This is a genomic window from Halobacteriovorax sp. JY17 (assembly GCF_002753895.1).
Classification (GTDB): domain Bacteria; phylum Bdellovibrionota; class Bacteriovoracia; order Bacteriovoracales; family Bacteriovoracaceae; genus Halobacteriovorax.
This window is the reverse complement of the sequence record NZ_NJER01000001.1, coordinates 403,700-519,042: the sequence shown is the minus strand read 5'-3', so window position 1 is coordinate 519,042 and position 115,343 is coordinate 403,700. Positions and strand designations below refer to the sequence as shown.

The 115,343-nt window shown below is 36.6% G+C and carries 102 protein-coding genes and 1 tRNA gene (2 of these 103 running past the window's edge); 37 read left to right on the top strand and 66 right to left on the bottom strand.

The window, feature by feature from the left end; genetic code table 11:
- From secF to queA, 6 genes are all read right to left on the bottom strand, one after another.
- Positions 1-471 carry the 5' portion of a protein translocase subunit SecF gene (gene secF / locus CES88_RS02380; RefSeq protein ID WP_290730410.1) on the bottom strand. It extends 453 nt beyond the left edge of the window, so the window shows 471 of its 924 coding nt (coding positions 1-471); the start codon lies at positions 469-471; its stop codon lies off the left edge, out of view.
- A gap of 14 nt (positions 472-485) precedes the next feature.
- Entirely contained in the window at positions 486-2,198 is a 1,713-nt protein-coding gene (gene secD / locus CES88_RS02375) for a protein translocase subunit SecD (protein WP_290730407.1), read from the bottom strand.
- A gap of 138 nt (positions 2,199-2,336) precedes the next feature.
- Positions 2,337-2,603, bottom strand: coding sequence for a twin-arginine translocase TatA/TatE family subunit (locus tag CES88_RS02370; protein ID WP_290730404.1), 267 nt, complete (start codon positions 2,601-2,603; stop codon positions 2,337-2,339).
- 9 nt (positions 2,604-2,612) lie between these two features.
- Positions 2,613-2,960 carry a preprotein translocase subunit YajC gene (gene yajC, locus CES88_RS02365; RefSeq protein ID WP_290730402.1) on the bottom strand — a complete coding sequence of 116 codons (348 nt, stop codon included), beginning with the start codon at positions 2,958-2,960 and terminating at the stop codon, positions 2,613-2,615.
- A 24-nt stretch (positions 2,961-2,984) separates the two neighbouring features.
- Entirely contained in the window at positions 2,985-4,103 is a 1,119-nt protein-coding gene (gene tgt / locus CES88_RS02360) for a tRNA guanosine(34) transglycosylase Tgt (protein ID WP_290730399.1), read from the bottom strand.
- Positions 4,100-5,146, bottom strand: a complete 1,047-nt coding sequence (gene queA, locus CES88_RS02355) for a tRNA preQ1(34) S-adenosylmethionine ribosyltransferase-isomerase QueA (protein WP_290730396.1) — start codon at positions 5,144-5,146, stop codon at positions 4,100-4,102. Before queA ends, tgt begins: the two co-directional genes overlap by 4 nt.
- 138 nt (positions 5,147-5,284) lie before the next feature.
- Here queA and CES88_RS02350 point away from each other — a divergent pair, with 138 nt between their 5' ends.
- Complete coding sequence (locus tag CES88_RS02350) at positions 5,285-5,500, top strand: hypothetical protein (protein ID WP_290730394.1); 216 nt, start codon at positions 5,285-5,287, stop codon at positions 5,498-5,500.
- On the opposite strand, the gene CES88_RS02345 is transcribed toward CES88_RS02350, so the two are convergent.
- The 3 genes from CES88_RS02345 to CES88_RS02335 all read right to left on the bottom strand — a co-directional run bounded on the left by CES88_RS02345 (position 5,485) and on the right by CES88_RS02335 (position 9,677).
- Positions 5,485-7,401, bottom strand: a complete 1,917-nt coding sequence (locus CES88_RS02345) for a hypothetical protein (protein ID WP_290730391.1) — start codon at positions 7,399-7,401, stop codon at positions 5,485-5,487. The genes CES88_RS02350 and CES88_RS02345 overlap by 16 nt on opposite strands.
- 69 nt (positions 7,402-7,470) lie before the next feature.
- Positions 7,471-8,772 carry a glycosyltransferase gene (locus CES88_RS02340; RefSeq protein ID WP_290730389.1) on the bottom strand — a complete coding sequence of 434 codons (1,302 nt, stop codon included), beginning with the start codon at positions 8,770-8,772 and terminating at the stop codon, positions 7,471-7,473.
- Entirely contained in the window at positions 8,772-9,677 is a 906-nt protein-coding gene (locus tag CES88_RS02335) for a response regulator (RefSeq protein ID WP_290730386.1), read from the bottom strand. The genes CES88_RS02340 and CES88_RS02335 overlap by 1 nt, the downstream gene beginning before the upstream one ends.
- A 54-nt stretch (positions 9,678-9,731) precedes the next feature.
- Here CES88_RS02335 and CES88_RS02330 point away from each other — a divergent pair, with 54 nt between their 5' ends.
- Together CES88_RS02330 and CES88_RS02325 are read left to right on the top strand one after the other, a co-directional pair.
- The gene (locus tag CES88_RS02330) at positions 9,732-10,778 is read left to right on the top strand and encodes a hypothetical protein (RefSeq protein ID WP_290730383.1); all 1,047 of its coding nucleotides are present in this window, start codon (positions 9,732-9,734) and stop codon (positions 10,776-10,778) included.
- Positions 10,747-11,901 carry a polysaccharide deacetylase family protein gene (locus CES88_RS02325; protein WP_290730381.1) on the top strand — a complete coding sequence of 385 codons (1,155 nt, stop codon included), beginning with the start codon at positions 10,747-10,749 and terminating at the stop codon, positions 11,899-11,901. Before CES88_RS02330 ends, CES88_RS02325 begins: the two co-directional genes overlap by 32 nt.
- Here the strand turns inward: CES88_RS02325 and CES88_RS02320 are convergent.
- Positions 11,893-12,840 (bottom strand): hypothetical protein, encoded by a 948-nt coding sequence (locus tag CES88_RS02320; protein WP_290730379.1) that lies wholly within the window; start codon positions 12,838-12,840, stop codon positions 11,893-11,895. The genes CES88_RS02325 and CES88_RS02320 overlap by 9 nt on opposite strands.
- 156 nt (positions 12,841-12,996) lie before the next feature.
- Here CES88_RS02320 and CES88_RS02315 point away from each other — a divergent pair, with 156 nt between their 5' ends.
- The 4 genes from CES88_RS02315 to CES88_RS02300 all read left to right on the top strand — a co-directional run bounded on the left by CES88_RS02315 (position 12,997) and on the right by CES88_RS02300 (position 18,433).
- Positions 12,997-14,679: a DUF4105 domain-containing protein gene (locus CES88_RS02315; protein WP_290730377.1), complete on the top strand. Its 1,683-nt coding sequence runs from the start codon at positions 12,997-12,999 to the stop codon at positions 14,677-14,679.
- 71 nt (positions 14,680-14,750) lie between these two features.
- Positions 14,751-16,154 carry a hypothetical protein gene (locus CES88_RS02310; RefSeq protein WP_290730375.1) on the top strand — a complete coding sequence of 468 codons (1,404 nt, stop codon included), beginning with the start codon at positions 14,751-14,753 and terminating at the stop codon, positions 16,152-16,154.
- The gene (locus CES88_RS02305; protein ID WP_290730372.1) at positions 16,147-17,880 is read left to right on the top strand and encodes a hypothetical protein; all 1,734 of its coding nucleotides are present in this window, start codon (positions 16,147-16,149) and stop codon (positions 17,878-17,880) included. The genes CES88_RS02310 and CES88_RS02305 overlap by 8 nt, the downstream gene beginning before the upstream one ends.
- A complete protein-coding gene (locus CES88_RS02300; protein ID WP_290730369.1) occupies positions 17,861-18,433 on the top strand; it encodes a hypothetical protein in 573 nt (190 codons plus the stop codon). Before CES88_RS02305 ends, CES88_RS02300 begins: the two co-directional genes overlap by 20 nt.
- On the opposite strand, the gene CES88_RS02295 is transcribed toward CES88_RS02300, so the two are convergent.
- From CES88_RS02295 to CES88_RS02285, 3 genes are all read right to left on the bottom strand, one after another.
- Positions 18,428-18,688 carry a hypothetical protein gene (locus tag CES88_RS02295; RefSeq protein ID WP_290730366.1) on the bottom strand — a complete coding sequence of 87 codons (261 nt, stop codon included), beginning with the start codon at positions 18,686-18,688 and terminating at the stop codon, positions 18,428-18,430. The genes CES88_RS02300 and CES88_RS02295 overlap by 6 nt on opposite strands.
- Positions 18,681-19,553, bottom strand: a complete 873-nt coding sequence (locus tag CES88_RS02290) for a ParA family protein (RefSeq protein WP_290730364.1) — start codon at positions 19,551-19,553, stop codon at positions 18,681-18,683. Before CES88_RS02290 ends, CES88_RS02295 begins: the two co-directional genes overlap by 8 nt.
- Before the next feature lie 102 nt (positions 19,554-19,655).
- The gene (locus tag CES88_RS02285; protein ID WP_290730361.1) at positions 19,656-25,061 is read right to left on the bottom strand and encodes an Ig-like domain-containing protein; all 5,406 of its coding nucleotides are present in this window, start codon (positions 25,059-25,061) and stop codon (positions 19,656-19,658) included.
- Positions 25,062-25,325: 264 nt separating this feature from the next.
- Here CES88_RS02285 and CES88_RS02280 point away from each other — a divergent pair, with 264 nt between their 5' ends.
- Entirely contained in the window at positions 25,326-26,228 is a 903-nt protein-coding gene (locus tag CES88_RS02280; RefSeq protein WP_290730358.1) for a hypothetical protein, read from the top strand.
- Here the strand turns inward: CES88_RS02280 and CES88_RS02275 are convergent.
- The 9 genes from CES88_RS02275 to glpX all read right to left on the bottom strand — a co-directional run bounded on the left by CES88_RS02275 (position 26,181) and on the right by glpX (position 33,518).
- Entirely contained in the window at positions 26,181-26,987 is an 807-nt protein-coding gene (locus CES88_RS02275; RefSeq protein ID WP_290730355.1) for a fatty acid desaturase, read from the bottom strand. The two genes, CES88_RS02280 and CES88_RS02275, sit on opposite strands and share 48 nt — an antisense overlap.
- A gap of 2 nt (positions 26,988-26,989) precedes the next feature.
- Positions 26,990-27,877 carry a fatty acid desaturase gene (locus CES88_RS02270; protein ID WP_290730353.1) on the bottom strand — a complete coding sequence of 296 codons (888 nt, stop codon included), beginning with the start codon at positions 27,875-27,877 and terminating at the stop codon, positions 26,990-26,992.
- A complete protein-coding gene (locus tag CES88_RS02265) occupies positions 27,870-28,712 on the bottom strand; it encodes an alpha/beta hydrolase (protein WP_290730351.1) in 843 nt (280 codons plus the stop codon). The genes CES88_RS02270 and CES88_RS02265 overlap by 8 nt, the downstream gene beginning before the upstream one ends.
- Positions 28,700-29,704, bottom strand: coding sequence for a diiron oxygenase (locus CES88_RS02260; protein ID WP_290730348.1), 1,005 nt, complete (start codon positions 29,702-29,704; stop codon positions 28,700-28,702). The genes CES88_RS02265 and CES88_RS02260 overlap by 13 nt, the downstream gene beginning before the upstream one ends.
- A 120-nt stretch (positions 29,705-29,824) precedes the next feature.
- Positions 29,825-30,772, bottom strand: a complete 948-nt coding sequence (locus CES88_RS02255; protein ID WP_290730345.1) for a 2-oxoglutarate and iron-dependent oxygenase domain-containing protein — start codon at positions 30,770-30,772, stop codon at positions 29,825-29,827.
- A 300-nt stretch (positions 30,773-31,072) separates the two neighbouring features.
- Entirely contained in the window at positions 31,073-31,795 is a 723-nt protein-coding gene (locus tag CES88_RS02250) for a YggS family pyridoxal phosphate-dependent enzyme (RefSeq protein WP_290730342.1), read from the bottom strand.
- Positions 31,788-32,114: a hypothetical protein gene (locus tag CES88_RS02245; protein ID WP_290730338.1), complete on the bottom strand. Its 327-nt coding sequence runs from the start codon at positions 32,112-32,114 to the stop codon at positions 31,788-31,790. The genes CES88_RS02250 and CES88_RS02245 overlap by 8 nt, the downstream gene beginning before the upstream one ends.
- A gap of 11 nt (positions 32,115-32,125) precedes the next feature.
- Positions 32,126-32,551 carry an SRPBCC family protein gene (locus CES88_RS02240; protein WP_290730335.1) on the bottom strand — a complete coding sequence of 142 codons (426 nt, stop codon included), beginning with the start codon at positions 32,549-32,551 and terminating at the stop codon, positions 32,126-32,128.
- A 13-nt stretch (positions 32,552-32,564) separates the two neighbouring features.
- Positions 32,565-33,518, bottom strand: coding sequence for a class II fructose-bisphosphatase (gene glpX, locus CES88_RS02235; protein WP_290730332.1), 954 nt, complete (start codon positions 33,516-33,518; stop codon positions 32,565-32,567).
- A gap of 224 nt (positions 33,519-33,742) precedes the next feature.
- On the opposite strand from glpX, the gene CES88_RS02230 reads away from it, so the two are divergent.
- Complete coding sequence (locus CES88_RS02230; RefSeq protein WP_290730328.1) at positions 33,743-35,542, top strand: hypothetical protein; 1,800 nt, start codon at positions 33,743-33,745, stop codon at positions 35,540-35,542.
- 25 nt (positions 35,543-35,567) lie between these two features.
- Here CES88_RS02230 and CES88_RS02225 read toward each other — a convergent pair whose 3' ends face one another.
- Entirely contained in the window at positions 35,568-36,290 is a 723-nt protein-coding gene (locus CES88_RS02225) for a PilZ domain-containing protein (protein ID WP_290730326.1), read from the bottom strand.
- 179 nt (positions 36,291-36,469) lie between these two features.
- Between CES88_RS02225 and pgsA the strand changes: the two genes are divergently transcribed.
- The 3 genes from pgsA to panD all read left to right on the top strand — a co-directional run bounded on the left by pgsA (position 36,470) and on the right by panD (position 38,830).
- Complete coding sequence (pgsA, locus tag CES88_RS02220) at positions 36,470-37,153, top strand: CDP-diacylglycerol--glycerol-3-phosphate 3-phosphatidyltransferase (RefSeq protein WP_290730323.1); 684 nt, start codon at positions 36,470-36,472, stop codon at positions 37,151-37,153.
- Positions 37,153-38,349, top strand: a complete 1,197-nt coding sequence (gene serB / locus CES88_RS02215; RefSeq protein WP_290730320.1) for a phosphoserine phosphatase SerB — start codon at positions 37,153-37,155, stop codon at positions 38,347-38,349. The genes pgsA and serB overlap by 1 nt, the downstream gene beginning before the upstream one ends.
- A 139-nt stretch (positions 38,350-38,488) precedes the next feature.
- Entirely contained in the window at positions 38,489-38,830 is a 342-nt protein-coding gene (panD, locus tag CES88_RS02210) for an aspartate 1-decarboxylase (RefSeq protein WP_290730317.1), read from the top strand.
- An 11-nt stretch (positions 38,831-38,841) separates the two neighbouring features.
- On the opposite strand, the gene CES88_RS02205 is transcribed toward panD, so the two are convergent.
- Entirely contained in the window at positions 38,842-39,240 is a 399-nt protein-coding gene (locus tag CES88_RS02205; RefSeq protein ID WP_290730314.1) for a hypothetical protein, read from the bottom strand.
- 281 nt (positions 39,241-39,521) lie between these two features.
- Here CES88_RS02205 and CES88_RS02200 point away from each other — a divergent pair, with 281 nt between their 5' ends.
- Positions 39,522-42,872, top strand: coding sequence for a hypothetical protein (locus CES88_RS02200; RefSeq protein ID WP_290730311.1), 3,351 nt, complete (start codon positions 39,522-39,524; stop codon positions 42,870-42,872).
- A complete protein-coding gene (locus CES88_RS02195; RefSeq protein WP_290730308.1) occupies positions 42,872-43,447 on the top strand; it encodes a hypothetical protein in 576 nt (191 codons plus the stop codon). Before CES88_RS02200 ends, CES88_RS02195 begins: the two co-directional genes overlap by 1 nt.
- Before the next feature lie 2 nt (positions 43,448-43,449).
- Here CES88_RS02195 and CES88_RS02190 read toward each other — a convergent pair whose 3' ends face one another.
- Both CES88_RS02190 and CES88_RS02185 read right to left on the bottom strand, forming a co-directional pair.
- Positions 43,450-43,800 carry a cyclic nucleotide-binding domain-containing protein gene (locus CES88_RS02190; protein ID WP_290730305.1) on the bottom strand — a complete coding sequence of 117 codons (351 nt, stop codon included), beginning with the start codon at positions 43,798-43,800 and terminating at the stop codon, positions 43,450-43,452.
- A 55-nt stretch (positions 43,801-43,855) separates the two neighbouring features.
- On the bottom strand, positions 43,856-46,231 hold the full coding sequence (locus tag CES88_RS02185; RefSeq protein WP_290730302.1) for an AAA family ATPase: 2,376 nt from the start codon (positions 46,229-46,231) through the stop codon (positions 43,856-43,858).
- Between the two features lie 142 nt (positions 46,232-46,373).
- On the opposite strand from CES88_RS02185, the gene CES88_RS02180 reads away from it, so the two are divergent.
- Complete coding sequence (locus CES88_RS02180) at positions 46,374-48,086, top strand: mechanosensitive ion channel family protein (protein ID WP_290730300.1); 1,713 nt, start codon at positions 46,374-46,376, stop codon at positions 48,084-48,086.
- Here CES88_RS02180 and CES88_RS02175 read toward each other — a convergent pair.
- Positions 48,078-48,485 carry a response regulator gene (locus tag CES88_RS02175; protein ID WP_290730297.1) on the bottom strand — a complete coding sequence of 136 codons (408 nt, stop codon included), beginning with the start codon at positions 48,483-48,485 and terminating at the stop codon, positions 48,078-48,080. The two genes, CES88_RS02180 and CES88_RS02175, sit on opposite strands and share 9 nt — an antisense overlap.
- A gap of 75 nt (positions 48,486-48,560) precedes the next feature.
- Entirely contained in the window at positions 48,561-49,985 is a 1,425-nt protein-coding gene (locus CES88_RS02170; protein ID WP_290730295.1) for a hypothetical protein, read from the bottom strand.
- A 259-nt stretch (positions 49,986-50,244) separates the two neighbouring features.
- Here CES88_RS02170 and CES88_RS02165 point away from each other — a divergent pair, with 259 nt between their 5' ends.
- A complete protein-coding gene (locus CES88_RS02165; protein ID WP_290730292.1) occupies positions 50,245-50,370 on the top strand; it encodes a hypothetical protein in 126 nt (41 codons plus the stop codon).
- Here CES88_RS02165 and CES88_RS02160 read toward each other — a convergent pair.
- Complete coding sequence (locus CES88_RS02160) at positions 50,367-50,894, bottom strand: hypothetical protein (RefSeq protein WP_290730289.1); 528 nt, start codon at positions 50,892-50,894, stop codon at positions 50,367-50,369. The genes CES88_RS02165 and CES88_RS02160 overlap by 4 nt on opposite strands.
- Complete coding sequence (locus CES88_RS02155) at positions 50,891-51,610, bottom strand: MBL fold metallo-hydrolase (protein WP_290730286.1); 720 nt, start codon at positions 51,608-51,610, stop codon at positions 50,891-50,893. Before CES88_RS02155 ends, CES88_RS02160 begins: the two co-directional genes overlap by 4 nt.
- Positions 51,611-51,742: 132 nt before the next feature.
- On the opposite strand from CES88_RS02155, the gene CES88_RS02150 reads away from it, so the two are divergent.
- Positions 51,743-52,687: a serine protease gene (locus CES88_RS02150; RefSeq protein ID WP_290730283.1), complete on the top strand. Its 945-nt coding sequence runs from the start codon at positions 51,743-51,745 to the stop codon at positions 52,685-52,687.
- A gap of 10 nt (positions 52,688-52,697) precedes the next feature.
- Here the strand turns inward: CES88_RS02150 and hemB are convergent, their stop codons facing one another.
- A complete protein-coding gene (gene hemB, locus CES88_RS02145; protein WP_290730280.1) occupies positions 52,698-53,675 on the bottom strand; it encodes a porphobilinogen synthase in 978 nt (325 codons plus the stop codon).
- 2 nt (positions 53,676-53,677) lie between these two features.
- A complete protein-coding gene (locus CES88_RS02140; protein WP_290730277.1) occupies positions 53,678-54,112 on the bottom strand; it encodes a SufE family protein in 435 nt (144 codons plus the stop codon).
- A 133-nt stretch (positions 54,113-54,245) separates the two neighbouring features.
- On the opposite strand from CES88_RS02140, the gene CES88_RS02135 reads away from it, so the two are divergent.
- Positions 54,246-55,091, top strand: coding sequence for a helix-turn-helix transcriptional regulator (locus CES88_RS02135; protein ID WP_290730274.1), 846 nt, complete (start codon positions 54,246-54,248; stop codon positions 55,089-55,091).
- Here the strand turns inward: CES88_RS02135 and CES88_RS02130 are convergent.
- Positions 55,084-56,328, bottom strand: coding sequence for a flagellar hook protein FlgE (locus tag CES88_RS02130; protein ID WP_290730271.1), 1,245 nt, complete (start codon positions 56,326-56,328; stop codon positions 55,084-55,086). The genes CES88_RS02135 and CES88_RS02130 overlap by 8 nt on opposite strands.
- Before the next feature lie 118 nt (positions 56,329-56,446).
- The gene (locus CES88_RS02125; protein WP_290730269.1) at positions 56,447-56,662 is read right to left on the bottom strand and encodes a hypothetical protein; all 216 of its coding nucleotides are present in this window, start codon (positions 56,660-56,662) and stop codon (positions 56,447-56,449) included.
- Between the two features lie 333 nt (positions 56,663-56,995).
- Between CES88_RS02125 and CES88_RS02120 the strand changes: the two genes are divergently transcribed.
- Both CES88_RS02120 and CES88_RS02115 read left to right on the top strand, forming a co-directional pair.
- Entirely contained in the window at positions 56,996-57,328 is a 333-nt protein-coding gene (locus CES88_RS02120) for a hypothetical protein (protein WP_290730266.1), read from the top strand.
- Entirely contained in the window at positions 57,328-58,374 is a 1,047-nt protein-coding gene (locus tag CES88_RS02115) for a hypothetical protein (protein WP_290730263.1), read from the top strand. Before CES88_RS02120 ends, CES88_RS02115 begins: the two co-directional genes overlap by 1 nt.
- Here CES88_RS02115 and ahpF read toward each other — a convergent pair.
- The 7 genes from ahpF to CES88_RS02080 form a co-directional block, all read right to left on the bottom strand.
- A complete protein-coding gene (gene ahpF / locus CES88_RS02110; protein ID WP_290730260.1) occupies positions 58,371-59,915 on the bottom strand; it encodes an alkyl hydroperoxide reductase subunit F in 1,545 nt (514 codons plus the stop codon). The two genes, CES88_RS02115 and ahpF, sit on opposite strands and share 4 nt — an antisense overlap.
- Positions 59,916-59,982: 67 nt before the next feature.
- Positions 59,983-60,549 (bottom strand): alkyl hydroperoxide reductase subunit C, encoded by a 567-nt coding sequence (gene ahpC, locus CES88_RS02105; RefSeq protein ID WP_290730257.1) that lies wholly within the window; start codon positions 60,547-60,549, stop codon positions 59,983-59,985.
- Positions 60,550-60,644: 95 nt separating this feature from the next.
- Positions 60,645-63,917: a PAS domain-containing protein gene (locus CES88_RS02100; RefSeq protein WP_290730254.1), complete on the bottom strand. Its 3,273-nt coding sequence runs from the start codon at positions 63,915-63,917 to the stop codon at positions 60,645-60,647.
- A gap of 109 nt (positions 63,918-64,026) precedes the next feature.
- The gene (locus tag CES88_RS02095; protein WP_290730251.1) at positions 64,027-64,827 is read right to left on the bottom strand and encodes a serine protease; all 801 of its coding nucleotides are present in this window, start codon (positions 64,825-64,827) and stop codon (positions 64,027-64,029) included.
- 317 nt (positions 64,828-65,144) lie between these two features.
- The gene (locus CES88_RS02090) at positions 65,145-65,666 is read right to left on the bottom strand and encodes a hypothetical protein (RefSeq protein ID WP_290730248.1); all 522 of its coding nucleotides are present in this window, start codon (positions 65,664-65,666) and stop codon (positions 65,145-65,147) included.
- 277 nt (positions 65,667-65,943) lie between these two features.
- Positions 65,944-66,150 carry a hypothetical protein gene (locus tag CES88_RS02085; protein ID WP_290730245.1) on the bottom strand — a complete coding sequence of 69 codons (207 nt, stop codon included), beginning with the start codon at positions 66,148-66,150 and terminating at the stop codon, positions 65,944-65,946.
- Between the two features lie 367 nt (positions 66,151-66,517).
- On the bottom strand, positions 66,518-66,910 hold the full coding sequence (locus tag CES88_RS02080; protein WP_290730242.1) for a hypothetical protein: 393 nt from the start codon (positions 66,908-66,910) through the stop codon (positions 66,518-66,520).
- Between the two features lie 66 nt (positions 66,911-66,976).
- Here CES88_RS02080 and CES88_RS02075 point away from each other — a divergent pair, with 66 nt between their 5' ends.
- On the top strand, positions 66,977-67,201 hold the full coding sequence (locus CES88_RS02075; protein ID WP_290730239.1) for a helix-turn-helix transcriptional regulator: 225 nt from the start codon (positions 66,977-66,979) through the stop codon (positions 67,199-67,201).
- Here CES88_RS02075 and CES88_RS02070 read toward each other — a convergent pair.
- Positions 67,188-67,847 carry a hypothetical protein gene (locus CES88_RS02070; RefSeq protein ID WP_290730236.1) on the bottom strand — a complete coding sequence of 220 codons (660 nt, stop codon included), beginning with the start codon at positions 67,845-67,847 and terminating at the stop codon, positions 67,188-67,190. The genes CES88_RS02075 and CES88_RS02070 overlap by 14 nt on opposite strands.
- Before the next feature lie 164 nt (positions 67,848-68,011).
- Here CES88_RS02070 and CES88_RS02065 point away from each other — a divergent pair, with 164 nt between their 5' ends.
- The 3 genes from CES88_RS02065 (at position 68,012) to CES88_RS02055 (ending at position 70,061) form a co-directional block, all read left to right on the top strand.
- On the top strand, positions 68,012-68,608 hold the full coding sequence (locus CES88_RS02065; RefSeq protein WP_290730233.1) for a hypothetical protein: 597 nt from the start codon (positions 68,012-68,014) through the stop codon (positions 68,606-68,608).
- Between the two features lies 1 nt (position 68,609).
- Positions 68,610-68,780, top strand: a complete 171-nt coding sequence (locus CES88_RS02060; RefSeq protein ID WP_290730230.1) for a helix-turn-helix domain-containing protein — start codon at positions 68,610-68,612, stop codon at positions 68,778-68,780.
- Between the two features lie 138 nt (positions 68,781-68,918).
- A complete protein-coding gene (locus tag CES88_RS02055) occupies positions 68,919-70,061 on the top strand; it encodes a site-specific integrase (RefSeq protein ID WP_290730227.1) in 1,143 nt (380 codons plus the stop codon).
- Between the two features lie 73 nt (positions 70,062-70,134).
- Here the strand turns inward: CES88_RS02055 and CES88_RS02050 are convergent.
- The 8 genes from CES88_RS02050 to CES88_RS02015 form a co-directional block, all read right to left on the bottom strand.
- Positions 70,135-70,218 (bottom strand) — tRNA-Leu (locus tag CES88_RS02050).
- 63 nt (positions 70,219-70,281) lie between these two features.
- Positions 70,282-71,121, bottom strand: coding sequence for a 2Fe-2S iron-sulfur cluster-binding protein (locus tag CES88_RS02045; protein WP_290730225.1), 840 nt, complete (start codon positions 71,119-71,121; stop codon positions 70,282-70,284).
- 8 nt (positions 71,122-71,129) lie between these two features.
- Positions 71,130-71,414: a polyhydroxyalkanoic acid system family protein gene (locus CES88_RS02040; protein WP_290730222.1), complete on the bottom strand. Its 285-nt coding sequence runs from the start codon at positions 71,412-71,414 to the stop codon at positions 71,130-71,132.
- 15 nt (positions 71,415-71,429) lie between these two features.
- Positions 71,430-71,894 (bottom strand): dUTP diphosphatase, encoded by a 465-nt coding sequence (gene dut / locus CES88_RS02035; RefSeq protein WP_290730219.1) that lies wholly within the window; start codon positions 71,892-71,894, stop codon positions 71,430-71,432.
- Between the two features lie 63 nt (positions 71,895-71,957).
- Entirely contained in the window at positions 71,958-74,087 is a 2,130-nt protein-coding gene (gene pnp / locus CES88_RS02030; RefSeq protein WP_290730216.1) for a polyribonucleotide nucleotidyltransferase, read from the bottom strand.
- A 212-nt stretch (positions 74,088-74,299) separates the two neighbouring features.
- Positions 74,300-74,578, bottom strand: coding sequence for a 30S ribosomal protein S15 (gene rpsO, locus CES88_RS02025; protein ID WP_290730213.1), 279 nt, complete (start codon positions 74,576-74,578; stop codon positions 74,300-74,302).
- A gap of 82 nt (positions 74,579-74,660) precedes the next feature.
- A complete protein-coding gene (locus CES88_RS02020; RefSeq protein WP_290730210.1) occupies positions 74,661-75,692 on the bottom strand; it encodes an RNA polymerase factor sigma-32 in 1,032 nt (343 codons plus the stop codon).
- A 37-nt stretch (positions 75,693-75,729) separates the two neighbouring features.
- A complete protein-coding gene (locus tag CES88_RS02015; RefSeq protein ID WP_290730207.1) occupies positions 75,730-77,421 on the bottom strand; it encodes a hypothetical protein in 1,692 nt (563 codons plus the stop codon).
- Between the two features lie 61 nt (positions 77,422-77,482).
- Here CES88_RS02015 and CES88_RS02010 point away from each other — a divergent pair, with 61 nt between their 5' ends.
- Positions 77,483-78,904 carry a hypothetical protein gene (locus CES88_RS02010; protein WP_290730204.1) on the top strand — a complete coding sequence of 474 codons (1,422 nt, stop codon included), beginning with the start codon at positions 77,483-77,485 and terminating at the stop codon, positions 78,902-78,904.
- On the opposite strand, the gene CES88_RS02005 is transcribed toward CES88_RS02010, so the two are convergent.
- From CES88_RS02005 to CES88_RS01990, 4 genes are all read right to left on the bottom strand, one after another.
- Positions 78,901-80,742: a FecR domain-containing protein gene (locus CES88_RS02005; protein ID WP_290730201.1), complete on the bottom strand. Its 1,842-nt coding sequence runs from the start codon at positions 80,740-80,742 to the stop codon at positions 78,901-78,903. The genes CES88_RS02010 and CES88_RS02005 overlap by 4 nt on opposite strands.
- A gap of 70 nt (positions 80,743-80,812) precedes the next feature.
- Entirely contained in the window at positions 80,813-82,330 is a 1,518-nt protein-coding gene (locus CES88_RS02000) for a SpoVR family protein (protein ID WP_290730198.1), read from the bottom strand.
- Positions 82,330-83,445: a DUF444 family protein gene (locus CES88_RS01995; protein ID WP_290730195.1), complete on the bottom strand. Its 1,116-nt coding sequence runs from the start codon at positions 83,443-83,445 to the stop codon at positions 82,330-82,332. The genes CES88_RS02000 and CES88_RS01995 overlap by 1 nt, the downstream gene beginning before the upstream one ends.
- Before the next feature lie 54 nt (positions 83,446-83,499).
- Positions 83,500-85,563, bottom strand: coding sequence for a serine protein kinase (locus tag CES88_RS01990; protein ID WP_290730192.1), 2,064 nt, complete (start codon positions 85,561-85,563; stop codon positions 83,500-83,502).
- A gap of 232 nt (positions 85,564-85,795) precedes the next feature.
- Between CES88_RS01990 and CES88_RS01985 the strand changes: the two genes are divergently transcribed.
- From CES88_RS01985 to CES88_RS01975, 3 genes are all read left to right on the top strand, one after another.
- Positions 85,796-86,539, top strand: coding sequence for a Stp1/IreP family PP2C-type Ser/Thr phosphatase (locus CES88_RS01985; protein WP_290730188.1), 744 nt, complete (start codon positions 85,796-85,798; stop codon positions 86,537-86,539).
- A gap of 69 nt (positions 86,540-86,608) precedes the next feature.
- Entirely contained in the window at positions 86,609-88,918 is a 2,310-nt protein-coding gene (locus CES88_RS01980; protein ID WP_290730185.1) for a fatty acid cis/trans isomerase, read from the top strand.
- Between the two features lie 70 nt (positions 88,919-88,988).
- The gene (locus CES88_RS01975) at positions 88,989-90,287 is read left to right on the top strand and encodes a dicarboxylate/amino acid:cation symporter (protein ID WP_290730182.1); all 1,299 of its coding nucleotides are present in this window, start codon (positions 88,989-88,991) and stop codon (positions 90,285-90,287) included.
- Between the two features lie 42 nt (positions 90,288-90,329).
- On the opposite strand, the gene CES88_RS01970 is transcribed toward CES88_RS01975, so the two are convergent.
- Positions 90,330-90,725, bottom strand: coding sequence for a hypothetical protein (locus CES88_RS01970; RefSeq protein WP_290730179.1), 396 nt, complete (start codon positions 90,723-90,725; stop codon positions 90,330-90,332).
- Between the two features lie 214 nt (positions 90,726-90,939).
- On the opposite strand from CES88_RS01970, the gene CES88_RS01965 reads away from it, so the two are divergent.
- The 4 genes from CES88_RS01965 to CES88_RS01950 all read left to right on the top strand — a co-directional run bounded on the left by CES88_RS01965 (position 90,940) and on the right by CES88_RS01950 (position 97,586).
- The gene (locus tag CES88_RS01965; protein WP_290730176.1) at positions 90,940-92,034 is read left to right on the top strand and encodes a M23 family metallopeptidase; all 1,095 of its coding nucleotides are present in this window, start codon (positions 90,940-90,942) and stop codon (positions 92,032-92,034) included.
- Between the two features lie 21 nt (positions 92,035-92,055).
- Positions 92,056-94,611 (top strand): preprotein translocase subunit SecA, encoded by a 2,556-nt coding sequence (gene secA, locus CES88_RS01960; protein WP_290730173.1) that lies wholly within the window; start codon positions 92,056-92,058, stop codon positions 94,609-94,611.
- A 108-nt stretch (positions 94,612-94,719) separates the two neighbouring features.
- On the top strand, positions 94,720-96,204 hold the full coding sequence (locus tag CES88_RS01955) for a hypothetical protein (RefSeq protein ID WP_290730170.1): 1,485 nt from the start codon (positions 94,720-94,722) through the stop codon (positions 96,202-96,204).
- Positions 96,183-97,586: a glycerol-3-phosphate dehydrogenase/oxidase gene (locus CES88_RS01950; RefSeq protein ID WP_290730167.1), complete on the top strand. Its 1,404-nt coding sequence runs from the start codon at positions 96,183-96,185 to the stop codon at positions 97,584-97,586. Before CES88_RS01955 ends, CES88_RS01950 begins: the two co-directional genes overlap by 22 nt.
- On the opposite strand, the gene CES88_RS01945 is transcribed toward CES88_RS01950, so the two are convergent.
- Together CES88_RS01945 and CES88_RS01940 are read right to left on the bottom strand one after the other, a co-directional pair.
- Positions 97,583-98,641, bottom strand: a complete 1,059-nt coding sequence (locus CES88_RS01945) for a hypothetical protein (RefSeq protein ID WP_290730164.1) — start codon at positions 98,639-98,641, stop codon at positions 97,583-97,585. The two genes, CES88_RS01950 and CES88_RS01945, sit on opposite strands and share 4 nt — an antisense overlap.
- A gap of 7 nt (positions 98,642-98,648) precedes the next feature.
- Positions 98,649-100,223 (bottom strand): hypothetical protein, encoded by a 1,575-nt coding sequence (locus tag CES88_RS01940; protein ID WP_290730161.1) that lies wholly within the window; start codon positions 100,221-100,223, stop codon positions 98,649-98,651.
- A gap of 172 nt (positions 100,224-100,395) precedes the next feature.
- On the opposite strand from CES88_RS01940, the gene CES88_RS01935 reads away from it, so the two are divergent.
- Positions 100,396-100,584: a hypothetical protein gene (locus CES88_RS01935; RefSeq protein WP_290730157.1), complete on the top strand. Its 189-nt coding sequence runs from the start codon at positions 100,396-100,398 to the stop codon at positions 100,582-100,584.
- Positions 100,581-101,504 (top strand): thioredoxin-disulfide reductase, encoded by a 924-nt coding sequence (trxB, locus tag CES88_RS01930; protein WP_290730155.1) that lies wholly within the window; start codon positions 100,581-100,583, stop codon positions 101,502-101,504. The genes CES88_RS01935 and trxB overlap by 4 nt, the downstream gene beginning before the upstream one ends.
- A gap of 33 nt (positions 101,505-101,537) precedes the next feature.
- On the opposite strand, the gene CES88_RS01925 is transcribed toward trxB, so the two are convergent.
- Positions 101,538-103,340: a hypothetical protein gene (locus tag CES88_RS01925; protein ID WP_290730152.1), complete on the bottom strand. Its 1,803-nt coding sequence runs from the start codon at positions 103,338-103,340 to the stop codon at positions 101,538-101,540.
- Positions 103,341-103,502: 162 nt separating this feature from the next.
- Positions 103,503-105,368: a sigma 54-interacting transcriptional regulator gene (locus tag CES88_RS01920; protein ID WP_290730149.1), complete on the bottom strand. Its 1,866-nt coding sequence runs from the start codon at positions 105,366-105,368 to the stop codon at positions 103,503-103,505.
- A gap of 90 nt (positions 105,369-105,458) precedes the next feature.
- Here CES88_RS01920 and CES88_RS01915 point away from each other — a divergent pair, with 90 nt between their 5' ends.
- From CES88_RS01915 to CES88_RS01905, 3 genes are all read left to right on the top strand, one after another.
- On the top strand, positions 105,459-107,165 hold the full coding sequence (locus CES88_RS01915; protein ID WP_290730146.1) for a hypothetical protein: 1,707 nt from the start codon (positions 105,459-105,461) through the stop codon (positions 107,163-107,165).
- A 50-nt stretch (positions 107,166-107,215) separates the two neighbouring features.
- The gene (locus CES88_RS01910; protein WP_290730143.1) at positions 107,216-107,734 is read left to right on the top strand and encodes a hypothetical protein; all 519 of its coding nucleotides are present in this window, start codon (positions 107,216-107,218) and stop codon (positions 107,732-107,734) included.
- Between the two features lie 146 nt (positions 107,735-107,880).
- Positions 107,881-108,714 (top strand): enoyl-CoA hydratase/isomerase family protein, encoded by an 834-nt coding sequence (locus tag CES88_RS01905; RefSeq protein ID WP_290730140.1) that lies wholly within the window; start codon positions 107,881-107,883, stop codon positions 108,712-108,714.
- A 1-nt stretch (position 108,715) separates the two neighbouring features.
- Here CES88_RS01905 and CES88_RS01900 read toward each other — a convergent pair whose 3' ends face one another.
- The 7 genes in view from CES88_RS01900 to CES88_RS01870 are tightly spaced (at most 60 nt apart) and all read right to left on the bottom strand, a layout consistent with a single transcriptional unit that may run on beyond the window.
- Complete coding sequence (locus CES88_RS01900; RefSeq protein ID WP_290730137.1) at positions 108,716-109,558, bottom strand: mevalonate kinase; 843 nt, start codon at positions 109,556-109,558, stop codon at positions 108,716-108,718.
- Between the two features lie 60 nt (positions 109,559-109,618).
- Positions 109,619-110,707, bottom strand: a complete 1,089-nt coding sequence (mvaD, locus tag CES88_RS01895; protein WP_290730134.1) for a diphosphomevalonate decarboxylase — start codon at positions 110,705-110,707, stop codon at positions 109,619-109,621.
- A complete protein-coding gene (locus CES88_RS01890; RefSeq protein WP_290730131.1) occupies positions 110,691-111,725 on the bottom strand; it encodes a GYDIA family GHMP kinase in 1,035 nt (344 codons plus the stop codon). Before CES88_RS01890 ends, mvaD begins: the two co-directional genes overlap by 17 nt.
- The gene (locus CES88_RS01885; RefSeq protein WP_290730128.1) at positions 111,722-113,044 is read right to left on the bottom strand and encodes a hydroxymethylglutaryl-CoA reductase, degradative; all 1,323 of its coding nucleotides are present in this window, start codon (positions 113,042-113,044) and stop codon (positions 111,722-111,724) included. Before CES88_RS01885 ends, CES88_RS01890 begins: the two co-directional genes overlap by 4 nt.
- Positions 113,045-113,056: 12 nt before the next feature.
- Positions 113,057-114,055: a hypothetical protein gene (locus CES88_RS01880; RefSeq protein ID WP_290730125.1), complete on the bottom strand. Its 999-nt coding sequence runs from the start codon at positions 114,053-114,055 to the stop codon at positions 113,057-113,059.
- A gap of 59 nt (positions 114,056-114,114) precedes the next feature.
- Positions 114,115-114,807 (bottom strand): SAM-dependent methyltransferase, encoded by a 693-nt coding sequence (locus tag CES88_RS01875; protein WP_290730122.1) that lies wholly within the window; start codon positions 114,805-114,807, stop codon positions 114,115-114,117.
- Positions 114,804-115,343 carry the 3' portion of a phosphatase PAP2 family protein gene (locus CES88_RS01870; protein ID WP_290730119.1) on the bottom strand. 393 nt of this gene lie beyond the right edge of the window, so the window shows 540 of its 933 coding nt (coding positions 394-933); its start codon lies beyond the right edge, outside the window — the gene reads right to left on this strand; it ends in the stop codon at positions 114,804-114,806. The genes CES88_RS01875 and CES88_RS01870 overlap by 4 nt, the downstream gene beginning before the upstream one ends.

The window sequence follows — 115,343 nt, the reverse complement described above, 5'->3', positions numbered from 1 at the left end:
TAGACCGATATAAATCATGATCGCAATTAGCGCCCAAAGCATCGCCTGGAATCCAGAGATTCTAAGTTGAGCTCCGGCCTTTGGACCAACGATATCAACTTTACGAACTTCAACACCTTTACTTGCGTAAGAACTTAAAAGAGTTTCTGAAACTTTCTCAGTAATTTGGTTAAGGTTCGTCTCATCACCTTGTACTTTTACAAGGAATTCATTCTGAGATCTCTCTCCAATTGTTTGAGCAGCAATTCCCTTGAAGCCTGCATCTTTTAAATCTTTACGAAGATTATCTAAGTTAATTGTCTCAGTAAACTTAAGTTGGATTTCAGCTCCACCTCTAAAGTCTACACCGTAATTCATTCTACTGGCGATTCCAAATATTGAAACCGCAACAAGTAGTAAAGACACTACGGCCGTTACAGAGAATTTACTTACGAAATTTATTCTTGTATTACTTCTAATTATTTCAAACATAATTTCCCCCAAACCTAAATACTTAGGTCTTCTCCTTGAACTTTGTCCATGTAGAATTCAAATAGTAATTTACCAGCAAAGTACGCAGTATAAACCGTTGCAAAAATACCGATAAGTAGAGTTACAGCAAATCCTCTAATTGGACCTGTACCAAAGTTAAGAAGACAGAAACCAGCAAGAGCTGTTGTGATGTTTGCATCAATAATTGTCCAGAAAGCTGATTCAAAACCACTTTCAACAGCCTTATAGTTACTCACACCTTTTCTTATCTCTTCTCGAATCCTTTCATAGATAATAATATTCGCATCTACCGCCATACCAATAGTAAGAGCAATACCTGCAATCCCCGGTAACGTTAGAGTTGCCTCAAGCCCAACAAGACAAGCTATAACAAGAATAACGTTTAACCCAAGAGTGACGATGGCAATAGCCCCACTCACTCTGTAGTAAATTAGAATAAATCCAAAGACAATAAGACATGCAACTAATGAAGCAAAACGAGCTTTATCAATTGAATCGTGTCCAAGAGATGGACCAACCGTTCTTTGCTCTAGAAAATCTAGCTGGACAGGAAGTGCACCAGCTCTAAGAACTAGGGCAAGGTCACGGGCCTCTTTCATCACTCTATTGAATCCACCGGACCCAAGAGTAATTTGCGCTCTACCGCCACCAATTCTTGTTTGAATATTTGGAGCACTATAAACGTTACCATCTAGAATGATAGCAAGTTGTCTTCCAATATTTTCACCAGTAATAGTTTCAAATAGTTTTGCTCCCGCAGATTTGAATTCAAGAGAAACATACGGCTCATTCTTTTGTTGATCGATCTGAACTCTAGCGTCTTGAAGGGCTTCACCAGTAAGTGTTGTATTTTCTTCAACAAGGTAAGGAATCTTAGACTCAAGTTCATTTGTAAGCTTGTTAACAGTTTTTTCAAAAGCAAGAATCCAACCAGAAGGTAGAAGCTTTTCTTGTTTTAAATGCTCGTTAAGTTTTGCGAGATAAGATGAAAATCTATCACCTTTCTTAAAGACAATCCCAGAAGCTTCCGCTTTTGTAATCCAGTCTTGAATCGTTGTAGGAGCAACTTCGTTGTTAACAAGATTGAATGTTAGCTTCGCTGTCTTACCAATAAGATCTTTCGCTCTTTCAATATCTTTAACACCAGGAAGTTGAATGATGATTCTATCATTACCTTGTGAGATAATTTCTGGCTCAGTAACACCAAATTCATCAATTCTATTTCTAATTACTTCAATTGACTTTGAAACAGATTGTTCTTCAATCTGAGTCTTTAAAACTTTTGTGAGTGCAAGTTGTAGCTGAGCCCCTGTGTCACCAGTAATTCTAATATATCCTTGGTAGAACTCATGAATCTTGGCCTTTGAAGCTTCCATATCACTAGCGTTTGCTAGGTTTAGAGTCATCATTGGGTCGAACTCATCTATAACGGAAAGGGACCCAATTGTAGAAGCTATTCCATTATCAGCTAAGAGAGACTCTACTTTTCTTGTATAACCTTTAACTTCATCTTTATATACTTTCTTGAAATCAATTCCAAGAATCATATAGAGACCACCCTGGAGATCAAGGCCTAGGTTAATCTTCGATTTTACAGGGTAATTACTCTCCTCTTGAAAGTCTAAAGCCGTAGGTAGAATAATTACTACAGATGTTACAGCGACAATAATTAGGAAAATAAAGCGATACCACCAGCTTCTTTTCATTCAATACTCCTCATAGGATTTTATAGGCGAGAACGCCAAAATTAAGCATAAGATTTTAATCACTTAAAAGTATAGAGGATAACTTTGTAAAAAAGCAATGATTGAAGTGGCAAACCACCAAAATAATTAGATTGGTGGCTAGGCGTTAGAATCGTCTGAAGGTTTTTTATTGTCGCTTGATTCAGCAATGACTTCACTTGTCGCGTCATCATTGCTCGAATTTTGAGATTTTTTCTGCTCATCGGCAGAAGCATTTACTTGATCAAAGAGATCATCTTTGGCTTTTTGAAATTCACGAATCCCTTTACCAAGGCCCCTTGCAAGCTCTGGGAGCTTCTTTGGACCAATAAAGAGAAGTGCAAAAAGAAAGATTACTAGTAACTCAGCTCCGCCGATTCCAAACATACTTACCTCTTATTTCTTATCTTCTTTCTTATCGAAGATTGAAGAGGCCTTTCCACCAATATGGCTTCTTAGAACTTTTACTTTAGTTCCTTCAGCAACTTCAAGAGTGATGATCTTATCAGTAATTCCAGTGATAGTTCCAAAAAGCCCTGATTTAGTAAAAATTTCCTCACCTTTACCAAGTTGGCTAAGCATTGCTTGCTCTTCTTTTGCTTTCTTAGCTTGTGGTCTAATCATAAGAAAATAGAAAATACCAAAAACAGCAATCATTGGAAGAAATGAGCTTAGTGCATTTGGTTGTCCAGCTGCTGCAGCTGCTTCTTGTGCTAATACTGGAGTAAAAAGTAAGTCTAACATGTGTGCGTCCTTAATTTATGGGGTCTAAACCCATTGATTTGATGTGTAGTTGTTATAAAAGTTCTTATAATATTCGTCAAACGTTCCTGCAATAATATGTGCTCTGGCCTGCTTTGTCATATCCAAGAAGAAGTGTAAGTTATGGTAACTTATAAGCTGTCCCGCAAGATATTCACCCGTATTATAGAGATGTCTAATATATGATCTTGAGTATGTGCTACACACCTTGCATGAACAGTCCGGGTCTGGAGCTCCAGGGTCTTCTTTAAAGCGCTCTTTCTTTATATTGAGTGGTCCATGATGGGTTAGAAATTGGCCGTTGCGAGCATTTCTTGTAGGAAGAACGCAGTCAAACATATCCAGACCATTCTTTATTCCTGTTAAAATATCAAGAGGCTTTCCTACTCCCATTAAGTAGCGCGGTTTATCCTTAGGCATAGTGTGAACAAAGTCTGCACAGAATTCCACCATCTCCTCGTTCTTCTCTCCAACGCTAAGTCCACCAATGGCGTATCCTTCAAAGTCCATTTCAGTAAGCCTCTCCATACACTCTGTTCTAAGATCTAGATGAAGTCCGCCCTGAATGATTCCAAAGAGGTTTTGATGATCTTTGAGTTCAAAATCTCTGCATCTCTTGGCCCAGCGAAGAGTTAATTCCATACTCTCTCTAAGACGATCTTTTGTCGCCGGAAGAGCAGGACACTCATCAAAGTTCATGACAATATCACTTCCAAGGGCCCTTTGAATTTCCATCGATTTCTCAGGAGAGATCATATGATAAGAGCCGTCGATATGAGACTGAAAACGAACACCTTCTTCAGAAAGCTTATTCATTGAAGAAAGGGAGAAGACTTGATAGCCACCACTATCCGTTAGAATAGGTTTTTGCCAATTCATAAATCCGTGTAACCCTCCACCAACTTTTTCGATCAGCTCGTGCCCAGGACGAAGGTAGAGATGGTAAGTATTTCCAAGAATTATTTGCGCTCCGATTTCATCAAGCTCATGCTGCCACATACACTTTACAGAGGCTCTTGTTCCAACAGGCATAAAAATTGGCGTTTCAATATCACCATGAGCAGTCTTAACGACTCCCGCTCTGGCCTTTCCGTCATATGCTATATTTTCATAAATAGTTGTCATTCTTCCCTCAAAATTAACATGGAGTCACCATAAGAAAAAAAGCGGTACTCATTTGCAATGGCCTCTTGGTATAGCTCTAAAGTTTTCTCTCTTCCAATGAGTGAGCTCACAAGCATTAGTAGCGTTGACTTTGGCAAATGAAAGTTTGTGATAAGGCCATTGATAGAATTTACCGAAACTCCAGGATGCAAGAAGATACTGGTCTCCTTAATTTCACCAGGAGTGATTTCAAACTCACTACCATTGTGACAACTCTCAAGAACTCTTAGAGAAGTTGTCCCCACTGCAAATATTTTCTTATGGTTTAAAATTTTATTCTTATTTTCTGAATCTACAAAGAATCTTTCAGAATGCATTTTATGATCAGAGAGATTATCCGTCTTTACAGGAGCAAATGTTCCAAGACCTACGTGAAGTGTAACTTCTGCTCGCTCAATATTTTTTTTAGCAAGACCCTTAAAGACATCTTCTGTAAAATGAAGTCCTGCAGTTGGAGCTGCGACACTACCAACTTCTTTAGCAAAGACTGTTTGATAATCTAATTTATCAGACTCGTCGCTTTCTCCATTTCTAATATAAGGAGGAATCGGTATCTTTGCGAAGCTTTCAAGATAGCTTAAGAGGTTGTCACGATTAAAAGAGACAAAGAAATTGCCATCATCGATATCTCTAACAGTGGCCACTAATCCATCTTCAAAGAAGTACTCATCACCAATATTTTTCTTAGAACTTGTTTTAATAAGAGCTTTATAAAATCCGCGCTCATCACCCTCTGTTGTAAGAAGAAAAATCTCACACTTACCACCAGTCTTCTTCTTTCCAATAAGTCTACATGGAAAGACCTTGCTCTGATTTACAACGAGTAAAGAGTTCTCTGGTAAGTAATTTGGGAGATTATAGAAGTAGTCGTGAATAATTTCGTTAGACTTGAGTTTATAAACTAGGAGTTTAGAATTATGCCTTCCAGGAATCGGTCTCTCAGCAATGAGCTCTTTTGGAAGGTCGAAATCGTAATTACTTAATTTTAAATCCACATCAGACATTGTTGCTAGATTCCATGAGTTTTGTCATAATAAATATATGTATTTAAACAGTTTTGAGTTTTAACTGAGGAATCAATGCTAGGCAAGGCTTCAACCCTAATTTTCTTATTAAGTATTAATATTTTTGCGGAAATCTCCATGCAAGACGAGCTCAGTAGTCTAAGAAGCGCTTCAGAGAATGTGGAGCTTAGCCAATGGCAAGTTCTAGCTCCAAAGAAGAAGATTGCTCCTAAACAAGAAACTATGATTATTGAAGATAGTATTGGTCTAAAGAGCAGCGCATTAAAAAAGGAAGAAGCTGAAGAACTCCAAGCTTCTGAAGATAATAGAAGTATCCGTTATCGATCTAGGTAATTGCTTGCATTTATTTGAAGCTCTTTCTCTGAATTCACTTTATCAATAAGCAATACTTCCCTTTTTCCGTCTCTTTCAAGCAAAATTCTAAAATTCTCAGCATCTCTATTTCCTGAATTTTCTATCTTAAATTCAAAATCATTCTTTAAAGGGTTTCCAGCAATTCTTAAATTTTCCTTAGCTCTTCTCCACTTAATAATTTCTCCTAAACCAAGAGAATTATCTTTAACCTTGGAGAGAATTTCTTCGAATGCTTCTTTGGCCATATAGTCACTCACTCCTAGAGAAGAGAGATCATAAATGGCAAGGCCTCCCACTGACTGAGAGTCTGAGAAAATTTCTTCTAGTGATCTAACTAAATCATCAGCTGTTGAAAGAGACTTGTCATCTAAGAGCTCTCTTAAACTTTTAAACATCTTTGGCACTAAGAAGTAATTTAATCCCGATAATAAAACCGGCGAATAAGAAATCTCCTTCGTTGTTCCATAGAGATAAGTTAACTTATTCTGGTCTGAGGCATCGAGTAAGGCATCACTCAAGAAGTCATTGTGGCTAGTTAATCCCTTAACTCCTGAGAAGCTTAATTCTTCAAGCTTTAATCTTACGTTTTCAACAAGATTAAAAGTGCTTCTATTATCTAATTTTTCAAAATTATGATTAGGAGAAGTTAGGATAGCGACTTCTGAAGTGGCCTCTTTTGAAGTCCTTGCATCTAGGTCTTCATAGGAGAAATTATTGGTAAAGAGTGTCCACGCTCCTTTAAGAGGTGCAAAGAGTTCTCTTGCATCTTTCAAATCGTCACTTGGCTGATCTTGTCTGTAAACAAAGCTCACTCCGGTTTTTGAATCTCTATGGTTTGCGATTTTAAAGACTGGAATTGACTTCATTTTTGCAAAGATATTTAAAAAGACCAAGTCAGAATAAGGATGATCGATAGGATCAAGAGAAGTCCAAGTTAACTTTTCTTCTCGCACTTCACGACTAAGAAGTTTTGAATTCTTCCGTAGAACTCTCCCATTGTAATTAGAAGAGAGAATATTAGCCTCACGAGAAGTCACGTGAGCAAAACTAATATCTATAGGAAGCCAGGGCAAATAGCTCCCCCCATCAATTTCCCAGAGATAATCTCTCTCAGAACTTATCAGAGTCGGAAGTGCTGAATCTTCAGATTGAATTTTTCTACCTAATAAATCTTCAAGTAGACTCGTTTCAACTTCTCCACCTAGACCATCAATTTCCCCAAATCCTCCAGTGACAAGAAATGGATACTTACTCTCTTTTAAAACTTTCCTTTGAGAGTTACTAAGAGAAAGGATATGTGGATAAATACTCAAGCAATTAGAAGACTCTAAAATAGAGTTTCTCACTCTATAATTTAAATTATTTCTTTTAAAGAAGTCTTTCCACTGTAATAGGGCCAATGAATGATTCTCTTTTGAAAATCTAAGTGCCCTCGGCGTAGAAATAATACAAAAATTCTGCTTTCTTAATTGTCCTAAAAGATATTCTCTCTGATCTACTGTATTTCTAGAAATCATTTTTAAAATAACAGCACTCTCTTCACGAGGTGTATAAGTATACGTCTTTAAGTGACCTTGCTTAACAAGTTCTCTAAAATTACTTGCCGATAACACTCTATCTGACAGCACTCTTCTATAGCTAAAATAATCCTCAAAGAGAAGTAGACTAGCAATAACCGTAAAAAGAAATAAGAAGAGAGAGACAAATTTTACTTTAAATGAAACTTTCTTTTTATTATCTTTATCTTGTCTCTCTCTTTGTTCATTGAAACTCTTTTGGATCAAGGGAGAGAATCTTCTAAAAAAAGCTCCCTCAAGAGGATCATCTGTTAAGGTGCGCTTGGCTGAAGCAAGTCTTAATTTAAAGACAATATAACTCACGAGAGTCACCAATATTGTCGTTAAAGATATCGCCAATAATAAAATGTTAAAGAAGTTTTTTATATCCATTTAATTCAATCCTTTTCTAACTAAAACGCCCCACTTCATAGGTATTTTAAGTAACTCATCAAAAATTGAAAAGAAACGAATTACCTCTAAAATAAGTCCATAGGTCAAGCGGTTTAAGAAACTAAGTATAAGTAGTGAAAATATTCTCCTCTCCGTAATTATAGAGTAAAAGCAAAGAGCTACATCCAGAAGAGTTAATCCAATAAAGTAAGGACCCATAAGATCTGCTATATCATAGAGGAGTGCAAACTCTAAAGTTAGAACAATAAAAGAAAAATTAATGAGAGGAATCATTATCGTTTCAAAGAACATATAAGTGACAACAAAAGCACCGCGAGCACTAAAATTCATGCTCAACAGCCCTATTCCCTTAAAGATTGACTGTACCATCCCTCTTGACCATCTATAGCGCTGAGTGATCAGAGCATTTATCTCATCTGGAGCTTCGGTGACTGCAGAAATCTTATCGCAATACTTTATATTATACCCCTCCATTAGAAGTCTCATGCTCAAGTCACTATCCTCTGCAAAAGTATCAGAGCTATAACCACCAATGCCATATACCTTTCGTCTATCGAATACTCCTATAGGGCCTGGTACAATAGTGACCATATTCAAAAAAGACTGGGCCTTCTTATGAAAGTTTAAGCCAATGATATATTCCAATTTCTGAAATGCAGTGAGGATATTTCTTGAATTTCCGACTTCCACAGAGCCGGCCACTGCAGCTAAATTGGGATCTCTTTCAAAATAAGGAATGGCCTCGAGCAGTAAATTTTCACTTAGAACACTATCCGCGTCCATGCAAACATAGTAGTCTCCCACTGCCTGAGAGATACCATAATTTAGCGCATTGGACTTTCCTGCATTAGACTGGTGAATAGCTCTCACTTGCTGATGTTTCTCCATTGTTTTTGCAACAGCAAAAGTGTTATCAGTGGAGCCATCATCTACAACTAATATTTCAAGATTTGGGTAATCAATTTTTAAAACAGACTCAATAGCTGGAATTAAAACCTTCTCCTCATTGAAGGCAGGAATGATGATGGTAACAAGAGGAAAAGATTTAACCTCTCTTGATTTCTTGCAAAAGACAATCTCTAAGAAAGAGAGAATAAGAAGAATAAATGTTCTAATAAAAATAAGTATTAAGTAGTAAAGCATTATACTTGCAACAAAAGTAGCGTAAGGGTTTTCAAATTTCCAATTACTTGGAATATTCAAATAGAAAGTAATAGTAAGTAGAGAACATATGATAGTAATGGTTACAATACTTATAATGTTTAAGACATTACTCTTCATTACTTTCTATTTCCCACTAGAATTTTTCCAATCTTATTTAAAAAGAGTTGTTCACTATCTTCTTTAGGTCTTGAATTAATATAAGTAATTTGTTTGAAAGTATTGTGAAATATCTGAGAAATTTTATAGGCCTGAGAGATACTCTTATCAGTATTTTGAATATTCAATAGATTTCTAGGCTCATCAAAAACTAAGTGAGACTCTCTATGCTCTTGTCCAGAAAGTCCTATCAAATCATCTAAGAGAGGTATTAATTCCTGCATATACGAGAACTTAGTTATTAGAGTGGGTTTAATTTCTAAGAAGACGAGGCTCTCATCATCAATTAGATTCCTTACAGATTCATTCTCTTCATAGAAGTAGTCTCCCCTAGTCCATGATAGAAAGATAACCTTCTCCCCCTTAGGGATATTAGATATTATTGAATTAATATACTTATCTTTCTCTGCTAAATTAAAAGATGTAATAAAATCGACTTTATTCTTCTTTGAAGAAATAATATTAGTCACTGAATCAAGAATTTGATTGATATCAAAAGAGAGTGTTTTAATGGTAATAGGCTTTTTAATAAACCCTATTGCTCCTTGCGCTCTAACCCTTTCTCGATCTTCTTTCACCTCAGTAGAGCTCATGCAGATAACAGGTGTATCACAGAGAGTTGCATGATGCTTTAAGAGTTGTAAGATTTCAAAACCATCTACACTTGGCATTAGTAAGTCTAAAAGAATAAGATCAGGCATTTGTATTTCGCAAACCCTGATCGATTCAAAAATATTAGTGACAATATAAACATCGAAAGTCTTTTCAAGCGCTCTTTCAACTATTTTCCTTGTCACTAACTCATCGTCAATAACGACAATTTTCTTCTTATCAACCTTCTTTTCAAGATCATTTGAATTAACCAAGGGTACTCCAATTATTCTAAAGAATTTTTCTTTTATATAGAGTATAATACAGAAATGCTTTCAAAAATGTTCGGAATTATTTTCATTTGCCTAATCTCTTATTCTTGCGCTAATTTGCCAATATTTAAGGAAAATACTTCGATCAAGAATACGAGCTCACTTGTCCTCACAGGTTATGATAGAAATAGCTACACTAAAGGCAATGTGGAAGTTTACCTAAATGAATTGAAGCTACTGAATGCAAATACTGCGACTTTTCTCTATTCCTGCCAAACGAAAAATCTTCAATCAAGCAATATTGACTGTAGCTCAAGCTATACTCCGTCTTTAGAATCTCTAGAAATGGCCATAACAGCTGCAAAGAGACAAGGCTTTCAAGTTTCGGTGCGACATTATATTGATATAGAAACCAAAGAGTGGAGATGTCACTGGAACCCTAAGGACAAGAAGTCTACATTTACAAATATTAAAAGAGAATTAGTAGAGTTTTCACAATTTCTTGAAGAGTACAAAGTCGAATCATTCACAATTGGTGCTGAATACTGTCAATTGACAACTTCGTCTTCTAAAGAACACTGGCAAACTATTATCTCAAGCATAAGAGAAAACTTTAAAGGTACAATAAATTACGGAGCAAATTGGGAGACGATAAAAGGTCAAAATGAATTCTTTCAAACTCCCATCTGGGAGTTCTTAGATAATATCGGATTAGATTACTACTCACCTATACCAGACTCCGTCAAATCTTCACATATCTATCACTACCAGAAACAGAAGCTCTTAAAGTTTTCAAATTTTGCTAAGCGCTTAAAGAAACCTCTCTTTATAAACGAAGTTGGCTTCGCAGGATCTAGCAAAGGAACCCTAGAACCCTACGAGTGGAGAAATCTCACTCCTGGCAAAGAAAGAAGACAAGCAAATGCGTATAGAGAAACCCTTCAAGCAATAAAGAGCTTTGATAATATTCAAGGTATCTTCATCTGGAGAAAGCTAGCACAAAATAAGAATCAGATGAACCTCTATGGCCCAAGAGAAACAGGCTACGCTCTTTGGAAGAGAAAGGCATGGTATGAAATTCAAAGATTTTTTAAAGTCTATTAGTATTCTTTGCATCTCACTTCATCTGCAGGCAGATTTCGACAAGAAAGATGTATTTGTGGAGTGGGACTCTGGAAGGCTTCAACAGCTAGATGAAAATGTCAGCGTATTTTCTAAAAGTGCAAAAGAGCCGACCTTTCTAACAATTGATATTTCTAAAAAGAATCTTAACTTGAAAGAAGATAATATACTCTTTAATCTCATGGTTGACGATATAAGAAATCTAGATGGTTTAGAAATAAGACTCATGGAAAGCAGAAAGTCTAATGACTACCTAGCTTTTAATATTCCAATCTTCTTTGATTATGAATTTAATCTTCTTCAATCTTCAACTAGAACCAAGATCGCTCTATCTGGTGCAAATCTTACTGCAGTAGGAAAACCCCTTAAGAAAATTAATTATGTAACTTTCTACTTCTCAGCGAAGAAGCCGGAGACCAGATTTACACTCTGGTCGGTAGATACAACAAAGAAAAAGAGCAAAGGAGTACTCAGTCTAACATTTGACGATGGTCCCCAAGATAATCTCCTCGCGGCAAAAATACTAAAAAAATATAATATTCCAGCGACTGCTTATATTATGCCTAATTCACTAAACACAAAAGGCTTCTTAACTACGAGTGAGCTAAAGTTCCTCTCTAAGCAAAACTGGGATATCGACTCTCATCATGAAATACCTTTTACACACTTTAATCAAAAAGTCCTAAGACGAGAAATTGACGAAATTCATAGTTTTTTAAAGAAGAATAAATATAAGAGCTCCAATTATCATCTGGCCTACCCCCTAGGGAAAACGAATAGTAGCGCAGTAAGTGTTGTCAGCTCTAAGTTTGCGACAGCAAGGCTGGCTTCAGGAGGAATTGAAACAATCCCTCCTGCTGACCTTTATAAGCTTCGGGCCTTTAATGTTTTAAAAACAACAACTCCCAAAGAGCTTAAAGAGATTATCCAAAGAACAAGAGAAAATAATCAATGGCTTATTCTAATGTTTCACCATATTAAAGAAAGTGCGACAGATGAAATAGATTATTCAACCAGCAATTTTAGAGAACTTGCAAAAATCATAAGTTCTTCTAATATTGAAATTTTAACCATGAATCAAGTCTGGGAAAAATACTTAAAATGAGTAGGAGAAGTAAAGCTCTCCTCCCTCACTCCACCACTCACTAGAGTTTTGCTGAGACTTATTTCTAAAGAGACTCACGCCTCCTACCCAAGAGTTTCGAGAGCCATATTCCAAAGCGGTTGAGGCGTAGTAGGAGTTTCCACTTTCAAAGTCATCTTCTTTAATAAAACTATAAAGATAACTAACTTTTGCTGTTAGCTTGGAGAAGAATGTCTGTGACCACTCGACTTGTGGACCATGGGAAATAAATTTTTCAGGAGACCAGTAGCCTAAATCTCTCCTATCATAACTTAGTCTCTCCACACGGTAACCAATCCAAAACCATATAGGATAAGAGCTGCCACCAAGAACAGAAATACTTTGTCGATTGTTAGAGTTGCTCTGACTAATTTTTGAATACTCTAGCTGGTAAGGAATTCGAAGAAAGTCTTTAGGTGAGTAAACTCCTCTTAAGTCTGTTTGAATTCTCTTTAATTTATTCTCATAAGGCCCAGGAACGCCTCCATTAATAAAGAGAAAATCGTAATTAATATTTAGATCTAATGTATTCTTATCAAGCCTAATTCTTTGCCCAATTTGAGCAAAAGGAGTTGTGGAAGACTTCTTCTTATAATCTAGTTTATGAAGGCCTAGCTTTCCACTTGTATATGAATTTGCATTCCACTTTCTTCCATAACCAGCATAGAGTTTATTTCCAGATATTTCACCTAAGTACTCCGCATCAGTATTAGTAAAGCCAAAGTTAAAGTCGTGAGCACTCTCTTGGGCGTCTTCGTACGACCAAAAGATATCTCGCCGATTACTTCTATAATCAACTGAAGTAGTCTTTGTTTTGAGTCCATCAGAGGTATTAGAGAAGCGGTGAGAAGTATTTATTTGCGCCGGCTCATTTGCAAAAGAACTAGTGAGAGTGAAAATAGTCATTATAATTGAAAACATATTCTTCCTTAAATAGATTTACCTTAAATATACTAGAATATAAATTTAATGAAAGGGATAAAATATATACCTAAACCATTGATTTTTCGATGTAAAAAGTGTGTAAATAACTCATATTACATGGAAAAATCATTTTCTTGTGCTAGAAATTCATTTATGAAAATAATTCTTCTCTTTTTACTGTTTTTTTCAAAGAGTATCTTCTCACAAGAAGTTGACTCTGTTGAATTTCTTCAATGGTACGCTCAAAAGAAGGAACTCTATACGAGTTCAAAGAAATATATTCAAAGGCTTAAAAAGAAAATCGCTAACAATCAAGTTATTGGTCTCGAATTAATAATCGCTTCGGCCACAGATGAGCGAGTTGAATCTAAGTTTGGACATTCACTTTTCCGCTTTGTAGATAATGATGATGATCCGGGAAATGATATTACTATAAGTTTTGTAGCCGATGTTAATGGTCCTAAAGCAAGTAATATTGGCGGAGTTATTGGGAAGTATGGTGTTTATCCTGAAGTGAAATCTCTGCGACTCTTTGTGAATCAATATGTAAAAGAAGAGTCCCGCCCACTTGAAAGACACCTTATTCCTTCTAATTCACAGATGCAACAGGCCCTTATGGATGCTCTAGATGATTGGTGGAATGAAATTCATATTGCAAAAGAGACCATTTATAAAAAGGCACTTAAAGAAGCAAAAGATGATGCGCTAAAGAAGGCAGAAAAACTCTTTGGAGAAGATAATTATGAGCTCTTTGAAATTAAATTCTTTGATGAAGAATTTAAAGTTGAGAGAATTCATTCTTTTGGACTGCTAGAGAAGGAAGAAGTTCCTTTTGAAAATAATGAAAAAAGAGATGCTGCTCTTTATAGGCAGGCATACACAAGGGCCTACAACCTTTTAGATGTTGAAGCTCATGATATCGTCCTCAATCTTTTCCAAGAAGTATGGAAAGTAGAAAGTAGTACAGATATTTTGAGTCTAGAAACACTGGACTTAAAAGTTGCTACAGACTTAGCTCAGCAGAAGTTCTCTACAGATAGGATAAAGCTCTTTCAAAAATTTAATCAAGCTCTTGAGCCCATTGGATACTATGCCATGACTCTTGAGTACTTAGAGAATATCTCCATTCTAAAAAGAGCATCAATTGAACTCTCTATAAAGAATTTAGAAATAAAGAGCGCTGCTTCTGAGGATCTTGGAAAGTATACTTTCTTTTCTAATAATTGTGCCGGAGCTGTTATCAAATTCTTAAAGAAAGCCAACTTTCCCCATAAGAGAGTTGTTGGCATTCAAGGTCGAGTACCGGTTAAGTTAAATAAATGGATGAGTAGATCATTATTAGTTCCATACCCTTCTAAAATAATAGAAGGTGCTCAGAAACTAAATCATAAGATTGCACGAATCCTTGGTTTCTCTGATAAGGATTTTATCTCCTACACCTTTCCAATTCATCAATGGAAGATTATCTCAAAGTACATCAGCGACTCTGACAAATTTCTTTTTTTTGACTTATACGATCAAGTTATTTCAACTGAGTATTCAAACTTAGTGAGAAGTGAAATAGAGCCATTAAAAGCTCCAAAGTACCATCAAATTTACGGTCTAGAGATCTTATCACCAAAACTCTATCAACTCTGTTCGTCTAAAAAGTGCGCGTTAGAGATAGAGAGCGAGCTAAAAAGAACGTGGTCAAAAAAAGAGATTAAGGAAGTAAAAAAACTTGTACATCGTACAGGAAATAATACATTTATATATGAAGGCTTAAAGAATAGACCAGAAGTCCTGACTCATCTAAAACTCTTGAAGTATATTCCCCTAGACTTTTCAAAGAAATAATTCGTCTTCCCAATTCTTGCATTGCCTCCACATATTTGAGACAATAATTCCATCTTAACTGAGGAAATAAATTGTTTAAAGTGCTTCTATCATTTCTATCTATTAGTTCGGTCTACGCAGCAGACTTGAACATTAGTACTTATATTAAATGTCATCAACAATTTACTAACCAGAGAGTTTCTAGTGACTCAAAGGTGCTACTTAAGATAAGAAGTGGTGAAGTCTCTTCGCAGAAGGCCTGTATTAACTTATTGGAAAAGGCTTCCTTAAACAAGAATCTTCAACTAAAAGAACAAAACCCAAAAACAATCGCTATCCTAAAAAATATTCAATCTCTACATAACTCCTGGTTTAAATTATATAATCTGAACCGAGAAACTCAAGACCACGGAGTCACAAATGTCACTGATGCTGACCAGATGGCCTATTACTATACAGTAGCACTTCTAAGCAAAGATATTCCCTATAGTTCAGTCTTTACAAGTACTGACACCATCTGGGCAAAGAGAAAAGGAAGCGAAGAGAATATTTATAGTAATGACAAAGATATCCAGGGTAGGCGCTCTAAAATAGATGGAACAGGCTTAAGAAAGTGGCTCGTAGGAGGAGTAAAAGATAATCCCGACGACTACGGCGACGAATACTTCTGGAACCCTACCCTTGTTGAATTCGGAGAGCTCATTGGATTTCAAAGAATTAAAGAACATTCGTACTTTAAAAGGCTAAAAGAAGGAAAAAAACTAGACCAAAGTTCTCTAACTAAGAATTTATTCCCTGGAGCTTTTGGTAGCGTTCCCTACCTCATTTTAAATCTTGGCCATGATAATGAAAAAACTGACGGTGGCTACAAAATCCATCGCCGATTTGCGAGTAACTTCTTCTCAGACTTTCTCTGCCGAGATCTTCCTGTAATTGAAGAGAGAGATATTCACCCTCAGAAAGAATCAAAGATAAGCTTTAGGAATCAAAAAAGTTGCATGGCCTGTCACGAGACGATGGATCAATTCGCAAGCCTAACAAGTAATCTTGAAATTTTCAATGCTGGAGAAGTTCATACTAATGCCTACGTTTTTAGAGGTATTTATCAATATAAAAAAAGTAGTAATTCAAATTACCAGTACACTGATAAAGATCCAGACTTCTATCAGAAGAAGCATTCTTCGAGACTCTACTTTAGAGACTACTTAGGAAAATTAGTCAATAAAGAGATCAGTGACTCAAACCGTCTAGGAGAAGTAATTAAGAAACTAGATGATCCCTACCTTTGTACTATTAGTAGATACTTCTATTTCTTAACAGGTATAAGAATAGACTTAAATAATTTTACTTCTATGAATAAAGAATCAGACCTAAGAGATTTCCTCATCAAGCTCACAAAGGATTTGAAAACAAATCAGAGTACCTTGAAGACGATTGAGGAAATTATAAAATCTAAGTATTATATTTCATCAAATGGGCCAATATCAAATGAATAGAAGAAATTTGCTAAAGGGAATATTTATTAGTTCGGCCATAACCTATCCTGTCTACAGGCTACTTAGTGCTTTAATCAAAGAGGATAAATTCCAACCCCTTGGCGTACCAAAGGTTTCAAAGACTAGAAATTATATTCAATTTAATTTCTACGGTGGTCCCACAAGGTGGTGTTATGACCATTTCTTAAATCCTTATGGAAGTGAATTCATTCAAAACCCTATGACGTTCAATCAATTTGATCCAACATCTCCCTTAGATCAACAGAAGCTCTATCAATTTGAATATAAGAAAACTCATGTCCCATTACTTTGGTCAGAGGAACTTCATAGCAAGAGAAAAATGACAAATCTCTTAGATAACTCTCTCACAATTCGCGGAGTACACTTAGAAGGGACTACCGGTCACCCAATGAACTCTTCAAAAATGATCGCCCCTGGTATTGGAGGCTATAGCATTGATGGTTTATTAGCCGATCTCTCAAAAAAGCCTTTAACATCCATCACAGTTGGAGACACTCCAGTGAACAGAGCCTTTAAGTCAAGAGCTTCTTCAAATATAAAAGTTAAAGGAGATATTGAAAATCATCTAGACTATATACTGTCTCCATTTTATTTAAAAACTGGCGACAAAGAAAATAGTAAAGAAATGGAAGAGCTCCTTGATAATGCTATAAATATCTTAAATCAGTCAGAGACTTCAAAAAACCTTAAATCAGATTTAAAAAGGGCAAGAATCTTCTTCAAAGAAAGTATCGAAGCATTTTTGGCGGAGTATGATTCTCTCATTTTAAAGTATCAAGAGATTATCGCAGCTGGCCTAAAACATAAAATAAAGGGCGTTGATGACAAAGCGATCCCCACCCCTTCACTTCCTCTAACTCTAGACGGAGACATTGAAATTGAAGATGCTTTGGGTCCATATAAAGTTAATAACATCTATATTCTGTCAGAAGACTTACGACAATTATTAGACTCAGCAAACGTAGGAAAACTTGCGCAGAACTTTGCACTGGCAGAATTTATTTCAAAGTATGGACTAAGCTCATCAATTGTCTTCGCTAATAAGAATGAAATTGGAGAAATCTTTAGAAATGTCTCGGCAAAAACGTCTTACAAAGAAGAAAGTCTTAAAAAGAGTTATGACAAAATCACTAACAAAACTACTATAACTTCTACTTCTGCTCCAGGCCTTGAAAGACCTCAATTGTCTTTTGACTCTCATTCTACAGGCTCTCTAATCAATCTTCTTACCTGCTCTAAGTTTTTCTACATCTTTTCAAGCTGCCTAGACGAACTAATCAATGTATTAAAGGCAACCAAACTTGATAACCATAAGTCTCTCTTTGAAGAAACTATTATTCATGTCACTTCAGAGTTTGATAGAGTTCCGAAGAACTCTCTCTCAGGAAGTGATCATAATGAACAGGCCCATGTTTCAACATTTTATTCAGGAATAATTCAGGGGCCGATAGTACTTGGTAATATTCTCGTAGGCTCTCATCAAAGAGATAAGAACTGGGGAACTATAGGAAATAGTGCTCCAGTGAGTAGTTTAAATTCGAAAATTGGGATTAGCCACGTCTCTTCAACTTTATCGAGTTTACTTAGAATACCACCTATTATTAAACGCTCACCAAGTCTTATAAAAGTTGAAAAAGGAAGAGCTATTCCTATAGTTGAGCTCGCTAAAAATATAGGAGAAAATCATGAAACTTATAATAGCTAGTCTTATCTTACTATTGTTAAACAGTAAGGGCCTAGAAGCGATCGAGAGAAAGCAACAATTGGCCAACCGGTTTTTAGTAGAAAATATTCTACTAGAAGTATTTGGCCAACAAGTAAAGAGCTATACTAGAAAGTTTATCATTCCAAATATCAGTATTTTTGGAGGTCCTTGCGATATTTACGAACAAGTGAGAAAAGACCAAACAAGCGTTTCAAATATAGATGGTTCATGTTTTGGAAATAAGAATAATCACAAAGTCGAACTGAGCGCGAACTCTAACTCACTTAGAGCTGGCTTTATGCTGAAGACCTGTAAAAGTATAGTAAATGATTTAGAGCTAATGAAGCATTATTATAAGAAGCATAAAATCACAACTCCAAATGACTTTAACCTAAGTTCATTAGAAACAATACACCAAGATTTCTTTCCTTACTCAAAGATAAGTAAAGAACAGATCAAAGTACTAAAGAGGTTATTCTACGCTACGACTTCTAAGAAATGGAATAGTATAGTCCTTACCTATTGTATTTCTCCGAAGTGGCATCTCTTATAGCTTCTCTAGTAAAGGTTGAACTTTTTCGATTACCTTGTATAACTTCTCAACGATCTCATCAATCAGCTCTTTAAGAGCGATGAATACTGCGTACGACTGAACTTGCTCACTCATAAACTCAAACATACTTTCTAAGAATGAAATAATGGGCTCAAGGCCAAATTTCTTAACCAGTAATTCAAAAATATTGTTAACGCTTTCTACGTCTTTTCCATCTTTAGAAATATGATAAAGAGGATTACTTGTCTTACTCATGTAATTGCTCCGCTTTCCAGTCTGTAATAATTTGTGCCATTTCACTAAATTGATTTTGAAGAGGTAGAAATTCTTTGGAATTAAAATCAAAGACAGATTTCTTCATAGACTGACTTTTTACAAGCTGTGCTTTATTTAAAAATGGCTCAACAACAACTGCATCTTCACCAAGAGATTTAGAAATCATTTCAAGGTCCTCACCTTCTTGCTTTCTTCTACTATCCATTAAGTTAGGAATATGGGCGAGAACGTCTGGGATATTTGAAATCTCCATATCATTGATATCTTCTAATACTTCATAGAAGTGACTTAAGCCCTTATATGAAAATTCATCGGGCCTAAACGGAACGAGAGCTCCATCACTGGCGCAGAGAATATTTACAACAAGCAGACCTAGCGTTGGAGGTCCATCGATAACGATATAATCATAGACAGTTTTAAGAGCATTCATCTCAATAAACTTTTTAAGAATTAACTGTCTCGGGCTAGAAATTCCAGCAACAGTTAATTCAAAGCCAGAGAGGTCTTGGCCGGCAGGAAGAATATCAATTTTTCCCGACTTACAAACACAGTCCGTCCAAAGAGATGGACGATGCAACGGAGCAAGTTCACGGACAGAGTTCACAAGTAATTGAAAAATACTTGTTAGCCCCTGCTCTTTTGTTTCAATTTCAAATAAGTAACTTAAATTTGCCTGAGGGTCCATATCAATGCAGAGAACGCTTGATCCATTTTGCGCTAGAGCGTGAGCAGTATTAAAGGCCATTGTCGTTTTTCCCACACCACCTTTTTGGTTTAGAAAACTTATGACTTTACCTTTTCCAGTAGGTCTTTTTTCTCTATTCTTATTAAAAAAGATTCCCATGTCATCCTCCATAAATATTACAGAGAAATTCTACCCGATCTTAGATTTCATTACTAGGTAAATGGATAAGAAATAAGTCCGTCAAAGAAGGGATTTAGTCAACTACTCAACGTAATTAGTGGCCGACACAGGGAATACACATCTAAAGCCAACATCAACACGTGTATTATACGCTGGGTCATCATTGGCAATCATTTCTAGATGATACGTTCCCGCACCATTACTAGATAGAAAACTACCACCAGTTACAACTCCAGCAAGGCCATCCGTATTAGTAGGATTATTAGTCACATCTAAGCGCTCTTGATTTACTACAATCGTATCATCATGTAGTTTTGTCGAAGTAATACCACTCGATATACCAATTTGCTCAAAGAAAAAATTAATAAACTCACCAGGATTATCTGATATATAATTCGTCACTGCAGGAAGCCCCATTGGAGTAAAGAACCTTGAAGCTCCGTTAGACTTTTGATCAAAGATCCACGTTGATAAGAATCCATCACAAGTCCCATCAACATCAGTATCAATACAAGGACCAGTAACACCATTGAAGACATACCTTGAGAAGTTAGTTGTATTTCCATCAGCTGGAGAGAAGTCATCGTCTCCGTTTCCAATATAACCAATGTCTCCAGTGAAGAGTCCTCCACAATTAAAACTATCACAGTAGAATCTATCACTAGACCACTCTGTTACATTCCCAACTGAATCTTGAACTCCATACTTAGAAGAACAAAGAGCTGTCTTTGCAGAACCTGTCATAAGAGAACGAATTGGACTTGAAAGAGTCCCCGGTAAAGTAAAGAGTGTATTTGAAATAGGAGTCACACTATCGGTATAGAATGTTTCCAGACCGTTAGCAGAACTCGTATTACACTTTGAATTAGAGTTTAATGAAAGTCCACCCTCTCTTGTGCTTGCAACAGAGTCAGATATTTGAGTTAAGTCCCAGTCAGAATAAGCAACCTGCTCTTTTCTAGAAGGTAGTCGTCCTACTATATTATTATAATTCTCATATGCGCCCCCTGTGGAATCTGAACATCTTCCCGTGGCTCCATCAATTGAGAATGTTCCCCCAACATTACAAACTCCAAGAATTGCTTTAGTCGAAGCTTCTGCACAGAAATTATTTGCTGTATCCTGGGAAGAGAAAACAACAGGAGGTAACTCAGCATTTGCATATCTATCTACAAGAGTTGCAAGTCTCGCAGGACTTAATGTATTAAATTCATTCCACGTCGCCCCATCGTGCTGAAAGCATTTTCCACTGGTTCTATTATAGTAGACTTGATTAGCAGGAGTTCCAAAAGTGATCGCCCCTCCGCCATCAGCTACAGTTGGATCAACAGTTCCAATACAGCTTCCACTAGTTGCAACATTTGTTAACCCTGTAGGACAAGCTTCAATCGCTTCATTACTCTTAGTGTATGGACAGCCTGCTTCAAATCTATCTACAATAAGATCTCTGCCAAAGTCATAAATAGTTGAACCAGAAACTGCTCCAGTATCTCCAGGACCTTCGTATGGACAAGTAAAGGTTTGAAGTCCTGAGTCATACTCGTAGGTACTTCCAGACCCCGAAGAGTCTAACAACTTACCACATTGAGTGATATTTACGATATCTCTTGGAACAAGAACTTTATTTTGTCCAGGTACTAATACTCTTAGAACAATTTTATCAAAGTCAGAAGATCTAATTTGAACATTTTGCGCAGGCGTACCTGTCGAAACAACAGGAACAACTTCATAAAAATAAACAGTATCTGGAACAGGTCCTAATTTAGAATTAGAACTATTATCAATATACTGATTTGTAAAAGCTGTAACTAGGTTCTTATTAATTGGTCTCTTGTAATCAAACTCTTCAAGAGAAAGTCTTCTGAAAATATTAAAACCACTAATTGTTCCCGTCCCTGTTAAGAGCATTGTATTCCAACGGAGCTCAACTGATCCTGTCCCTTTATACTCTTGCCAGGAGTTTGCAATTTGAGCTGGGCTTAGAGCTGCTCCAGAAGGAAGAGCTCTACCAATAGATCTATAGCAAGTCGTCTGTGCAATTTGATTAACACTATCGTACTGAAGGTCTGTAAAGAATGTGTTAAGATTCTCTGGTTCATCAGCAGGTGCTGCACTATCTAAGCAAGTTGCAGTTGAACAAGCTGAATCGTAGTAGCTAGCCGTCATGTTACAATATGAATTGAAAGGAATCCAGTTTGAATTTCCCGTTGCACTTGCGTAGTAGCACTGCCCATTAGGCTTAGCAACAGATGGTTGTTCGTAGTAGATAGCGTTTACTTCGTCGGCGGAAATATTGGCAGTAGGAACGCTTACACCAGAACAAGACTCTCCACTATCGCACTTTGTTTCACTATAATTACAAACATAATTAGCATCTTTTACATTTCCACTCTTATCGACCTTAGGACCCATTGCCACGATATTCGCCCATCCCTTATGTTGAACGGCGACATCAGTAATCTCAACAGGAATGGCGAGATCCACATCGTTCACACCATCAGTAAAAGTAATTGTTACAACAGCAGTCCCAGTAACCCCATCACTTGGAATGATTTTTACTTTAACTGGCAGTTCATCTGAACTAGCGGCACCGTCAGGAAGAGTTCCAGTCATAGGAACACCTACTCCAGGAACGGCCGGAGCGAGGGCAACAGAAGCTCCATCATAGAAGACTTGAATATTGGCGGACTTTCTAGGAATTAGTCCCATTCCACCATCAGCAATTGTGATGTCTTTAATAGAGATAGTATCTGCATCTTCAACAGTATCTGCTCCCCCCTCATCAATTCTAATATTATCTATTTCAACATAACCATTTTGATTGACGACTTTCTTTTCAATAATACTTGTGAAGTCAGTGATAATTTCCCAATCATTAGTTGAAGAAATACCTGTACTTCTATAACAAACAGCTGATCCCTTATCATAATAGAGAACACCGATACTCTTTGGTTTAATATTAGAAACTGGAGTTGTAGTTCCAAGACATCCAGCAAGACCACACTCAGGAGCGTCAACAAAGTCAGAATAAGGGCAAACAACTGGTGAGTCATCTGTTACTGTTAAATTTAAATGAACTGAACCATATGCAATAGCACCAGTAGAGTCTGTAACTTTGTATTCTAAAATATCTGTAGCATTCACAGCTCCTGCTAATGTAATTGTTCCAGCAGTAGCAAGAGTAGTTCCCAGGACCACTGTTGGAGTCGCGATTAATTGTCCTGCATAAGGATCCGCTAGAATTGCGGCTGAAATATCGGCAAGAGTTGTTACACCTAAATTTATAAAGACATTAACATTAATATCTGTAGCAGAATTACTATCAACAGAAACAAATGTTCCTAAACTATCAGCAATGACAGAGTCCTGAATAATGATATCTACACCATTCATATTCTCTCCAGCGTGAAGAGCTTCAAAAACAATACTTCCACCGCCAACAACATAAGTATTAGTTGCCTTTGTAGCAACCCCGTTCATATTTCCATCAGCAGGAGTGTAAGAACAATTTGCTCCAGGAAGAAGGACTGTTCCAGAAATACATCCCGTCAAAGTTGCTCCACCAAGAGCGCTTGTGAGTTCATAATTTAGAGCATCCCCATCAAGATCAACTCCAAGAGAAGCACCACTATCGGATAAATTAAAAATATAAGAATCAGGGGTTGCAGTACTAGACTCTGCACCTAAATCAACAGCAACACTCTTAGCAAATGGAGCATCATTAACACTATTAACGGTTACAGGAGATAATTTACTTATAGACGCCTGAGGACCTGCCGTCCCCGTAGTTGTAATAGTCCAGTTAAATAGAGCCGTTCCTACAAAGTTTTCTGCAGGAGTTAAGCCTACATCACAATAAAGTTCGCCCGCAGGACACAAACAAGGAGTACTAACTACTATATTAGCGTTTGTAGGAGTCACGCTACAGGCCGTTGCGGTATCACCTTCAGAATCAGTAACAGAAAGCCTAACCGTTTGAGTAGTGTCTTCATTAAATATTAAGGAAGCCGCTGGAACTGTTCCTGCGACAGGAGGGTCATCTTGTAAAAATACATCTAGCGTAATGATCCCGATATTCTGACTCAACGACTGTCCATCACTTACTTTGTAAGTAAAGTTGTCAAAAGCAGCTACTCCACCAGAAGTCATGTCACTACTAGCAGTAGTTCCCATAGCTTCGTTAATTCCATTAGTTGCAGAAGCTGTCACAATTGATGATGCTTCTATATCGTTGTTTACTGCGGTAATAATGTCATTAATCAAAGTGACATTATCTTCAATATAAACAGTCACCGCTCGACCTACTACTTCAACTTTAACATTACTACCAGTTTGAAGAAGAGGATGTTGAGAGAGTTTAATATCAATGTCATTACCCTGAGGGCCAATAACGTTTGAAGTGAAAATTAAATTATTATTTGCTGCCGAAGTTGGAATTGTTAATGTATTTTCTTTACCAACAGCAGTAACTACTCCTGCGTCATTGTCATTAGGAGTATAAATACAAGTTCTATCAGTGCTTAAAGATCCATCATTTGCAAGAGCACAACCAGAAATAACTCCGTTTGTAGGAGCAGTAACAAGCTGGTAACTAAAGAACGGAGAAAGATCATCTTCTACATCTCTCGCTGCTGGGATAATAAAAGAAATTGGCGCAGCAGATACTGTGGTGCTCTCATTACCAGTTACATAGAAATCTTTAGCTATAGGACTATCATTGACCGCCACTACGTTAATACCAAGTTGCTTTGTTAGAGAGGTTCCATCTACTCCATCTGAAATATTATATGATACGCCGTAAGAGCCGCTTAGGTTTTTCCCAAGAACAATTTCAGAAGAACATACGCCTCCTGCGCAATAACATCTATTCTCAATCCACTCCTTCTTCTTTGAAACTTCAATTAATTCGTTTACTGCTGATTCCCCGTAGAATTGAGAGGTTGGTAGACTTGAAAGGGACTGGCAGTAATTAGCAAGGTTAGTCACTCTTGTCACAAAGAGGTTAAGAGCTGCTACCATACTAGTAGTAATATCCGTTGATTTTACTCCATCTCGAGCAGTTTCTAATAAAGCAAGAAGAGATAAAGAGTTTGCACTCTCTACAGGAAAAGTCATAGCATTGATATGATTTGCACACTTTGCAACTTCACTCACCAATGCATCAACATCTGCATAAATCGTCGACAAAAGCGGAGATCTTAATTCGATATCAGACTCACTATCAAAAACCTGACAACTTGAAGCATCGTCATTGTTGTCATCTGTATATTTTAAAGTAAAAGTTGTAATTGGATCATCTTCAGAGAGATTAACAACATCAAGAGTCGAAGTAGGGGCCTTACCAAAATTAACGCACTTCTGGCTCAGCTTATCAAAAGCTGTTCCCGTTGCACATTTTGGATTCTTTCCCTTTTTTTCTCCAACGCATGAAGAAAGAAGGCCTAGAACAAAAAGTGGTAAAAGAATTTTGAACCAATACTTTGTCATACTCTTCCCATTACTCTAACCAACTTATCGAAACTTAAAGGTTAATCTTTAAGAAAATCTCTCCTATCTCTAATTCTGAGGCATATAAAGATAACTTTATAAAATTGTGTGGAAATTACTGCATTTCTAAGGGGATGCTCACAAATAACCGAGAAAAGAACTCCGCTTAGAGGCGTCATTTTGCCTACTTTATATGGCATTTAGAAAAAGAAGGTACGCATTACCTAATTGATCAATTACTACTTCAACCTTACAATATAATTAATGAATAAATATTTAATCGTAATTTTCTTATTTTTCTCTAGCTCATGGGCCCTGGCCAATGAGAATTTGGTTATCGTCCAATCAGTTTCAAATACAAAGAAGACATTTGTTATTAGAAAAGGAAGAGATTATGGAATTTCCAAAGGTCAAATTTCACTCTTCTCTACTGTAGATATTTCCTTTACGGCCAGAGCAACTGAAGTGACTAGATACTACTCTCTTTGGAGTCTTATCGATAAGGAAGCCACTGTTCCATTTAAAATAAATGAAATTGTCACTTACACATCTTCTCTTGAAAGAATTTGGAGTGAGGTCGCACTCTCTAAATTAAGAGAGGTCGAGAAGAAACAAGAGGACAGCTATCTAAGAAATATTGTGAGAGGTTATGTCAACTTAAGGGCATCCTGGGGTATTTCTCTCTCGCAATCAACTTCAGAAGTTCAAGCAGAATCACTCGAATCTAGAACATCAATCCACCTTGAAGCCACTTACTCTAAAAGAATTAATAGGCATCTAGAATTTGGAGGCGGTGTAAGATTTGATAGTGATACTGCTAAAGGTGTTAACCCAGAGAGATCAATTCCCTCGACTAGAAATTTTCTCATAGGAGATGTGACTTATCACTTCAATCAGATTAGAAATACGAGAAGTCATATCTACGCAGGTCTTGGAGCTGGTATTGGAAAATCATCAACAGAAGTTGGAGATAGTACAAAATCAGGCTCTGCCACACTTCTTCCCTACTTTAGACTTGGGTATGAAACTGCGCCAGATAAGGCATCTTACGCTTTTATAGCTGAGCTTCAAATTGAAAATATTGTTGCCAATGAAGAATTTACAACAGGAGACGAGCAATCAACTGGGATTGTAAATTCTAAGTTCTCTGTTGGCATTAGATTTTAATTTATCCAATCTTGAAGGGTTATAGAGACCTGGATACTTATGATGATTCTTATGATAGTAACCACCTGAAGTTAACATATTCATCACGCTAAAGAAGACTCCCCCATCATGATTTAAAATTTCGCCTTCACCTTCTTCATCATTTCCATGAGAAATATAATTTAAGTGAGCAAAACCAAAAAAGTAGCTCATAAAAGAAGGAATATAGAAAGTCACAAAGAGAGCTGGACCAAAGAGAGCAAACCAAAAAAGTATTTTTAAGGCAACGCCAACTTTATAAGAGAGAATTTGAAGTTTAATATTACTCTTAGACTCTTCCGTTTCTCCGTGATGCTTATAGTATTCTTTAATTAGAACTTGAATTGTTCTATCTTTAGAAAGTTTAATAAACTCAAAGAAAGTGAGACCGTGTGGAGGATGAGGATCAAGCTCTAGATCATCTGCATGAATATGGTGAAGCATATGGCCCACCTTAAAATTTCTCATTCCATCAAGAGTGAAGGCCCCACAAAATTCTCCAATAATTGTGTTGAGAACTCTTGGTTTAATATTACCATGACTAGCATTATGAAAAGCTGTCGCAATCACAAGACCAAAGACTAGTCCAAGAGGAATGACGAAAAGAAATTCAATTGCAAAATTATTTTCAAATAATCCCTTCTTAAATAGAATTAAGAAAATATTTAAGAGGCCAAAAACGAGAATATTGGCATTAAAGTAATTTAAGAAGTAATTTCTATCTTTTCTATACTTATTCATAATTAATCCAAATTAAGTTTCTGCGTTAGAGTTTCAAGACCATTAACAAAAGTAAACGATAGGAGAGGCCCTCTCTTTGGGGTCTTTAGATCTATTGGAGGACAATAAGTAACTAAGCTCTTACTCTCTTTAAATTCTATCTTAGCCGGGTTAAACGCCCTAGGTTTTAAGTGATGATTCTTATGAAAGTATCCGCCAAGGGAAATCCTATTTACGGCTTTATAGTAGAGATTATGATTTAAGTTAACAATTTCTGAATCTCCATTCTCATTTTCAATATGTGTAGCAAAGTTAATATGAGCAAATACAAAGATATTTGAAATATAGAGAACTAGATAGAAAAGTGTAAATACCTTTGCCCCAAAAAGTAAGAACCAAAAAGATAACTTCAAGAGAATTGAAATATTAAAGACTAATCTTGAAGTCTGTAAAATCGTCTTTGACTTCTTATTCTCTCCAAAAGTTTCATAATAGGCCCTCTCAATAATTATAAGAGTGGCCTCTATTGGAGAAACCACAAATCTTAAGAATGAATATCCTCTTGGAGGATGTGGATCGAACTTTGGGTTATCAGGAAATTTATGGTGAAACATATGTCCCAGAGAAAATCCTCTATAACCATAGAGCATTACTGTTCCTAGGAACTCTCCAACTAAGTCATTAAACCATCTCGCTCCAACATTTCGGTGAGCGCAATTATGTAATAGACCTGACGGAAGTCCACAAAGAAAGAGTCCCCCAATAACTAGTAATCCATCCACCATTTGTAAATCAAAGCTAAGATCTATTCCCTTAAGATTAAATAGTAAAGCTGATAAACTAAGAAAGACTAGACAGTGAATTATAGAATATCTTAATAGATAGTACTCATCTCTTTTAAACTTATTCATAACTAAATCCTTTCCAGTTTTGCAAGATTCTATTTACTTTCTCGCTGGCACAGTGATGAATCCAATGCCCTCCAGGAAGAACTCTCACCTGCGCGCTATCATAGAATTTATCAACTTCATCTAGTGTTGGAATTTCTAAGAAGTTATCTCTATTACCCCATAAAAATAGTGTCGGTACAGATAGCTTCACTGTTGGTGAACCAATAAGTCCTAGCGTTTTCTTAAAGAGATACTTGTAAACATAGATAGAAGAGAAGACTTTCTTATCTTTCTTATAAAGGTCATTCTCTTTTTCTACATAAGATAATTTATAAATGATATTTAAAAATTGCTTCGGAAAGAACTTAGAAACAATGAGCCTTACTAAATTAAATTGAGCGAATAGAACATATGAAGACTTCATCCACTGCTTTAAGCTAAATCTTCTATTATAGAATTGCTGAAGTCCTAACCCATTAATATGGACGATTCCCTTTATTTGATGAGGAGATATTTGAGCAATTGCTGTACAAGTAAAGCATCCTAGATCATGTCCCATGAGAAAAACTCTCTTCTCACCAGTTGGATTCACTTCCTTTAAGAGAAAGAGAACATCATGAATAAGCTCCCGAGGAGCTATTCTCTCAGTACTTGTGCTTTCGCCATTGAGCACACTGTGCATGAATGGAGCAATGATATTAAATCTATCTTTCAAGCTCTCAATTTGAGCAGAAAAACCAAAAGCGTCATCAGGAAAACCATGTACCATAAGAATAATATCTCGGTCTTCATCATAGCATTCATTAATGAAGTAAATGTCTTTCCCGTTTCTAAACTTAGAATCTATACAGTACATAGAATCTCCCCAATCCTAGAGTTAGGAAGTGGCAATTTACTAGTATTATATCTCTTTAATAATTCTCTTATATGCCCATGCTCTGAAAGATGGATCGTATGAGAAATATACGGCGTTGAATGAAAGAGCGCCGACAAGATATCTAGTTGAGACTTACCTTCTAATAAATCCATACAACTACTTAGAGTATTGAAGAATTCATGGTGATTCTTATACTTTTTAAGCTCCTTAACTTTTAAGAGCTGAGAAAAAGTCCAAGTCATATTTAGAACTTCTGCTAGAATAAAATCTACTTTCTTAAAGACGTAAGACGAAGGAGTATTCACAAATTCGTTATACACTTCTAACATCATATGAGCATAGCTCTTATGCCTTACTTCTTCTTCAAAATGACAGCGGTGTAAATTATAGTAAAGTGGATCAACGTTTTCCTTTACTTCATTTAGTAAGTGATAGAAGAGGATTGACTCTTCTTCTACCGCAGAAATTAGCCACCACATGGCCATGCCACCAACTTTAGAATTGAGTGTATAAATTTTTTCAATAGCAGTGTTATGTGCCTTTGGAAGAAATCTCTTTAAATCCACTGGATCAATATTTACTTCACTAGCAAAGAGATCAATATACTTATTAAAGGCCCTTGAATGCTTCTTTTCTTCTTCAAAGAACTGTTCACCGAGTTCTAATAGCTCTGGGTTTACTGGATGCTTTCTTAGAAAGTTTTCCCAAACAGGAACCTTTAATCTATAAGCAACATTTTCAAGCTGAGAAATCGTCGAAGCGACAATGAGTCCCATCAATTGCGAAATAACTCGAAGCTGCTCAGGTGTTGCATTTTTAAAGAGAGTATTTACATTATTTAAAGGTAGGAATGATTTACTAAGATCAATTCCCTGAGACCAGTTAATATCGGTTTCAATATCCCAGGCCTTCTTCTTTTGAATTTGTAATTGGCGAGCTAATTTCTGCTCATCGTAGATATCAAAGTTCACATTTACCTCTAAAGTTTAATTATGTAATTTTAGAGGTAAATAGAAATAATTACTTAGTAAGTGGAATTGTTACAGAGGGTGTAAAGAACTTGTACACCCTCTAACTATCTGAAGTTATTACTAATAAAGACCAATTTCTTTCAATCTCTGAACTAGGAAGTCTCCAGCTGTAATATCTTCGTACTTCGCTCCAGTTCCAACACAGCTTGATAAGCAAGAGAGATTCGCTTTTGAGTGTGGGTGAACAAAGTAAGGCATAGAGAATCTTCTAGAACCATCATTTGTTGGATTTACAACTCTGTGAGTAGTTGCAGGAAGAACATCGTTAGTAAGTCTGCTCATCATGTCCCCGGTATCAACAACAATTTCTCCAGGCTTTGAATCAACTGCTAGCCAAGTCCCATCGTGATCTAGAAGCTCAAGCCCCGACTCCGTTGCTCCAACTAGCATTGTAATTAAATTAATATCCTCGTGAGCTGCTGCTCTAATTGAATTCTTCGTATCTTCACCTTTAGTTGGTGGATAGTGAATTGCTCTTAGGATTGAATTACCGTCATTAATCATTTCATTGAAGAAATTTGCAGGAACATCAAGTCCACGTCCAATTGCTTCAAGTAAAATTGCGGAAGTAGTATCCATAGAGTTATAGAGTTGTAGAAATGTTTCTTTAAACTCAGGAATCTCTGTTGGCCAAACATTTTCAGGATAGACACCTTTATACTGAGAAGTTGCTGCAAGCTCACGCCCAACATGCCAGAATTCTTTTAAATCTGGATTGTCATTATTCTTTGCATGCTCAACTTTAAAAGGAGTATATCCACGTTGTCCGCCGTTATCGCCTGAGTACTTTTTCTTAATCTCAGAAGGAAGTGCATAGAATTCGCTTAAGTACTCATAGGCCTTATCTACTTTTGACTGATCCACAGTGTGATCTTTTAAAACAATAAATCCATAATCTTTAAGCCCAATCATAATATCATCAACGAATTTAACTTGATCAGCAGTTGTCCCATTCACATAACTTAGTAAGCTTAATTCAGGAACTTTTCTTTCTGTATTTTGTGACATCTCTTCCTCCAGGCATTGCTAGAATTTTTAAAGTAGTTTTATTTCCCTGTTGTAACTAGAAATAGCTACCCATGTCAAACCTATAAAACCAGTAAGTTAGATATTACATAGCAAGAATTATAGTAAATACGAATAGTTAGAAGAGAGACTTCCAATAATTAGATACTGTAGATAACAATGAGCTAGTCAACGACTCTTCCGATAAGTCTAATCCTTGAAACGAGCATTCGATAAACTCCGATTCCTCTACCACTTCAGGCGATGACTCCTTAGAATATTGAATCGAGTCAAAGTAATTCACTATACATCCACATGACTCTTGTAGAGAACGGAACCAACTCTAATAAAGTCACTTCCTTCTTCTAGAGCAATTTCAAAATCACCACTCATTCCCATAGAGAGCTTCAGATCATAGACTCCAAAGTCATCTTCAAGACGCTTCTTATATCTCTTAAGTTTCTTAAAACACTTTCTTGCATCTTCTTCAATATTTTCGGTCCTAATTCTTCCCATGGTCATAAGTCCTGCTAGATATATTCTAGAGCCGTGTTCATCAAGAAAGAGATTTATAGCACCGGCCAGGGTATCGTAATTTGCAAAGCCCTGTTTCTCACTCTCCCCAGAAGTATTAACCTGAAGAAAGAGTCCGAGCCTATCTCCTCTAAATTGATCTTCCTTTGAAAGGAGCGACTGCAGAATTGATAAAGAGTCGATTGAATGGATATACTTTAAGTTTGGAATTTTTAAGAGCCTATTTATTTTATTAGATTGAAGATTACCAATGAAGTGCCAATTCACGTCAGAGATCCCTCTCTTAACGAATTCTTCGGCCTTCTCTTGTAGATCCAAAACTCTATTTTCTCCAAAATCCTCATGACCTAAGTCATGAGAAATGAAAATATCATCAACTGGACTATACTTTGTAACTGCGACAACGCGCGGTTCATGACCTTCACTTTTAATCGTCTGAATTTTTGTATTGAGTTCTTTAAAGCGAGCACTAAGAAGATCTTCTCTATTCATTCTCTTGCTTAGCCTTTTTCTTAAAAGAGAACTTTGCGTTCACTTCAATATCATATCCGTCTAGGACTTCGGCAATCACTTTCTTTGGATCAACTTTATTTAAATGTTGAGAAATTTCTTCTCGAACAGAATTTGAAAAATCTTCTTTTGCTGACTTCGCGTTTTGAACAAGACCGGAGATAATATCTTTTGGCAAAGGCAAGTCACCTAAGAGGTTCTTTACCGTATCTTCAGTCATAAAAGCTGCCCCAACACCAATAGAGACAACTTTCTTTATCACATCACCTAGAGGAGAATCTTTTTCATTCTTTGAAGACATAATTACCTCTCTTAGTTAGACGCTGCTCTTTCTCTATACGACTTCATCATCGCAGGAAGTGAGCTATCTGTGAGTTTACTAATAATAGATTTTGGAACAAAACCTTTAACATCAACATCTAAAGAATATGTCACTTCAGTTTGTCCATTTCCAAGGTCAACTAATTCCCACGAACCATTATTCTTTTTAAAGAGATCACCACTTTCAAATTCCCATGAAACTGAAGTAGGACTCTGATGAGTAAGGTTTAAAATATATTTAAATTTCTTAATAAGATTTAATCCATACTCTACTCTAGCCCCGGCATCTGTTTGCTCTAGAACTTTTATACTACTCACACCGTCTACAAAATCAGGGTATGAATTATAATCTACGATTACACTGTAGAGTTTTTCAATTTCAACATCAAAAGTTTCTGTACGACTTACACTTGCCATTGATCATCCTTTATTAATAGCGCGGTTTAGTATCAAAGTGGTGCTCTGCAGAGATATTTCTAATAGTCCCTGACTTACTTCTCATTACGATTGAATGAGTTCTTGCTCCCCATGGAGTAAATTGTACACCATCTAGGAAATTTCCTGTAGTCACACCTGTTGCTACGAACATTACGTGCCCACTTGCAAGTTCTTCAATTGAGAATACTTTATTAATATCATCAACTCCCATTGCTTTCGCTCTAAGAATTTCTTCTTCATTTCTTGGTTGCAGGATACCTTGGAACTCTCCCCCCATGCATCTTAGTGCTGCAGCAGAAATAACACCTTCTGGCGCTCCACCTGTTCCAAATAAGATATCGTTTCCTGAGTTTGGATTACAACAAGCAATTGAAGCGGCGACATCACCGTCTCCGATTAACTGTATACGAGCTCCAGTTGTTCTCACTTCTTCAATTAGGTCATAATGTCTTTCTCTATCAAGTATAACTGCTGTTAAATCTTGGATACGACACTTCTTAGCTTCCGCTAATCTCTTTAAGTTCTCAGTCGCAGTCTCGTTAATATCAACGATTCCTCTTCCTTCCCTACCTACAGCAATCTTCTTCATATAAGTATCGGGAGCATTTAAAAACTTCCCTTTCTCAGCAATGGCCATAACTGAAATAGAGTTATAACCACCTGTAGCACAAACAGTTGTTCCCTCTAGTGGATCAAGAGCAATATCGAGCTCTGGTCCATTTCCAGAACCAACTTTTTCACCGATATAAAGCATAGGAGCTTCGTCTCTCTCACCCTCTCCAATAACAACAGTTGCACGACATTCTACAGAATCTAGCATTTGTCTCATAGCATCTACTGCCGCTTGATCTGCAGCTTTCTCGTCTCCACGACCCATCCATCTTGCCGATGCGATTGCTGCCATTTCCGTTACTCTTACAAATTCAAGCGCTAAATTTCTGTTCATGCCTATGAGCTCCTCTAATAATAAATTATTAGTTTAAATAATAGATATTATTAGAAGTATAAGATTTTTAACATCAACTGAAAAGATTTTGTGTGCAGATTATAAGAGCTTTCCAAGACGCCGCGCACAAGCCACCAAAAAGTAAAGTGTATAAAATAATGACACTCCTTAAATTTATTCCATAGTCTCCTAATAACGCTTCGATTATCTGCTATTTTTAGCTTATGAAAAATTTAATCACAATATTCTTAGTGCTCTCCTGCTTTAACTCAATGGGTTTTAGCTTTTCGGACTCTGGTCAGGTAAAAACGCTATCTTGCTTGGACTTCATGGACCGAGTAGAAGATAGCATGTCTTTTAATTACGACTTTAGAATGGAGCTTACAAACTTCATGGGATCTCCTCTAATAAAGAGTCATCTCAAGTGGCAACACAATGAGCAATTAAATAAAGCATGTATCACTCCATACGGTGAGAAAGAGTCTGTAGAAGTTATTATTCAAAACAAAGAAAGAAGAAAGATCTACCCATATCAAGCGAAGGTCTTACTCAAGATTAATTCTGAGAATTACCTATCAAAGAAAGATATATTTCTTCTATTAGATCCAGGTGTTCTATCTCAAGATGAAAATGAAGATAGCTACAATACTCCAAGTGTAAAAGATTGGGATAAATTATTCTTTGAACTTCCTAAGAACTACCTTAATACTCAGGAGAGCATAGAAAATAATGCGATTTACTTAACAACTAAGGAAGCAGAGGAGTTTCTGTCTAGTAAAATTAGAGTCACTTCAATGAGAACCTTAGAAGAGCGATTCAACTTAAGTGAATTGAAATTAAATTATTCAGAAGCAGCAATAGAGCAGAGAAATGAAAGAATACTTACGGTCTCTGAGAAGTTTTTTAATTGGATATTGTCAGAGTTCCCATCAGACCCTGAAAACCTAAAAGGATTATTACAGCGCCTAGGAACACTCCCACTCGATGAAATTATTGAAAAGTTAACGGAAGTTCTTGAAGCCGTTACAAGTCGCTCTCTCCAAGGGAGTACTTACAATCCTACAGATGAGCAACAGAGAAACTACTCTACTCTTCAACTCGAGATATCAACAACCTTAGCTCAAAATTCTCGCCACCCAATCAGCCACAGAAGGGCCCTTCGTTTAAATAAAGACGAACAAAGAAAAATCCAAGACGAGATTGAAGAAAAGCAATACTTACTCCAAGAGAACCAAGTCGATCTAACAAAAGGGCCTAGAGTACTAGAGGAAGATACCTTAGTCACATTAGCTTGTGGAGATAGAGGTGAAGAAGTTTATTTAAAGAAAGGTCTTGAGTTAAAATCGGGAATAAGCATAGGCCCTTTAACAAATCGCTCAGAACCAAATTGGAATGGCTTCCAAGCAGGTATTAGCGACGCAATACTCTTCAACGAGTCCATTGCCTATCTTTGCAAGAAGAGCTGGGCCGAGGCAGAACTAAGAGTTGTAGACCTAAAATCTAAAAGTTTACTCATTGATAAATATCCAAATCAAAGTCAACTTAATGACTATATTTCAAATCTCTATATGCTCACTTCAGAAACTCGGCGAACAGGTTTTGCATCTATAACAGGAGATTACTTAGTCAGCGTAAAGGCCACCCTAGACAAGAGAGTCACAATAGATATCTACGACTCTAAAGATCAAATGAAGAAAGAAAGTTTTCATATTGATGAAGCTCCAATGAAGATTAAATATCTTCATGCAGATAAGAGAAAAGTTTTAGTAACGCTTCACAATTACAGTAAAGAAAATCAACTTAAAGTAATCGACTTAGAGACAAATAAAGTTCAGACCATTCGCAATTTACAAGATAAATTTGAAGTCAATTCTTTAACTCGTTACGAAATTATTGATTCAAGAAGTGGAAAATATCTCGTCCATCAATATCAACTTGAAAATTTTAAGCGCAGCTTACTCATAGAAGATGAAGAGATAGTGGAAGTTATTGACGAAAAATTAGAGGAGATACCGAATGATTAATCACGCGGTACTCCTATTAAATGACTTAAGAATTTAATTTCATTTTAAGAAAGTCTCTCGCTTCTTCAGGGAGAAACTCAGGCCCAATATTATCTAAAATATCTTGAGCAAAATTAATTGCGTCACTATTAACACCCTCATCCACACTAAAAACAAGTTCATCCTCAGTAAAGAGTGGAGTATCTAGGTCTCTCTTACTAAGAATTCGGCCAGTTTTCACACCAACACCATCTTCCCACTCAACAAATCTCTCCATCATAAGAAATTGAAAGCGAGCAAGTTCTCCGTCATTATGCCTCCATACGAATACTTCAAATGGTCCATCTGCGCGAAGCCAATATTTCAAATTAGCAGGCATCTCTACACCCGCAGAAAATTCGTGAATTGGACGAAGACTATCGATCATATTATCTATGGAGAGAAATTCCCTAACTCTAGAATCAAAAGAATCATCTACATGAAACTCAACACCGATTCTCTTCCCACTTACCCACTTAACTTTTCCCGTAGCTTCCAGCGAAGCCTTTTGCCAGTGAAGAATTCCGCTGATATCAGAATCAGAAGTAAAAGAATGGCCACCATCTTTAAGAGAGAGCTGCATTCCAGTAAAAGAAATATCTTTAATTTCAAACACAAATTGTTCATTACCAGAATTTTTAAAAGTTAGGTAATTAAAAGGAAATCTTGGAAAGATCCTCTTTTCTGTTTGCTCAAAATCCGTTTTAATTAGGTTTAAATGTCTATCCATGAATTCTCCTTCATATACACAAATAATTCTATCTCGCTCTAATTATTTTTATAAGGTGGAAAACATCGCCCTTAGTCAGAGATAAGCGTAATTATTATCGAAAAAAAGGATATTTCTGGTTTAAATATCTAAATACTAGGCGCATAATCAAGTAAAACTAAAGTTTAAGGACGTCTTTTATGGACTCAAATAATACAGAATGGGATATTGATAACCTACCAAATAGATTAACTATTTTTAGAGTTCTCCTCATCCCACTTATTGTCACTTCAATACTTCTTATCACAACAGATATTGAAGCTTTCAGAGGGTATCACTATCACTTGGGATATTTCGCTGCATGGATATTCGTCGCGGCCTCGATTACTGATTTCTTTGATGGCCATATTGCCAGAAAACGTGGAATCGTTACCGTCTTTGGATCTTTTCTAGATCCTATTGCTGATAAATTTCTCGTGGTGAGCTCACTCATTCTTTTACAGGCCCTTGGAAGAATGCCTGCCCTTCTGGTGATCATTCTTGTTCTAAGAGAAATCTACATCACTGCTCTTAGGCTACTCGCCATGGAAAAAGGTTTCAAGGTCCCTGTTGATAATTCAGGAAAATGGAAGACTGCACTACAAATGGTTTCCATTCCGATGCTCTTTGCCTATGACTATCCTTTTGGAATTCCCTTTCCAGAGCTTGGAACGGCTTTTATTTACATTGCCTCCATTCTCTCTCTTTACTCAGCTTGTTTTTACTCGTTTAATACAATGAAGAAATTAAAGAACGCCAGAAATGAAGCGAAGGCCTTAAAGACAAAAGAAAAGTTAAGCGCCAAAGAAGCCGAAGCATTTCAGGGTTTGCCAAAGGAAGAATAATGCCACAGAAATTAAATGGAAAAGATGTCCTAATCAAAGTCAGCGGTCCCGATCATCCTGGGATTACCTCTGAGCTAATGAGTATTATCAAAGCAACTAATAACTCTCTCCTAGATATGGGTCAATCAGTTACACACGGACTGCTGTCTCTTAGTTTTGTTATTAATATTAGTGAAGAAAATAACGAACACGACCACGTCTTAAAAGATCTTCTCTTTGCTGCCAATAATTTAAATCTCACTCTCGACTATAAAGTTGTTGAGCCTAAATCTAAGTCAGATAAGACTGAGAAATTTATTTTAAATTGCGTTAGTGTTGAGCCAATTAGCGCGGCTTTCATGTGTGATATCGCAACTATTCTTTCTGGACACGGAATAAATATTAAGCGTATCGATAAAGTTTCTCCAAACGCATTTAAGTCCCTTGAAATTTCAACGCAGGTTCCAGTAGGTCTTAACTACCAAGGAGTGAAAGCAGAGCTTCTAAAAACTTCTAATGGACATAAAGTCGATGTGGCCTTCTTAAAAGATGATATCTTTAGAAGAAGTAAGAGACTCATCGTCTTTGATATGGATTCAACTCTTATTCAAACCGAAGTTATCGACGAGCTCGCGGACGCCTGTGGAGTTGGTGAAGAAGTAAGAGAGATTACTGAAGCCGCCATGAACGGGGAAATAAATTTCAACGAAAGCTTAATTCAAAGAGTTTCAAAGCTTGAAGGTCTTGAAGCTTCAAAGATGCAAGATATACTAGACAAGCTTCCTCTCACACAGGGTGTAGAAGATTTCATCCACACCATAAAAATGCTAGGTTATAAAGTCGCCGTCATTTCAGGTGGATTTACTTTCTTTGCCAATGCTTTAAAAGAAAAACTAGGCCTCGACTACGCCTTTGCTAACGAGCTTGAAATAGTCGGCGGAAAACTTACTGGTAAGGTCCTTGGAACAATAATCAACGCCGAACAAAAGGCCCTCTTAGTAAAACTCATTGCTCAACAAGAGAATATCTCTCTTGAACAAGTGGTGGCCATTGGAGACGGGGCCAACGATCTTCCAATGCTCGCAACAGCAGGACTTGGGATCGCCTTTCACGCCAAAGAAGTGGTGAGAAAAGAAGCTGAGCAGCATATGAGTCATGGTCCAATGACTAGTATTCTCTACTTCTTAGGAATAACAGATTCAAGCGAACTTCTTTAACTAAAAATTAAGATTTCAAGGTCTTGTCTCACATAAGGCCTTGAAAATTTTAACAAATTCTCAAAAAAATCTTGGAAGATTGTCTCAAAAGTATTAAAACTCAATGGGTTTTCGATAGAAGACTTTAAGTGGAGAGAAAATGCGGGAATTACTGCAATCTAAAATTCATAAGGCCATTATCACTGAAGCAGATATCTCTTATGTTGGTAGTGTTACTATCGACTCAGACCTTCTAGAGAAGATAGACTTATGGCCTGGTCAGAAAGTTCTCATTGTCTCCAATACATCAGGCGCACGCCTAGAAACTTACGTTATAAAAGGAACACCACGCTCTGGAGAAATTTGTATTAACGGAGCAGCCGCTCACCTCATCAAAAAAGGTGAAGAAGTCATTATCATTGGATTTCAATTTAGCGATAAGCCAATAGAGCCGAAGTGCATCCTAGTCGATAAACAGAATCAATTTCTTCGTTACTTATAGGTAAAATAAAATTAGCGAATCTTCTTTAAAGACGCGCCTTCTTCAATACTTCCACCCAGAGCATTTGAGAGTTTATTTAAAACAGCATTACACTTTGCTGAGAATTTGCTCTTATTCTTCTTCAAGCATTCTGCTTGCTTTAAAGATGCTGTCTCAAGAGATTCATTAACCTCTCCCATATTGATTGGACAGAACTTCATCAAATCATCCATACAGCCGTTACCAAGATCTTGTGCCATATTTGCAAAGCCACTTACTTCAGTTCTACACTGAGCAGGAAGTTCAGACATTTTCTCTTTTACACACTTTCCAAAGTCGCTCTTATTATTTGCACAGAGCTTCTCTATTTCTTTGCCACAATCAACGGCCATAGCGGAAAATGAGATAAGTAAAACAAATAAGACTTTCATATAAACTCCAAACTTTAATATAATTTCCATTAGTTTATATTGTAATTGGAAAAAGTAAAAATATAACTCACTTTGCCACTATCTGCTCCATAACGCTGCCAACTTCTCAAGGCTAGCATTTTTAGAATTTTTCATAATGAGTGGCCTAAGAACATGACTCTAAACTACTGTAATTATATAAAACTATCTGCTAACTGCTGAATAATCCGATATTTCCCATTGGATAAAATTCTTAAAGTTCGTAGAATAGAAGTATATAAACTTATTTACTGGAACTGCTTATGAAAGCGTCAAAATTTATCCTCATAAAAGACTTACTCACTCTCACCATTTGCTGGAGTCTCTTCCTCTATGACATTGGCTCAATCTACGCTCAATCAACGGTGGAAAGTGCGACAGTAGATAATAAGCAAGAGTCACAGGTAAAGAGTAATCAGCAGGCCCACCAGAGAAATGATGCCTTAAATGCAGTGGATGGAAATTTATCAAAGTGTGAGACAGGGTTTAATGCTGCCGAAGATAATAGAGATGCTCAAAGAGAATATAGAAATAACTTAATGTCTCAAGGATTTAATGAAATTGATCAAGTCTTTACTGGAATTGAAGCAAAGGGAAGTGCGCTAGATGGTGGTAGCTCTGCTTTGAATCAGGCGACAGGAGGAATTGGTCTTCAAGAGCCGGGGCAATCAAATAATATCGAAAAGCAAGAAGCTCTTGAAAAAGAAAGAAGAGAAATTGATGGAAAAATCAGCGCTCAACAAGCAAAGGTTGATTCAATTCAAAATCAAATAAGCTCTCTTCAAAATCGTAATAACCCATCTTTTCTAAGTTCTGCCGATAGATCAAAACTCAATATGCTTAGAGCAGAGCACTTTAAAGAAAGTTCTATTCTACAACAATTGCAAACAAGAAAATACAGACTCAAAGCAGAGATCAGACATAATGCTCTAACCGATGGTGCAGGCTCCGTAAAAGATGCTGATAAAGCAGTTGGTAAAGCTCGAGTTCAAGCAGGAATTCAAGAGAAGCAATACCGTGATCTTATTTCTAAAATCCAAAGCCAAGAAGATTCGGCCGAAGAAAATTTAAGAATAGCGGAACAGAGAATTTCAGAAGTACAAAGAGAGTCAGAGCACAACGCAGACTTTCTTATTTTTGAAAGGGCCAAAGGCGCTCCAGATGAGTCTACTCAAAAAGGAAGAAACACGATCTCAAACCTAGAAATTCTCTCTATGGCCTCAGCAGGTATGACAAATTTAAAGTGTGCAGATTTCTCTAGAGTCAAGTCTCGTGCCTACCCACTCTTTAAAGCTGCAACTGCAACATATATTGCCAACCACCTAAACACCACAAGTGATTACACGAAGGTTGCAAAAGAATGTATTTTAAAATGTGTTTCTCTTGAAGCGATTAAAGCTGATCAGGCCCAGCCAAGCAATAGAAAGAAGTACCCACAATTTCAAAATTTAAAAGTAGATAATGCCACTGCAAATTGTAAAACTGATGACGGTCAAGATGGACTCTTTGAAAATGATAATGTGGCTTCAGACGACGAAGATGAGCAATATGCTTCCATCGAAAGAATGGCCGCTCTTTATAGAAAGTTAGCGGAGTTCACAGAGACAAAAATTAGTTCTCAACAAGATGCCTTAAAATTATTTATGTCGGCCCACGCTGCGGCCTTAATGGAAGTGACTTCAAAAGCTTCACTTGTTGCTGCCGCTGAAGCTCAATTAGCAAAAGCAGAAGCAGAAAAGAAGAAGGCCCAAAGTTCTATTACAATCTACTTAGCAATTATCGCAATTCTTGTGGCGATAAATAGTACCTGTCCAGGTTGTTGTGGTTGTAGAGCAGCAGCTCTTGTTGCGGCCATCGCCCTACTTGCCATGTACCGAAAAGACTTGGCGAAAGCAAATCAAGATATAGCCAAGTGGAAAAAAGAATTACAAGAAGCGAGAATTCACACGCATATGATGTGTAACTACCCTGGAGAAGATGCGAATTTTGAAATGTTAAATAGACCTTCAACTATTCCTCTTATTTATCCAAAATCTAGGATTATGCAACAGGTGACAGCACAGGTCACCCACCCGGAACTTGATTCTAAATCAAAGATAGCCACAACTATTGAGTGGATAAGAAATCTCCAAGGCGCCAATCAATCCCTCGCCTACGATGAGAGAATTCCAAGCAAAGTAGAAATGCTAGGGCTTCTACAAAGAGTGGGACTCTATCTAAAAGATAGTTCAGAAAGTATTGGAGACAAACTTACAGAGGTGATGTTTCCAAAAGTTCTCGCAGTAAATCTTGAAAGTGGAATTGGTCTTCACGATCAGTCTGGAAGCTTCGCTCAATACTTGAATATGAAAGTTGGAGCTTGGAGATTACAAACTTATAATGCTTCTTTAAAAGTAAACTTAAGAAAGAGCCCTGTAACTATTGAGCACCTCTATCCAAATCAGCCAATGATGCTTGGATTTAGAAAGTATATGCAGAAGAACTCTCCTGAGGTTTATGGAAAGCTCATCGAACAAACAGGCTTCCCACTTCCAGAGACAAGAGCAGCTTATTTAAAATCAGTTGTCGATATGCTGACTCAAAATATCGAGTTTAATACTCAAGGTCTTGCGAGTGTTCGGGCCATCAATAATAAATACGCAGAACTTCTAAAAAGAGCGAGAGAAGCCATGGAGGTCAGCGCCGGTATTACAGATGCGGCCATGACAATAAAGAGAAATCCAAATGTTTGTATGACAGGTTCTGGTGATGGAGAGATGAGTATAGATGAATCTTGTGCTTGTAAATCCGCTAATACTTGTACTAGTTTTAATATGCCTCAATTTGGATCTTTCTCTGCGGGAGATCTTTCAACTAATTCTCAATTTCTCATTGATGGAGCGAATTCATTTGCTAAGGGAGATTCAGAAGGAGGAAAGAACTCGTTTGGAAAAATGTCAGACTCAAGTAGTGCTCTCACGGATATTAGAAAGAAATTAACTTCTTTTAAAATCACCACTCCAAATAGTGGAGAGAATTCAAAGAATTCTAAGAGCTTTAATTCTAAGAGTGGAGCAAAAATCACAAAGAGTAAGAATGGAAGTTCTTCAGACTCTAATAGTGGATTAAATAGTGATTCATCGAATAGTAATTCTCTAAGTAGATTTAATGATAGAAATAAAAATGAAAGCGATGAAGAGAAGAACAAAGATGGAAGTGCTGATGATGCCAATGCGAAAGGAAGCTCTTCGACTACTGGTCAAAATCAAGGCCTCCTAGCAAACTCTGGAGCAGCTGGAGACAAGAAAGGAAAGAAGAAAGGAGATAGTTTCAATATTAACGAACTAGACTTCAACGGACTTGAGTCAGATGATGTAAGTGAAGCTGATATTGATCTCTCTGCTATAAATAGAATGAGAGAGAATGAGCAACGTAGAAACTCCTCTAATAATGGCAGCAATGGCCTAGGAGGATCGTCCTCAGGAACGTATATTGGTGCTGATGGACAGGTCTACAAGAATACTGATGGAATTAACTTAAATGCCAAGACAAGTATTTTCCAAATCCTCTCTAAGAGATATAAAATGAGTGCTATGCCAATTCTTCTTAAAAAGAAAGAGAAGAAGGAATTTTAATGGCCACGAAGCTTATTAAATTAAGAAAAGGAGAAAGAGAATTTCCAATTGATAAGCTAAGTGATTTAGAAAATTATGATGGACTAGAAGTAATGGGAGGCTCTATGGAAGAGTTTCCCGACATTATCGAAGAGACGAAACACCTAAAAATTTTCATTGCCAATTGTCCAGAATTAAAAATCTTTCCAAATTTTATTTTACAATTAGAAAACCTAGAGCGTCTCAAGGTAAAGAATTCAAAAATAGAGCTTATCCCTGAAATACAAATAAAGTGTACACATCTAAAGACCATCGATTTTAATTCTAATGAACTAAAGAACCTTCCCCTTTGGATCTACTCTCTTAAAGATTTAGAAGAATTTAGTGCCGCAGGAAATAGTATTGAAAGTATTAGTGAAGAGATTTCAAATATGACTTCACTAAAGAGAATAAATCTTGATCGCAATCAATTAAAAAATATACCAAAAAGTATGACAAAACTCACTGGTCTTAATCACCTTTCTCTTGAACAAAATAGCTTCACAGAAGAAGTAAGAAATGAACTCTTTTTAAATTATAAAATTTGGTTTAACTAACTCTAGACACGAATTCTTGTATTGGCCTTTCTAAGCCTCTCTAAGAGAGTATGTATGAGAGCTCGGTACCAAGATGGCTGGTCGTTAAAATACTTTTCAAATTTTTCAACTGGGATAACTAAGAGCTTGGCCTCACTAATTGCTTTAACAGAGGCACTTCGAGGTTCTTTATCTAAGAAAGACATTTCTCCTACAAGCTCCCCTGAATAGATTGTTCCAATCTGGTGTTCAGCCCCACCCTTGACTTTATAAACTGCCATAGAGCCACTTTGAAGATAGTACATTTGAGCACTTTCTTCACCTTCTCTAATTAAATACTCACCGGCCTGTAGTTCAATAATATCAGCGGACAAAATTCACCTCGTTAGCTTTTCTCTAATTCTAGCAAATTCTGTCCGCCTGTAAAGTTTAACTAAAAGTGATATGTCCTTCTAAATCGTCTGACCAATTTAATTGGATTTTATCACTACCTAAATCTCCACTAAGTATCTGTTTCGATAGAGGACGAATCACTAAGCGGTTAAAGACTGACTGTAGTGGTCGTGCTCCGTAACGTGGATCGTAACCTCTCTTCGCAATCTGCTCTACCACTTCAGGGCTTAAATTAACTGAAAGTTCTTTCTCGCTTAGTCTAGTATTTAAAAGCTTTACTTGTTTTGCTACAAGTTCATGCATCACATTTTCGCTCAATTCATTAAAAGTTAAGTGAGCATCAAGCCTTCCAAGAACTTCTAGTTTAAAATCAGATTCAATATTCTTTGAATTTGTTGTCAGCATGATAATAGTATTTTTAAAATCAATAGTTCTTCCCTTACTATCAGTTAGCCTTCCATCATCTAAGATTTGAAGAAGTATATCTGAGAAGTCATGGTGGGCCTTCTCTATCTCATCAAAGAGAATAACGGAGTAAGGTCTCTTTCTCACCGCTTCTGTTAAAACTCCTCCCTCATCGTGTCCTACATAACCTGGAGGCGCTCCAATAAGTTTTGCGATAGAGTGCTTTTCAGAGAATTCAGACATATCAAGTCTTATAAGATTATCCACTGAATTAAAGAGATACTCACAGACTGATTTCGCTGTCTCAGTCTTTCCTACACCAGAAGGGCCTATAAAGAGAAAAGATCCAAGAGGTCTTGAAGGATCACTTAGTCCTGCATGAGAAGCGATGAGTGTTTCACTGATTTCATGAAGAGCTTCTTCTTGTCCAAAGACTTTTGCTCTAAGAAATTCTTCCACCTTCAAGATATTTTCTTGTTTAGATTTTAAAATCTTTTCAACAGGAATTCCTTTTTGTCTGGAAATCACATTGGCTATATCCTTTGCTCCAAGAACCCACTCATGAGCGCACTTCTCTAGTTCTGCTTCAAGCTCTGGAATAACAGAGTACTTAAGTTCAGACGCTTTTTCGTAGTCTTGTTTTCTCTCCGCTTGTTCAAGTTCAAATTTATATCTCTCTAAATCACTTTTTAAAGTTGAAACTTGTTTCATAGAGAAGACTTCTCTTTCCCAAATAGATTTTTGTTCTGAGAAGTCTCTTTCTAGAACTTCAATTTCTTTAGAAAGTTCTTTTTCCTTAGAAGAGTTCTTCTCAAACTTAGAGTAAATCTTCTTCGATCGAATGAGAGATTCAAGATCAACTAATTTTGCAGGCATCGCCTCCGCAGAAAGCTTTAGCGCTGATGCTGATTCGTCAATAAGGTCAATTGCCTTATCTGGAAGATTCTTATCCTTAATATATTGATCAGAGAGAAAGACTGAATTATAGACGGCTTCATCTGAAATTTTTATTCCGTGGTGGGCTTCAAGCTTATCTCTAACTCCCATAAGAATTTCCACAGCATCTTCTGTACTCGGCTCATAGACAGGAACTGATCTAAATCTTCTATCTAGTGCCGAATCCCCTAGAATATACTTTTGGTATTCCTCATCAGTTGTGGCCCCAATACAGTTAAGTTCTCCTCTAGCAAGAGCAGGCTTTAGAAGATTAGCCGCGTCCATGGCGCCATCAGTTTTTCCCGCACCAACCAATTGATGAATTTCATCAATAAAGAGAATGCACTCGCCGGCCTTTTCTTTTAAGAATTTAATTAGACCTTGTAGTCTTTCTTCAAACTCTCCTCTAAATTTTGTTCCGGCCATTAGAGATCCCATCTCTAGGGAGTAAACAGTCTTTCCCTCTAAAACGTCAGGAACATTCCCCTTTACGATGGCCTCAGCAAGTCCTTCAACAATGGCAGTCTTCCCAACTCCTGCAGGACCAACCAGAATAGGGTTATTCTTAGACCTTCTCCCAAGAATTTCCATAACAGCTCTAATCTCTTTAGTTCTCCCGATAACAGGATCTAACTTTCCTTGCTCTGCAAGCTCGTTGAGATTAATGAGAAAGCTTGGAACCTCACTCTCCTCTTCATTATTTGAAAAAGAATCGTAGTTAATATTTAACTCAGGAAAAATTTTAGGGAGAAACTTCAAGAGATCTTTTTCAGTAACAGATTCCCTTCCACTTTGAACAGCATCGCTAGACGCGTAGGTCAGCCACTCACTAAGTTTCGCGTCCGGTCTAAGCTGATCTAAGGCAATAGGATTTGAAACCGTAGGAAGCTCATCTAAGAGCTTAGAAATGTCTTTCTTATGTTTAGACAATTCTCTCTTAGAGAATGTTTGTGGATTAGTTATAAGCCCCCATAGAAGATGCACAGCACTTAAGGAGGTATGCTTTCTTTTTAGAGCTTCCGATTGAGCAATATCCAGAGAGCCAGTAACTATTGAATCAAATTTATTCATATAAACTCCTTCGTTTAATATTTCTCATAGTAAAGATGGTATGGGTTTAACTAACGTCAAGGGTTATTGCTGATTTTTTGTTTTCAATGCACTCTTAAAACTCTAGAATAGAAGAGATAATGACTCAAATTAAGGTAGATAAATGACTAAGATCATACTTCTTTTCTCAATAATTATTTTTCATGTAAACTCTTTCGCCGCCAACTACCCAACAGCAAGTCTTGAATCTCCAAGATCCACCATGAATTACTTCTTAAAAACGATGAAGGGATTTAAAAAAGGTGATCACGAAGGACTCACTCTAGCGACCTTGGCGCTAAATCAATCTGAGCTCGATCCTACCGCCAGAGAATCTACCGCCAAACTTGCGGCAAAGAGGTTAATAAATACACTCGACCGATTAGAATACATAGACATTAGTAAAATTCCACAGGTCTCAAAAACACAGACTCTTTGGATTTATAAGCAAGAGAGAATTATTCAAAATAATAAAGAGTCCTTCTTGGAAATTTCTATTGGACTCGATAAAGATAAGAAATGGCGCTTCACTCCTCAGACTCTCGCTAGTATTGAAGAATTTGAACAAACTGTTCGAAAGAATTCTGTTGCTAAAGGTGTTATCGAACTTACTTCATGGAAAGAAAAACTTAAAAAATTCTTTCCTGCATGGACTGCGCAAAGATCCTTTCTACTCTTAAATGGTCAGTGGATTGCTCTCTTTGCTCTAGTCTTCTTTGGTCATATTTTTGAAAAGCTTATCCGCCTCTTAATCATTGCAAGAGTAAAGACTATTTTTGCCAATCAGAATATTCACTTCACTCAACACAGAGAAGGATTTTTCTCACCGCAAGGATTTTTCTTCTTTTCTATTTTTTGGATTTTCGGTCTAGAGTTACTAGAACTTCCTGATGCGATTTTGGGACCACTCCTTAGAATTGGCTATATCGCCTTTACAGTGGCGGCCGTTTTTACGACGTCACAAGTAGTAGATGTGATCTGCCAATACCTAGAGAAGAAGGCCCTTGAATCAGAAAATAAATTTGATGATGTCCTCATTCCTCTTATTAGAAAGTCAGCTAAGTTTCTTGTCTACTGTTTTGGACTTATCTTCATTGGAGACTCCCTAACAATTGACATGAAGAATATCTTGGCCGGTCTCGGGATTGGGGGAATCGCCTTTGCTCTTGCGGCCAAGGATACAATCTCTAACCTCTTTGGTTCTCTCACTGTTCTTCTCGACCGCCCATTTAGCATTGGAGACTGGATTGTCATAGACTCAAAAGTCGAAGGTACAGTTGTTGAAGTAGGACTTAGGTCAACTCGAATTAAAACATTCTACGACTCAATTATCTCAGTTCCTAATGGATCGCTCATAAATGCGAGTGTTGATAATCTAGGAAAGAGAACTTACAGAAGATATAATACAAAGATTGGAGTTCAGTATGATACTCCTGTTGAAAAGATTGAGGCCTTCTGTGAAGGAATCAGGCAAATTATTCTCGCCCATAAGTGGACAAGAAAAGATTACTTCCATGTCTACTTTAATTCCATGGGAGACTCTAGCCTTCAAATCCTCCTCTACCTCTTCTGGCGCGTTCCCGATTGGAGCGCAGAGCTTCAAGAGAGGCATAGACTACTCATTGATATCCTTCGCCTCGGTAGAGAATTGGGAATAGAATTTGCCTTTCCAACTCAAACTCTTCATATTTTCAATGAAGAGCAAAAGGCCTTAGACAGTTGTGACTTTGAAAGCTTGGTTTACGGAAAAGATCTCGCTTCAAAGATTACTGAAACTCCAATGAGTACGAAGCATCATAGAAGTGGGAAAGCTCTCAACGACGAAATTTCACTTTGATTTGGTAACTTGCAGGTTCTTCTTTATTATAGGGAGAACCTTTTCTTGAAATTGAGCTTCCGTAAAAGGCTTAATCAGAAAACTCTTTATTCCAGCTGACATGATTGCTGTTATTTTATCTTTATCTAATTCACCTGAGACAATAACTACATCGTCAAAACCATTTAGATGATCTTTTCCAAAGTCTAAGAGAACATCAATTCCATTCTTCTTAGGCATATTGATATCTAGAAGAACAAGGCCGAATTTCTGATTTCTAAGTTTATTACAACCGGCCACACCATCGTTGGCCACTATGATATTTCTAAAGACTCCAAGATTTTCACAGTAGGCCTTTAGCACTCTGCAAATTCCTGGGTCATCATCAATAATGAGACAATCTATTGTATTCTTTTCCATATCTATAATCCCTAAAATTGTTTTAACAATAATCGGATTATCTTCTTTATGGCCTGACTTAAGATCTCTTAAAGATTACACATCACACTTAGTTGCGCCAAAGAGACACTTCTTTTTAACAGTTTTTGCCACAAGAGCAGGAACCATCTCCTCCCAACCATCAACACCTTCTTGAATCATTCGAAGAACAGTTCTTGACCAAATCGTACTATAATTTTCATTATAATCTTCAATATCTACTAGTAATCCATTTTCCATTAAATACATGAGAAGAAAAGTTAACTTCTTATCAACTTTTATTTTCTCGATCGTTATTTTAACTTCAGGATTTTCTTCGTCGTGTCCTGGGTAGACATAGAGTTTTGTTCTCTTTCCAAAGAGAGCTCCTATACCTGCCAGAGGGCCAAAGGAATAGTCTTCATACTTAGTTAAGTCAAAGATCTCCTCTAAATTATAAACACCTAGAACAAAGGAAACATTCCTCTTAGAATAAGTTTCAAGATAGGTATTAAGTTCAAAGTAGTTTTCAAAACTTGTAATAAGAACTTTATGCCCTAGGGCCGCAAGAATATCTACTCTCGCCAAGAAGTCCGCATTATCAACCTGACCCCTTTCTTTGAGCTTGGACATACTAATCTCAGGAAGAACCATAATATTCTTATGCTCTTCTTTATCAAGATCATTTTTAAACTTGGTAAGTCCTGTGTCCAACATATCCATATTCACAAATGTTGGTGGTCTAAAGCTTCCACGACAGACAAGTACATTCTGCTTATATAGGGCATCTGTTGCTTGAATAGCACTTCCATCAGAATCAAACATGATGGCCTTACAGAAATTTCTCTTCACTAGCTCTAGGGATAACACTCTATTATCAACATTTTTAAAAGCATCGCCACAAACTCGAATCATATCAATTTCAATCCTCTCGCTTGAAAGTCTTTCCTCAAGTGAGTTCGCAAAAGAAATTGAATCCAGTGCATGATTAAAACAGGCGTAAATTAAATTAACACCGATGATGCCTAGGACTTCTTGTTGTTGAAGGTTTTCTTTATCTTTAAGTCTAACGTGAATGATACACTCACTTGGCTTTGCTCCTAACTTATGCTGGAACTTTACTCCGAGCCAACCGTGACCATCTCCCGTACTCTTAAAACTCTTCGCTGCAACAGTATCTGCAAAGGCGAAGAATTGAGTATCTTTCCCGCGTACTTCTCGCAGTCTCGCTTCTAATTGGTCATACTCTCTATCGAGCATTTTTTGAACTCTATCTTCGCAGACATAGCGCCCACTCTTTTCTTTTCCGTAAATTGTATCAGAGACAATCATATCGTAAGCGGAGATCGTTTTAGCAATCGTTCCCGCAGCTCCACCGGCCCTAAAGAAGTATCTTGAAACTTCTTGTCCCGCTCCAATTTCAGCGATAGTTCCGTAAATTTTATTATTAAGATTTATTTCAAGAGCTTTTTGCTCAGGGTTTAAAGTTTGATTAAAACTCATTTTTTACCTTTGAAAATTATATATTTTTAAATGATACCAAGTATTTCTGATTCTCAAAAGGTGTAAGAGCTAAGTTTTAAGAATAATACAGTGATTCAACATCTCTAATTTACAGTGCATTAGGGCCATAATCGCCCTAAAATCGTGGCAAAAGCTGTCAAATACCTACATTTCGCCCAATAATCCTTAACTAAATTGCTCAGACTGTCGAAAAGTTTGAATATACGCTATAATGGAATTGCGTGTAAGAGGAGGCCCAATGGAAATCGTTATTGTCGCTGGAATTATCATGGGATCATTAATTGCTGTTGAAATTAAGAAACGTGAAGAGCAAGAAAAGAGCCGTGTTCCTGTAAAAGTGAAAGCCGATAAAAGAGAATATTAATTCTTAAGACATTTCACCGAACTAAAGAACCCATCAATCATTGGTTTAAATTTTTCGTAATCTGCTTTCTTTACTACACTCTTAATTCTTAGTCCCTTACCAGAGCACTTCATTAAAACTTCTGTTGAATAAACGCTTACCTTTCCTGGCAATACGTAGCGGTATGTATAAATGGCCCTATCTGATTTTAAATCGAGTTTACCAAAAGTAATATCTGTCGCCTTCAGTGTTTTAAGATTAGCTTCTTTCTCTTTCTTAAAGCTACTCAAATTTGAGCTTAACGCTTTAGTAGAAAGAGCGTGCTTTGGTAATTTCTGCATTGGAAAGAGGCCAATACTTGGCCCGTGATGCTTTAGAGTCTTATTCCAAATAAGAAATGGTGTATTCAAGAACTTCGACTTAGCTTCATACTCACTACTGATATCAAAGGAAACTTTTAAAGAAAGCTTTCTCTTTTTTACAGTGTACTCTTTTGCATTTATCCCAATAGAAAATAGAAGAAGAATCAGTGTCATTATTTTCATGAATTAACTTCCTTTCCACACAGTCTATTTGAAGGAAGAGCGATATCAATTTTTGCAGGATATGAAAGGTTTAAATTATCCATAATTTCAGAAAAATCAGAAAGTGTATTTGTTAACTTTAAGCGAGGATTATACTTCTTCTCCTCACCAATTGTTGTCATAAACTCTCCCCCATAATTATGTCCCGGGAAAACTATGGTTTCATCACTTAATGTGAAGAGTTTTTCTCTAACGCTCTTATAAAGTGATTCATTAGAACCTTCTTGAAAGTCCGTACGCCCACAACCTCTAATCAAGAGAGTATCTCCAGAGAAAAGAAAATTATCTACTAGAATTGAAGCCGAACAATTCGTATGTCCCGGCGTTTCTAGAAATTTAAAACTTAAATTCTTGGAAATTTTCACCACCTCTTCATCGTTGAGGCAAGTTGCGGCAGTACAATCTACAAGAGCACGTTGAGAGAGCCCTATCTTGGCCCCTAATTCTTTTGAAAAGCTATAAGCACTTGTCACATGATCTGCGTGTAAGTGGGTCTCAAGAGTCCAATGTATCTTAAGCCCAAGCTCTTTAATAATTCTTAGGTCGCGCTCAAAAGTTTCTTTCACTGGGTCGATAATAAGACCATCTAAACTCTCGTTATCATAAACAATATATGTGTAAGTAGATGACTCTTTTTCAAATAATGGTCTTACTGAAATTTCTTTTGAAAATACCATTTGCAAACTCCGTGAAACCTTAAGTAAAAATCAAGACTTAGCCCTTAGTCAATAAGTTCTCTCGAAGAAAACATTACACATCGCATTGTTTCCATTTTTAGATTCCTCTACACTTCATTCTTCGGAGGATTAATGAATTTAAAGCGCTGCTTTTCCCTATTGATAATGACCTGTGCTCTTCTAACAACTTCTACTTTTGGAGCTCCAAAAGTCGTTTACGGTGAAGACAATCGCGTAGAAAGTCAGGAGTTCTCAGACCAACGCTTTGTAGATGCCTCTGCCTCTGTGGCGGGAATGGTTTGGAGTAAGAATTTAACTCCATCGAAATTTAACTCTGAAGAATTCGACTTCAAACAACTTCCCATGAGACTTTATTATAATGTTTGCAAGGAAGAACCATTTAGTGAACAAGTCACACTTCCAACATGTACTGCTTTTCTCGTTGGCCCCGACCTTCTTCTAACAGCTGGTCACTGTGTGAATGATGAAACTCAATGTAAAGAAAATACTTGGATCTTTGACTACGTGAAGGGAACAAAGACTATCAAAAAAGAAAATACTTATGCGTGCAAGAAAATCATTGATAGAAAACTTGTGACGAGCTCAAAGAGTGTTAAAGATTACGCCCTCATTCAACTCGATAGACCAGTAGAAGAAAGAGAGCCATTAAAAATGAGAATCTCAGGAAGGGTCAAGAGTAAAACTCCCCTCGTTGTCATTGGTCATCCAGTGGGACTTCCAATGAAAATTGCCGACGGTGCAAAGGTGAGTGGAATTAATCTTTCGGACTTTCTCCACCCATTTAGAGCTTTCAAAAAGAGCAAGAATTATTTCATTACTAATACTGATACTTATATGGGAAATAGTGGCTCACCTGTTTTTAATGATAAGACCGGTTTAGTTGAAGGTATACTCATTCAAGGGAAGAAAGATTTCTATTATACGGACAAAGACTGCTTACGCTCTATTCACTACAGTGAAAAATCTAAAGATTCAGATGAGAAAGTTTTCAAAATTTTAAAAGTTGAAAACCTACAATCAGAAATTAAGAAATCTTATCAGAGATCTAATAGATAACCTAAGTTGGTTATCTATTTAAAACGAGTGCGGCTTCTTTTGCGAAGTAAGTGAGAATCATATCGCAGCCCGCTCTTTTAAAGGCCATTAGCATTTCCATCATCACAGCTTCACCATCAATCCAACCACGCTCACTAGCGGCCTTAACCATGGCATACTCTCCGCTCACGTTATAAGCGGCAATTGGAAGAGTTGTATTTGCTCTCATATCACTAATAATATCAAGATAGCTTAGTCCGGGCTTTACCATTAAGATATCGGCCCCTTCTTGCTCGTCTAGAATAGTCTCTCTAATGGCCTCGCGCTTATTTGCATAATCCATTTGATAAGTCTTCTTATCGCCACTCTTAGGTGCTGAGTCTAGAGCATCTCTAAATGGTCCATAGAAAGCTGAAGCGTACTTAGCAGTATAAGACATGATTAAAGTCTCTGTGAAACCTGCATCATCTAAAGCATCTCTAATATATCCTACTCGCCCGTCCATCATATCTGAAGGGCCGATGATATCACTGCCTGCTCTCGCTTGAGAGATTGCCATATTGGCTAAAATTTCTAGAGTTTCATCATTTAAAATTTCACCATTGTCCGCAACAACTCCATCGTGACCATCACTTGAGTAAGGATCCATTGCGACGTCAGTCATAATAAGAATTTCAGGACAAGCTTCTTTCACTGCTCTTATGGCCCTTTGAAAGAGTCCATTATCGTTGTAAGATTCTGTAGCGTACTTATCTTTCTTAGAATCATCTAGCGCTGGAAAGAGAGACACACATGGAATTCCTAAATTCCAAAGTTCAACAACTTCTTTCACTAGTAGATCAACACTTAGTCTCGCTTGACCAGGCATAGAATCAATAGCAATCGACGAGTTCTCCCCCTCGATAACAAAGAGAGGAGCAATGAGGTCATTAGTCGTTAAAATATTTTCTCTAACTAGATTTCGAATACTCTTTGAACTTCTATTTCTTCTTGGTCTATACGTCATCATTACTAGAGTCCTAAGCTAATCTTTGTTTTAAATGCAAGCGCGTACACAGAGATCTGTTTAACCATAGAACTAAGTCCATTCGCGCGACTCATAGAGAGGTGTTGTCTAAGACCAATAGTCTCTAGAAATTCAGGTTTTGTTGCAAGAATCTCATCAGGAGTTGCGTCGGAATAGACACTTAAGAGAAGTGCTATAATTCCTTTAACAATAGAGGCATCACTATCGGCCATGAAAACCACTTTATCACCACGGAGCTCAGCATGTAGCCAGACCTGACTCTGACAACCCTTTACTTTATTTGATTCGAGTCTATGCTCCTCTGGAAGCTCACTCAACTCCTTACCTAGACCTATAATTGCTTTATACTTATCTTCCCAATTAGTGAAATTAGAAAACTTCTCTACTAACGCTTCGACCCTGTTATCAATGGTATTCATGTAAATCCTTAAATTATAGTAATGGGCACTTTCTAACAAAGTTTCACAAAAAAGTCTAAAAGCCGTTGAATTTGTGTGAAATTGTTCTACATTAAAGCATAGGACAAAAGTACCAGAAAAGAGAATAGAAAGTATGAGAATTGACGAATTAAGACTATCTAAAATCATCATGTGCGCGAGAAAGAGAAAGGGAATAACTCAATCAGAAGTTTCATCTATCACTGGGATAACGCAGGGAACACTTTCAAAAATAGAGTCTTTTCAATGCTCAGTCTCAGCTAAACACTGGTTTCTATTAAGTAAAGTTCTCGACATTCCAGCAGACTCAGTGTGGACTGGATTTATAGACAGAGGGATTAAGCCAACTTCTGAAACACAGAAGAACGTTTTTAAATTACCTAAGAAGTACTTCAATCACGCCTATTCTTCAGTTAAAGAAATCATCCCCATCATCAAGTATACCTGTGAAAAACAGGGACAAGATCAATTTGATCTTTTTTTGCAGAAAGTCAAAGTCTCTGACCTTATTTTTGTTGACCTAAATAATAAAATCAATTTTCTCTTCATTTGTGATCTCTTAAATCACTTCTATGGAGACCAATTGTCTGATGATTTATTCAAAGACATCTCCAAGCACTCTAAAGTTGAAGAGTTTCATGGTGTCCATTCTTGTGAATATCAAAAGAAGAATACGAGCTTAAATCTGCTGAAAGTTTTCCTAGAAAATGCTCCTTTCTACCAAGATGCTTATAAGTATAAAATTACAGAAAAATCAAATCAATCTATTCAATTCGAGATGGAGCCAAATGAATTTGCCATGGAGAATATTCTTAAAGTTCAAAATATTCTAATTCCATTTAAGAAAGCCTACTTAGAAGATTTTTCTAGAATTGATGACAGAACTAAACTCGAATTAACTTTAGATAAAAGTACAGATAATGGTGGTGCTAAATTTACTGCGACAACAATGATTATCTAAGACCTATCACGTTCTGAAGTAAACTATCAATTGCACCCATGGCCTGAGAGTTTGCGGAAAAACTTTTCTGAGTCTTCATCATGTCGACAAAATTATCAGTAATATCAACATTAGATTGCTCGATTGCATTTGTTTTAATATCACCTCTACCATTCTTTCCACTCTGTCCTAGAGAAACTTGACCAGAAGTTTGATTTCCAACATAGAGATTTTGACCTATTTTTCTTAACCCCTGCTCATTTGTAAATTTTGCGACGGCAACTTTTCCAAGCTGTCTACTTTCTCCGTTATCATAACGAATGGTCATCGCTCCGCCTTGATCAAAACCAAGTCCTACCACTGAGCCACTAGTGCTTCCATCACGAACATTAGAGCTCACACTTGAGTCAGTTCCAAATTGTGTTGTCGCTACACCCTTACTTGTTAAACTAAAATTAATCGTCTGCTCTTCACCGCCTTTAAATACTGTTGTCGCCTCTAATCCAGAATCATTTTGCATGACTCCCTTTTGATCAAAAGTTACAGTACCTGTTCCGACAAGAACATTTCCTTCAACAGCGGGCTCTAAATCAGAACCTTTTGCCACGGCATTATAAGACCAATTTCCATTAGCCGTTTTTGTAAAATAGAGATTAAGAGATTGCTGCTCACCTTTAGCATCTAGAACCGTGATAGATCTCTCAAAGCTACTAGTCTCTCTAGGGTTTTGCGGATCAAAGACCTTCACATCTTCTCTTGCATCTAAGTTCATCGTAAGACTGACATTAGAAGTTGCCGTTGAGTTCATATTCCCATTGGCCAATTGAAGAGGTGCAACTACATTTGCTTCCTTTCCTTCATCACCATTAAAACCTAGAACCTTATGTCCATCACTTGTCACTAGAAAGCCTTCTTTATCAAAGTGAAAAGAGCCATCTCTTGTATAAGCTTGACCAAAAGGAGTATCAACCGCGAAAAGACCATTTCCATCAATGGCCAAATCAGTAGCAGAATTTGAGTGGGCCAAAGTTCCCTGACTTAAGTCTCTTGTGGAGTTATCCATCACTGCACCAGCACCGACTTGATTTCCTCCGTCAGCTCCCATGGAAGCTGTATTGAGCATCTCTGAAAACTCAGCTCTACTTCCTTTAAAACCATTTGTTCCAGCATTATTAATATTATCACCTACAATTTCCAACTTCTTTCCAAGTTGATTTGAGGTATTACTAGTGATGTTTAGATTTTGAAATAGACTCATGGTCAGGCTCCAGTTGAGAGTACTCTCTAAATATATTTTACAAAAATTAGAAGTTGAAATGTAGCTGGAAAAAATGTTCGACCAAATGAGTCAAACTATGTAATATCGGTAATCTATACTACCAAAGAGAATCGTCATTGAGATCGAGAGTTTTTTCTTTCTTAAAATGATCTCTTAACCTAAAACCCTGACAATCTATACCAGTTTCCCTCTTAACAACTTGAGAAGGAAGGAATTTAGAACTAAACCCATAGAGCTTGCACGCTCTTGGATTTTGAGGGTCCCAAGAGGCCTTATAATGAACACATTTTAAGCATGCTGGTTTTTCACTCATTTCTAACTCCAAATGAATTAAACACCTATCTATAATCTCAGCCTCACTGCTCTCTTTCCATCAGGCATTTATTTCCGAAATTTTTGTCGAAGTTTTAATCACTTCCTTTTGTAATTAATTCACTTGTCTTTTCCCAGACTTAAACCTCATCTAGAATGAACACAGCACTGCCTATAGAGTCAATAAAACTCATGTAAGTGACTAAAAATCGGACAATTTAAGAGAATTAGACACCCTTTCCGTCAAGAAGAATTCTCTAAGTGTTTGAAAGTGTAATTAGAGAATTTGGCATAAATTTAGCAATTATATAAATGAATTTAAATTGGAAGTGAAATGAAAGAAAGCATTCAAAACTCAGCAGATAACCTCGTGATGTTCCCTGCCGCTAAGAATTATCCTGCGACTACTAGTAAAGAAGATCTTATGAAGAACGATCCTCTTGAGGCACTACTAAATGAATTCTCTCACTTACCAAATGAAGATGATATTTATGATGAAGACGAGCTAATTGAAGAAGAAGCACCGATTCAACAAAAGCTAGGTCAATTAGATAGAATACTTCTCATACACTCACAATTAAAACGATTAGAAGATACCACTCAAAGAATGAAGTACTTAATTGATGAAATCGAAGACTTCCTTCCTAAGAAAATAAAGCGCAAGTAGTGGTGAATTATTTTTTAAAATTACTTTTAATTTCTTCTCTGTCCTTTAGCTCATTCGCCTTTGATACAAGTGCAGAGATAGAGTCTCTTAATAAAGAATTTAATTCTTATTCTAAATATCCAATCTTAGTTTTTGATAAAGGCCTCATAAGTTCATTACTTACTGGCGCTAAAGACAATGATATAAATACTATTACATCCTATGTTAAATCAAAGTTTCATTTAATAGTTGATAAATCTGAAGCGGAAACTATTCTCGACTACCACACGGTTTTAAATAATTCGGCGAGCGCTCTTCCTTTTAGAGGAAGAAAATCTGGTGAATATAAATTCTGTGCAGTCTTTCCCTCTGGAGCAAAAACAGATCACAGAGAAGAAGTGAAGAGAATTCTTGGAATCACAAACGAGCTCAACCCTTATCCTGAAAATACGATTGAAAAAGTTATGAACTTACTGAGCTTAAAAGAGCTTAAGCTAGTCTCGCTCTATCACGAGCTCTCTCACTGTATTGATGAAACTTTTGTTCCTGATCAATACTCAACTGAATCACACAGTATTCATATGGCAGAATCATTTGCAGAGAGTTTAGCGATGCTCTTTGTCGCGAAGAGATTTGATTTTAGAAATATTGCTCTTAGAAGAAGTATTCTAAGAGGCCTTTATACAAAGTATATGGGTAAATATATAATCAACGATGAAGATATGATCGTTATGCATCCAAGTGCTAAAGAGATGGGAGTTATTTACTATCTCTCACCGACTCTTATTAGTATCAATGAACTGCTACAAAGCTATTCTTTTAGATCAAATCACTTTAGCACTGAGCAGCTTTCAAAGATGGCCCTAGAAAATATTCGGAACTATTCATTTAACTCAAGAGCATTTGCAGCGATAGTTTACTATTTAAAAAATGGAAGTGATGAAGCACTCACTAAGTATCATGACTTTTCAGTTAGTGCTCCAGATTTATTCTATCCAACTTATCTTAGATTAAGAACAGAAGCTCTCTTTCTAGATGATTTAGACTTCCTCTTAGAGAGCTTCTAAGAGGTCATATTGTCTTCAAAGGCGGCAAGTGCTGCTTTCGCCCCTTCACCCATCGAAATAATTATTTGCTTATAAGGAACTGTTGTCACATCTCCTGCGGCATAGATTCCTTTAACACTAGTTCTACACTTATTATCAATGACGATCTCACCAAACTTATTAGTTTCAATAATATCTTTAACAAAGAAACTATTTGGACTTAGTCCAATTTGAACGAAGACTCCATCTAAGCTTTGCTCATGAAATTCACCACTCTCTCTATTTTCATATTCAAGAGCGACAACCTTCTCTCCATCGCCAACGACTTTAGAAGTTCTTGCGTTTCTAATAATATTTACATTAGAAAGAGACTCTAATTTCTTCACGAGTACTTCATCTGCTTTTAAATCCGGAAGAAACTCAAAGAGAGTCACCGACTTAACGATTCCGGCCAAATCAATTGCGGCTTCAACCCCAGAGTTTCCTCCTCCAATAACAGCAACATCCTTTCCTTTATAATAAGGCCCATCGCAATGAGGACAATAGGCAACTCCACGCCCTGTGTACTCTTTTTCCCCATCAATACCAAGTTCTCTCCACTTGGCTCCAGTAGCGATAATAAGAGATTTTGTTTTTAAAAACTCTCCACTATTAAGTAAAACCTCTTTAACACCATTATTATTAATACTTTTTACAAGTCTGTGTTCAAGAATTTCAATATTATATTCATTCATATGTTCAACAAGTTTTGCCGCAAGTTGTGGACCTTCAGTATAAGAAACAGAGATGAGATTTTCTATCCCCTTCGTATCTTGAACTTGTCCACCTACTTTTTCAGCAATAACAACAGTCTTGAGTCCTTTTCGAGCGGAGTAGATTGCAGCAGAAGCACCAGCAGGCCCCCCTCCAACAACTACGACATCGAACTCTCCAAGGTCCTTATCTTCAGGCGACGAATCTTCTACTCCAAATTTCTCTTCTAACTTTGATAAAAGAGAAGATAGATTAGTTTTCCCAGAACTTATTAATTCGTCCCCAAACATCACACTTGGAACTCCTTGAATTTTGAGTCTTTCAATTTCTTCTTGCTCAAACTCTCCGTCAATCATTTGATGACTGATATTAGAGTTTAGAATCGAAATAAGATTTAGAGACTGAACAACTTCAGGACAGTTTTCACAAGAAAGAGAAATGTAAGTATTAAGCTTAATCTCTCCTTTTATTTTCTTAATCCTTGAAATAATCCCAGCATCAGGAAGTTTTCCCTTTTGATCAGAATTTAATATGGCAAGTATCAGCGAAGTAAACTCATGTCCACCAGGAATTCCCTTAAAAGAAATACCGTTGGCGCTACCATTGTACTTTATAAAGAAAGCTGGCGCAGAAGAAGTCTCCTTAGTTTGACTAACAGATATTCTATCAGAAGTTGAGGCAACCCCCTCAAGCATCTCCACCAACTCGTCTTGCTTCCCATGAGTTGAGTGATAATATACAAGTTCAATATCATTTTCTAGTTTTTCATAAACACTTTTTAACTGATCTAATATCTGTGAGTCTAACATATATATTCCTTTTTATTAGAGATTAATAAAGGGCCACTAAAGCTGTGACCCTAATACTTTCTTAACTCTAAATTTTACCTACAAGATCAAGACCTGGCTTGAGAGTCTCTCCACCTTGTTTCCACTTAGCAGGACAAACCTCATCTGGGTGCTCTGCTATAAACTGAGCGGCTTGAACTTTTCTCATAAGCTCATCAGCATTTCTTCCAATTCCGTTATCATTAACTTCAGCAAGCTTAATTTCTCCTGCAGGGTTGATGAGAAAAGTTCCTCTATAAGCAAGTCCTTCCTCTTCAATATGAACACCAAATGCTCTTGTAAGCTTTCCTGTAGGATCAGCTAACATTGGGTAAGTAACTTTCTTAATAGTTTCAGAAGTGTCGTGCCACGCTTTATGAGTGAAGTGAGTATCGGTAGAAATAGAGTAAACTTCTACACCCATTTTTTGGAACTCAGCGTACCTATCTGCCATATCTCCAAGCTCTGTTGGACAAACAAAAGTAAAGTCAGCAGGGTAGAAAAATAGAATTGACCACTTTCCTAGAAGATCTTTTTCTGTGACCGTTTTGAAGTCTTCATTTTGATAGGCCTGAACACTAAATTCTTGAATTTTTGAATTGATTAAAGTCTGCATATATACTCCTTTATGGTTTGTTGTTAAAAGTAATTTAACACTTGGAGTATATAGATTCTAATATTAATAACTTATCGAGTGATAGATAAAAACTATCAAAACTTTCTAATGAGAACTCTCTTTAATTGATCAATTTTAATGGGTTTACTTAGATAATCTACCATTCCTGCATTCTTACAAGACTCTCTATCTTCTTCAAGAACATTAGCAGTCATTGCAATTATTGGAGGAGCATCAGTAGAGAACTTCCCTATAATTTCGATTGTTGCCTCTACACCATCTTTAACAGGCATTTGCATATCCATCAATACAAGTGAATAGAACTTTGGCCCATTTTTAATAATTAAATCTACCGCTTCTTGACCATTATTTGCTATTTCGCACTCATATCCCATTTTCTTTAAAAGCATTAATGCAATTTTTTGATTAACAAGATTATCCTCAACTAAGAGAATATTATGAGGATATTCACTAGAAAAACTTTCTGAATTATTCAAATGTATTTTTCGATCAATAATTGTTCCTTCATTTTTCTTTCCAATCTTTAAATTGACCTTAAAAGTAAAAGTTGATCCTTTGCCATACTTGCTCTCAAATAAAATTTCTCCTTTCATCAAACTCGCTAATTTTCCACAGATAGAGAGTCCTAATCCAGAGCCTCCGTATTTTCTAGTTGTAGAAGCATCTGCCTGAGAAAAGGATTCAAATAATTTACCTTGAGCATCTTTTTTAATCCCAATGCCACTATCTTTAACAGAGATAGAGAGTTCAAAGTTTTCGTTTGATAGACACTCTCCATCAACATTAATACTAATTGCTCCTTTACTCGTAAACTTTGTAGCATTAGAGAGAAAGTTTACTAGAATTTGTCTAATTCGAGTTATATCACCAATTAAATAATTCGGAACATTCTTACTAATATCAGAAGACAAAGAAATATTCTTTTCGGATGCAATACTCGAAAAGAGATATAACGTTTGCTCTATGCAGTCTCTTAAAGAAAAACTCCTATCTTCTATATGAAGTTTACCTGCATCAATTTTACTAATGTCTAAAATATCGTTGAGAATTGTCATCAAGATATCTCCTGACGACTGAATTGTCTCAATCATTTCGATTTGTTCTTGATTTAGTTTTGTATCAGACAATAAGGAAACCATTCCTAAAATACCATTCATCGGTGTTCTTATTTCATGGGACATATTTGCAAGAAATTGAGACTTTGCTCTAGCAGAACTTTCGGCCTCATCTTTTGCAGAGATTAATTCATTTTTAATATTTATATCTTTTGTGGAGTCCCAATTAACTCCAAGAATCTTTACCGCCATTCCCTCACTATTTCTAATGACATCGGCCTTGGCCTTAATATGTTTAACTTTATTATCAGAAGTCAGAATTCTAAAGCTCGTATCATATTTATCATGATACTTAATAGTGTCTTTAAATTCTTCAAGAGCACCTTTAAGATCATCAGGATGAACAAGTCGAGCAAATATCTCAGTGTTACTTTGATATTTTCCAGCAGAAGTCTCCCAGAGATTGTACATACTTGTATCCCACTCTAGCCTTTCCTCTAAAGGATAATAAGACCAAAGAGCAACACCAGTGCTCTCAAGAATAATATTCCTTTCGTATTCTTTTTCATCTTTCTCTTTTTCTAAATTCAAATAAGCAATCATTTCACTCACTACTTGAATAAGTGGATAGAGATACTCATAGAAAGATAAGTTATATTCAAGCCTATTCCCTCCAATAAGAAGAAATAGAACACTTTTCTTTGATCTATGAATAGGAATTCCTATATATTTAAATTTTCCGACTAAGTTATTTGGGGCTTTCCCATAATCACTAAGGTAATGGTCACTTGAATTGATAATTAATTTATAAATTTCAGAAAGTTTACTTTCAGATTCTTCGACTCTTTCCTTTCCGCATGAATAAATTTCCTGAAACCGGTCTATCTGAGAATCATACTGAACGAGAGAGCCAATTTCTCCCATCGATATATCCATGAAAGTTTCAGAGACATACTCATAGAAACTCTGATGATCGTTTTTAAAAGTAATATACCTCTCTCGAATATTTTCGATAGAGACATCAATCTTCTCTTTCTTCTTTATTTCCGTTATATCAGTATGAGTTCCAATGAACTTAACTGGAACACCTTTAGAGTTACGCTTAGTGATCACTCCCTGATCTAGTATGAAAATCCACTCTCCATTAATATGCTTCATTCTATGAACACTTCTATAGCGCTCACTCTCTCCATCTAAATAATCTCTAATTCTCTTATTAACTTTTGGTAAATCATCCGGATGAATTCTCGACCTCCAGCTCTTAACTGAATGCTTAATATCTCTAAACTCAAGCCCCAACATCTTGGCCCAACGTCTATCATATTTAATGAAGTCCTCTTCTATATTCCATTCCCAAAGCCCAAGGTTAGCACTATCTAAACTTATATCTAGGTAGTTATTTAACTCTTTGAGCCTATTTTCATTAACTTTATAGCTCGTAATATCTTGAAATGTTCCAATAACTCTATCTATTTCATTATCCTCATTTCGAACAGCTCTTCCAACAGATCTAACCCACTTATGATTTCCATAATTGTCTTTAAAGGAGAAAACATCATCAAAAGGCGTGCCATTGGATATACAATTCTCAAGTAATCTCTCTAGCTTCTTTTTCGAAGAGCCTACATAGAATCCGAGACCGTCTATTTTTGAAGTCTGCTTCCCAATTTCTATTCCATGAATTCGATAAACCTCATCCGTCCAAATAACCTCTGATGTTGATAAATTTAACTCCCATCCTCCAGTCAAAGACATTTTCTCAATCTCTTGAAATTGATCCTTAACTTTATGAAGTTCAATATTCTTCTTTCTAAGTGCTAGCAGAGAAATTACATTGGAAGCTAGTGCCTCTAAGCTCTCTATTTGCTTTTCACTTAATTTCTTGGATTTATGATCAATCACACAGAGAGTTCCAAGCTTAAACCCTTCCTCATCAACAAGGGGAACTCCTGCATAAAACTTTACATGTGGGGCACCAGTTAGAAGAGGATTGTCGCAAAACCTCTGATCATCACTAGCATCTTCAACAATCAGAATTTCATCTGATAAAATCGCATGGCCACAATAAGAAATATCCCTTGGAGTCTCTCTCGCCTCCAATCCATGATGAGACTTAAACCACTGTCTCTCTTTATCAATTAAACTAACAAGAGCAATAGGAGTCTCACAAATAGCACTTGCAAGTTTTGTTATTTGATCAAATGATTTCTCTACATCGGTATCTAAGATTTCATACTTTCTTAAAGCTTCAAGGCGTTCGAAATCATTATCTGGAATGGGAGCTTTTTTCATTAATTTCTCTTAATAAGTATTTGATTACTTATCGGGTAAATAGAAAATAACTAAATTTTAAAGAGATAATTTCTAGACAATACCAGACCGTTAAACTTCGTATACTATATTAGTGCTCGCTTTCTAAGCAGGACTCAACGGCTTTAGTAAATTTCTTATGATCTTTAAAGAGCGTGCCACCATTTCTTCTAGCTCCAAAGTAGCACATCCCCTTCGTATGAACTCCAATGACTCTTCCATCTGAATTTCTAATTATTGGAGCCCCTGAGTCCCCTCCAGAGGTTGTTGCATCATATGTAACTGAACTTAGATTCGCGATAAAAGGATAACCTCTCCTATAGTCTGAACTAGTAACATTTCCATAAGAAGACTTTTGAGAAAGATAGGAGTGCTCATCTTGAAAAGATAATCCGTATCCTATTATCTGAATGCTCTCACCTTTTAGTGGCCTAGAATGACTAATTTCTAAATATCCGTATACTTCTCCAGGGTAGAGGCCTGTTACTTGGTTTTTTTCTAGTTTAAAAACCGCGTAGTCATCCCCTGTTTGGCCAAAGTTGTAATTAGCTGTTTTTTTCCGAACTCTATAAGTATCTTCAGCAGAAGAATTAGTAATTTCATCTCCATACGAAGCAGGTAAATTGAACTCCGCCCACTCAAAGTGATCAGAGCAATGACCTGCTGTAACTGCGCATGATTTAGAAATAAGAAATGCTGTACAAGAAGAGTCCTTTTCATTCAAAGTACTTCGAATTCGCATTATTTCACTTCTTTGAGTAAGTTCCCGGTCCCCTCTTTCACACCGACTGGCCAAACTGCTATTAATTAGTAGTGAGGCCTGAAGAATCAATAAGAGAATAGACCTTTTAAGAATTGCTACCAATAATTCATTATTTATAATGACCCTCATAAATCTTCCTTTCAACTCAAAAAACAGTTAAACTATTATCGCAGCGAAAGAGGATCTCTAGGGATCGTTTGTAAATACTAGGTATATGTACAAACTTTATACACTTCCTTTTTACAGCTATTTAATAAGAATTACTTCGATAGCTGTAAAAGCTTATCTAGGCCAAGCTATTCACACTTAGACAATAAGCAATTGAGAATCCTAGCCTTTGCTGAAGTCCAGAACACGAGATTATTTGGAGACGACCTTGGTGAGCTTGCATATTTAAAAATAGTGACAAATTAGAGCCGAAAACAACTTTCTGAGTATTCTTTTATCTAAGAATCTGAGTTATTTAACTTCTTACACTCTTCAATAGCCTTATTCTTGTCCAATAGTGCATAAGTTATATAAAGTTGCTTAGGAACACGTCTAAAGCTGCCATATTCATTTGAGACATTAACGAGACGACCATTTATAACTATTCCACTTATATAGTTACCTTTGGCCATTCCTTCATACTGCTTAGTAGTCTTTACAATATTTTCATTAAAATCAAAGTACATTTTACCTTGTTTCTTACTCAAACCAATACGACAGTTCCACTTTAGATATGGAGTCTTATCTTGCTTAAAGTAACGAGAAGAATGAGGAACAATCTCGTCAACAACAAGAGGAAGGTATTCAGTAAGTGATACAAAATACTCTTTAGACTCATCCTCTCTAGTTGGCATATACTGTTTTAATACTACTGAACTTTGAAACATATCAGTCTTAGAGATTTTATTAATAGTAATATTTACTTTTGAATAACAATGAAACTGAAAAAGAATAATTAGAGTAAATAAAGCTACTTTCATATATCTCACTTAAAAGAAGTCAGATCATAGATTAGCACTAAATAAAAAGAAATCTAACAGGCTCTTTTAGCCTAGCCTATTATGGTTGTTCATGTAAGAAATTAAATGGTGCTCGGAACTGGACTTGAACCTATAACAAAGAAAGAGTAATTAAACATAACAATACATCACTGTAACTAATGATAAACACAGTGCTAATCAACCAACCTTCAATGTTCTTTTATTATGTTTTGTTTTATTTTATTACCTATTTTAGCCCATGATTAGTCCATGACAGCTATTTCGTAGCTTTAATACACTTATAGGAGTTTGTGAAAGATAGAACTCCACCATCTAGACCAAATGCCTTCATCTGAATTAAGTGGTTACTATGGTGACTCGAAATAAAGTTCCATAAAATTGAAGGAGCATTAGGTATAACTTCAAGATAACTATCTTTTCCAATTTCATGCAACTCTACCATTTTCCCCTTACCTCCAGACATGTAAGCCTTGTCGTCTATAATAACAAAGCCTACAGAATGCTCTGCATTGCTATCAGAGTCACCTTCAAACTTAAATTTAGAGGCATTTCTCTTTTTAATTAAAGACGCTGAGCCTTCATAAGAACAGCTGTAAGCAACCTTTTGAACAGAAGCTAAGTAAGCCTTCTCCTTGGCTGAAAACTTCTTTACCGCGTATTATGCACTCCACTGCCCATAATAGAGAAGTTAATCAGTAGAATGTATAGAAATAGAATAATCTTCATATTAGTTCCTTCTATTTAGCTTAAGTAGAGAGAAGTCTCTGAATCTATCAGAACTCTAGGTTCGTTAACCCTAATTATCTCGTTAATACTGTATTAAGGTTTACTCACTTCTTCTTTAATATAAGATATGGGTTATATGCGTTAGAAGGTTCTTCACCAGCTTTATAGAGCTTAATTACTCCAGAAGCACTATGCCTTGTTGTGACATCAACAGACTCATTATCCCAAGATGAACCAATAGAGTAATCTGATAAATCATCAGCACTTAGCTCTAGAAAATAATCATAACCCTTCTCAATAGTTAGTTCGGCATACCTCCTAAGAAGAAACCTCTGGACTCTTGGTAAGCTAGTGTAGCCATTTCCATTAAATCTTACTTTATAGATCGTTTCAGCTAATTGTGTATCATTATACCCACCTGAGAGTGACTGCTTATGATAGCCAGTACTACAAGAAATAAGGCTTAATAATAGTAATAATTGAGTAATTTTCTTCATGTAACGTCCTTAAAATACTACTTATCGTGTGTACTACTAATCGGGGGTAAATGAAAAAATGTTAAGATGAAAACAGAAGAAGATAGATTATTCCTACAAAATCTTGGCAATAAATTAAGAGACATAAGAAATCTTAAGGGTTGGACTTTGGAAGAGACAGAAGATCATGGCTGGCCTTCTTGGAGACATCTTCAAAGAATTGAAACAGGAAAGAATGTGACTCTCCTAACAATCGTCAAACTATCTAAGTTATATAAAATAAAACTAGAAGATATCTTTAAAGGTCTTTAGCTTCCTTATTTATTTTAAGTTTCATTTCTGTGACATACTCCTTAAGAGTGGTATCAGTAAACACCTGTTTCATCTCTTTAATCCTGTCCGTTTGGACTGTATGAAACTTCTCTTGCTTTAAAAAGGTTATCTTTCTCTTAAGCCTAACCTTAAGGTCTCTAGCCCACTGAGAGTCACATTGGGGCTCTTTAGGAATATTCAAGTATGTAAGGTAATCCCTATTACTTGATAGGTGTAATAGCTCTCCTCTAAACCATTCAAAGTTGCTATTTCGTCCTTTTAAATAATCCAATAAAGTATATACACTTAAACAGATACTCATTGGAGTCTCACCATTCCTAAATGTTTCAAAATACTCTTCAACAGATGAGTTATAAACCCTGTTTAATGTATCAAATAACTTTTCTCTAAACTCAAGTTCTTTGGCATTATTCCACTTTTTTAAAATATCACTACTTTTAGAAATTTGCTCTTTAAACTCTCTAATCAGTATTTCAGCTTTATCTAAGTCAAATACTCGGGATTCATAATCGGCCACTAAGGAGTCAGTTACATCTATACTCTTCTCCAGATGTCTTAAAACAGCTTTTTTATTTTTCTGATCTAAATAGACGCCCATAGTCACAATTCCGTGAGAAAAACCCATTATTTTTTTAATTTTGTGCAGCTTATGCAACACGAGCTAATAGATAACAATACCAGAGCAGGTTTACTAGTGCTTTTTCGAAGCTCTTTTAAGGCCTTAACTATTAGTAATTACAGATCATCTATATCCATAGGTTAAGTGATCTGTATTTTAGGAGAAGATTTATGGATTTTAGAAAGATTAGAACAAGAGAGGCAGTTGAATTAATAATGCCTTATGAGAAGCTAAAGAGCGTCTATGACGACATCAACTCAGATCGAAGTGACTCATACAAGAAAACAGTTACAACATTTGAAAATCAATTTTACTCAAAACTTAGAAAAGCAACAAAGTTAAAAGTGTATAGATCATTTTGGATAGGAAACTATTGTTGTGACTTCTATATTCCTTCCCTCAAGTCTTCTATTAAAGCAAAGAAAAATCCTTCAATGGGAGTCGTAATTGAAATTGATGGTTCAATACATAATAGAGAATTTAAAATGAGAAATGATGAGAAGAAAATTAATGAATTTTTCAATTATAATATAATAGTTACTGCAATAGATAATTCAGACGTAAACAAAACCCACATTAACGAACTACTTATAAAACAATTATCTACACTTCCAAGACATGATTCTAGAGCAATTAAAAGAAATATGAGAAATATTTTTCTTATTACAGTTTTCAAATGTTTAGAGAAAGATGAGATATTTGAAAAGTTCCCTCTTCTGAATATTAACACTTACCATCAAATCTTAAACTTAATTGAAGGAAGATAAAATGAGAAAGCTACTAAAAGTGAAAGAAGTTGCTGAAATCTTAAATACATCAGAGGCACATGTTAGAGGATTAGTATTTTACAGGAAAATTCCATTCTCAAAAGTCGGCCGATCAATTCGTTTTAGACCAGAAAAAATCGAAAACTGGTTAAGTACTAATTCAAATGAATAGAGAGTAATAAAAAATGAACTTTACTAAATTAATTGTTTCAAATTCAACAAACTTATATTTCAATAGGAACGCTCTTTCACATTCAAATAAAGCAAGACGAATAAAAGAACATAAAAGGTCTAATTAAACGGAGTTTTTATGGAAAAGATTGTTCAAAAAAATGGAACGAAATATAGAGAAAGTATCTATATTAACGGCTCTAGAGAGCGAAGTCCTTTGTTTACAAGAAAGTCAGATGCTAAGACATGGAAAGCACAGAAGACTATTGAGAAAGATAGTATCAAACTATTTGGTCAACAAAGAGTGTCCAAAGCAAATATAAGCTTTAATGATTATGCTGATGAGTGGTTTAGTGAGGTTCAGCAATCTAGCAGGACAATAAGAACAATAGAAATCTATGAAGGAATCCTAAGAAATCATATTCGCCCATTCTTCAAAGAGTTTAAACTCAAAGAAATAAAAGAAGAAGATGCTATGGCTTTTATCTATAAACTTAGGGAAAAAGGTAATAATGCAAAAGGGAGGAACAATATAATTGGTGTCTTTAAAACAATGTTAGCAAATGCAAAAAAGAAGTCATATATAATGAACTCTCCTGCCGAATATCTTCCTAAAGAAAAAGGAGAACTAAGGCCTACCAACTTCTTATCTAAAGAAGAGGGAAACTTATTCTTAGAGGCAAACAAGCATAATGAGTATATTCATTTGTTTAAAGTAGCAATAGGAACAGGCATGAGACTTGGTGAGCTTTGTGGTCTAAAGTGGGACAGAGTAGACTTTGAGAATGATCAAATTACAGTTTCAAGAACAAGAGATAAAAATGGAATTAGGGATAATACTAAAGGAGGAAGGGCTAGGATAATACCAATGACTCCTACAGTTAGATCAACACTTGAAAAGCTTAAATTCAGCTCGAAAGTGCAATCCATTGGTGGATATGTCTTCACAACTTTAAGCGGTGTAGAAATCCCCTACGGTCACTTCTATAGAAAAATGAAGAAAGCACTAAACAATGCTGGAATAGAGAGAAAAGTACGGTTTCACGACTTAAGGCATACGTTTGCAAGTCACTTCATGATGAATGGTGGAGACATATTTAGCCTCCAAAAAATTATGGGCCATACTGATATAGATGTAACTCAACGATACGCTCACTTAAGTAAAGATCATCTTAGAAAGTCTATTCAATATATGGGCCTAGTAAGTGATAAAAAAGAAATTAGCCCATTTTTAGCCCATAATATACCTACGAACAATATAACTGATGTCAGAAATGGATAGGGAGTTAGATAAGAATCTATTTTTATTGGCAAAAAAAAACAACTTCAAAGAGTTGTTCATGTAAGAAATTAAATGGTGCTCGGAACTGGACTTGAACCAGCACGTCTTGCGACACACGCCCCTCAAGCGTGCGTGTCTACCATTCCACCACCCGAGCAGAGAAACTGAAAGTAAAAGATAAGTGAAAATGAGTAATTTGGCAACGCTCAAACGAAGAAAATTAGTCCTTTTTCTTTCTAAAGCTCTTTCTCTCAGGATTTTCTCTTAGTGGACGCTCTTCTGATGCTACAGGAGCAGCTGCTTTTTCAATGACTCTTGGAGCCGTCTCTTCCCTATCTCTCTTCGCCGCAGGTCTTGAGCAGAAGTTAGCATCTTCTTGTTGTTCAGATTTTTTTACAGGAAATTTATCTTTATTTGTTTTGTCCTTAAGAGAGTCATTAAATGATCTTGGAGAAATTTTTTCAAATTGCTCTCTCTTAAGTCTTCTCTCAGTGGCCTCTGCGCGAAGCTTAGCATCTCTTTCATGGTCAATATGATCTGTCCTAAACTCTTTAGGTCTCTTTCCACCACCAAATCTCTTTACTGGCTGATCTTTTTCCTTTTCCCAGTGCTTATGCCAATCCTGTCCATCGACTTTCTTTTGTTCGTAACGCTCTTGACGCTCTTTTAAAATTTCGTCAACCTCTTCTCTCTTTCTAACTCTTGGTCCTGACTTCTTTGCACTAGCGAAGGCCGCTGTTTTATTCTTTAATCTTCTCTCATCTTCTTTCTTATCGTGAGCAGAAATATCTATTGTGACATCACCAGTTACAAAAGTTTGGCAAGAGAGTCTCTCTTTCGTTATATGAAAGACATTCCCCATCAGTTGAAGTTCGTTAAATTCAGGAGGATTCACATTATCTTCACCTGTAACAACTTTAACAGCACAATCTGTACAAGTAGCGTGCCCACCACATGACGACTTAATATAATGCCCATTATCTTTCAAGTTCTCTAATAGAGATTTCTTTTCATTAATTACTATTTTTTCACCTGATGGCATTAGCGTCGCTGTATACATACTTTCCTCTAAACGTTTTTTTCTAATTTCTTTTCTATAGTTCCTAAGATTTTCTTCTTAAGAGGTTTTAGAATGAGAGACAACTTGAGAGAAACATCACATCTATCTTCTTCAAATTGAAGATCTAGTGTGAATCCTTTTCCAGTTGCTTTCATACTATGTGCCGCTTCGTTATATTCGATCTCGGCCTTCACATTAAACTTATCTACGTATTCTGGCGTAATCTGAGCTTTCGCTAATTCATATGCCTCGGTCTTACTTGTAGCCTTATTATAGTTTACAGACAAATCCATTTTTCACTCCCTGAATTATTTCTTACCTGTAGAGCCGAATCCTCCGTGCCCTCTGTCGGTTTCTGATAAAATTTCTGTTTCTACTAGTGTAGCCTGAGTTACAGGAGCAATCACCATCTGAGCAATTCTGTCCCCATGTTCGATTACAGCATCTTCATCACCAAAATTTCCGATGATTATCTTTATCTCTCCGCGGTAGTCACAGTCAATCGTCCCTGGACTGTTTACAATCAATAAATTTGTTTTAAGACTCATTCCAGATCTTGGACGAACTTGAACCTCATAACCCTCTGGAATTTCGTAACTCAGTCCCGTTGGAACAAGAACTCTCTTTCCTGGAGAGATTGTCATATTCTCTTTACCAGGCATTGAAGCTCTAAGATCAGCACCTGCTGCTCCTGCTGTTTCGTATTTTGGAAGTGGAAGATCGTTATCAAAGTGCTCTAGCTTTAAAACTTTGAGTTCAATTGTCTGAACCATTGTGATTTCTCCAATAAAAAGGGGACGTATTACGTCCCCTAGTTATACTTAAATAATTTTAAATTACTTATCTGCTTTCTTCTCTACTGGCTTAACGGCCTTTGCTGAAAGTTTAAGTCTCCCCATTCTATCAACTTCGATAACTTTAACAGAAACTTTATCACCTTCACTTAAGTACTCGCTAACATCCTTAACTCTATCATCAGCAAGTTCAGAAATATGAACGAGCCCAGATACGCCAGGAATAATATCAACGAATGCACCGTATTCTTTAATTGTTACAACAACCGCTTCGTAAACAGTTCCGACTTCTGGACCATTGATTTGGAGATCAATTGAAGCAACACAATTATTTAGAACTTCAGTATCAGCACCAAGAACTTTAACAAGACCTTCTTCAGTGATTTCAACAGTTACATCGAAGTCTTCTTGAAGTTTCTTGATATTCTTTCCACCAGGACCAATTAGAGCACCGATCTTGTCAGTTGGAATATTTGTTGTAACGATTCTTGGAACACCGTCTTTAAATTCTGCTCTCTTAGTAGAAATAGTCTTCGCCATTTCTCCAAGAATATGAAGTCTACCTTCTTTCGCTTGCTCAATTGATTTCTCAACGATCTCACGAGTAAGACCCGTAATCTTAATATCCATCTGAATTGCAGTAATACCATCAGCAGTACCAGCAACTTTAAAGTCCATATCACCAAGGTGATCTTCGTCACCAAGAATATCTGTAAGAACTTTAAATCTCTCACCATCAGTAATAAGTCCCATCGCAATACCTGCAACTGGATTAGTGATAGGAACACCAGCATCCATAAGTGCCATTGAAGCTGAACATACAGAACCCATTGAAGAAGAACCATTTGATTCCATAACTTCACAAACGATTCTTGTAGTATAAGCAAAGTCTTCTTGCGAAGGCATTACTGCTTTTACTGCTCTTTCAGCAAGGTTTCCGTGACCAAGTTCACGACGTCCAACACCTCTAACTCCTCTTGCCTCACCTACTGAAAAAGGAGGGAAGTTGTAGTGTAGGTAGAATTTTTGGAAATCAGTTCCTCTAATTGAATCTTCCATTTTCTCACCGTGCTTACCACCAATAGTAACCGCGGCCATTACTTGAGTTTCACCTCTAGTAAAGAGTGAAGAACCGTGAACATTTGCAAGAAGGTTAGTTTCAGTTTCGATTTCTCTAACCTGAGTCATCCCTCTTCCAGCGATACGTTTTTCTTCATTGAGAATATCTGCTCTCATCATTTCGTAGAGAAGCTCATCAACACCTTTGTAAGCTTCTTTTCCAAAGCTATGAGCTTCAGTTAATCCGAATGCCTCTGGAGAAGCTGCCATTGCTGCTTTAACTTCTTTTTCAAGAGCTCTCGTCGCCGCTTGTCTCTCCATTTTATCATCAGTAGAAATACAAGTTCTAGCTGTTGAAGCAAAGTCACTTCTCATTTTTGCCATCATAGTTTCATTAGCAGCTGAAGAGATGAATTCTCTCTTAGGCTTACCAATTTCACTTCTCATTTGTTCCATGAGTTTTACATATTCTTTAATGTGATCGTGACCAAAGTAGATAGCTTCAAGAACATCTTTTTCTGGAACGATTTTAGCTTCACCTTCAACCATAAGAATTGCATCTGAAGATGCGGCAACTACGATTTCAAGATCAGATTTTTCCCACTCTGTCTGTGCAGGGTTAAGCACTAGCTTTCCGTCAATTCTACCAACTTTACAAGTTCCAATTGGGCCATTGAATGGGATATCAGAAATAGTAAGGGCAGCAGATGCTCCAAGAGCAGCTAAAACTTCAGCATCACCTTCTTCACCGTATGAAAGCACTGTACAAGAAACAACAGTGTCAAACATATATCCTGAAGGAAATAATGGTCTTAGAGGTCTATCAATAAGACGTGCGTTTAGTGTTTCAGAAGTTGCTGGTCTACCTTCTCTTTTTAAGAATCCACCAACGAACTTTCCTGCTGCGTAGAATTTTTCAGTATATTCTACTAGTAGAGGAAAGAAGTCTTGCCCATCTTTAACTTCGTGAGCAGAACAAACAGTAACAAGAACCTGAGTTCCATTACAGCTAACAAGTACAGATCCATCAGCTTGCTTTGCAAGACGACCTGTTTCAACAGTGACTTCTTTGCCACCATAGTTCAACGAATAAACTTTCTTATCGTTTAACATAATTTCTCCTTACCAATTAACGCCTGTTAATTAGCTTTTAAATGTGAAGGATTTCAATAAAGAGGGAATTTAAAAGATATTTCAAATTTTGATTCTTAATAGCGCCAATATTTCAAATATCCTCTAACTTCCTTGCGCTTTATTTCCATCCAGGGTTTTCTATATTTTAAGCCTAAAAAAAGAAAAGGGGAACAAATAGTTCCCCTCTTTCATTACTTTCTTAAACCAAGCTTTTTAATTAGCGATTGGTATTGGTCAGCATTTTTCCTTTGAACATACTTCAAAAGGGCCTTTCTTTGACCAATCATTTTAAGAAGACCACGGTTTGAGTGGTAATCGTGAATGTGCTTGTCAAAGTGCGACTTAAGACCATTGATATTGTGAGTAAGTAGTGCAACTTGTACAGCAGCATTACCAGAATCTTTCTCACCCTTACCAAATTCTGTTCCAAATTCAGCAACTAGATTTTTCTTTTCTTCAGTTGTAAGCATAAAATCTCCAAATCACCTAAAACCAAGTAGCAATGTTATTATTGAAACCGAGTCGAAGGATATATAAACTTATTGGCGCAATTTATCTGATAAACTCAGACATGTAAACCTTTAAATTCTTTAGGAGTCGCTCTTCTATCTGCCGAATACGTTCTCTTGACACACCGTATTCATCAGCAATATTTTGAAGCGATGGAGGAACCTCGCTAAGTAGTCGTTTTTTAAAGATATCTCTATCCCTTTCTTTAAGGCCAGAGACAAAGTCTTTTAAGTTATCTTGCAATAACTCCAACCCTTGGGCGTCTGCAATTTTTTCAGAGATATCACCCTCACCCTCATCTTCTAAAAGATCCGATAAGACCCCAGAGCTACTATCGTGACCCAGTGGAGTATCTAAGCTAAGCTCGCTACCTGAACTAGATAATCTCTGATCCATCAAAGCGACCGCTTTTTCGGAGACTCCAAGATTTTCTGAGAGCAATTTATGACCAGGCTCTATTCCTTGTTTTGCTAATTTATCTTTTTCTTTTAAAAGATTGTAAAAGAGTTTCTTCTGTTCGTTGGTTGTTCCAATTTTCACTAGACGAAAGTTATCTAAAATATATTTTAAGATATAGGATTTAATCCACCAGCTCGCGTAGTAAGAAAGCTTAGCGCCTTTATCAGGATCGTATTTTGAAACGGCTTTCATTAAACCAATATTTCCCTCTTGAATAAGATCCATGACATTTTGAAAAGAGCTTCTATACTCCATGGCAATTTTTACGACGAGTCTAAGATTTGCGGCCACAAGTTTCTTGGCCACTTCAATATCGCCAGTTTCAACTAATCTCTTCGTCAACTCCTGCTCTTCTTCAATCGTTAGAAGATCATACTTTGCAATTTCTTTTAAATAGGCGCTTAATGGATCTCCAACTTTTGAATCATAGCGAACAATATCAGAGCCCGGCGTGATTACGGGAAGATATTCTCTAGATTCTGAAGTTGGAGAAGTAAGGCTTATTTCGATATCTGCAAGAGTCTTTCTGTCGGATTCGCTAAGGAGATCCTCAGTATCAAGAACTTCAATTGAAGAAGGAGATTTTTGAATATCGTCTTGGTTTTTCTTTGTCATATTTTCGCTATTTAAGTTTTGGGACTTTATAACACAATCAAGGCTTATTTTCCATACTATTTAGCTTAAACAACTTTTCATCTCGTTTAGATTTTTTCTGATTTTGTTCAACATTATATTCATAACGCAGGTACTTTAAAGCGTAAGGAGCAAAACTAATAATGACAGGAATTTTCATCATTCCGGCCTCATCTTCATCAAAAAATCCACCTCTAAATTTAGAAATCTGTTCTAAAATTTCATTTCTAATAATGACATCTAAGTCTCCATCCCAAGGAGGAGTTGGAAATTTAGTGCGAATATCTTTAACGATAGGAGCTATTCTAATTTTCATTTTATAAAATAATTCTTCTTTTCTCTTTTCATCTCTTGGGTCTAAATTGATATATTCAAGCCTTGCCCAACGAAGAAACTTACGTGAAAAATTTAAGTTAAAGTGAGTCGTTATCTTACCAACAATTTGGTTCGTTCTATCTAACTCTCCTAAATTTACATCAAAGAGAACTTTAAATTCAGGAAGATAATTCTTATAATAAAGGGAGCGGTCGACGAGCTCCATTGTAAGAGGTTCTTCGAAGTAAACTTCACCTTTAAACTTATCCACTTGATTCATCGCCCAATCGTCCCACGTCTTGTCAACACTTGCCCTAAGAAATTCCTTTGCTGACGAGAAGTTATTCGCTCTCACAAAGAATGCAGGTACACCCGTCTGTAAGGCGATAAATTGTGAGATGAGAAGGTTCTCTTCATCAAAGGTCATTTTCTTAATCATGGAAGAAATTTTAGGAGCCTGGCCTTTTATTAGGTATTGATAGTCCCTCGCCTCTTTACAATATAAACGAGAGAGATCGTCATCAAATGACTTATGTCCAACAGAAGTTGGAAACTTCTTATTAAACTCAATCGAATTAGATTTTCTACATATTAATCCTTCGCAGAGAACTTGAACCGTTTTTTGATTTCTTATTTTAAACACGTCCCTCGAATTTCTATTCCACTCTAACTTCTCATTAGTAAGTTGTCTTATTAGTGAAGCATAAATAACAGGATTCTTTAAGAAAGGAACTAATAGTCTTAAGTTATCAACATCTCCCCCCCAACTGCAAAAAGACTTAAAGAGATCAATAGTTTTTACAAACTCCCTCTCTCTAACATCATCTTGAGTTGCAATAGTTGTAAGTTTTTCTGGAAACAAAGAGTTCTTTGAGACATCGGGAAGTTCGAATGTATTTTCATTATCAAACTTGCTTAGAAAATTTCTCTTTAATTGTTTAATACTAATAATACTTAAATTCTTTGAGCAATAATTTCCAACAATATTTTCCACAAGGTTACTATACTCATCTCTAGAGAACTCAAAATACTTAGCGTACTTTGGAATTGCTCTAATAGAAATATCAAGCCCTATATACTGAAGTGTCGCAAAAATACTGCGCTTAACTTGATCTTCTTGCCATGAAGTTGGATATGAGAGTTGATAATCAGCTCGACAAGACTTTTGGAGATTTATCCCCTCTTCGTAGTAGCCTCTATAGATAGTTAAATCTCTTTTTTCAGAAATTTTCCCCGGCAGTTCTACTTTTTTTAAGAAGAGATAATCAAATGGGTCTGCTGATTCTTTGGAATACTTATCTTCAAAATCTCCCAAGAGGATACTCTCAAGAGGCACCAACGCCTTAGCTTGCAAGCTTAGTAAGAATATAAGAAAAATGATCCATTCCTTGACCATAAAGCACCTATTTTTGATTTCTACTTAAGATATCGGTCTTTTCTCCCGAAATATTAACTATATGAAAACATTAATATTTCTGACTATTTTCATACAGTTTACAACTCCCGCGTTTGCTCAAAATGCTCCGCTAGCTATTAATATGTCCAACCTTAAAGAGCTAGAAACAGATTGGGAGCTTCTAGACACTCTAGAAGTTGATGAAATCAACCAAAGAAATCTCGTTTCCAAAAGAAGAAATGATCTCGTCTTGCTAAGACGAGTGAAGCAACTAATTATTGGTGGCGACGTTGATGCTGCAAAATATTACCTAAATAAGTTAGAGGATAACAATAATAAGACAATTAAATATATTAAAGCTAGATACCTCGCCCTAATCAATTTCATCACAGATGACTATGAAAAGTCTCTAGAGGCGCTAAACAGTGTTGCTCTCAATGAAAATGTCTACTATGAGAAAACTTGCATTCTAAAAATTATCAATATGATGGCACTCAATATCACAGAAGGCCTCTACCGAGAGTTTGATAGTTGTCTCAGAGTTACCTTCAAATATTCGGAGACTGACCACTACTGGCTTAACACGATATTTAGATTGAAATTTGCGAGAGAAGAGTCCTTTAAAGGTAGCTCATTCGCTGACACTCAGTACGTTCTCCAAAGCCAAGAGTTCTTAAGAATTTGGTTAAAAACAGGAATCTATTTAAATAAAGAACATCTGATCTTAAAGTTAATAAAATCAATTCCTGAAGATTATTATAAATCAAAGAGAACGAGAGAGCTCATAGGGCTACTCTACTTTAGAACCGGAGATGAAGAAAAAGCAATGAGCTTCATTGAAGATATTGAAACTCCAAACTCAGAGAATATGAAAGGCAATTACAATCTCTCAAGAAGTAAGTATGAACTTGCTTTTGGGCATTATAAATTGGCGCTTAAGAAAAAGAAGAACTCTCTTAACGCTATTGAAAGGTCTCTTCCACTCGTATGGATTCTAGGACAGTGGGAAGAGGGTAATACACTTTTAGAGAGGCTAATTAAGAAGTCGCTGCCTGAGAGAAAGAAGTTAACTCTTCATACACTCTTTAAACTGCGCCAAGAAAAATTTAGAGAAACACAGAAACAATTGGATGTTTTAAATATTCTCTATAAAGAGAAGATGCCATTTGAGCTCAACCAATTAATGTTCTACAACGGACTTCGCGCACACAATCAAGAGCAGCTTATTCAGTATTCAAACTATGCTTGTCGTGCAATGGACGGTCTCGCCTGTTGGATACTCATGCAAACAATGACTTGGGAAAATCTTGGTCAAACCCTCGAAAGAGATGAAGCGATTCTTAACGAGGGAGCTGACTCAATTGAAAGCTTAAAGTCTCTCGGAGATATGAAACCCATTCAAGAACTCCCCACTGTTGATCAGAGGGATATTGAAGAACTCGATAGCGAGCTGGTAAGAATTACTCCGGGTCAAGATGACTAGAGAACAAATCCAAACTCTAGGGCCACTTCAAATATTGAATTGTCGTCAGTAGCTGTATAATTACTTGATGAAATATCAAAACTGGTACTTTGACTTTCAAGCCCTAGTTTCATCCATGTGCCACGACTCAACCAATACCTAAATCCACCACCAAGAGTTAACAAAGTAGAACTATCAATTTCAACATCTCTAGCAGTCTTACTTGGAACAAAGGCGAAGGCCGCATTTAAATCAACATCAAATCTCTTCGACTTTATAATAAAGTACTGCCCACCAATTTCAAGATTAGTGAATGTCGACTTCTGTAATCTATAGACAAGAGTGTTTGAAGCCGACGTATAATAATTTTGCTTTAATTTTAGAATCGCACTGAAGTTAATTCTCTCAGAGAGAAACCTTCGCATACCTACGTCCATACCAAATAGACTTGAACTTCCCTGAGAGAACTCCCCTAGTTCGCTTCCAGAAAAGCGAATATTCTTATAGTGAAAATTGGTGACAGGTTGCCACTTTCCACCTGAAGAATGATTCCACATGAGTGAGAAACCTTTTCCCGTCTCCTTTATACTTCTGCTATTAGTAGTTGCACTATTTGAATGATCAATTGTATTAGAGATTGAACTTAGCTTTAGAGAAATTGAATCCTTTGTAAAAAGCTCTAATTGTGTGTAGTACTTATCAGGAACACCCGCTTCAAAGTCTCTAATGACAACATCCTTATCAATTACATCATTAAGTCCCTTTGCCATCGCCACTCTCTCTTGCAACTTATCCTTTGATGCTGAATTCCTTGCGAGAAACCCCTTCCTGGCATCTAGTACCAAACCTTCTGGGGCGACATATTGCCCTGTTTGAGAATCAACTCCTCCAACATTACTTGCGATGTAGACACCTTGCCTTTGTGAGAAAATAGCATTTCCTGCTGGTGGAATATATAACCCTGAGTTTAGATCGATAAAGCCACCAGATTTTTGTGCATACCTAGCATTAGTCTTATCATAAACACCTTCTTTAGGAGCTTCTTGAGGAATAATCTTCAATGAAGACGCTTTATTATCTGTAGTGACGACACTACTCTGTGACGTATTTACTTTCTGCACAAGCTCAGTATTTGCATAGAGAGTATCTAATTGCTTAGGAGAAATATTCACAGGAAGAGTAACTCCTTCCACACCACCAACAGAACTTGAGAACTGTCCCCCTTTCACAACGACGGCCTTATCAGACTCTAGAGAGTTTTCTACCACATCAACTAACTTCTTCTTAAGCCTATGTTTCTGAGAACGGCTTAATTTATTTGATGATAAGGCCTTTACTCTTTCAGTATAATCTCTCCCCGACAAAATTTTATGCTCACCTTTAGAGATTGCGACTTCTCCTTCATAAGTAAGAAGGTTTGTAATATTATTTTCTGGATTATAGATTGTTTGAAATTCAGTTCCACGAACTCCAAGAGCTGCACTCTTTGTTCTAATTAGAAATTTGTGTTTCTTAGCCTCATTATTTTCGCGAATTATTTTAGACCTAAGCTGGCCTTTAAGAAGAGTAATAATTCCAGAGCCTTTCTCATCCATTTTGGTAACAATTAACTTACTCTTTGGCCCTAGAGATGTACTTGAACCATCGTTAAACTGAATTCTAACAAAAGCTCCCTCGTAGGTAACTATTGAAGCGTCTTCTCTTAATTCATCATTCAACTTTAAAATATGCGCTTCATGATCTCCAGGAGAGAGAACTGAAACTTTCCCTCTAATCTTTGAAACAGTGGCTATTTTAGTATTAGCAAAAGAAGGACTTGTAATAAGTAAAAGAAGTGCAAATAGATATTTCTTAATCATTAGACATATTCCGAGGAAAGAGTTGAATTACAACTATTTTCCTCTAAACATGTATTGTCGTCAATAAAGATTAGCTTTTTACCGGCTTAAAACTTTCTCCGTCATAAACGTAGATATATTCCTTTTCTTCAGTAACTGTCGCAATATTTACAGGACGTTTCCAAATTAGAAAGATATTCTTCATCGTATCTGCAGCAAAGCTTAAGTCTAGGTCAACCCCTTGATGAACATGGCGCAAGAGCATTTCACCGCGGTTATTATAATTGCTCGATTCAATTTCAATCAGAGGCTGTCCAAAGTTAGTAAGCTGTTGCAGAAGCTTTTGCTTAATACCTTGGAAGTCCCTCGTATCAATTTCATTACGACCCGTTCTAGGGTTAAATTTATAAGTAAAAATCTGCTGTCTCTGACAAAATTCCTCAGTAAAGTATTCGTCCAAGAAAGTAATATCATTGTGAGATTTTCTAACTTCAAAGATTTTCTCTCTTCCAAGTCCTAATTTCATATCCCATGACTCTTTCTTCTTCATATCTGTACATTCGAGATACTCTTTCCCAAACTTCCCAGTGTCCCAGCGGTGCTCAATATCTCTAAAGAGTTCAATTCCAATTTTATATGGGTTAATACTCTTTGGACTCATGGCCATAACACCCGAGTGAACATCTGCGAAATCAATAATCTCTGAAGATTTAAGCGCCTTATTTGTCATTATTTTTGAGTGCCAGTAACTTGCCCACCCCTCATTCATAATTTTAGTCATTCTCTGAGGAAGAAAGTAATAGGCCTCTTCTCTTAAGCAACCAATAATATCAGATTGCCACTCTTCAATTGGAGCATTCTGCATAAGAAACTTCATGATATCTCTAGTTCCTTTTACATTGGCATCCATTTTCTTAAAATCATATTTTTCATTTGGAACAACGACTTCTTCTGGAGAGAGCTCGTTCTTCGCTTTAGATTTCATATAGGATTTTAAAACTTTCGATCTTACGTCGTCGTCATCATCCTCTCGAAGCTCTTCTTCGTGGGCAGTTTTCTCAAGCTCTTCTCTCTTTCTTACAACTTCTGCTGTTTCAAAGAGAACATTAACATCTAAGAGGTTCTCAAGGGAGTTAACCGCATCAATGAAAATTTCAACTTTATCTTGCCCATAACGGTTCATATACTTTCTGATCTTAGTTCCATGATTGGCCATAACGTCCATCATGCGCTTATCAGTAGTTCTAAACCAAGCATTATTCTTAAAGAAATCCGCGTGACCATAAACATGGGCCATAACAAGTTTTTGATCCACTATTCTATTTGAACTTAGAAGGTAAGCGTAACAAGGATCAGTGTTAATAACGAGTTCGTAAATCTTTTGAAATCCGTAAATATTTCCTTTTGAAAGTTGATCATACTCCATTCCAAATCTCCAATGAGGATATCTAGAAGGAAAACCACCCTGAGCGGCTAAAATACAAATAGTATCGTAATTACAAACTTCAAATACGACGGGATAATACGTTAAGCCGTAATCAATCGCATATTGTTCAATTTCTTCTTTAAGTCTTAGTAGTTCACCTTGAATAGGCTTTGATCTATTCATTACTTACCCTTTCCTAAAAAATCTTTAATAGACTCAAGTATGGCATCTTTGTTTTTAATCTTTGAAAGAATCACGCTTTCATTATCAGTTCCATACTTAGTGTGCAGGTCTTTATAAAATTGACCAGAACCATAGCGACTTTCAACTTGCCCATAACAGAACACATTAGAGTTTGGTAAAATATCCTTATCCAAAATTTCTAAACAAAGCTTGGTATCGTCTGTTGACCAATTGTCACCATCTGAAAAGTGAAATGGATAAATATTCCATTCACTTGAATTATAATCTTCTTGAATAATTTCACGACAAAGCTTTAAGGCAGAAGAAATAAGAGTTCCCCCACTCTCGCGAGTTTTAAAGAAGACTTCTTCTTCAACTTCCTTGGCAGTAGCGTCGTGAATGATATAGCGAATCTCAATGTCTTTATACTGAGACTTAAGCCAGAGGTTTATCCAAAAGCTCTCTGTTCTTACAATTTCTTTTTGCTCATCACCCATTGATCCTGAAACGTCCATCATATAGATAACAACCGCAGAATTCTCATACTCAACAGTCGTATTAGAGCTTCTGTAGCGCATATCACTTTTAATAGGAATGATTATAGGATTCTTACTGTCATAAGTTCCCGTAGCAACTTGCCTCTTAAGGGCCTCACGGTAAGATCTCTTATAATGCTTTAATGAATCGGGACCAACTGTTCCAATAGAAGAATACTTATTTGTTGTAGATTCTAAACTCTTCTTTCCCTTAGGTTCAATATTTGGAAGCTCAAGTTCATCACCAAGAATCGCTGCAAGCTCTTCAACACTTAGTTCTACTTCAAGTTCTTTATTTCCTTCTGTATCTCCAACTTCACCCTGTCCTGGCTTTCCGTCACCTTGTTGCCCATCAACTGGATCCCCAGGTTCTCCATCACCTTGACCAGTTCCGCCTTGCTGCTTATCTCCAAACTTAAATCTTGGAGTTTCAATTTGAGGCATAGGAACTTTGAAGACACCCTTTCCTTTAGGAATAGGCATCTCTCCACCGGAGACATATTTCTTTAAATTATCACGAATGCGACCTTTAATTATTTTTCTAAATCGCGCATGATCTCTTTTGACTGGGTGATCCATTAGATCTCCTTTTGGGAGTAATATGCGAGCACAGAGTTTGTGCTCGCTATTATGCTATGACTTAGCCGAGTCACCTTTAGCAAAAATACTTGCAACATAGTTTAGAGCATCTGTCGCAGAGATTTCACAGTAACCGTAACTTTTAATAAGTCTAGACTTGATAACTTCTATCTTCTCTTGTGTTTCTTTATCAACAACCTTAGAGACAATGCTAGATAGCTTAATTGAATCCTTCTGATCTTCAAAAAGTTTCAACTCAAGCGCTCTATGAAGTCTTTCGTTCATTTTAAAATCAAATGTCTTACCTTCGATAGCAAGAGCACCGATGTAATTCATTATTTCACGTCTAAAGTCATCTTTTCTTGATTCAGCAATATCAATTTTCTCTTCGATACCTCTCATGAATCTCTCGTCAGAATCCTCTAGCTTATTCGTATACTTGTTACGAACTTTCTCTTTCTGAGTATAGGCCTTAACGTTATCAATATAATTGGCACAAAGAGTTTCAATAGCGCTTTCATCAAGGCAAATAGCTTTTTGAACATCATTTTTAACGATGTCTTCATACTCTTGTCTTGTTACAGCAAGCATTTCTTTATAATGATCTAATTGATCAGCACTATTAATTAATCCATGATGCTTTAATCCCGACTCTAGTTCGTTAAAGACCATAAATGGATTTAATGAACCAGTGTGCCCGTATTTAACAAGTGCATTTGAAAGTTTATCTTGAATATATCTTGGAGAAATACCTTCAAGACCTTCTCTTACTGCTTCTTTTCTAAGTTCTTTAACGTTCTCTTCGTTATAGCCAGGAAGAGTTTTACCATTGTAGAGTTTTAACTTTTGAAGCTTTGTAAGGTCTGCCTTCTTAGGCTCTTCAAGCCTTGTAAGCACGGCCCACATTGCGGCCATCTCAAGAGTGTGAGGCGCGATATGAACGTGGGGAATTTTCTCAGCATTAAAATCTCTTTCATAGATTTTAACTTCATTGCTAAGTCTTGAGATATAAGGAACGTCAATCTTAACAGTTCTATCTCTAAGAGCTTCCATGAATTCATTATTTTGAAGTTTTCTAAATTCTGGCTCATTCGTATGACCAAGAATAACTTCATCAATATCAGTCTGTGCAAATTTCTTTGGCTTAATTGAGTGCTCCTGAGAAGCACCAAGAAGATCATACAGGAAAGCTACGTCAAGCTTTAGCATTTCGATAAATTCTACAATACCTCTATTAGAAATATTAAATTCACCATCAAAGTTAAATGCTCTTGGATCTGAATCCGAACCGTATTGAGCAATCTTTCTATAATTAATATCCCCTGTTAATTCAGTTGAATCTTGGTTCTTCTCATCTTTTGGTTGAAAAGTTCCAATTCCGACTCTGTCTTTTTCAGAAAGAATTAATCTCTTAATTTTTACGTGATTGTTCATAACCTTAGTCCAATCACCATTATACTTTTGCATATAAGCATTTAAAATAAATCTATCAGCAGGGTTAACCTCACCTTTTACATTTACTTTAATATCACCGTCTTTTCTTCCTTTATTAATTTCAGCAAGAAATTCTTTACGAACATCAAGAGGTAGAAGCTTTAAAGGCTCTTCATGCATTGGTGAGGCAAAGTGTTTTTGACCACCAAGGATTTCCGACTCTTCTTCGTCATACCATTCAAATGTAAACATTCTTCCATCATCAGTCTTGGAGTAATGCTCAATACCTTTCTTTAAATTTCTTGAAATAGAAGATTTGGCAGAACCAACTGGGCCATGAAGAAGAAGTACCCTCTTCTCAGTTCCATAACCAGAAGAAGCAGCCTTAAAGAAGTTTACTAACTTCATTAAGTGAACATCAATACCAAAGACAGCATCTTTACCGCTATTATTTGGATCATCGAAGAAGTGATACCTAACGATATCTTTCTTGTACTCTGTGTAATTTGAAGTCCCATACGACATAACCATGTCATAGACTCTTTGAAATGCATTTCGTGCAATCTTAGGGTCTTCAGTTACTAGGTTTACATAATCTTGAAAAGATCCATTCCAGTTGAGGTGAGTAAAGTCTTCAACTCTGTAGTTCTCTTTCATGAAATTCGTGATATCAATTTGGGCCATATTCAACTCCCATCCGTAGAAAAATTAAGGGGCCATTTCTTATTAATATTATATCGTTATACTTACTCTAAATGAAAGAAGAATATTTATAAATTCGTTTATATTTACACGGTGTTAAACCGACACCATCACTCAAGTACCTATTAATTGAACAAACTTCCCTGCCTTAAAAATTTGACAAAAATTTCGTCATCAATGAAAATTTAATTACTAATTTTTTAAGGAGTTGCTAATGGGTCTTATTTCTTCAGGCTTGACTGATATAGGACAGAAGAGAAAAACAAATCAAGATTCAATCTACTTGAATCCTGAAAAGAATATTTTCATCGTTGCTGATGGTATGGGTGGACACAATGGCGGTGATATTGCATCCCAAATGGCAGTCGAACTCATTCCCAACCACCTTATTCAAATTCTAGACCAAGAACCTAAAGAAGCATTCAGCAGCTCTGTAGTCTATGCTAATAATGAGATAAAGAAGAAATCTGATCAAGATCAGCTATTGCAAGGAATGGGAACGACTGTGGTAGGCTTTTACTTTAAAGGCGATACTCTTTATATTTCAAATGTTGGTGACTCAAGGGCCTATCTTGTTAATAGAAATAAGCTCTTTCAACTCTCTAGAGACCACTCACTTGTTCAAGAAAAGTTAAATCTAGGTATTTACAATAGAGAACAAGCAGCAAATGACCCTCAAAAAAATGTTCTCGTCAGAACTGTTGGCTTTGAAGCAGATGTAGAAGTTGATATTTTCTCTTATAAAGTCAGTAAGGGCGATATTTTCTTAAGCTGTTCTGATGGTCTTCATGGAAAAGTATCTGACGCAGATATTGTCTATATTATAAATAAATATATTCCAGACCCAGCAAAGGCGACTGCTGAAACAGTTCAACAGACCGTGACAACATTAGTTGCACAGGCAAATGCTAATGGTGGTAACGATAATATTTCGGTAATTGTTGTAGTGGCCCAATAGATTTCACTCTAAGGTCACTTAACTCTTCTATTTATTTTACATGTTGAAATTTTAACTTATAATTTCTCCATGAAAAAAATCATTAATTTTATCGCTGTCCTTGTTCTGACGATTTCTTGCTCCCTTACTCACAAGGAACAATTCGTCATTACCAATAATCAAGTTATTCAATCAGATATGCTAGGTTCGCTCCCCGCCGAGCCTGTTAGCTATAAAGAAAAAGTAAGACCAATACTAGATAATAGATGTGTCGTTTGTCATGGCTGCTACGATGCTCCCTGCCAATTAAAACTCACTAGTATTGATGGAATTAAGCGCGGTGCTAATGCAGAAAAAGTCTACGATGGTTCTAGAATTCTATCCATGAAGCCAACCAGATTAAATATTGACGGCAAGTCCGTTGAAGAATGGAGGAAGAAGGGATTTCATCCTGTTATTTCTGACGTCAACTCTACACCAGAAGAAAACTTAGATAACTCTCTCATCTATAAATTTCTACAATTAAAAGAAATGTTTCCACAGCCAAGAGCAGGACTTATCTCTAAAGAAATAGATACGACTCTAAATAGAGAGCAGTACTGCGCTAAAGTTTCTGACTTCGAAGACTTTGTGGAAGACCACAGTAACCTTGGAATGCCTTTCGCGTTACCAAACCTCACCAATAGAGAATTTCTAACTCTAGGTCACTGGGTCGCCCAGGGTTCTAAAGGAAATGATGATAGAGCTCAAAATCCAAAGACTAAGAAAGTAATCGATGATTTTGAAAGTATATTCAACCGAAATGACTTAAAGTCGAGACTTATCGCTCGCTATATTTATGAACATATTTTCCTTGGCCATATCAATTTTAATACTGACCACAATAGAACATTTTATAGACTAATTAGAGCGAGAAATAGAGACGGAGAGCCCGATGAGATCGAAGCTCTAAGACCATACGATGATCCAAAGGGAAAGTTCTTTTATCGATTTAAACTCTACCGCCCAACGATTGTGGCAAAATCTCACAACCTCTATCAACTCTCAGAGAAGAAACTCTCTAGATATAAAGAATTATTTTACAATGCTAAATTTAAAGTAGACTCCTTTCCTTCCTACGAGAGTGAAATCGCTTCAAACCCCTTTATTGTTTTCAAAGATATTCCAGTTAAATCAAAGTATAGCTTTCTCTTAGACAATTCTAGATTCTTTATCGAAGGTTTTATTAAGGGTCCAGTTTGCAGAGGGCAAATCGCACTAAATGTCATTGAAGACCGCTTTTGGGTTTACTTTGCTGATCCAAACTCAAATATAGATACTAATAGTGACGATTTCTTAAATAAGTATAAATCTTACTTAGAACTTCCGGCTTCAGAAGAGAGTGATATAGAATTTCTCTCTATCTGGTCAGACTTCTGGAAAAAACAAAAGAAATTTCTGGACGCTAGAAGTCAGCATTTTAGAAGTGCTAAGAAATCAAATATAAGAGATGCAACTAAAATCATTTGGGACGGAGAAGAGCATAACCAGAATGCGGCACTTACTGTCTTTAGACATTTAGATAGCGCCTCAGTTCGAGAAGGACTTCACGGAAAACAGCCTGAGACAGCTTGGGTTATAGACTACCCTATTCTTGAGAGAATTCACTACCTATTGGTCGCTGGTTTCAACGTCTATGGAAATGTTGCCCATCAATTGAAGACAAGACTCTATATGGACTTTCTTAGAATGGAAGGAGAAAATCTATTTCTATCATTTCTTCCTTCAAAAGATAGAAAGCTTCTCCATAAGAAATGGTACGGTGGAAATAGAAACCATCTTAGCTTCTTTGTTGAAGACCCTGGACAGTGGCTCGATATTGACTACGTTACTGGCTTTAAAAGAGATGATAAATTAGAAGAGCTGCACAGCAATTTTCAACGAAGAGTGAAGAAGGCCATTACTCCAACCATTCAAGACTTTGAGCCCAGACTTAAGAAGTTAGATAATCTTAAGGGAAGGTTTCTAAGCTATTTTCCAGAAACAATTCTCTTAAAGGTTGAGAATCAACTCTACACAATTGTGCATAATAAAGAATATAAGTATGTGAGCTTCTTTTTAAATGATGCTAGTACCAGAGATGTGCTCGACCAAGAGAATGACACTCTCACTCTTATCAAAGGTGTAGAAGGTTCTTACCCTAATCTCTTCATTAATTTAAAGAAAGAAAGCATTGATCACTTCATGGAAGATATGGCCAATATAACGAATCCTCTCGAATACACTCGCTTTATTGCAAAGTATGGAGTCAGAAGAACAAATCCAAAATTCTGGGACTATAGTGATTGGATACAGCAAGAATATTTAAAAAGTGAAGAGTTCAGAGCGGGTATCTTAGACTTAAATAGATATTCCCCATAAGAGATAGCACTGAAAAAATTGTTAGAGTATACTAATTCTATCTCAGAAAATTTAAAATTAAGGAAGTATAGTGAAGAAAATAAAATTAAACTTAGCCGTATGGGTCGCGCTCTTTGGTATTTTTGGATATATAAGTGCCGCAATTTTTGCAGATCCTTCATGGGTAACGTCTGAAAATACTCCTGAATTTTATAAATTTATTCTTCTTTTAAAAGATATTTTCATTCAATCACTTAAAATGCTTGTGGCCCCTCTAATCTTCTTTTCTCTACTGGGAGGACTCGCGGGAATAAAAGAGGCTTGGAAACTAAAGCAGTTAGGTGGCATAGCTGTGACCTACTACATTTCTACAACTCTCATTGCTATTCTCATAGGCCTTACAGTTGTCTTCTTCATTCACCCTTGGAAGAATTCTTCAGTTAGAGTCAACGTTCAAAAAAATGATTCTATGAGTAGTGACTTTAGTTATAAAAAACCGAATAAAATGATCGACGCTAAAGATAACTCCGTCATCACAGTTGTTCATAAAATCTTAAAAACATCTTTAATTAATCCATTTGAATCACTTGTCACCAATAATATCTTAGGTCTTGTCTGCGCTGCACTTTTAATAGGACTTGCCATGGTAACGTCTCTGCGAACCGACAGCCAACTCTTTCTACTGATCGAGGATATTAATAAAATACTCACAACAATTCTTGGTTGGTTTATTACTTTAAGTCCAATAGGTATTTTTGCAATAGTTTTTGATTTTAAATTAAAAGTGACAGGAGACCTCTTCACTCAGCTCTTCGCTTTCGCGGCAGTTGTCTTTGGAGCAACACTTGTCCATGGAGCAGTTGTTCTTCCAACTATTGCAAAAATCTTTGGTGGTATTGGCCCAATCACTCTCTTTAGAAAAATTGCCAACCCACTTCTAATCGCCCTTGGAACAAGTTCTTCTTCGGCCACTCTTCCCGTCACCATGAAGACTTGTGAAGAGGAGCTCGGAGTATCAAAGGCAGTTAGTGGTTTTGTTTTTCCTCTTGGCGCCACCATGAATATGGACGGAACGGCCCTCTTTGAAGGTATTGCTGCAATCTTTCTCGCCCACCTCTATGGAGTTGAACTTACAACTTTTACTATTTTTGCTATCTTCTTTATGAGTATGATCTCAAGTGTTGGAGCACCAGGAATGCCAAGTGGCTCAATGTCGGGAATGCAAATGGTCCTCTTGGCAGCAGGAATTCCACTTGAGGCCATTGGAATTCTACTAGTAATTGAAAAACCTCTAGATACGTTTAGAACTGCGGTAAATGTTGAAGGAGATATTGTCGGAGCGCTAGTTGTTCAAAAAACAATGGAGAGAAGAAATATTCAACTCTCCTAATGACTTTATATTGGAGGGATATTCTTCATCCCTCCTTCGATTCTATATGGCGTAAGCGCAGCCAACCTTCACACCGTCAATTTGATCCATGTAATGAATTAAGTTTCTCTGTCTATACTCTAACTTAGAGTTCTCAATATGATCTCTACTTCTGAGTAATTTAAAAGTGAATTTTAGATAAGAAATATTTGGAAAGTAATCACCCATCTCGTAAGACTTTGGATAATGACTTACAACACTGAAAACTTCATCAGTCATAAGAGTCCAAAAAATCTCTTGATCCTCACCATCTAATTGAGTTGCATCAATAGTTGCACTCAAAATATTCTCGTGAACATATCCAGTCGCTAGAGCTGCATCGCGACAACGGTCTAAAATATCCTTTGCTGAAACAGAAAATGAAAGAGAAAGAAATAATAAAACCAGTACACTTTTCATAAAGACTCCTTTTTGACTCCTTAATAGATTAATTAGCACGAAAATAAAAGGGTCAATATCGAATTTGACACAATCCAAATAATCTCTGTCCCATCACGCGGAGCAATATAAACTAATAAATCTAAATATATAATGAACAGTTATTTGCCATAAAGTTGTCAGAGTCTTAGAATTGATCATTAATTTCACTTTAGCCAATTACATGGAGTCGTACTTGGATAGATATTTTACAGTCATGGTTGTACCTGAAAGGGAAAAAGGCGTTAAGTCTTTTAGAATACCTAGGCTCGCTTTCCACGCTATTGTCTTTATCTTTGTTCTTGCCGTCTTTGTACTGGGAATACTCTCCTATGATTATTGGAAAATTCTTAGACAAGTTCATCAGAACAAACACTTAACTTTAGAAAATAGACAATTAAAAGAACAAATCCAACTCTTCCAAATGAAGATTAACACTCTAACGGAAGATATCGAAAGAATTGAAACTTTTGAAAAGAAGCTTAGAGTAATTTCAGGGTTTGAAAAAATTGATTTAACAAAGCCCGCAATCAGACAGAATGAGAACTCTCCGGTTTTAGAAGACCATCAACATGAGAGAGATGTAAAAACAGAGAAAGTTCAATCCTTCTTCGAAGGTAAAGATACTATTAGAGACAAACTTAAGGACGGCGATAATAGTGAAAAGTTCATTGAACTTAAGAATCTCTATGAACAGAAAATTGCGACGAACTTCGGTCTTCAAACTGGTTACGCCTTCACTAAAGAATGGTCAAACTTAACTAAGCAAAGCTTCTCTCTTGCAGGAAATTTTGCTGATTTCGATTATAAGTTCAATATTCTAAAAGATTATGTGAAAGATTTAGAAGTTAATATTCATGATCTAGATCAATACCTTCTAGACCGTGAAAGCTTCATGCGCTCTACTCCAACCCTCTTGCCAATCAAGGGCTGGATTACTTCGTACTATGGGCCAAGAATTTCGCCTACATCTAATAGATTAAAAATGCATGAAGGACTTGATGTTGGTGCTCCCATCGGAACTCCCATCCTCGCTTCTGCAGACGGTAGAGTTACGTTCTCAGGAAAGAAAGCAGGCTTTGGATACTTTGTTCAAATTGACCATGGCTATGGGCTAGAATCCGTTTATGCTCACAACTCACAAGTCATTGCCAAGAAAGGGCAACTCATCAAAAGAGGACAATTAATAGCAAAGGCTGGAAATACTGGTCATTCGACTGGTCCTCACCTTCACTATGAAATACGAGTTAACGGAACACCTGTTGACCCATTCTATTATATTTTAGATTAATCCAAGAGGAGAAATATACAAATGTTTAACCCAATAAAGACAGTGTTTGGAACTAAGAATTCTAGAGACCTTAAAAGTCTAAAACCTTACGTTCAAAGAATTAATGAGCTTGAAGAAAAGATGAAGTCCATGAGTGATGAAGAACTTCAGGCGCAAACTCCTAAGCTTAGAGAGATGATTAAAAATGGTGCGACAAGAGAGCAACTCATCCCTGAAGTATTTGCGACAGTGAGAGAGGCCTCTGTTAGAGTTCTAAAAATGAGACACTACGACGTTCAAATGATGGGTGGAGTGGTTCTTACAAGAAAGACTATTGCAGAAATGAAAACCGGAGAAGGTAAGACTCTTTGCTCTACTCTCTCACTATATCTTATCGCACTTGAAGGAAAGGGCGCTCACATTATTACAGTGAACGACTACCTAGCTTCAAGAGATGCCGAGGAAATGGGAGTACTCTTTAACTGGTTAGGTCTAAGTGTTGGCTGTATTGTTTCAGATATGGACGACGAAGATAGAAAAGCCGCCTACGCTTCAGATATTACTTACGGAACAAATAATGAGTTCGCCTTTGATTATCTAAGAGACAATATGAAGTTTGACCTCGAAGACTACGTCCAAAGAGGTCATCACTATTGTATCGTAGATGAGGTTGACTCCATTCTTATTGACGAGGCCAGAACACCTCTACTTATCTCAGGTCCAAGTGAAGGAAGAACAGATCTCTACCATGTAGCAAATGAAGTTATTCCAAAACTAAAAATTGAAACGCATTTTACAATCGAAGAGAAATCAAGAACCGCTATCTTTACTGAAGATGGTGTTCTAGAAGTTCAAAAGCTTCTTAAAATTGAAAACCTCTATGATGTTGAACATTCTGAAATGCTTCACCATTTAAACCAAGCTCTTAAGGCCCATAACCTTTTCAAAGTTGACGTTGATTATGTTGTGAAAGAAGGACAAGTTATCATTGTCGATGAGTTCACCGGTCGTCTAAAAGAAGGATCAAGATGGTCGGATGGCCTTCATCAATCAGTTGAAGCAAAGGAAGGCGTTGAGATAAAATCTGAAAACCAGACTCTCGCTTCAATTACATTTCAAAACTACTTTAGACTCTATGAAACTCTTGCAGGTATGACAGGTACTGCCGATACTGAAGCAGAGGAATTCTCAAAAATTTATAGTTTAGATGTTGTAGTAATTCCAACCAATGTTCCGATTGCAAGAGTTGATGAAGCTGATGTTATCTATAAGTCAGCGGCAGCAAAGACAAAAGCAATTGTTCAATTAATTAAAGATCTTCACGCCAAAGGACAACCGATCCTAGTTGGTACGATTTCAATTGATAGCTCAATTGAACTTGGAGAGGCCCTCACAAAAGCAGGAATTCCTCACAACGTTCTAAATGCTAAACAACATGGTAGAGAAGCTGAAATCATCAAAAATGCTGGTACTAAAGGTGCGATTACAATTGCAACAAATATGGCCGGTCGTGGTACCGATATAAAACTTACTCCGGAAACAAAAGAGGCCGGAGGATTATTTATTCTTGGTACAGAAAGACATGAATCAAGAAGAATTGATAATCAACTTAGAGGTCGTTCAGGTCGTCAAGGAGACCCAGGTAAGTCAAAATTCTTCCTATCTTTAGAAGATGATCTTATGAGAATTTTTGGTTCTGATAAGATTAGAGGTTTCATGAATACTCTTGGAATGGAAGAAGATGAACCTATTGAACATAAGATGATTTCTAATGCGATTGCCAAAGCACAGAAGAAAGTTGAAACGCACAACTTTGAAATTAGAAAGCATCTTCTTGAATACGATAATGTCATGAACGAGCAAAGAAGTGTGATCTATAGAATCAGAAAAGACATTCTTGCAGATAGCGATAATGTTGGCTTCATTAACGATATGATCGAGGACGTAGCAGATAGCCTAGTTGAAAGCTATAGACCTGAAAGAAAGGTTCAAATTGATACTTGGCCTTGGGAAGATATGGTCAAAGGTTTTCAAATAACTTTTAACACTGACTACGAAGTCAACGTTGATGAGTGTTACAAGAAACATGATGGTTCAATAGAGGCCTACTTTGAATCAGTTGGTAAAGAATTACTCGCCAAGAATTTTAGCCAATATGATGATGATCAAGTAAGGCTTGCCACAAGAGAGATCCTCTTAACTATTTTTGACCAACACTGGAAAGATCATCTTCTCTCTATGGATAATGTTAAAGAAGGGATCAACCTTAGGGCCTACGCTCAAAAAAACCCTCTGACAGAATACAAGAGAGAATCGTTCAACCTCTTTGAAAATATGAGGATGGAAGTAAAGAAATCAGTTGTGGAAAATATTTTTAGAGTTAAACTCTATACTCCTGAAGAAATTGAGGAAATCAAAAAGCGTCAACAAGAAATGCTTGAACAACAGCTACAAGCTGCTAAGAGAGCACAGGCCGCGGCTGAGCAACAAGAAGAAGCACAGAGTGCTCCTGTTGCCAGAAGAAGCCAAAAAGTTGGTCGCAACGATGCATGCCCTTGTGGTTCAGGAAAGAAATTCAAACACTGTCACGGTGCTTAACACTTAATGGCCGGCCCTACCTCCTCGTGGGGCCGACTTTTCTTACTTACGAAATCAATTTATCTGATATAATGAATCTAATAAAATTAACTTTTTAGGTATATTTTAATGAGTAATGACGACGAAATTGGTGAAAAATCAGATATGACTAGAATTGAGGACCTCTCTGAGTTCCTTCATCAAGATGATCCTGAAGTAAATGCAGCCTTCCAATCAGAAGATGATGAACCTCCTTCGACAGACAGCCTACCAGACTTAGACGACCTCGAAGATGATGAAGAGGTCGAGTTTGAAACCACTAGCTTTGATAACGATGACCAAGAAGACGATGAAGAAGAGATTGACTTCAACACAGAGTTTGAAAGTGACGATGACGAAGACTCTGAAGAAGATTCTCAAGAAGATGACGGAGATAGCTTTAACTTCTCTTCTGAGAATGAAGACGATCAAGAAGATGATAGCAGTGACTTTGAAACCTCTACCGACTTTGGCGCCTTAGATAATTCAGACAATGATGATGATGAAGAAGACGATGAGAATTCCTTTGGAGACTTTGACTCTAGTAATGACTTCAGCTCTACCAGTGACTTTAGTAGTGAAGTAAGCTTTGAAAATGATGATGAAGAGGATACTGAAGAAGACGAAGACAATAACGATCAAGAATTTTCTAGCTCATTTGATTCAGAAGAAGACGACGAAGAAGAAGACGAAGACGACTTTAACAATGATATAGAGGAAGACCAAGCTCCAGAAATTATCTCCCCACCTACTCCTCCTATTGCCACTGCGACTTATATTGATCGATCTGAAAAATTTGAAGATGTTAAATCTTTTGCCAAGAATATCACCTATGGAAAAATCGCCTCGGGAGGAAATCCTCCTTTTAGCATTATACTTCGCAATGTAAAATTTGAAGAAGACGTTGAAGACATTCTCATCATTTTAAACGAGCATGAACTTGTAGGGGAAAGTTCAGAAGATCAGATGAGGCAATCTCTTGAAGGTGGAAGTTTACTTATTTCCCAAATATCTGAATTTGCCGCCATTTATCTTACCCATAAATTCAGACGATTTGATCTCGACGTTCAAATGGGACTTTCCGATGAACTTCACCCATCTAAATCCTACGAATCAGATAGTGTGGGACTAATTTCTAAGTCTCGAATAAATCAAAATAAGAGTGAAACAAATAGAATCGATAAATCGAAAGTAAACCTTGAAGGAATAATCATTTCAACAACTCCTACATTAGAAAATTATAAAATTGTTGAATACCTTGGTATCGTTTCAGATTTCATTATTGTTAGTGAAGATGAGCTCACTAATGATGAAGAGCTTAGTGAATATCACGAGAGAGTGGCAAAGGGTCATGTAGATCAAGAAGATTCAGAAGAAGATATAAGTGAAATTGACTTAAAAATTTCTCAATCCGTTATATATAGTGACTTAAGTGAGAAGTTAAAACCAATTTGTATAAAAAAGAATGGCAATGCCATTGTTGGAATCAATTATCAGATAACTCCCTTATCAGATGGTAGTAAGTATAAAATTAGTTGCTCAGGAAGTGCCGTGTGGATCATAGACAGCAATTAATTCACAGTACTTCACCGCTTATTGAACTACAGCAAACCCACTTCAATACTCTTGTCATCGGAGGAGGAATTGTTGGTGCCGGAGTTCTAAGAGACCTCTCTCTTCACGGTGTTGACACACTTCTAGTTGAAAAAAGAGACTTCGCCAGTCAAACGTCTTGTAGTAGTTCAAAGATGCTTCACGGTGGAATTAGATACCTTGAAAACCTAGACTTCGCTTTAGTCCATGAGGCATTAGCAGAAAAAAACCTCTGGCTAAAACTTGCCCCTCATCTGTGTCGAGAAAAAAGTTTCTATCTACCAGTTTTTAAGGATTCCCTACGTCCATTATGGATGATTAGATTAGGAATTTTTCTCTACGATTTCTTATCAAATTTTCAAAACTCTACACGGGGCTTTGCCGATGAAGAAACAACAATCAAAGAGATTGTTCATATTAAGAAAGAAAAACTAAGAGGCTCTGGCATCTATTCGGACGCCATTGTTGATGATGGCAAGCTTGCACTTGAAGTTATTATGGATGCTCTAGAAAATACTAATGCTAGAGCATTAAGCTATACTAGTGCCTCTAAAATTATCAAAGATAAGAAAGGCCTTTATCACTGCGAATTAACTGATGAACTAACAGGAGATTCTCTTCAAATAACTTGTGAGAATCTAGTTCTCGCAACAGGGCCATTTACAGACAAATTTGTAAAAGAGAATATTGCGCAAATTCAATGGAGCGACAAACTTCTCCCTTCAAAAGGAAGTCATATCTGGATTAGAAGAGCAGACTTTCCTCTTGAGCACCCTGTTGTTCTCACTCCAAATGATGGTAGGGTTATTTTTGTGATTCCACATCACGATAGAGTTCTAATAGGTACGACTGAAGAAAAAGCTGATGACGATTTCTTTGATATCACTCCTTCAGATGCAGAGATCCAATATCTACTTACTAATTTACGAGAATTTTTCCCAACAAGTAGGATCGATGAAAGTCATATTACCGCAAAATTTTCAGGTATTAGACCTTTAGTAAAAGAAGATGATGCACACAATAGAGGAAAGACAGCTAGAGAACATAAAATCTACTCTCCACTTTCAAAGCTCTATATTATTGTTGGTGGGAAATATACGACTTTTAGGACAATGGCCCAAGAGATTGCGAGAGAAATTGTGAAGAATCAAAATCTCTCCTACAATCCTAATAAAACAAAGAGCCCTTTAAGAAAGAATTGTCAGTACAACTTCTTTCATAAGCCCGAGCTAACCAGAGAGATTATCTCTAAAGTCATAAGAAATGAATTACCTAGAACCTATCAAGATCTAGAAGAGAGAAGAATTCATAGTGAAGACTTTCATCAAAAACTTGAAGAGTACTTCACTAGACATACAATTTAAAATCTATAGGACATTCCAACTCTAAACCTAACTCCCGAAAGAGATAGAGTTAAGCTCTCATCGCTATCATCAAAGTCAAATGTTGAACCAGATCGAAAATAGTCAAGAGTTACTCTCGCGCCAAAGCCATTTCTCAAATAATACTTGCCACCTACACCAAGTAGCATAAAGTTACTTGAACCATTTAAAGGGTCTACAGAAGCTGTTGTTGTGGAGGCCACCTCCGTCTCAGTTGTAGCACTTCCAACTCCTCCGGCCACAGTCACATATCCAATTGGTCTATTATTAGTTAGAGGTGCATTGTAGAAGTGCCAGTTGGCCCCTACTCCATATTCAGTCCAATCACTAGTTGTACTAACCTCAAGCCCTGATTTAGAACTTCGCTTACTAAATATAGCGAAGATTGAAATATTCTCAAAGAACGAACCTTTGGTTGCAAAGTACTTTTCAAAACCTAGAGTGAAGTCGATATTCCCAACAGAAGAATCTCCTGCAGAATCTCCCTGCTCATAAGTTCCAGAGAGAGAATTTAGAGAAAGAACACCAAAGACTTCTAGAGTTTTATTAGTTGAAGAACTTCCGACAATTACAGGAGCTTGCTCATCCATCATTCCATCTAATTCACTTTTCTCATCTGCTGTAACCTCAGGTAGAGGTTCTGTCTGCTTTCCACGAGACATGACAGGAATTGTTCCACTCATGTCGTCTGCTTTAATTGCTCTCGAAGGATCTTCAGTTAACTTAACTGGAGAAGATATTTTTATATTCATCACTTTATCTGAAACAATTTTATCGGCATCAATAATTCTATAGACTGACCAGATAGATCTACCAGGAGAAGCCTTGATCACAACTCCTCTAGCAATCACCCCTGTTGTTAGAAAGAACTTTGCGTGATCCCCAACAACTAATCCATCTTCTAACCCTCTATTTGTTAAAAGAGTTTTCTTGCTTCCCGAAAGACCTAGAACACGAACAGTTAATTTCTCGTCGATATCTAAAGCATTTGCGCTATAAGAAATAAAACAGAAGAACATGATCAATAAACTTTTCATTTAAACCTCAAAAATAAACACTTAAGCCAACTGTGAGCTTTATGTCATTTAGTAAAATACTTGTATTAATATCATCTAGATTTGTAGAGACTGAAGTTAAACTCATTCGTTCACCAGACAGCCTTACATTAAATCCTGCACCAAAAGGAATATCATCTTCAAAGGAATCACCTGTCTTGAAGCGGTACTTAGTTCCAAGAGACCAAGTAGGTAGTCCTACAACTTGATACTCATATGGATTATCCAATTCGATCGAAGTAACATCTGCATTTCCTCTTCTAGCACCTATTCCTGCAAACCATGCCCACTGATTAAGCACTGCTGGATTATTATAGAAGTAGTAGAGCACCTGCCCACCGAAAGAGCCCATAGAGAAACGTCCATTTATTCCACCAATATCAATATTCTCAATTGATCTCTGAGCAAAGACCTCAACTGAAAACTTCAATAAGCTCAAAGATGTTCTCATCAAGTGATACTCATAACCAATAGCGACTGAGTAACCTTTATTTCTATGATTTTCATCTTCTTGTGTAGAGTGATTACTTACTGCTGTGCTAATTCTAAATGTAATTTCATTACCTGTTTTCTGCGTAAGGTTTCGGTACTGCCTAATCTCTTCTTCTTCAATTCCACTCTTAAGCATATAACTTCTAAGCCCAGCATCATCAAAATCGGCTGACCACAGAGCTCCATCTCTTTTAACTTTATTACTACTCTCAATTCCAAGAATTCTCTTTCTCTTTATTTCCTCTCTCGATTGATCGTAGACATTTAGAATATCACTTCGATCTTTCAGTGTAGTATTATCCTGATCTTTTGCCTGATCTCTGTAGAGGCCTTTGAGCCCATACTTAAGACTATTCACTTTTGAAATGAACCCATCAATTTGGGCACGGTAAATATTCCCTTCGATTTTTTCAACTTCCTCTTTCGCTGAATTATTCTGCTTGAAGTTCTCGTCAACATACTTACGTTCAAAGCTTCTCATAAAGTCATCAACTTTCGTCAATCCATTTCTCTTTGCCCACAAATCAAATTGCTGAATTTCAACATCATGACCATAAGTCATATCCGTGCCAATTAACTCTTTAGACTTAACGTACTTATCACCCTCAACAACAAGTTCAGGGGGAACTCCAACGTTATTTTCAAAATCAATATCTTTATTTTTGGCCTCTTTAGAATAAATACGCTTTCTATTTAAAACCTTGAAAGGTCTATTTCCTCTTAAAGAATCGCTCTGTAACGAAAGTATTAATTTTTGAGATTTTCTCAGACGTGCTGGATTGATAATTTTCTTAAAAAACCAATAAGACTGATTTTCAAGGGATCGAATGGCCTCTCCCTCTGCGACTTTTTCAAGTTTTGGATAACCTAGACTTCCCGACTGAACCATGAAGATTGCTCGCATCCCCTCTTTAATCCCCTGCAATCTCCCGCGAGAAAGAATTGCACTACGAGCAGAAGAACTAGATAGAACAACTTCGACTGTCTCAAAGGATTGAGCGAAAACGTTGGTACAAATAAGACTTAATAAAATCAGCTTTTTAAAAAAAGACAGAAGCGTCATTTGGGCCATCTCCAATTCCATTTAAAGATTAAAATACTTAATTATTTTAACACGCCGAGGCCATTTTGCTCAAATTTTGGCAAAATTGGCCGAATTCGCTTAGACTGCTGCGCACAAAACTTGAAATGTAGCTCTATTTGACCTATAACAGTTTGGAAATACAAAAATAAGGAAGGACCACGTGGCCAGAAAAAAGAAAAAAGAGATCTTTCGTTACGATTGCACACTTACAGGTGAAACGTACAAGACAACGAAGAAAGCTAAGCACCCTGAGGAGCTTATCTCTGTTGCAGCATACTATGAATTAAACCCAGATAAAGATGATAGACCAGAGCACGTAAAAAAGAATTTAGAGGAAACTAACGAATGAATACAAGACAAGTTGTAATTATTGGTTCAGGTCCTGCTGGTTATACGGCAGCACTTTATGCTTCAAGAGCAAACCTAAATCCACTAGTAATTGAAGGTCACGAGCCTGGTGGGCAATTGACGACAACTACTGACGTAGATAATTTTCCAGGATTTCCAGAAGGAATCATGGGGCCAGAACTTATGGCCAATATGAAAAAGCAAACGCAGAGATTTGGAACAGAATACCTTCAAACTCACGTGACTGACGTTGATCTTTCTAAGAGACCTTTTAAAATTACTTGTGAAAATGGTGATGAAATGTTGGCAGAGGCTGTGATCATTTCAACAGGTGCAAGTGCAAAGTACCTTGGTCTTCCGAATGAAAAAGAATTAATTGGAAAAGGTGTTAGTGCCTGCGCAACATGTGATGGATTCTTCTATAGAGATCAAATTGTTCACATCGTTGGCGGTGGCGATACGGCCATGGAAGAAGCAACTTTCTTAACAAAGTTTGCGAAGAAAGTTTACGTTGTTCATAGAAGAGATACTCTTAGAGCTTCAAAGCCTATGCAAGAGCGTGCCTTTAACAATGATAAAATTGAATTTGTATGGAATAGTGATGTTTCAGAAATTATAGCTGATGGAACAGGAGTAACTGCAATCAAAGTTACAAATACTGTAACAGGTGAAGTAACTGAAAGAGCTACAAACGGTCTCTTCATGGGAATCGGTCACACTCCAAATACATCTTTCTTAAAGGGACAAATTACCCTTGATGATCATGGATTTATCATCACTAAGGGTGAGCATCCAGACACGAATATCCCAGGAGTATTTGCTTGTGGTGATGTTCAAGATAGTTACTACAGGCAAGCGATAAGCGCTGCTGGAAGTGGCTGTCAAGCGGCCATTAGAGCGGAAAGATTCTTAGAAGAGTAATAAAAAAAGAGCTGGTTTAACCAGCTCTTTTTTTTAATTATTTGCTCTTTGTCCAAACCTCTTATTAATTCGAAGTACATTATACCTATTACTTATTACTTGAAAAATTGAAACTTCTGGCTTCTCAACTATTTGATCTCTATCGTAGATATACTCCTCACCTTCACCTAGGCCTGAATTCGCAGCAAGGTCTCCACCGTCAAATGCCCCATTCTTAGACTCATCCTCATCTTCTAAGGACAAATCGTTTAAAGAGTTTCTCATCTTTGCTAGAGCAGATAGAGCACTTAATGAAGAAGAGAGATTCTTCTTTTCTTTACTTAATTCCTTTGGAACATCACTCTTATCTAAGATTTTAGCAACTCTATCAACATCTGGTAGTGCCATACTCTCACCGAACGAAGATCCAAGTCTCGCATTTTCATTACCATAATTAGACTTTAGAAATGCTTTCATTTGTTTACTCTCATCAAAGAGTTCGGCCTGAGCGGCACCTAAGCGATTCTTATCTGTCAATTGCTTAAGAACTCTCTGCTTAAAGGCCTTCGCTCTTTTTAGGTCTTTATTTATTGCTAGACTAACACCACTATCATTTAAGTTTAAAGATCCCTGAAGTCTCGAGTCCGCACGATCAAGAGCTCCTCCAAGGTCAGATTTTCCAATGGCCGAAGAAATAGTAGGGTTTCCTATAGAGATATTAAAAGTTGGACACTTCTTTCCTGAATCATTACAACAGCTAGTTGCAGGAGCGGCCTCACACATATTCTTTTCAGCTTCAGTTAAATTCTTATTGGAGAATTGATCTGCCCCACTTCCACTCTTCGCATTAATAGGAGCTGCGGAATTTGAACTAAGGGCCATTTTCATTGCAAGAGATTGTTGATCAATATGTTTCTTATTAAAGAAGTCCATATACTTCTGAAGTATTTTATCAAGCTTCTTAGCTTCTGATTCATACTTCTCTCTCGCCTTAGAAGCTGCACTCTTCATCTTACTTCCAAGAACAACAGAAATAGTCGCACTTCCTGCAACCCAACCTGCACACTTAATTTTATCAGCAGCTGCAGCTGCAACAGGAGGAATAGAATAAACAACTATTTCAATCGCTGCAATACCTAGAGCAATTGAGTACATCATAACTTCCTGCTTATAACCATCTTCTCTAATTTGAGCGGCTTGTGCCCCAGCTTCTAAGATTTGCTTATAGGCCTGCATTAATTTAATTTGCATCTCGTATGTCGTTCCCTTTGAACGCTCATTCTCTTTTAATAACGCATCAAGATTCGCTTTAGCGGCTTTTAAAGTTTCCTTTACTTGCTTGTCCATATTTCTATCATTCATAAATGACATTACACCTGTAGCAATAGACATCATTCCTGAAATACACATATTACTAAAAACATCTTTAGCACTCTTAGCAGCATTATAGGCTTCAAATAACTTATAGGCGGCAATAGCGCCTCCTACAACAGACTTAGCTGTACTTATTTTCTTTAAACTCTTTTCCTTACTTGATGTATCGACTTTAGTTGAACTTACATATTTCTTCGGGTCCTTATCAAAACTTTGAACCATTTCATTACATTCATCTTTTGCGGGACCATCTGCTTTTGAGTCACACATTCTCTGCTTTTCATTTACACGGTTATCATCTTCAGAGTTCAGGCAATCCTTAATATGCTCATTCCAAATAAGTCCACTAGGGCAATTCCCTGCAGACACCTCAGTTTGAATTGGCTCACCCGTCCCCTCTAGATCATCAGCAGCAAGAGGTAATGTTCCTGAGATATAGAAACATAGAGCTAATAAATAAATGATAGTCTTTCTAGTTTTCATAACTTACTCACCTTAAGTGGAGTTCTTACTCTCTATTTTCTCCTATCTAAGGACTAATAAAGATTAATAATTGACTCTTTTTTGATTTATATGTCTTTTCGGTGGGTTACTGAGATCTCATTAGCTAATTTACTAGAATTGACCGTCCAGAACAGTTGGCAGCTAGGACGCCAACTTGTCTTCAGCAGGTAGTCTAGAGCTCTCTAAGTAAATCTTGTCATACTCTTCTCTAGAGATTCCCTGTGCCTTACAATAGTTAGAGATTATTCCCTCTTTCACAGCACTCAAATTAATTTCATGAGAAGCATCTTTTATAATTTCAGAGATAACTCCACTTTGGCGAGGATACTCTCCGATAATCGGAAATTCCTTTTGTGGTAAATCATCTAAATAACGAAGGTATGGGTAGTAATTAATTAGTCTTTCAGTTGTAACTTTTAATTCTTCAATATTTCCTGGCCAAGAATAATCCTCAAATGTCTCCATAACAAATTCAGAAACTCTCTTCGACGGAAGTCCATACTGAGAACAAAGAAGATCTAAGAAGTGATTAACTAAACATGGAATATCTTCCTTTCTATCTTTTAAATCTGGGACATAGAAATAACTCTTTGAAAGAAACTCATAAAGTTCTCTATCAAATCTTCCACTATCACATTCCTCAATTAAAGAAATTGTAGAGGTTGAAATCAATCTAATATCTGTCCTCTGTTTTAAGATAGAGAGGAGTTCTCGTTGACAAGTTTGATTAAGAACTGATGGTTCATGAATTACAAGAGAGCCTCCAGAGTATAATTCCAATTTTCCCACATGTTCGGAATCACCTTTCAGTTGAAGAGACAGGTCAGCCTCGTCTAAAATTGATTCACAGTGAATTGTACCAATAGGCATTTTCCTAGTGGCACTATTATGATGAATACTCTTTCCAATATGTACTTTTCCTACTCCATGGCTTCCTTCTATTAAGACATTTTCGATATGAGATCCCTGCCCATGAATAAATTCATCGACAATATCAATGTCCTTACTTCTTCCCACCATTTTAGACGTATCAACATATCCAATATCATCTTCAAGGTGAGAGACAAATTCAGTCTTATCTAAATCTCCAAAACAAAGTGTAAAAATATTACTAAAGAGTTCAATTGCGGATAAATCTCTTTCGCTATAACTCTTATTTTTATCAAAAATTATAAATTCAAAGAAACCACAGGCCTTTCCCTGAGAATCTAAGACAGGAAAGTAGAGAGCACTTGAGTAATCTTCCCCTTTCTTATTTAAAGGCATAGAAGGAAAATTATCTAAGTTTAAGGAGCCAGAGGATCTGATTATCTTAAATGACTTTTGCGCCAAAACTTCATTAGCGAGGTTTTGATTTTCAAGCGTTGAATACTTATAGAATTCCTCTTTTTCAATATCGTAATTATAGAGTGTATCTTTCTTTTTATTTAAAAGAAAAATCTTACCCACTTCTGAATGAGAAAAGCGGCAACATTCTTTAAATACAACTTTTAGAAAATCACTGATTCCTTTAAATTGCTTCATATCTAGAAATAAAGAAAGAGAAAGAGATAATTTTTGACCATCACTAAAAGTGTTTATACGACTCTCGTTAATTAAAAGGCTAATTAAATGCTTCTTCAGTCTTCTTGTATTAAAGCTAGAAATAAATGAGGAGATAAACTCTTTTCCATTTTCTTGGTCTTCTGTATAGAACTCCATACCATAGAGATAACTCTCCACTTCTCCGAAGACATTATACTTTGGAATGACCCTCGCAACTTTTGAAGAAACATGAAAGGAAAAATTCTTAAATCTAAAGTCTAACTCTAGGACGCTATCAATCTCAAAATCTAAGTTCGATTCAAAGGCCACACCAGAAAGACTCACATTTGATAACTTCCAAGCAGAGCTCTGATAATCCACTGTATTCCCATTATACTTGAGAATTTGCATACTTATCTTATCTCCCTCGTCCACAGGAATTCTAAAAGATCGGTAAGACTTTAATTTCACAATGTTATTCATGGATATCTACTTCCTAATTGAGTCTCTTTATTTATCGGAAAGTCCCTCTTTTTACTTAAACTCTGCACTAAAAAAACCGATAAATAATCTATGGGAAATGGACTAACAAATTTTAAGTTTTACCGATCTTTCAGAGTACGCTCAGGAGAGAGCGATAAGATATTTCTGCGCATATCACTACTGAACGGAAATAAGAAAGGAACGACTTTGAGTACTGATACTCGCTTGGTTGATTTCAACCTCTTTAGCTTGTCGTTTAAGTCTAGTGTTCATATCGCTATAGGTACTAAAATTAAAGTAGAAGTTTTCACAAAGAAAATTTTTAATAAGTGGGACTTAGAAGTAGATGGTGTCATAATCAGAAGCTTTCAAGAAAACACTCCAAATAAATCATATAACTATGGTGTTGAACTTCTAAACCAATCAGAAGAATCTGAATTAAAGTATTTTATTACAGACTATATAGCAGGTTTCTCAGGAAAAAAATTAAAGGACTTTCTCATCAAGTCTTCGCTTTCAGTTAGAGAGATTAATGTTGACGATGGAGTTGAGCTATTTGGATTACTAAATGTTCTCTATAGAGAATTTAGTGCTGCTGAAATTATCAACCTCTTAGATGAGTGCGCTCACCTTCTTCACTGTGAAGAAGTAAGAGTATGGAAAATAAATATAGAAAAAGACAAACTAGAAAATATCTATCACAATTCACATTGTACCCATATCAAAGACAACTCCTTCAACAAAGGAGAACTTGGAAAATGCTTTACGACTTCAAGATGTATTAATACTTTTTTAAAAGAGCCTAAAGAGAGAGATGAGGATAAGTTTACACTTAAAAACACTCTTTGCTTACCACTTCTAAATAAAGAGAGAAAGTGTATTGGAGTGCTTCAGTTTAATAATAAGAAAGGCGATCACTTCTCTATTGCAGATGAGAATATGGGACAATTTCTATCACTAGTTATTGCCAAACAATTTTTAAATTACATTGTCAAATCTAAGTCTACGAGTATTGCCCATTTAAACCCAGAGCTTAAAGATTCCTTTATTTACTTTGGCTCCACTCAAAAGTCATCGGCAATAAGAACAACATTAAAGAAATTAAAGTATGGAAAGACCAATGTAAATATCATTGGTGAAAAAGGACTTGGGAAAGAGTTCTTTGCAAAGTACCTATCAAATAACAGTGAAAAAGATATTTTCAATTGTAAAGATCCAAGTCATCTAAAGAGAATGATTACAGATTCACCGCACTTTTCTTGTGATCAAACTCTCATACTAAAGAATATAGACTTCTTAAATACAAGTGAGCAAGGTGAACTTTTCAACTGGATTCAATTTCAAGACTGTAAGTTCATAACGACTAGCTGTAAGGATCTTATATATGAAGTTGAAAAGGGCTTTTTCCATAAGGCCTTATTTAAGAAATTAACCCAATCGAGGTTTCACTTAACTCCTCTAAGAAATAGAAGAGATGATATTCTCACCATTGCAAATTATTTCATAAAAATAGAATGTGAAAAAAGAGCTCTCCCACGAAGAGAGTTAAGTCCAGAGAGTATGCAATTTATTATCACTCACTATTGGCCAGGAAATATTACAGAACTAGAAAAGCTCATTAAAAAGAGTTTTATGGTCTCAAATAATACTTCCGCAACAATTGAGTTAGAAACAAAAGAGCTACATGGTTTTAAAAGTATTGAAGAGAAGCTAATCTTCACAGCAGATACAAGTATTCATCCAGATAAAATTATCGAAATGATTAATGCTTCTATAACAAAGAAGAAAGCATCCTGAAGCTCTTACTTACCTCCCTATTTTTCTTCATATCTATTTCTAATCAGGCGATGATAACTCTAACAAATATTAAAGGTCATACATTTAAATTCACAAACCTTAATCAGAAAGTTGAAAAGATAGATATTCAAACTCCACTTTACGCAAATGAAATTGTAACTACAGATTCAAAAGGGATGGCCGTTATTGACTTTAACGACGAAGTCATTGGTACTGTTATCCTAGCTCCAAATACACAAGTAATTCTAAGAAAATCAACAACCGATGGTATTCGCTTACTAAGCTTAGTAAGAGGTCACCTGAGATTATACAGAGACAAAGAATACCAGAAAAAGAAAGTTGGGGTTCTTATAAATATTAGAGACAACCCTACTGCTTATTATGGAAGTAACTTTGAAGTACAATATTCAAAAGAGAGTAAGAAAGTTACTAGCTTTAATAAGAGTTTAAGGAAGTTTAAACTTAACAAAAAGAAAATCCTTACAACACCACTTAAAAACGAAGAAAAAACCGACGAATTAGATCAAGAGCTTTACGAAGACCTAAAATTCTTACAAGAATCGACCTGATTCCAGAATAAGCAAGTACAGGAAATCACTTAATTTAATCATTTAGATGGTCCTATATTACATTTTTTTTTGACAGAGTTCCCACATATTTGAAAAAATTTATTCATGGAATCAAGGATAGATTCCAAAAGACCAAGGAAGGTAAAATGTCTCTATTTAGCTACAACACACTAAGTGTTGAACTAAGCAAGAAAACGCGTAGTATCAGCATTAAGCTCAATCGACCTGAAGTTCAAAACGCCATTAATACAGAAATGATTTTTGAACTAGAAACTCTTCTCACATGGATCTCAACACATTTAGAAATTAAATCTATCTACCTAACTGGTACTGGAGACTATTTCTGTAAAGGCCTTGATGACGAAGAATTTGCGACCTGGAGCGAAGAGAAGAGACAAAAGAATTTTGATAAATTACAAAAGTTAATCTATAGCATGTTCTTTCTCCCACAGACCATTATTGCAGATCTAAAGAAAGGCTGCGCAGGACTAGGTTTTGAGCTCGCGATGGGAGCAGATATTAGAGTTGCTCACGAAGATACTGTTGTTGAATTCAATCACCTTTCAAAAGGAATAGTACCAAGCTGTGGTGGAATAAGTTTTACAAGTGCAATTACAAATAATTCAACAGCAAGACAATGGTTACTTCTTTCAAAGAAGTTAAGTGCTGCAGATTTAAATACACACCATATCACGGTACAAAGCTATGGAGTAGAATCCCCTATCCAAGACTTCCTAGCCACTATTAACTCACAGCCAGATGTTGCGAGAATTCAGGCCAAACGTAGCTTACTAGAACCTGTTCTTAAAAACTTAGATCAAGGACTAGAGTGGGAAAAGAAATTTAGTATCGCAGGAATGTGTACTAACGACTGGAAAGAAATTGCTAAGCACGGAGAATCCGCCCAGACAGTTTCAGCAAGAGAGCTATCCTCAAGATTAAAGAGAGAGAGAGCGGAACAAGTAAGCAACGGACAATAAACTAGAATCGATAGAGGGGGCGAATTTCATGAGAGCTTAGCTCTTGCATCGCCTCTTTTAAATTCTTAGTCATACCGAGAAGAAATCCCCCTCCTCCGGCACCACATAATTTCAAATAGAAATTCTCATGTTCCAGACCCGTTTTCCAAAGTTCACTATAGAGATTTGGAATCATTGGGCCAAAGTGGCGAAATTGGAAGTCTGATAACTCTCTAAAGAATTCAAAGAGGCTTTCCTTATCATTAGTTAAAAAAGCATCTATGCAATTATTTGTGATAGGCGCGAGAACATTATCACAGAGATTAGCAAAGGACTCCGTCTTACACTTTTCAAGAAAGAGATTAACTAAAGGCTCCGTCCTTCTAGGTCTTCCTGTATTTAAGAGAAAAATTGCTCCATCACCTGAATTTCTTGGAATAGAAACTTGCTTATACTCATGAGACTCTGTTGTAAGAATTGGACTATTTAAGAAACTGATCAAAGGATCAAAACCACTACTAGATCCATGAAAGTGAGACTCAAGTTGAGAAAATACATTCTTTAAATAAGAGAGATTTAAAAGATGGTCTTCAGGACAAGTTGTATAATTATTAAATACCGAAGCGACAACTGCACCAGAACTTCCGACACCATAACCCTGAGGGATAGAAGAATCAAAGAAGATCCCTTGGCCTATATCAAATTCAAAACTTGATAAATCCATCGGGCAGAGAAGCTCTCCTTTAGTCTCTAAATTCTTTAGATACTGACAGAAGGCCTTAAGCTCGCCGTCGACCCTATCTTTCTTCTCCCTAGGAAATGTTAACTTCCCTTCAAAAAGCTCATAAGGAACCGCGAGTGCCATTGAATGTCTAATTATTGAATATTCACCGAAGAGGAGCACTTTGGAATAGAATGATTTCACCTATAGAAACCTTTCCGGTCCGCTACCAACTCTGTCATGAATGACTAATCCATTCTCTGCAAATTCGGTAATTTCTGAATTTATAAATTCAGTGACTTCTCTTGAAATATTATCAGGATAAAGGAGGTGAACATTGGGTCCGGCATCTAAAGTAAAACAAAGAGCAAGTCCTTTCTCGCTTCTAAATTTTCTAACCTTTTCAATAACCGCCAGAGTATTAGGTCTCATAAGAGTGTAGCTTGGAGTCGAGTTCATCATTAGCCCATGTAACTCTAAGGCCTCTGTTTCAACAATCTCACAGAACTTATCTACATCTCCCGTTTTCATAATTGTAATAAGATTTTCTAATTGTTTATTGGCGTGCTGAAACCGCACTTCTCTAAAAGGATGATCTTCCATAAGAGCATGACCAGCTCTTGAGCTCACTGCTTTTTCTCCAGCATCTACAATAACGATTGAATCGTGATAATTTTTAAAAATGTCAGCGATTCCTTCAACTTTCGAAGCGATTAAATCACTTGATTTAATTTCTTCTAAGTCTGACTTCCCCCAGCTCACAATACCAGGAAAGATAGATCTAGCGGCACTTCCTGAAGCAAGTCGTGCCACATAGGTTGCCTTCTCAAGTAATTCACCATCACTAAGATTTAAGTCAAAGGCCTGATTCTCAATCGAACATAGTCCAAGGGCCAGTGCCGACATACTAGAAGCACTTGAAGCAATTCCCGCCGAGTGAGGAAATGAGTTAACTGATTCAATCTCAAGACTTAAATATTTTAAAAATGGAAAGAGTTCAAAATTATCTTCTAAGAATTTTCTTATTTTTTCTTCAAAGAGTGCATTCTTCTTATTTTCAAAATAGAAGTCTAGAACGATTTCGTCCTTACCACCATCTTTAATAGACCAGGAAAAATCCATCGTTGTTTTTGATTCACTTAGAGTAAAACTAACTGAAGGGTTACATGGTAATTGCTTACCATGTTTTCCCCAATACTTTATCAATGCGATATTGGAGGGAGATGTCCAGGAGATTCTCCCCGTGTCTTCAACTAGCTCTTTCTTTGTATACTGTTTAATGTAGGTATTCATTCGCTTGATCTTGCTTCTTAGTTCTTAAAATTAATTCATCATAAGGAATAAAGACTTCTAAGCCTTTATCCAGAAAGTACTTACGCGTTTCCTCTTTTGATCTCTCACTAGAAACAAGAATAAAATCTCCGCCCCATGCACCAAGAGATTTAACTTCTCCCCAGTAATTAGAGAAGAGCTCGTCTTTTACAGGTTTTAGATCTAAAGTCTTTGAAATAATTTTTTCATGAGCTCCAATGAGAAATTCAAACTCTTTCAAACTCTTTGTCTTAGAGACTTCATTAGTAATATCAGAAATACTTAGAATTATCCCCGGATCAATTGGTCTTAAACTATTATAGTACTCAATCGCTTTTCTAGAGTCCTGCTTCTGCCCTCTGTAAACAAAGTAGAGATTTTCACTAAACTTTGGTTCAAAGATAGTTGGAGACCACTTAGGTCCATTAGTATTTCTTGAATAGAAGATAGGACCTTCCGACTGCGCGCACGCAACATCGTACCCAGAACCACCATAAGTCTCAAATTGAAGCTCAAATGGGCTTACATAGGCCCATTGGGCCATATTATGAACAAGTGTAGAGCTTGAACCAAGTCCCCACTCTAATGGAAAGCCAAGATGTGTTTCCACATGGACATCAATATCATCTCTTAAGAAATGTGGGTTTTGCTTCCTTGCTTGTCTTAGAATACTCTGTAAAACAATTTCTTTAGGTGTTGGGTTTGCACTTGTAATTTCAAAGCGCCAAAATTCAAAGACACTCTCAAACCATAGGTTTCCAGCAACATCAAAACTCTTCCAATATAATTTTGGAGAAAATGACGGAGAATATTTCACACTTAATGATTGTCCTACCGTTGTAGGTAGAGCTAAGGATTGAGCTCCATCTAAAACGAAGTACTCTCCAGTGAGGAGAAGCTTTCCATGACCATAGAAAATATGATCGGTATTTTTTTCATCGACATTCTTATTTGATTTTATTTCCCTAATTAATTCGGGCTCTCTATTTTCTAAAATCACTGATAGTTCCTTAGACCTGCAATAAAATCTCTCACACTATTAAAAGAGATTATCTGTGTATCAAACTCAATTTTGGCCTTTTCTCTTTCTTCGTCATTAGCCTCTAGATGGTTCAAAATATTCATTAGGTGCATTTTCATATGTCCCTTTTGAATTCCTGTTGTCACTAGAGATCTTACTGCTCCAAAGTTTTGAGCAAGTCCAATCGCTGCCGTAATCATCATTAATTCTTTTGCGTTAGGCATTCCTAACATATCGAGAGAAATCTTAGACATTGGATGTAGCAACGTGAGTCCGCCAACAGTACCAAGGGCCAGAGGAAGTTCTAACTCAAATTTAAATTTACCATTTTCAACAATACAATTACTTAAACTTCTATATTGCCCATCTCTTGCAGCATAGGCATGACCACAGGCCTCGATCGCTCTAAAGTCATTTCCAGTTGCTAACACAACTGCATCAATACCGTTAAAAATTCCCTTATTATGTGTCACAGCTCTATTGACATCTTTTCTCGCAATACGAACTGCTCTCGCAAATTTATTAGCGAATTCCTCAGCACTCATTCCAAGACCACGATCAGCAAGTTCTTCAATATCGCACTCAACCCATGCCTTAACTAAACAATTAGGAGTGTAATTTGAAAGAATACACATCACAACCTGAATATCTCTCTGAGTTTCTTCTAGGAAATCACTTGTCATGACTAATTCTTGCCACTTCTTACCTATTGCCTCTAAGACACTATTGATGAAGTTTGCACCCATGGCATCACAAGTTTCAAATTCCCCATGAAGTTGGTAATAGCCCTCTTCTAAATCCGTGCACTCTTTCAACGTAAGAGAGAGAAGTCCTCCTCCACGCTTATTCATATTCACAACAAGCGGATCAACACTTGCGATGAGCTCATCTTTAGATTCTTCAAAAACTTTAAATAATTTTTCAGAGTCACCATGCCAAATAAAATGAACTTGACCAACTTTAGTCGTTGAAACAACTTCTGCCTTAAATCCACCGCGCTCAAGCCAGAACTTTGCGGCCTTCGCACTAGCAGCAACAACTGATGATTCTTCAATCACCATCGGTATACAATGAACTTTATTATTTAAGAGAAAGTTTGGAACAACTCCGTAAGGAGCATAGAAGTTTGTTATAGTGTTTTCAGAAAAGTCATCAAAAACTCTCTGCTCATTTTCACTATCGTGCCAAAAGCTCTTTATTTTATTTTTAGAGAAGTTACTTCCGTTTAAGAAATTCTCAACTAGATAATTGATTTTTTCTAACTTAGATAGCTTTGAAAATCCGCTGATAATATTCAAGTCTAGAACCCCTTATCTTATTCTTAAAAACGCATTGGCCATTTTTAATGTTTCAATTTGACCTGATACAAAAGTTCTTAGTGCTTCAAGATCTGCAGCATGATCCAGGTAACCCTTCGCTCTACCGACAACATTATTCAGCTCGCACTTCTCACTTAGCCAGTGGCCATAGAGTGTGTCTGTAATTCCGCCTGAAATAATAATATCTTTGCAAAGGCAATTAGCGCCCATTTCTTTCTGTAAAAGGTTTATCTGATCTATCATTTCTAGTGCGGTATGTCCAACAAACATTAGGTCATTAAGCTTTGAACTATTCTCTGATTTTTCCCGTAATTTCTCTAACTTAGAGAAGTTAGTCCCTCCGAAAGAAGCTAATTCTAGGCCCTTTAAAGGTAGCTCTAAGAGCTTTTTAAGAGATCTTGGCCCCATGCCTTGACCAACTTCTTTAACAACAGCAGGAATCTGCGCCGCTAACACAGATTCAATGGTCGAAAGAGGAGCTCTCTTATAGATATCCCCTTCCGGCTGAAACCATTCTTGAAGGGGGTTCACGTGGATAATTAATCCATCGGCCTGAAGTTTCTCAAGAAGTTCATTCACCTTTGAAAGCTCACCTCTATCGATTAATTCTTCGAGTTGAGCAATCCCCAGATTGGCCCAAAAAGGAAGTTCATCCCCAAGGATTGGTCTTAAGTTAAAATCAGCAAAATCTCTATCACTCTCGAGTAGTGGCCGACATGACCCTAGCGCCATTCCTAAACCAAACTCTGCCGCAACTTTGGCCAAGTTTTGATTGATTACTCTCGCCTCACCTGTTCCTCCAGTCATGCTGGAAATCCATAGAGGTGCTTTAACTTTCTTTCCTAAGAAATTCTTTGAAAGGTCTATTGATGATGGGTGTTCAGAAAAAATCGGTTCATAATCAAAGAGTTTATTAATCAACTCATGACTTGTCTGGGCCTCATTGGCCAATTGAATATGCGCAAACTTGCGATCTGATAAATTTCCCATAGGAGCTAGTTAACACAAAGCCCCTAGCTCGTCTATAAGGAGGGCATTTAATAGAGGGTTTAAGCTCCTAGAATTAGAATAAATTCTCTTTTAAATTCTGAAACTTTTTTAAGGATTCCCTCTAGGTTTCCGTAGTGCAACTCCTCGCTAGGACAATTGAGATCCATTGCTAAGAAGGCCTTTCTCCCAGTATTTAATTCTCTGACTTCGTTTAATAACTTCTTCATCCTATAAGGAGTGTCCATTAAAATAATAGTCTCTCTTCTCTTTAAAATACTAGAGAGTTCCTCTTCTCTTTCAGGAGCTTTAATTGGAAGAAAGCCTCCAAAGGTAAATTTAGAGTGATCAATACCACTAAGAGCAAGTGCTAGAGAAATAGAGTTTGAAAAAGGAGTTGAAGTAACTTTAATGCCCTCTTCATGGCAAGCGCGAACTAATTCAACACCAGGATCGCAAAAAGCTGGAAGCCCGCCATCACTCATGATGAAAGCATTCTTTCCGGCCTTAAGGGACGAGAGAATATTTGGTAAAACTTCTTCGCGGGTATGTTCATTAAAGAGAACGAAGTCTTCAACAAGATCTCTAGTTAAACCAAATTTAAGCCATCTCCTTCTTCCCGGTTTTAAGTCTTCAATAATGAAAATATTCTCAGAAGGATTCTTCGCCGCTTCCTCAAGTTTTTGAAAGGCCACTTGCTCTAAAGGACTCTCTTCATCAATGGGCGTTGGAATGAGTGTTAATATTCCCTTCACTTCTTTCTCCTATAAACTGGAACTGGAATGACTATTTCAGAAATTTTATAGCAGAATAATACCAGAGGAACTGCTGAAATTAAATCTAATATATAGTGGTATCTTAGAGCAATGGTGGCCACCCCAATACTTATCATAAGAAAGAAACTTACAAAGAAGTGTCTACTTTTCATTCTAGCAAACCAAATAGTGCAAAGGAGAGAAATTCCCATGTGTCCACTGGGAAAGCAATCGATGTAAGTTGGCTGACCATTTCGGATAATACCATTTAAAAATAAACCGAAGGAAGTAAGGGGTAGATCTACATTAAACTCAGAAGGAATAAAGTACTGAGGACCAGTAACAGGAAGCACCACATAGAGAAAGTAGTTAATACTAAAGTAAATACAAATAGAAGTCATAAGTCTTCCCACTAAGAACTTATCTTCTTTCTTGAGCTTTAAGTAATATGTGATCGTCACATAGAAAGGAAAGAGATAGAAAGAAAAGTACGCCAATTGCAACCAGCTATATAAGTACTTACTCCACCAAGACTG

What these genes read in the sequence shown, in the direction of transcription:
- CES88_RS02125 (WP_290730269.1), bottom strand. Translation starts at nt 56,662, where the DNA reads ATGAGTGAAAAACCAGCATGCTTAAAATGTGTTCATTATAAGGCCTCT.
- CES88_RS02305 (WP_290730372.1), top strand. Translation starts at nt 16,147, where the DNA reads ATGAATAGAAGAAATTTGCTAAAGGGAATATTTATTAGTTCGGCCATA.
- CES88_RS02160 (WP_290730289.1), bottom strand. Translation starts at nt 50,894, where the DNA reads ATGAAAATAATGACACTGATTCTTCTTCTATTTTCTATTGGGATAAAT.
- CES88_RS02155 (WP_290730286.1), bottom strand. Translation starts at nt 51,610, where the DNA reads ATGGTATTTTCAAAAGAAATTTCAGTAAGACCATTATTTGAAAAAGAG.
- CES88_RS02185 (WP_290730302.1), bottom strand. Translation starts at nt 46,231, where the DNA reads ATGAATAAATTTGATTCAATAGTTACTGGCTCTCTGGATATTGCTCAA.
- CES88_RS02015 (WP_290730207.1), bottom strand. Translation starts at nt 77,421, where the DNA reads ATGGTCAAGGAATGGATCATTTTTCTTATATTCTTACTAAGCTTGCAA.
- CES88_RS01900 (WP_290730137.1), bottom strand. Translation starts at nt 109,558, where the DNA reads ATGGCACTCGCGGTTCCTTATGAGCTTTTTGAAGGGAAGTTAACATTT.
- CES88_RS02005 (WP_290730201.1), bottom strand. Translation starts at nt 80,742, where the DNA reads ATGATTAAGAAATATCTATTTGCACTTCTTTTACTTATTACAAGTCCT.
- CES88_RS02055 (WP_290730227.1), top strand. Translation starts at nt 68,919, where the DNA reads ATGGAAAAGATTGTTCAAAAAAATGGAACGAAATATAGAGAAAGTATC.
- CES88_RS01970 (WP_290730179.1), bottom strand. Translation starts at nt 90,725, where the DNA reads ATGAAAAGTGTACTGGTTTTATTATTTCTTTCTCTTTCATTTTCTGTT.
- CES88_RS02095 (WP_290730251.1), bottom strand. Translation starts at nt 64,827, where the DNA reads ATGAGGGTCATTATAAATAATGAATTATTGGTAGCAATTCTTAAAAGG.
- CES88_RS02135 (WP_290730274.1), top strand. Translation starts at nt 54,246, where the DNA reads ATGAGAATTGACGAATTAAGACTATCTAAAATCATCATGTGCGCGAGA.
- tgt (WP_290730399.1), bottom strand. Translation starts at nt 4,103, where the DNA reads ATGACAACTATTTATGAAAATATAGCATATGACGGAAAGGCCAGAGCG.
- CES88_RS02350 (WP_290730394.1), top strand. Translation starts at nt 5,285, where the DNA reads ATGCAAGACGAGCTCAGTAGTCTAAGAAGCGCTTCAGAGAATGTGGAG.
- CES88_RS02065 (WP_290730233.1), top strand. Translation starts at nt 68,012, where the DNA reads ATGGATTTTAGAAAGATTAGAACAAGAGAGGCAGTTGAATTAATAATG.
- CES88_RS02060 (WP_290730230.1), top strand. Translation starts at nt 68,610, where the DNA reads ATGAGAAAGCTACTAAAAGTGAAAGAAGTTGCTGAAATCTTAAATACA.
- CES88_RS02150 (WP_290730283.1), top strand. Translation starts at nt 51,743, where the DNA reads ATGAATTTAAAGCGCTGCTTTTCCCTATTGATAATGACCTGTGCTCTT.
- CES88_RS02165 (WP_290730292.1), top strand. Translation starts at nt 50,245, where the DNA reads ATGGAAATCGTTATTGTCGCTGGAATTATCATGGGATCATTAATTGCT.
- CES88_RS02340 (WP_290730389.1), bottom strand. Translation starts at nt 8,772, where the DNA reads ATGAAGAGTAATGTCTTAAACATTATAAGTATTGTAACCATTACTATC.
- CES88_RS02120 (WP_290730266.1), top strand. Translation starts at nt 56,996, where the DNA reads ATGAAAGAAAGCATTCAAAACTCAGCAGATAACCTCGTGATGTTCCCT.
- CES88_RS02285 (WP_290730361.1), bottom strand. Translation starts at nt 25,061, where the DNA reads ATGACAAAGTATTGGTTCAAAATTCTTTTACCACTTTTTGTTCTAGGC.
- CES88_RS01925 (WP_290730152.1), bottom strand. Translation starts at nt 103,340, where the DNA reads ATGAAAACTAGAAAGACTATCATTTATTTATTAGCTCTATGTTTCTAT.
- CES88_RS02240 (WP_290730335.1), bottom strand. Translation starts at nt 32,551, where the DNA reads ATGGCAAGTGTAAGTCGTACAGAAACTTTTGATGTTGAAATTGAAAAA.
- CES88_RS01990 (WP_290730192.1), bottom strand. Translation starts at nt 85,563, where the DNA reads ATGGCCCAAATTGATATCACGAATTTCATGAAAGAGAACTACAGAGTT.
- CES88_RS02045 (WP_290730225.1), bottom strand. Translation starts at nt 71,121, where the DNA reads ATGTATACAGCGACGCTAATGCCATCAGGTGAAAAAATAGTAATTAAT.
- CES88_RS02080 (WP_290730242.1), bottom strand. Translation starts at nt 66,910, where the DNA reads ATGAAGAAAATTACTCAATTATTACTATTATTAAGCCTTATTTCTTGT.
- CES88_RS02200 (WP_290730311.1), top strand. Translation starts at nt 39,522, where the DNA reads ATGAAAGCGTCAAAATTTATCCTCATAAAAGACTTACTCACTCTCACC.
- CES88_RS02040 (WP_290730222.1), bottom strand. Translation starts at nt 71,414, where the DNA reads ATGGATTTGTCTGTAAACTATAATAAGGCTACAAGTAAGACCGAGGCA.
- CES88_RS01880 (WP_290730125.1), bottom strand. Translation starts at nt 114,055, where the DNA reads ATGGGAAATTTATCAGATCGCAAGTTTGCGCATATTCAATTGGCCAAT.
- CES88_RS02085 (WP_290730245.1), bottom strand. Translation starts at nt 66,150, where the DNA reads ATGTCTGGAGGTAAGGGGAAAATGGTAGAGTTGCATGAAATTGGAAAA.
- hemB (WP_290730280.1), bottom strand. Translation starts at nt 53,675, where the DNA reads ATGATGACGTATAGACCAAGAAGAAATAGAAGTTCAAAGAGTATTCGA.
- CES88_RS02370 (WP_290730404.1), bottom strand. Translation starts at nt 2,603, where the DNA reads ATGTTTGGAATCGGCGGAGCTGAGTTACTAGTAATCTTTCTTTTTGCA.
- CES88_RS01940 (WP_290730161.1), bottom strand. Translation starts at nt 100,223, where the DNA reads ATGGCCCAAATGACGCTTCTGTCTTTTTTTAAAAAGCTGATTTTATTA.
- ahpC (WP_290730257.1), bottom strand. Translation starts at nt 60,549, where the DNA reads ATGCAGACTTTAATCAATTCAAAAATTCAAGAATTTAGTGTTCAGGCC.
- ahpF (WP_290730260.1), bottom strand. Translation starts at nt 59,915, where the DNA reads ATGTTAGACTCACAGATATTAGATCAGTTAAAAAGTGTTTATGAAAAA.
- CES88_RS02230 (WP_290730328.1), top strand. Translation starts at nt 33,743, where the DNA reads ATGAAAAATTTAATCACAATATTCTTAGTGCTCTCCTGCTTTAACTCA.
- CES88_RS01945 (WP_290730164.1), bottom strand. Translation starts at nt 98,641, where the DNA reads ATGAAAAGTTTATTGATCATGTTCTTCTGTTTTATTTCTTATAGCGCA.
- CES88_RS02275 (WP_290730355.1), bottom strand. Translation starts at nt 26,987, where the DNA reads ATGAATAAGTATAGAAAAGATAGAAATTACTTCTTAAATTACTTTAAT.
- CES88_RS02325 (WP_290730381.1), top strand. Translation starts at nt 10,747, where the DNA reads ATGAAATTCAAAGATTTTTTAAAGTCTATTAGTATTCTTTGCATCTCA.
- CES88_RS01910 (WP_290730143.1), top strand. Translation starts at nt 107,216, where the DNA reads ATGATAACTCTAACAAATATTAAAGGTCATACATTTAAATTCACAAAC.
- CES88_RS01905 (WP_290730140.1), top strand. Translation starts at nt 107,881, where the DNA reads ATGTCTCTATTTAGCTACAACACACTAAGTGTTGAACTAAGCAAGAAA.
- trxB (WP_290730155.1), top strand. Translation starts at nt 100,581, where the DNA reads ATGAATACAAGACAAGTTGTAATTATTGGTTCAGGTCCTGCTGGTTAT.
- CES88_RS02070 (WP_290730236.1), bottom strand. Translation starts at nt 67,847, where the DNA reads ATGGGTTTTTCTCACGGAATTGTGACTATGGGCGTCTATTTAGATCAG.
- CES88_RS01980 (WP_290730185.1), top strand. Translation starts at nt 86,609, where the DNA reads ATGAAAAAAATCATTAATTTTATCGCTGTCCTTGTTCTGACGATTTCT.
- CES88_RS02020 (WP_290730210.1), bottom strand. Translation starts at nt 75,692, where the DNA reads ATGACAAAGAAAAACCAAGACGATATTCAAAAATCTCCTTCTTCAATT.
- secA (WP_290730173.1), top strand. Translation starts at nt 92,056, where the DNA reads ATGTTTAACCCAATAAAGACAGTGTTTGGAACTAAGAATTCTAGAGAC.
- yajC (WP_290730402.1), bottom strand. Translation starts at nt 2,960, where the DNA reads ATGTTAGACTTACTTTTTACTCCAGTATTAGCACAAGAAGCAGCTGCA.
- CES88_RS01985 (WP_290730188.1), top strand. Translation starts at nt 85,796, where the DNA reads ATGGGTCTTATTTCTTCAGGCTTGACTGATATAGGACAGAAGAGAAAA.
- CES88_RS02295 (WP_290730366.1), bottom strand. Translation starts at nt 18,688, where the DNA reads ATGAGTAAGACAAGTAATCCTCTTTATCATATTTCTAAAGATGGAAAA.
- CES88_RS01995 (WP_290730195.1), bottom strand. Translation starts at nt 83,445, where the DNA reads ATGGATCACCCAGTCAAAAGAGATCATGCGCGATTTAGAAAAATAATT.
- rpsO (WP_290730213.1), bottom strand. Translation starts at nt 74,578, where the DNA reads ATGCTTACAACTGAAGAAAAGAAAAATCTAGTTGCTGAATTTGGAACA.
- CES88_RS02130 (WP_290730271.1), bottom strand. Translation starts at nt 56,328, where the DNA reads ATGAGTCTATTTCAAAATCTAAACATCACTAGTAATACCTCAAATCAA.
- CES88_RS02175 (WP_290730297.1), bottom strand. Translation starts at nt 48,485, where the DNA reads ATGGAAAAGAATACAATAGATTGTCTCATTATTGATGATGACCCAGGA.
- CES88_RS02225 (WP_290730326.1), bottom strand. Translation starts at nt 36,290, where the DNA reads ATGGATAGACATTTAAACCTAATTAAAACGGATTTTGAGCAAACAGAA.
- CES88_RS02205 (WP_290730314.1), bottom strand. Translation starts at nt 39,240, where the DNA reads ATGAAAGTCTTATTTGTTTTACTTATCTCATTTTCCGCTATGGCCGTT.
- CES88_RS02315 (WP_290730377.1), top strand. Translation starts at nt 12,997, where the DNA reads ATGAAAATAATTCTTCTCTTTTTACTGTTTTTTTCAAAGAGTATCTTC.
- CES88_RS01955 (WP_290730170.1), top strand. Translation starts at nt 94,720, where the DNA reads ATGAGTAATGACGACGAAATTGGTGAAAAATCAGATATGACTAGAATT.
- CES88_RS02245 (WP_290730338.1), bottom strand. Translation starts at nt 32,114, where the DNA reads ATGTCTTCAAAGAATGAAAAAGATTCTCCTCTAGGTGATGTGATAAAG.
- CES88_RS02180 (WP_290730300.1), top strand. Translation starts at nt 46,374, where the DNA reads ATGACTAAGATCATACTTCTTTTCTCAATAATTATTTTTCATGTAAAC.
- CES88_RS02000 (WP_290730198.1), bottom strand. Translation starts at nt 82,330, where the DNA reads ATGAATAGATCAAAGCCTATTCAAGGTGAACTACTAAGACTTAAAGAA.
- secD (WP_290730407.1), bottom strand. Translation starts at nt 2,198, where the DNA reads ATGAAAAGAAGCTGGTGGTATCGCTTTATTTTCCTAATTATTGTCGCT.
- queA (WP_290730396.1), bottom strand. Translation starts at nt 5,146, where the DNA reads ATGTCTGATGTGGATTTAAAATTAAGTAATTACGATTTCGACCTTCCA.
- CES88_RS02320 (WP_290730379.1), bottom strand. Translation starts at nt 12,840, where the DNA reads ATGTTTTCAATTATAATGACTATTTTCACTCTCACTAGTTCTTTTGCA.
- CES88_RS02300 (WP_290730369.1), top strand. Translation starts at nt 17,861, where the DNA reads ATGAAACTTATAATAGCTAGTCTTATCTTACTATTGTTAAACAGTAAG.
- pnp (WP_290730216.1), bottom strand. Translation starts at nt 74,087, where the DNA reads ATGTTAAACGATAAGAAAGTTTATTCGTTGAACTATGGTGGCAAAGAA.
- serB (WP_290730320.1), top strand. Translation starts at nt 37,153, where the DNA reads ATGCCACAGAAATTAAATGGAAAAGATGTCCTAATCAAAGTCAGCGGT.
- dut (WP_290730219.1), bottom strand. Translation starts at nt 71,894, where the DNA reads ATGGTTCAGACAATTGAACTCAAAGTTTTAAAGCTAGAGCACTTTGAT.
- mvaD (WP_290730134.1), bottom strand. Translation starts at nt 110,707, where the DNA reads ATGAATACCTACATTAAACAGTATACAAAGAAAGAGCTAGTTGAAGAC.
- CES88_RS02280 (WP_290730358.1), top strand. Translation starts at nt 25,326, where the DNA reads ATGAATAAATATTTAATCGTAATTTTCTTATTTTTCTCTAGCTCATGG.
- panD (WP_290730317.1), top strand. Translation starts at nt 38,489, where the DNA reads ATGCGGGAATTACTGCAATCTAAAATTCATAAGGCCATTATCACTGAA.
- CES88_RS02170 (WP_290730295.1), bottom strand. Translation starts at nt 49,985, where the DNA reads ATGAGTTTTAATCAAACTTTAAACCCTGAGCAAAAAGCTCTTGAAATA.
- pgsA (WP_290730323.1), top strand. Translation starts at nt 36,470, where the DNA reads ATGGACTCAAATAATACAGAATGGGATATTGATAACCTACCAAATAGA.
- CES88_RS02140 (WP_290730277.1), bottom strand. Translation starts at nt 54,112, where the DNA reads ATGAATACCATTGATAACAGGGTCGAAGCGTTAGTAGAGAAGTTTTCT.
- CES88_RS02195 (WP_290730308.1), top strand. Translation starts at nt 42,872, where the DNA reads ATGGCCACGAAGCTTATTAAATTAAGAAAAGGAGAAAGAGAATTTCCA.
- CES88_RS02330 (WP_290730383.1), top strand. Translation starts at nt 9,732, where the DNA reads ATGCTTTCAAAAATGTTCGGAATTATTTTCATTTGCCTAATCTCTTAT.
- CES88_RS02075 (WP_290730239.1), top strand. Translation starts at nt 66,977, where the DNA reads ATGAAAACAGAAGAAGATAGATTATTCCTACAAAATCTTGGCAATAAA.
- CES88_RS01915 (WP_290730146.1), top strand. Translation starts at nt 105,459, where the DNA reads ATGGGAAATGGACTAACAAATTTTAAGTTTTACCGATCTTTCAGAGTA.
- CES88_RS02255 (WP_290730345.1), bottom strand. Translation starts at nt 30,772, where the DNA reads ATGTCACAAAATACAGAAAGAAAAGTTCCTGAATTAAGCTTACTAAGT.
- CES88_RS02250 (WP_290730342.1), bottom strand. Translation starts at nt 31,795, where the DNA reads ATGAATAGAGAAGATCTTCTTAGTGCTCGCTTTAAAGAACTCAATACA.
- CES88_RS02265 (WP_290730351.1), bottom strand. Translation starts at nt 28,712, where the DNA reads ATGTACTGTATAGATTCTAAGTTTAGAAACGGGAAAGACATTTACTTC.
- CES88_RS02090 (WP_290730248.1), bottom strand. Translation starts at nt 65,666, where the DNA reads ATGAAAGTAGCTTTATTTACTCTAATTATTCTTTTTCAGTTTCATTGT.
- CES88_RS01920 (WP_290730149.1), bottom strand. Translation starts at nt 105,368, where the DNA reads ATGAATAACATTGTGAAATTAAAGTCTTACCGATCTTTTAGAATTCCT.
- CES88_RS02270 (WP_290730353.1), bottom strand. Translation starts at nt 27,877, where the DNA reads ATGAATAAGTTTAAAAGAGATGAGTACTATCTATTAAGATATTCTATA.
- CES88_RS02010 (WP_290730204.1), top strand. Translation starts at nt 77,483, where the DNA reads ATGAAAACATTAATATTTCTGACTATTTTCATACAGTTTACAACTCCC.
- CES88_RS02100 (WP_290730254.1), bottom strand. Translation starts at nt 63,917, where the DNA reads ATGAAAAAAGCTCCCATTCCAGATAATGATTTCGAACGCCTTGAAGCT.
- CES88_RS02290 (WP_290730364.1), bottom strand. Translation starts at nt 19,553, where the DNA reads ATGGGAATCTTTTTTAATAAGAATAGAGAAAAAAGACCTACTGGAAAA.
- glpX (WP_290730332.1), bottom strand. Translation starts at nt 33,518, where the DNA reads ATGAACAGAAATTTAGCGCTTGAATTTGTAAGAGTAACGGAAATGGCA.